This window comes from Enterococcus sp. DIV0175 (genome assembly GCF_050529075.1).
Taxonomy (GTDB): domain Bacteria; phylum Bacillota; class Bacilli; order Lactobacillales; family Enterococcaceae; genus Enterococcus_B; species Enterococcus_B thailandicus.
Genome location: NZ_CP172880.1, coordinates 2,076,174 through 2,191,516 on the forward strand (window position 1 = coordinate 2,076,174; position 115,343 = coordinate 2,191,516).

General features: G+C 36.2%; 118 protein-coding genes, 1 tRNA gene, 3 rRNA genes, 1 other RNA gene and 1 riboswitch (1 of these 124 only partly in view). Of the genes, 21 read left to right on the top strand and 102 right to left on the bottom strand.

Translation table 11 applies throughout. The features are described 5' to 3' along the window. Positions 1-278: 278 nt before the first annotated feature. The 34 genes from IGJ76_RS09745 to IGJ76_RS09910 form a co-directional block, all read right to left on the bottom strand. Positions 279-1,295: a peptidoglycan recognition protein family protein gene (locus tag IGJ76_RS09745; protein ID WP_430596577.1), complete on the bottom strand. Its 1,017-nt coding sequence runs from the start codon at positions 1,293-1,295 to the stop codon at positions 279-281. A gap of 10 nt (positions 1,296-1,305) precedes the next feature. Next, positions 1,306-1,503: a phage holin gene (locus IGJ76_RS09750; protein WP_270346637.1), complete on the bottom strand. Its 198-nt coding sequence runs from the start codon at positions 1,501-1,503 to the stop codon at positions 1,306-1,308. A 12-nt stretch (positions 1,504-1,515) separates the two neighbouring features. Next, positions 1,516-1,758, bottom strand: a complete 243-nt coding sequence (locus IGJ76_RS09755) for a hemolysin XhlA family protein (protein ID WP_270375340.1) — start codon at positions 1,756-1,758, stop codon at positions 1,516-1,518. Positions 1,759-1,814: 56 nt separating this feature from the next. After that, positions 1,815-1,937, bottom strand: a complete 123-nt coding sequence (locus IGJ76_RS09760) for an XkdX family protein (RefSeq protein WP_071868296.1) — start codon at positions 1,935-1,937, stop codon at positions 1,815-1,817. A 1-nt stretch (position 1,938) separates the two neighbouring features. Continuing rightward, complete coding sequence (locus IGJ76_RS09765; RefSeq protein ID WP_422718701.1) at positions 1,939-2,379, bottom strand: hypothetical protein; 441 nt, start codon at positions 2,377-2,379, stop codon at positions 1,939-1,941. Between the two features lie 18 nt (positions 2,380-2,397). Continuing rightward, positions 2,398-4,482 (bottom strand): BppU family phage baseplate upper protein, encoded by a 2,085-nt coding sequence (locus IGJ76_RS09770; RefSeq protein ID WP_430596578.1) that lies wholly within the window; start codon positions 4,480-4,482, stop codon positions 2,398-2,400. Next, a complete protein-coding gene (locus tag IGJ76_RS09775) occupies positions 4,482-5,537 on the bottom strand; it encodes a hypothetical protein (RefSeq protein ID WP_430596579.1) in 1,056 nt (351 codons plus the stop codon). Before IGJ76_RS09775 ends, IGJ76_RS09770 begins: the two co-directional genes overlap by 1 nt. Before the next feature lies 1 nt (position 5,538). Then, positions 5,539-6,558 (bottom strand): phage tail protein, encoded by a 1,020-nt coding sequence (locus tag IGJ76_RS09780; protein ID WP_430596580.1) that lies wholly within the window; start codon positions 6,556-6,558, stop codon positions 5,539-5,541. A gap of 8 nt (positions 6,559-6,566) precedes the next feature. Then, positions 6,567-7,394, bottom strand: coding sequence for a phage tail domain-containing protein (locus IGJ76_RS09785; protein WP_430596581.1), 828 nt, complete (start codon positions 7,392-7,394; stop codon positions 6,567-6,569). Continuing rightward, positions 7,384-11,889 carry a tape measure protein gene (locus IGJ76_RS09790; protein WP_430596582.1) on the bottom strand — a complete coding sequence of 1,502 codons (4,506 nt, stop codon included), beginning with the start codon at positions 11,887-11,889 and terminating at the stop codon, positions 7,384-7,386. Before IGJ76_RS09790 ends, IGJ76_RS09785 begins: the two co-directional genes overlap by 11 nt. 12 nt (positions 11,890-11,901) lie before the next feature. Further along, positions 11,902-12,522, bottom strand: a complete 621-nt coding sequence (locus IGJ76_RS09795) for a Gp15 family bacteriophage protein (protein WP_047929148.1) — start codon at positions 12,520-12,522, stop codon at positions 11,902-11,904. A 4-nt stretch (positions 12,523-12,526) separates the two neighbouring features. Beyond that, a complete protein-coding gene (locus tag IGJ76_RS09800) occupies positions 12,527-12,961 on the bottom strand; it encodes a hypothetical protein (RefSeq protein ID WP_270608853.1) in 435 nt (144 codons plus the stop codon). A 59-nt stretch (positions 12,962-13,020) separates the two neighbouring features. After that, a complete protein-coding gene (locus IGJ76_RS09805; protein ID WP_430596846.1) occupies positions 13,021-13,278 on the bottom strand; it encodes an Ig-like domain-containing protein in 258 nt (85 codons plus the stop codon). Continuing rightward, complete coding sequence (locus IGJ76_RS09810; protein ID WP_430596583.1) at positions 13,278-13,784, bottom strand: phage tail tube protein; 507 nt, start codon at positions 13,782-13,784, stop codon at positions 13,278-13,280. Before IGJ76_RS09810 ends, IGJ76_RS09805 begins: the two co-directional genes overlap by 1 nt. Before the next feature lie 13 nt (positions 13,785-13,797). Next, positions 13,798-14,184 carry a phage tail terminator protein gene (locus tag IGJ76_RS09815; protein WP_430596584.1) on the bottom strand — a complete coding sequence of 129 codons (387 nt, stop codon included), beginning with the start codon at positions 14,182-14,184 and terminating at the stop codon, positions 13,798-13,800. Next, positions 14,184-14,534, bottom strand: a complete 351-nt coding sequence (locus tag IGJ76_RS09820) for a minor capsid protein (protein WP_195339407.1) — start codon at positions 14,532-14,534, stop codon at positions 14,184-14,186. Before IGJ76_RS09820 ends, IGJ76_RS09815 begins: the two co-directional genes overlap by 1 nt. Beyond that, complete coding sequence (locus IGJ76_RS09825) at positions 14,534-14,881, bottom strand: putative minor capsid protein (RefSeq protein ID WP_270346619.1); 348 nt, start codon at positions 14,879-14,881, stop codon at positions 14,534-14,536. The genes IGJ76_RS09820 and IGJ76_RS09825 overlap by 1 nt, the downstream gene beginning before the upstream one ends. After that, positions 14,878-15,279 (bottom strand): hypothetical protein, encoded by a 402-nt coding sequence (locus tag IGJ76_RS09830; protein ID WP_430596585.1) that lies wholly within the window; start codon positions 15,277-15,279, stop codon positions 14,878-14,880. The genes IGJ76_RS09825 and IGJ76_RS09830 overlap by 4 nt, the downstream gene beginning before the upstream one ends. Positions 15,280-15,307: 28 nt before the next feature. Continuing rightward, positions 15,308-15,658: a hypothetical protein gene (locus tag IGJ76_RS09835; protein WP_270608847.1), complete on the bottom strand. Its 351-nt coding sequence runs from the start codon at positions 15,656-15,658 to the stop codon at positions 15,308-15,310. 2 nt (positions 15,659-15,660) lie between these two features. Next, positions 15,661-16,647, bottom strand: coding sequence for a capsid protein (locus tag IGJ76_RS09840; protein WP_349703241.1), 987 nt, complete (start codon positions 16,645-16,647; stop codon positions 15,661-15,663). A 19-nt stretch (positions 16,648-16,666) separates the two neighbouring features. Further along, positions 16,667-17,248: a phage scaffolding protein gene (locus IGJ76_RS09845; RefSeq protein ID WP_270376109.1), complete on the bottom strand. Its 582-nt coding sequence runs from the start codon at positions 17,246-17,248 to the stop codon at positions 16,667-16,669. A gap of 89 nt (positions 17,249-17,337) precedes the next feature. Next, entirely contained in the window at positions 17,338-17,559 is a 222-nt protein-coding gene (locus tag IGJ76_RS09850) for a hypothetical protein (RefSeq protein ID WP_311798374.1), read from the bottom strand. Beyond that, entirely contained in the window at positions 17,560-17,787 is a 228-nt protein-coding gene (locus tag IGJ76_RS09855) for a hypothetical protein (RefSeq protein WP_311798375.1), read from the bottom strand. A 15-nt stretch (positions 17,788-17,802) separates the two neighbouring features. Further along, positions 17,803-18,942: a phage minor capsid protein gene (locus IGJ76_RS09860; protein WP_311798376.1), complete on the bottom strand. Its 1,140-nt coding sequence runs from the start codon at positions 18,940-18,942 to the stop codon at positions 17,803-17,805. 1 nt (position 18,943) lies between these two features. Then, positions 18,944-20,509, bottom strand: coding sequence for a phage portal protein (locus IGJ76_RS09865; protein WP_311823826.1), 1,566 nt, complete (start codon positions 20,507-20,509; stop codon positions 18,944-18,946). Next, positions 20,503-21,831 (bottom strand): PBSX family phage terminase large subunit, encoded by a 1,329-nt coding sequence (locus IGJ76_RS09870; protein ID WP_430596586.1) that lies wholly within the window; start codon positions 21,829-21,831, stop codon positions 20,503-20,505. Before IGJ76_RS09870 ends, IGJ76_RS09865 begins: the two co-directional genes overlap by 7 nt. Further along, positions 21,794-22,651, bottom strand: coding sequence for a phage terminase small subunit (terS, locus tag IGJ76_RS09875; protein WP_430596587.1), 858 nt, complete (start codon positions 22,649-22,651; stop codon positions 21,794-21,796). Before terS ends, IGJ76_RS09870 begins: the two co-directional genes overlap by 38 nt. Positions 22,652-22,748: 97 nt before the next feature. After that, a complete protein-coding gene (locus IGJ76_RS09880) occupies positions 22,749-23,111 on the bottom strand; it encodes a hypothetical protein (protein WP_430596588.1) in 363 nt (120 codons plus the stop codon). Between the two features lie 53 nt (positions 23,112-23,164). Beyond that, the gene (locus IGJ76_RS09885; protein ID WP_430596589.1) at positions 23,165-23,371 is read right to left on the bottom strand and encodes a hypothetical protein; all 207 of its coding nucleotides are present in this window, start codon (positions 23,369-23,371) and stop codon (positions 23,165-23,167) included. A gap of 139 nt (positions 23,372-23,510) precedes the next feature. Continuing rightward, complete coding sequence (locus IGJ76_RS09890; protein WP_430596590.1) at positions 23,511-24,710, bottom strand: site-specific DNA-methyltransferase; 1,200 nt, start codon at positions 24,708-24,710, stop codon at positions 23,511-23,513. 39 nt (positions 24,711-24,749) lie between these two features. Further along, complete coding sequence (locus IGJ76_RS09895; protein WP_181914412.1) at positions 24,750-24,929, bottom strand: hypothetical protein; 180 nt, start codon at positions 24,927-24,929, stop codon at positions 24,750-24,752. 102 nt (positions 24,930-25,031) lie between these two features. Further along, entirely contained in the window at positions 25,032-25,256 is a 225-nt protein-coding gene (locus tag IGJ76_RS09900) for a hypothetical protein (protein WP_430596591.1), read from the bottom strand. Next, positions 25,253-25,435, bottom strand: a complete 183-nt coding sequence (locus tag IGJ76_RS09905; protein WP_430596592.1) for a hypothetical protein — start codon at positions 25,433-25,435, stop codon at positions 25,253-25,255. Before IGJ76_RS09905 ends, IGJ76_RS09900 begins: the two co-directional genes overlap by 4 nt. Before the next feature lie 597 nt (positions 25,436-26,032). Continuing rightward, complete coding sequence (locus tag IGJ76_RS09910) at positions 26,033-26,446, bottom strand: ArpU family phage packaging/lysis transcriptional regulator (RefSeq protein ID WP_430596593.1); 414 nt, start codon at positions 26,444-26,446, stop codon at positions 26,033-26,035. Positions 26,447-26,820: 374 nt separating this feature from the next. On the opposite strand from IGJ76_RS09910, the gene IGJ76_RS09915 reads away from it, so the two are divergent. After that, positions 26,821-27,645: a DUF4393 domain-containing protein gene (locus tag IGJ76_RS09915; RefSeq protein WP_430596594.1), complete on the top strand. Its 825-nt coding sequence runs from the start codon at positions 26,821-26,823 to the stop codon at positions 27,643-27,645. Between the two features lie 209 nt (positions 27,646-27,854). Here the strand turns inward: IGJ76_RS09915 and IGJ76_RS09920 are convergent, their stop codons facing one another. From IGJ76_RS09920 to IGJ76_RS09980, 13 genes are all read right to left on the bottom strand, one after another. Next, complete coding sequence (locus IGJ76_RS09920) at positions 27,855-28,073, bottom strand: hypothetical protein (RefSeq protein ID WP_430596595.1); 219 nt, start codon at positions 28,071-28,073, stop codon at positions 27,855-27,857. After that, on the bottom strand, positions 28,070-28,714 hold the full coding sequence (locus IGJ76_RS09925) for a hypothetical protein (RefSeq protein ID WP_430596596.1): 645 nt from the start codon (positions 28,712-28,714) through the stop codon (positions 28,070-28,072). The genes IGJ76_RS09920 and IGJ76_RS09925 overlap by 4 nt, the downstream gene beginning before the upstream one ends. A gap of 10 nt (positions 28,715-28,724) precedes the next feature. Beyond that, on the bottom strand, positions 28,725-28,910 hold the full coding sequence (locus IGJ76_RS09930) for a hypothetical protein (RefSeq protein WP_270608815.1): 186 nt from the start codon (positions 28,908-28,910) through the stop codon (positions 28,725-28,727). Further along, the gene (locus IGJ76_RS09935) at positions 28,903-29,829 is read right to left on the bottom strand and encodes a DUF4373 domain-containing protein (RefSeq protein WP_311798406.1); all 927 of its coding nucleotides are present in this window, start codon (positions 29,827-29,829) and stop codon (positions 28,903-28,905) included. Before IGJ76_RS09935 ends, IGJ76_RS09930 begins: the two co-directional genes overlap by 8 nt. A 19-nt stretch (positions 29,830-29,848) precedes the next feature. Next, complete coding sequence (locus IGJ76_RS09940; protein ID WP_311798407.1) at positions 29,849-30,562, bottom strand: putative HNHc nuclease; 714 nt, start codon at positions 30,560-30,562, stop codon at positions 29,849-29,851. Continuing rightward, positions 30,559-31,467 carry a DUF1351 domain-containing protein gene (locus tag IGJ76_RS09945; protein WP_430596597.1) on the bottom strand — a complete coding sequence of 303 codons (909 nt, stop codon included), beginning with the start codon at positions 31,465-31,467 and terminating at the stop codon, positions 30,559-30,561. The genes IGJ76_RS09940 and IGJ76_RS09945 overlap by 4 nt, the downstream gene beginning before the upstream one ends. Next, positions 31,468-32,157, bottom strand: a complete 690-nt coding sequence (locus IGJ76_RS09950; protein ID WP_311798409.1) for an ERF family protein — start codon at positions 32,155-32,157, stop codon at positions 31,468-31,470. Between the two features lie 77 nt (positions 32,158-32,234). Further along, positions 32,235-32,480 (bottom strand): hypothetical protein, encoded by a 246-nt coding sequence (locus tag IGJ76_RS09955; protein WP_311798410.1) that lies wholly within the window; start codon positions 32,478-32,480, stop codon positions 32,235-32,237. Positions 32,481-32,518: 38 nt separating this feature from the next. Beyond that, positions 32,519-32,719, bottom strand: coding sequence for a hypothetical protein (locus IGJ76_RS09960; RefSeq protein ID WP_270346591.1), 201 nt, complete (start codon positions 32,717-32,719; stop codon positions 32,519-32,521). A gap of 14 nt (positions 32,720-32,733) precedes the next feature. Further along, the gene (locus IGJ76_RS09965; protein WP_270346589.1) at positions 32,734-32,973 is read right to left on the bottom strand and encodes a helix-turn-helix domain-containing protein; all 240 of its coding nucleotides are present in this window, start codon (positions 32,971-32,973) and stop codon (positions 32,734-32,736) included. Positions 32,974-32,981: 8 nt separating this feature from the next. Then, entirely contained in the window at positions 32,982-33,518 is a 537-nt protein-coding gene (locus tag IGJ76_RS09970; protein ID WP_270346587.1) for a helix-turn-helix domain-containing protein, read from the bottom strand. Positions 33,519-33,588: 70 nt separating this feature from the next. Next, positions 33,589-33,741: a hypothetical protein gene (locus IGJ76_RS09975; protein WP_311831636.1), complete on the bottom strand. Its 153-nt coding sequence runs from the start codon at positions 33,739-33,741 to the stop codon at positions 33,589-33,591. Then, positions 33,738-33,974, bottom strand: a complete 237-nt coding sequence (locus tag IGJ76_RS09980) for a helix-turn-helix transcriptional regulator (RefSeq protein WP_271015666.1) — start codon at positions 33,972-33,974, stop codon at positions 33,738-33,740. The genes IGJ76_RS09975 and IGJ76_RS09980 overlap by 4 nt, the downstream gene beginning before the upstream one ends. Before the next feature lie 154 nt (positions 33,975-34,128). Between IGJ76_RS09980 and IGJ76_RS09985 the strand changes: the two genes are divergently transcribed. From IGJ76_RS09985 to IGJ76_RS10005, 5 genes are all read left to right on the top strand, one after another. Beyond that, positions 34,129-34,494 carry a helix-turn-helix transcriptional regulator gene (locus IGJ76_RS09985; RefSeq protein WP_311823896.1) on the top strand — a complete coding sequence of 122 codons (366 nt, stop codon included), beginning with the start codon at positions 34,129-34,131 and terminating at the stop codon, positions 34,492-34,494. Between the two features lie 4 nt (positions 34,495-34,498). Then, positions 34,499-34,927, top strand: coding sequence for an ImmA/IrrE family metallo-endopeptidase (locus IGJ76_RS09990; protein ID WP_430596598.1), 429 nt, complete (start codon positions 34,499-34,501; stop codon positions 34,925-34,927). A gap of 27 nt (positions 34,928-34,954) precedes the next feature. After that, positions 34,955-35,452 carry an SHOCT domain-containing protein gene (locus tag IGJ76_RS09995; RefSeq protein WP_311823894.1) on the top strand — a complete coding sequence of 166 codons (498 nt, stop codon included), beginning with the start codon at positions 34,955-34,957 and terminating at the stop codon, positions 35,450-35,452. A 157-nt stretch (positions 35,453-35,609) separates the two neighbouring features. After that, a complete protein-coding gene (locus IGJ76_RS10000; protein WP_270608787.1) occupies positions 35,610-36,752 on the top strand; it encodes a tyrosine-type recombinase/integrase in 1,143 nt (380 codons plus the stop codon). Between the two features lie 464 nt (positions 36,753-37,216). Next, the gene (locus IGJ76_RS10005; protein ID WP_071869444.1) at positions 37,217-37,849 is read left to right on the top strand and encodes a cadmium resistance transporter; all 633 of its coding nucleotides are present in this window, start codon (positions 37,217-37,219) and stop codon (positions 37,847-37,849) included. Between the two features lie 67 nt (positions 37,850-37,916). Here IGJ76_RS10005 and IGJ76_RS10010 read toward each other — a convergent pair whose 3' ends face one another. The 7 genes from IGJ76_RS10010 to IGJ76_RS10040 all read right to left on the bottom strand — a co-directional run bounded on the left by IGJ76_RS10010 (position 37,917) and on the right by IGJ76_RS10040 (position 44,905). Next, entirely contained in the window at positions 37,917-38,279 is a 363-nt protein-coding gene (locus IGJ76_RS10010; RefSeq protein ID WP_270346550.1) for an iron-sulfur cluster biosynthesis family protein, read from the bottom strand. 134 nt (positions 38,280-38,413) lie between these two features. Continuing rightward, positions 38,414-38,487, bottom strand: a tRNA-Asn gene (locus IGJ76_RS10015). Between the two features lie 9 nt (positions 38,488-38,496). Next, positions 38,497-38,612 (bottom strand): 5S ribosomal RNA (gene rrf / locus IGJ76_RS10020). 92 nt (positions 38,613-38,704) lie between these two features. Continuing rightward, a 23S ribosomal RNA gene (locus IGJ76_RS10025) occupies positions 38,705-41,618 on the bottom strand. Positions 41,619-41,847: 229 nt separating this feature from the next. Next, positions 41,848-43,408 (bottom strand): 16S ribosomal RNA (locus tag IGJ76_RS10030). The 16S, 23S and 5S rRNA genes sit together here with 1 tRNA gene alongside, the layout of an rRNA operon. Before the next feature lie 674 nt (positions 43,409-44,082). Next, entirely contained in the window at positions 44,083-44,445 is a 363-nt protein-coding gene (locus IGJ76_RS10035; RefSeq protein WP_067482451.1) for a hypothetical protein, read from the bottom strand. A 91-nt stretch (positions 44,446-44,536) separates the two neighbouring features. Then, positions 44,537-44,905, bottom strand: coding sequence for a CvfD/Ygs/GSP13 family RNA-binding post-transcriptional regulator (locus IGJ76_RS10040; RefSeq protein ID WP_067482453.1), 369 nt, complete (start codon positions 44,903-44,905; stop codon positions 44,537-44,539). A gap of 91 nt (positions 44,906-44,996) precedes the next feature. Here IGJ76_RS10040 and IGJ76_RS10045 point away from each other — a divergent pair, with 91 nt between their 5' ends. Next, positions 44,997-46,166 (top strand): MalY/PatB family protein, encoded by a 1,170-nt coding sequence (locus tag IGJ76_RS10045; RefSeq protein WP_095803765.1) that lies wholly within the window; start codon positions 44,997-44,999, stop codon positions 46,164-46,166. A gap of 224 nt (positions 46,167-46,390) precedes the next feature. Here the strand turns inward: IGJ76_RS10045 and IGJ76_RS10050 are convergent, their stop codons facing one another. After that, positions 46,391-46,975, bottom strand: a complete 585-nt coding sequence (locus tag IGJ76_RS10050; RefSeq protein ID WP_067482457.1) for a peptidylprolyl isomerase — start codon at positions 46,973-46,975, stop codon at positions 46,391-46,393. A gap of 174 nt (positions 46,976-47,149) precedes the next feature. On the opposite strand from IGJ76_RS10050, the gene IGJ76_RS10055 reads away from it, so the two are divergent. Both IGJ76_RS10055 and IGJ76_RS10060 read left to right on the top strand, forming a co-directional pair. After that, positions 47,150-48,151 (top strand): NAD(P)/FAD-dependent oxidoreductase, encoded by a 1,002-nt coding sequence (locus IGJ76_RS10055; RefSeq protein ID WP_071868892.1) that lies wholly within the window; start codon positions 47,150-47,152, stop codon positions 48,149-48,151. Positions 48,152-48,254: 103 nt separating this feature from the next. Next, on the top strand, positions 48,255-48,764 hold the full coding sequence (locus tag IGJ76_RS10060) for a phosphatidylglycerophosphatase A family protein (RefSeq protein ID WP_067482460.1): 510 nt from the start codon (positions 48,255-48,257) through the stop codon (positions 48,762-48,764). 263 nt (positions 48,765-49,027) lie between these two features. Here IGJ76_RS10060 and IGJ76_RS10065 read toward each other — a convergent pair whose 3' ends face one another. The 6 genes from IGJ76_RS10065 to tadA form a co-directional block, all read right to left on the bottom strand. Further along, positions 49,028-49,672 (bottom strand): TIGR01906 family membrane protein, encoded by a 645-nt coding sequence (locus tag IGJ76_RS10065; protein WP_067482462.1) that lies wholly within the window; start codon positions 49,670-49,672, stop codon positions 49,028-49,030. Further along, entirely contained in the window at positions 49,673-50,437 is a 765-nt protein-coding gene (locus tag IGJ76_RS10070) for a TIGR01457 family HAD-type hydrolase (protein WP_270660285.1), read from the bottom strand. It abuts the gene before it with no gap. Between the two features lie 2 nt (positions 50,438-50,439). Then, positions 50,440-51,135 carry a YutD family protein gene (locus IGJ76_RS10075; RefSeq protein ID WP_067482466.1) on the bottom strand — a complete coding sequence of 232 codons (696 nt, stop codon included), beginning with the start codon at positions 51,133-51,135 and terminating at the stop codon, positions 50,440-50,442. 37 nt (positions 51,136-51,172) lie between these two features. Next, positions 51,173-52,558: a bifunctional UDP-sugar hydrolase/5'-nucleotidase gene (locus tag IGJ76_RS10080; protein WP_368027407.1), complete on the bottom strand. Its 1,386-nt coding sequence runs from the start codon at positions 52,556-52,558 to the stop codon at positions 51,173-51,175. A gap of 353 nt (positions 52,559-52,911) precedes the next feature. Continuing rightward, an RNA gene (gene ffs / locus IGJ76_RS10085) (signal recognition particle sRNA small type) lies at positions 52,912-52,996 on the bottom strand. Between the two features lie 40 nt (positions 52,997-53,036). Further along, the gene (gene tadA / locus IGJ76_RS10090) at positions 53,037-53,537 is read right to left on the bottom strand and encodes a tRNA adenosine(34) deaminase TadA (protein WP_373419147.1); all 501 of its coding nucleotides are present in this window, start codon (positions 53,535-53,537) and stop codon (positions 53,037-53,039) included. Between the two features lie 124 nt (positions 53,538-53,661). On the opposite strand from tadA, the gene IGJ76_RS10095 reads away from it, so the two are divergent. Then, complete coding sequence (locus IGJ76_RS10095) at positions 53,662-54,534, top strand: helix-turn-helix domain-containing protein (RefSeq protein ID WP_071868889.1); 873 nt, start codon at positions 53,662-53,664, stop codon at positions 54,532-54,534. Between the two features lie 74 nt (positions 54,535-54,608). Here the strand turns inward: IGJ76_RS10095 and IGJ76_RS10100 are convergent, their stop codons facing one another. Both IGJ76_RS10100 and IGJ76_RS10105 read right to left on the bottom strand, forming a co-directional pair. Next, the gene (locus IGJ76_RS10100) at positions 54,609-54,944 is read right to left on the bottom strand and encodes a hypothetical protein (RefSeq protein ID WP_067482472.1); all 336 of its coding nucleotides are present in this window, start codon (positions 54,942-54,944) and stop codon (positions 54,609-54,611) included. A gap of 85 nt (positions 54,945-55,029) precedes the next feature. Next, complete coding sequence (locus IGJ76_RS10105) at positions 55,030-55,575, bottom strand: TetR/AcrR family transcriptional regulator (protein ID WP_067482473.1); 546 nt, start codon at positions 55,573-55,575, stop codon at positions 55,030-55,032. A gap of 467 nt (positions 55,576-56,042) precedes the next feature. Between IGJ76_RS10105 and IGJ76_RS10110 the strand changes: the two genes are divergently transcribed. Beyond that, positions 56,043-57,587, top strand: a complete 1,545-nt coding sequence (locus IGJ76_RS10110) for a helix-turn-helix domain-containing protein (RefSeq protein ID WP_086270760.1) — start codon at positions 56,043-56,045, stop codon at positions 57,585-57,587. Between the two features lie 51 nt (positions 57,588-57,638). Here the strand turns inward: IGJ76_RS10110 and IGJ76_RS10115 are convergent, their stop codons facing one another. From IGJ76_RS10115 to IGJ76_RS10145, 7 genes are all read right to left on the bottom strand, one after another. Continuing rightward, positions 57,639-58,343 carry a zinc metallopeptidase gene (locus tag IGJ76_RS10115; protein WP_067482477.1) on the bottom strand — a complete coding sequence of 235 codons (705 nt, stop codon included), beginning with the start codon at positions 58,341-58,343 and terminating at the stop codon, positions 57,639-57,641. A gap of 75 nt (positions 58,344-58,418) precedes the next feature. Beyond that, entirely contained in the window at positions 58,419-58,754 is a 336-nt protein-coding gene (locus IGJ76_RS10120) for a zinc ribbon domain-containing protein YjdM (RefSeq protein ID WP_067482479.1), read from the bottom strand. Positions 58,755-58,919: 165 nt separating this feature from the next. Further along, positions 58,920-59,891: a DHH family phosphoesterase gene (locus tag IGJ76_RS10125; protein ID WP_075491295.1), complete on the bottom strand. Its 972-nt coding sequence runs from the start codon at positions 59,889-59,891 to the stop codon at positions 58,920-58,922. A 14-nt stretch (positions 59,892-59,905) separates the two neighbouring features. Continuing rightward, positions 59,906-61,237 carry a DRTGG domain-containing protein gene (locus tag IGJ76_RS10130; protein ID WP_067482483.1) on the bottom strand — a complete coding sequence of 444 codons (1,332 nt, stop codon included), beginning with the start codon at positions 61,235-61,237 and terminating at the stop codon, positions 59,906-59,908. A gap of 7 nt (positions 61,238-61,244) precedes the next feature. Beyond that, a complete protein-coding gene (locus tag IGJ76_RS10135; RefSeq protein WP_095803769.1) occupies positions 61,245-61,925 on the bottom strand; it encodes a metal-dependent hydrolase in 681 nt (226 codons plus the stop codon). Between the two features lie 596 nt (positions 61,926-62,521). Further along, positions 62,522-63,004, bottom strand: coding sequence for a YbaK/EbsC family protein (locus tag IGJ76_RS10140; RefSeq protein ID WP_368027406.1), 483 nt, complete (start codon positions 63,002-63,004; stop codon positions 62,522-62,524). 130 nt (positions 63,005-63,134) lie between these two features. After that, the gene (locus IGJ76_RS10145; protein WP_067482489.1) at positions 63,135-64,814 is read right to left on the bottom strand and encodes a ribonuclease J; all 1,680 of its coding nucleotides are present in this window, start codon (positions 64,812-64,814) and stop codon (positions 63,135-63,137) included. A gap of 665 nt (positions 64,815-65,479) precedes the next feature. On the opposite strand from IGJ76_RS10145, the gene IGJ76_RS10150 reads away from it, so the two are divergent. The 3 genes from IGJ76_RS10150 to IGJ76_RS10160 all read left to right on the top strand — a co-directional run bounded on the left by IGJ76_RS10150 (position 65,480) and on the right by IGJ76_RS10160 (position 69,043). Beyond that, the gene (locus IGJ76_RS10150) at positions 65,480-66,997 is read left to right on the top strand and encodes an ABC transporter permease (protein ID WP_067482491.1); all 1,518 of its coding nucleotides are present in this window, start codon (positions 65,480-65,482) and stop codon (positions 66,995-66,997) included. A gap of 13 nt (positions 66,998-67,010) precedes the next feature. Further along, positions 67,011-67,688: an ABC transporter ATP-binding protein gene (locus tag IGJ76_RS10155; RefSeq protein ID WP_067482493.1), complete on the top strand. Its 678-nt coding sequence runs from the start codon at positions 67,011-67,013 to the stop codon at positions 67,686-67,688. A 368-nt stretch (positions 67,689-68,056) separates the two neighbouring features. Beyond that, the gene (locus tag IGJ76_RS10160; RefSeq protein WP_071868882.1) at positions 68,057-69,043 is read left to right on the top strand and encodes a DUF1002 domain-containing protein; all 987 of its coding nucleotides are present in this window, start codon (positions 68,057-68,059) and stop codon (positions 69,041-69,043) included. 82 nt (positions 69,044-69,125) lie between these two features. On the opposite strand, the gene IGJ76_RS10165 is transcribed toward IGJ76_RS10160, so the two are convergent. From IGJ76_RS10165 to IGJ76_RS10190, 6 genes are all read right to left on the bottom strand, one after another. Then, a complete protein-coding gene (locus IGJ76_RS10165; RefSeq protein ID WP_067482497.1) occupies positions 69,126-69,344 on the bottom strand; it encodes a CsbD family protein in 219 nt (72 codons plus the stop codon). Between the two features lie 104 nt (positions 69,345-69,448). Continuing rightward, complete coding sequence (iadA, locus tag IGJ76_RS10170) at positions 69,449-70,633, bottom strand: beta-aspartyl-peptidase (RefSeq protein ID WP_270608273.1); 1,185 nt, start codon at positions 70,631-70,633, stop codon at positions 69,449-69,451. 77 nt (positions 70,634-70,710) lie between these two features. After that, a complete protein-coding gene (gene yfcC, locus IGJ76_RS10175; protein ID WP_071868881.1) occupies positions 70,711-72,450 on the bottom strand; it encodes a putative basic amino acid antiporter YfcC in 1,740 nt (579 codons plus the stop codon). A 479-nt stretch (positions 72,451-72,929) separates the two neighbouring features. Then, positions 72,930-73,142 (bottom strand): DUF2922 domain-containing protein, encoded by a 213-nt coding sequence (locus IGJ76_RS10180; protein ID WP_067482503.1) that lies wholly within the window; start codon positions 73,140-73,142, stop codon positions 72,930-72,932. 13 nt (positions 73,143-73,155) lie between these two features. After that, positions 73,156-73,368: a hypothetical protein gene (locus IGJ76_RS10185; RefSeq protein ID WP_067482505.1), complete on the bottom strand. Its 213-nt coding sequence runs from the start codon at positions 73,366-73,368 to the stop codon at positions 73,156-73,158. 113 nt (positions 73,369-73,481) lie between these two features. Next, positions 73,482-73,943 (bottom strand): hypothetical protein, encoded by a 462-nt coding sequence (locus IGJ76_RS10190; protein ID WP_157495842.1) that lies wholly within the window; start codon positions 73,941-73,943, stop codon positions 73,482-73,484. Positions 73,944-74,170: 227 nt separating this feature from the next. Here IGJ76_RS10190 and IGJ76_RS10195 point away from each other — a divergent pair, with 227 nt between their 5' ends. Then, on the top strand, positions 74,171-74,902 hold the full coding sequence (locus tag IGJ76_RS10195) for a hypothetical protein (RefSeq protein WP_285603217.1): 732 nt from the start codon (positions 74,171-74,173) through the stop codon (positions 74,900-74,902). A 118-nt stretch (positions 74,903-75,020) separates the two neighbouring features. Next, positions 75,021-75,191: a hypothetical protein gene (locus IGJ76_RS10200; RefSeq protein ID WP_157495844.1), complete on the top strand. Its 171-nt coding sequence runs from the start codon at positions 75,021-75,023 to the stop codon at positions 75,189-75,191. 156 nt (positions 75,192-75,347) lie between these two features. Here the strand turns inward: IGJ76_RS10200 and IGJ76_RS10205 are convergent, their stop codons facing one another. From IGJ76_RS10205 to IGJ76_RS10295, 19 genes are all read right to left on the bottom strand, one after another. Then, positions 75,348-76,307: an LCP family protein gene (locus IGJ76_RS10205; protein ID WP_285603218.1), complete on the bottom strand. Its 960-nt coding sequence runs from the start codon at positions 76,305-76,307 to the stop codon at positions 75,348-75,350. A gap of 455 nt (positions 76,308-76,762) precedes the next feature. Next, positions 76,763-77,380, bottom strand: a complete 618-nt coding sequence (locus IGJ76_RS10210; protein ID WP_430596599.1) for an SIS domain-containing protein — start codon at positions 77,378-77,380, stop codon at positions 76,763-76,765. Positions 77,381-78,017: 637 nt separating this feature from the next. Next, the gene (locus IGJ76_RS10215; protein ID WP_067482513.1) at positions 78,018-78,377 is read right to left on the bottom strand and encodes a hypothetical protein; all 360 of its coding nucleotides are present in this window, start codon (positions 78,375-78,377) and stop codon (positions 78,018-78,020) included. Between the two features lie 160 nt (positions 78,378-78,537). Then, complete coding sequence (locus IGJ76_RS10220) at positions 78,538-79,137, bottom strand: hypothetical protein (protein WP_067482515.1); 600 nt, start codon at positions 79,135-79,137, stop codon at positions 78,538-78,540. 444 nt (positions 79,138-79,581) lie between these two features. Then, the gene (gene galU / locus IGJ76_RS10225; RefSeq protein WP_067482517.1) at positions 79,582-80,457 is read right to left on the bottom strand and encodes a UTP--glucose-1-phosphate uridylyltransferase GalU; all 876 of its coding nucleotides are present in this window, start codon (positions 80,455-80,457) and stop codon (positions 79,582-79,584) included. A 160-nt stretch (positions 80,458-80,617) separates the two neighbouring features. Next, positions 80,618-81,628, bottom strand: coding sequence for an NAD(P)H-dependent glycerol-3-phosphate dehydrogenase (locus IGJ76_RS10230; protein ID WP_067482519.1), 1,011 nt, complete (start codon positions 81,626-81,628; stop codon positions 80,618-80,620). A gap of 63 nt (positions 81,629-81,691) precedes the next feature. Then, positions 81,692-82,306 carry a hypothetical protein gene (locus IGJ76_RS10235; RefSeq protein ID WP_067482521.1) on the bottom strand — a complete coding sequence of 205 codons (615 nt, stop codon included), beginning with the start codon at positions 82,304-82,306 and terminating at the stop codon, positions 81,692-81,694. 27 nt (positions 82,307-82,333) lie between these two features. Next, positions 82,334-82,984 carry a hypothetical protein gene (locus IGJ76_RS10240; protein ID WP_067482523.1) on the bottom strand — a complete coding sequence of 217 codons (651 nt, stop codon included), beginning with the start codon at positions 82,982-82,984 and terminating at the stop codon, positions 82,334-82,336. A gap of 12 nt (positions 82,985-82,996) precedes the next feature. Continuing rightward, positions 82,997-83,806, bottom strand: a complete 810-nt coding sequence (locus IGJ76_RS10245) for an ABC transporter permease (protein WP_067482525.1) — start codon at positions 83,804-83,806, stop codon at positions 82,997-82,999. Continuing rightward, on the bottom strand, positions 83,799-85,163 hold the full coding sequence (locus tag IGJ76_RS10250; RefSeq protein WP_368027404.1) for an ATP-binding cassette domain-containing protein: 1,365 nt from the start codon (positions 85,161-85,163) through the stop codon (positions 83,799-83,801). Before IGJ76_RS10250 ends, IGJ76_RS10245 begins: the two co-directional genes overlap by 8 nt. 77 nt (positions 85,164-85,240) lie before the next feature. After that, positions 85,241-87,115, bottom strand: a complete 1,875-nt coding sequence (locus IGJ76_RS10255) for a glycosyltransferase (RefSeq protein WP_430596600.1) — start codon at positions 87,113-87,115, stop codon at positions 85,241-85,243. A 7-nt stretch (positions 87,116-87,122) separates the two neighbouring features. Beyond that, positions 87,123-90,122 (bottom strand): CDP-glycerol glycerophosphotransferase family protein, encoded by a 3,000-nt coding sequence (locus tag IGJ76_RS10260; protein WP_368027403.1) that lies wholly within the window; start codon positions 90,120-90,122, stop codon positions 87,123-87,125. Continuing rightward, entirely contained in the window at positions 90,122-93,889 is a 3,768-nt protein-coding gene (locus tag IGJ76_RS10265) for a CDP-glycerol glycerophosphotransferase family protein (protein WP_368027402.1), read from the bottom strand. The genes IGJ76_RS10260 and IGJ76_RS10265 overlap by 1 nt, the downstream gene beginning before the upstream one ends. A gap of 43 nt (positions 93,890-93,932) precedes the next feature. After that, entirely contained in the window at positions 93,933-96,290 is a 2,358-nt protein-coding gene (locus IGJ76_RS10270; protein WP_067482533.1) for a CDP-glycerol glycerophosphotransferase family protein, read from the bottom strand. A 40-nt stretch (positions 96,291-96,330) separates the two neighbouring features. Further along, complete coding sequence (gene tagD, locus IGJ76_RS10275; RefSeq protein WP_067482535.1) at positions 96,331-96,726, bottom strand: glycerol-3-phosphate cytidylyltransferase; 396 nt, start codon at positions 96,724-96,726, stop codon at positions 96,331-96,333. Beyond that, positions 96,723-97,901, bottom strand: a complete 1,179-nt coding sequence (locus IGJ76_RS10280) for a CDP-glycerol glycerophosphotransferase family protein (protein WP_258173289.1) — start codon at positions 97,899-97,901, stop codon at positions 96,723-96,725. Before IGJ76_RS10280 ends, tagD begins: the two co-directional genes overlap by 4 nt. After that, positions 97,898-98,698 (bottom strand): WecB/TagA/CpsF family glycosyltransferase, encoded by an 801-nt coding sequence (locus tag IGJ76_RS10285; RefSeq protein WP_082294016.1) that lies wholly within the window; start codon positions 98,696-98,698, stop codon positions 97,898-97,900. The genes IGJ76_RS10280 and IGJ76_RS10285 overlap by 4 nt, the downstream gene beginning before the upstream one ends. Further along, the gene (locus IGJ76_RS10290; RefSeq protein ID WP_086270742.1) at positions 98,682-99,806 is read right to left on the bottom strand and encodes a CDP-glycerol glycerophosphotransferase family protein; all 1,125 of its coding nucleotides are present in this window, start codon (positions 99,804-99,806) and stop codon (positions 98,682-98,684) included. Before IGJ76_RS10290 ends, IGJ76_RS10285 begins: the two co-directional genes overlap by 17 nt. 456 nt (positions 99,807-100,262) lie before the next feature. After that, positions 100,263-101,999 (bottom strand): fibronectin type III domain-containing protein, encoded by a 1,737-nt coding sequence (locus IGJ76_RS10295; RefSeq protein WP_086270741.1) that lies wholly within the window; start codon positions 101,997-101,999, stop codon positions 100,263-100,265. A gap of 220 nt (positions 102,000-102,219) precedes the next feature. On the opposite strand from IGJ76_RS10295, the gene IGJ76_RS10300 reads away from it, so the two are divergent. Further along, positions 102,220-103,062, top strand: a complete 843-nt coding sequence (locus IGJ76_RS10300) for a helix-turn-helix domain-containing protein (RefSeq protein WP_095803781.1) — start codon at positions 102,220-102,222, stop codon at positions 103,060-103,062. A gap of 124 nt (positions 103,063-103,186) precedes the next feature. Next, positions 103,187-103,831: a lytic polysaccharide monooxygenase gene (locus IGJ76_RS10305; RefSeq protein ID WP_430596601.1), complete on the top strand. Its 645-nt coding sequence runs from the start codon at positions 103,187-103,189 to the stop codon at positions 103,829-103,831. A gap of 65 nt (positions 103,832-103,896) precedes the next feature. Here the strand turns inward: IGJ76_RS10305 and IGJ76_RS10310 are convergent, their stop codons facing one another. Both IGJ76_RS10310 and IGJ76_RS10315 read right to left on the bottom strand, forming a co-directional pair. Next, the gene (locus IGJ76_RS10310) at positions 103,897-105,054 is read right to left on the bottom strand and encodes a 3D domain-containing protein (RefSeq protein WP_368027098.1); all 1,158 of its coding nucleotides are present in this window, start codon (positions 105,052-105,054) and stop codon (positions 103,897-103,899) included. A 196-nt stretch (positions 105,055-105,250) separates the two neighbouring features. Then, on the bottom strand, positions 105,251-106,087 hold the full coding sequence (locus tag IGJ76_RS10315) for a putative ABC transporter permease (RefSeq protein ID WP_270344617.1): 837 nt from the start codon (positions 106,085-106,087) through the stop codon (positions 105,251-105,253). 174 nt (positions 106,088-106,261) lie between these two features. Between IGJ76_RS10315 and IGJ76_RS10320 the strand changes: the two genes are divergently transcribed. After that, entirely contained in the window at positions 106,262-107,977 is a 1,716-nt protein-coding gene (locus IGJ76_RS10320) for an ABC transporter ATP-binding protein (RefSeq protein ID WP_067482549.1), read from the top strand. 1 nt (position 107,978) lies between these two features. Further along, a complete protein-coding gene (locus tag IGJ76_RS10325; protein ID WP_071868872.1) occupies positions 107,979-109,742 on the top strand; it encodes an ABC transporter ATP-binding protein in 1,764 nt (587 codons plus the stop codon). A 48-nt stretch (positions 109,743-109,790) separates the two neighbouring features. On the opposite strand, the gene IGJ76_RS10330 is transcribed toward IGJ76_RS10325, so the two are convergent. Both IGJ76_RS10330 and IGJ76_RS10335 read right to left on the bottom strand, forming a co-directional pair. Continuing rightward, entirely contained in the window at positions 109,791-110,327 is a 537-nt protein-coding gene (locus IGJ76_RS10330) for a folate family ECF transporter S component (RefSeq protein ID WP_067482553.1), read from the bottom strand. 36 nt (positions 110,328-110,363) lie between these two features. Then, positions 110,364-110,467: riboswitch (THF riboswitch) on the bottom strand. Between the two features lie 157 nt (positions 110,468-110,624). After that, positions 110,625-111,056 carry a methylglyoxal synthase gene (locus tag IGJ76_RS10335; protein ID WP_067482555.1) on the bottom strand — a complete coding sequence of 144 codons (432 nt, stop codon included), beginning with the start codon at positions 111,054-111,056 and terminating at the stop codon, positions 110,625-110,627. Between the two features lie 204 nt (positions 111,057-111,260). On the opposite strand from IGJ76_RS10335, the gene IGJ76_RS10340 reads away from it, so the two are divergent. Continuing rightward, positions 111,261-112,370 (top strand): ABC transporter ATP-binding protein, encoded by a 1,110-nt coding sequence (locus tag IGJ76_RS10340; protein WP_067482557.1) that lies wholly within the window; start codon positions 111,261-111,263, stop codon positions 112,368-112,370. A 282-nt stretch (positions 112,371-112,652) separates the two neighbouring features. Here the strand turns inward: IGJ76_RS10340 and IGJ76_RS10345 are convergent, their stop codons facing one another. The 3 genes from IGJ76_RS10345 to IGJ76_RS10355 all read right to left on the bottom strand — a co-directional run. Beyond that, a complete protein-coding gene (locus IGJ76_RS10345; protein ID WP_067482559.1) occupies positions 112,653-113,165 on the bottom strand; it encodes a hypothetical protein in 513 nt (170 codons plus the stop codon). A 17-nt stretch (positions 113,166-113,182) separates the two neighbouring features. Next, positions 113,183-113,923 carry a helix-turn-helix domain-containing protein gene (locus IGJ76_RS10350; protein ID WP_067482561.1) on the bottom strand — a complete coding sequence of 247 codons (741 nt, stop codon included), beginning with the start codon at positions 113,921-113,923 and terminating at the stop codon, positions 113,183-113,185. Between the two features lie 815 nt (positions 113,924-114,738). Beyond that, a protein-coding gene (locus IGJ76_RS10355; protein WP_067482563.1) for a hypothetical protein crosses the window boundary here: on the bottom strand, positions 114,739-115,343 show its 3' portion. 4 nt of this gene lie beyond the right edge of the window; the window shows 605 of its 609 coding nt (coding positions 5-609); the start codon falls outside the window, past its right edge; its stop codon occupies positions 114,739-114,741.

Consider the following 115,343-nt stretch of genomic DNA (forward strand, 5'->3'; position numbering starts at 1 on the left):
CGCCAAATTCGTCATATTACCTCAATAATAAAAATTCAACAAAAAGGTACATTTATCTTTATTAAAAGTATCCGATAGTTATGATTGAAAGTCAATATATATGAGCTAATTTTATAAGCTATTTGGATAGTATGTTTGACAAGAAGAAAATTATAATAATTTGAGTGCAACAATAACAAGTATTCTTGTCCTATCAAAAAATATTTACAATTTTACTTACTAGTTAGCTTACTATTTTAGCTAACTTATGTACAGCCCGCTCAATGAGCGGGCTATTTTTATCGTTTAGGAATATTCAAATACCAACGCGAATCGTGGAAGTCTTGTGCTCCACCGCTCGTATTTCCTTTTGAATCATTGGTTGCACGCATCATGACATAGACTTTTTTATTCGGGAATCTACGCATATTGAATGAAATATGATAACCAACGTTTCCGCTTGTGCCGTATGCAGAGTTTACATCTGAACGTGAAACGCCATTCGCTTTTACACGAGCTAGTTCTTTTCCAGTATTATAGTCCATAATAAAAATATACTCGTATTTGTAATTAGCTACATGCCAGCCTGCTACATGCAAATTGGCATTTTCGATTTCACCGAATTGGTCGATGTGAGCGTAATTCACACCATCTGTTAGCGTGCTATTACCTGCACCCGCCCTTGTTGGGTCAATGACTGGTTCTGCAGGTGATGTTGTAGGATTGTCATTTTCTGAACTAAATCCATGAACGAGGTCATTTGCTAGCTTAGTTTTTGAGACACCCATCTCAGAAAGATAGCCGTAGGGGTCACTGTGATCTCCCCAAATATTTTGAGTTACCCACAAATGCGATTTAATTCCAGATTGATTGTAAGGCGTATCTAATGTTAGAGGAATTCCATATTTCTTAGCAGAATCTCTTGCTAGTTCAACATATGCCTTGTAGTTTTTTTCAAATGTATTTTTGTCGTGAGTATGTTGCAACTCGATTTGCACTGGACTATTTGCATTGGCATATGAACCAGCTCCATATTGGACATAACCAGGTTGCCCAACTTGGTAAACAATACCACCATCGCCCACGATATAAGCTGTGTAAGCATTGTACCATGAGCGTTTCATATATTGCGCTTCATTTCGACCTGTTGCAGTTTCGTTTGCCGTTTCATGAAGCAAAATATACCGATTGTTTGCTAGTTGTGAACTACCTTCGTTTGCTGACAAACTGAACTCATTATTAATTGAGTAAGCAAATGCGTTTACAGGTAATAAAAAAAGAGCTGTAACAGCTCCAAACAAAAATTTCTTTTTCATGTAGTACCTCCTATTTATTCGAATTGTATGCAGAAACACCAGTAACAACACCTAAGAAAGTAGCAATCGCATTAATGGTTAAAACTGCCATGTCGGCTCCTTGCCAGCCATATGCTTTCCCCAAAGTCGCGACTAAAACAGAGGCTGCAGGTAATACAGTCAGCACGCCCCACTTGATTACGTTGTAATATTTGTCTGGTAAAATCATAAAACTATCCTCCTATAATTTTGTTAAAAAATAGCCAATAATAGTGATACCGAGACCTATCATATAGCCCCACGACCACTTGTTATTAGCCTTCATTTCTCTAATATCATCAGCATTGTTCAAAGCAATAGAATAAGCTTTTTCAGCTTGATCTTTTGCAGTTTCTGCTTTTTCTCTTAAAGCTTCATAGTTGTCAAGTTTAGTTTCGATACGAACCAAACGCTCGACAACGTCTTGTACTGCTTCATCTTTCACCTACTCACCAACTCCCATAAGAAAAGACGTACTCAATTGAGCACGCCTCCTACATTTTATTTGCTAATAATTTGTTCCGCTTCTTCTTCCGTAATACAGGTTGGAACAAATTCTTGTACTTGTTCATCTGTAAAACAGCCCCAGTCATACATCATCTTGACATCATCAAAACTAAACATATTACTCGCCTCCTTCATTCAGATTTAATTGTTGCTTAATTAACTCAATGTCTTTGCTATTTTGTAATGAAGCAAGCATTGTTTTTGAATTGATTTGAGCTAGACTTTCTGATTTTGCTTTAAGTTCCGCATTCTCTTGTTTGATTGCAAGATCATTTAGCATAAGTTTTGCGTTTAGTTGACTTAAACTATCCGCTTTTTCTTTTAATTGTTCATTTTCTTCTTGTAGCACAGGATAAAGAGCAGTTAAGTTGTCTAGTTTCTCTTTATCCAATCCGTTGATAATTTCTTTCCATCGCCCTTCTGATGGAATAAAAAACTGATCTTCTAATTCGATTTCTTCAAGCGGTGGTATATCCGTAAACGGCACTTGAATTGGAAAATCATCTGCTACTTCATACTCTTTACCACCTGTTCGACCATATTGCCAAACCCTTATCATCTTATTTCCCCCTTATAACTAAATAATTTCCATAACGTGAAAATGAATAATTTGTCCTGAGATTAATTCTTTACCGCTTTCCATTGATAAACCAAGAGAAATTTGTGTTCCTGCTTTGATTTCCATATATCTTGAAAAAGCAACATTATGTCTGTACCAAAGAGTTCCCTCAGTGGCTGCGCCAACGCCATATCCTGTGCCAATGTACTGAGTTTGCTCCTCATTGTTCCAAATATCAATGTACGTCCATTTCCCAGCCGAACCTCCTAGCTCAAGTACTGCAACTCCATCGACAAACAACTTACAATCTCTTAAAACTTCCGCTTTCGTTTGATCAGAATTCCATTTCAAAGGATTACTTTTCATTTTTCTTCCATATTGCTTGCCAGCAGTTGTCGCTTCCTTTCCCACAGGCAATCGACCTTTGTCAGCTATTTTTTTAATTGAGACAGCTTGAACATACCACGCTTCAAAAGGTAGTTCGTTGTCAGCAAGAATAGATACCCCCTTGATCGTTGGTGCTTCTAAGAAATTTTTAACGCCTCCAACCGACTGAGGTTCTGTAGTATTAACTGTATTAGAATCATTCATTGCAGTTTTCCAAGGAAGTACTGAACCGTTTCTAACAATTCTATAAACCATCGTTTGAGCTGTCGTATTAGCAATTAATGTTTGCGTCGCATTATTTACATCTATACCTGCACCAATCAGCATAAAAACACCGACATTTTGCAATGTTGGAGGTAACTGACTATAGTCTTCCATCGTTTGACTATCTGCTGTCGATAAATAGTACCAACCAGTGTATAGACGCGCGAATTCTTCGTAACTTTTTGGCTTAGGGCTTAAACTACTCAAACGAACGACGGCGCCGTCATCACCTGTCAGTTTATGCATTTGTGCATCGTCTTGCGAAACAACTTTACGCCATTTAGTTGGTGTGTAGCCATCAGCCTTTTTCTGAATGACACGCCAATAAGTCACCGGTGGTTGTGATACTCCATCCGTAACATTACTGGTAATTCGTTGTAAAAAGTTGTTAATTGACGCATTTGGGATATTTTCTACAAATACTCCGTAAATGAATTCTGGCGGTAATTGAGTAAAATCAGACATTGCTTTACTTTCGTTTGTGGTTAAATAATAAATTCCTGTGTTCTCGCTTAATTCAAGATAACTAGTTGCTTGTTTTCCGGTAGTGGTTGCTTCAGCAATTCGATGTGCTGCACCTTGATAATAGCTACTCGATAGCATCGTGCTGTTTGTCTGCGCATATTCTGACCAAGGGTTCCACGTAACAGGAGAAACTGATTCTTGTTTACGATATAAGTGTCGAGTATTAACGACCGCATTTGCCGTATTTCGATACCATTCTTGAACCACTCCTCCACCTGTGTCACCAGGATAGATTGTTATCCAACCAGATCCAGCCATACCAGTTTGTCGGATATAGTGATCCGCAGGAATAAAGGTATTTGATTCTGCACTTGTAATATAGTAAAAGCCTGGTCGCGTCAAATCATCGATGGTGGTTGGACGAGGATTTAAGTCAGCTAAACGCATCGCTCTTCCATCATCAACAGTTAATTTATGTTTCTGAAATGATTTATAATCAAGTGCATCCATTTCTGCTTTAATCGCTTCTAAACGATCAATCACTTCTTCAAATCCTTCAAAATAGTAATCATCTACTTCTTGCGTTGTTACGTCGATTGGACTTCGCTTGATATCAAAAATAAAACGACCTGCCGTATCTAATGACTGATCGTTAGGAAATTCCATATAAATACTACCTTCGATTTTTCCAACATATCCGAGCAGATTATCTTTAATCACGATAGACACAATCCCGTTTACTCGATCTTCAATCGTAGCTAAATAGTCATGACTTCCATAACCGCCCTCAGCAGTATCTGAACGAAATTTTAATCGAATTGGAACGATTGTTCCCTCAGGCAAACTTTGAGCAACGCCGTCTTTCATCAGTTTAAAGCGAAGTTTTGCTGTACTTCTGTCGTGCGACCAAAAGACGACATTTGTCTGAATTGGATTGATTGCTTCAGCTTGAATTTTGATTAAAGACTCATTCAATTTATAAACCATCAGCTCAACACCGTTCCTTTCGCAATAATCAATCCTTGTGCGCTTGCTTTATGTTTTGTTGTTGCAGATAACGTTGACGTTGTCCCGTCGCGAACGGTTCCGTTATCAGCTTCAAACGCAATATTATTTGAAGCTCCAGTCACAGTACTTGAAGCTCTCGTTTCACCGAACAACCGAGAAATGTTGATTTGATTTTGATTTGCAAAATATGAATCATATATATGCATTTTTGACATACCGCCAACATAGCTTGCAGTATGGTCGCTCATGCTTTTAGTATTTTCAGCTACTCTAACTTTGTATAAAGCTAGATACCCTCCCTGCTCGCAACAAAAACTGTACTTACGTCCTTCGTAAATAGGTGCATTAGCTTGATCTACAAGTTCTAATCCTTGAGCTTGAAAATAACCAGAACAGTAGAAGAAAGATACAGATCTGACTTTCACAGGCATATCTGATTTTGTCACATCGAGCGTACTTGGACTTTGTATCGTTCGAATAATTATTTTTCCTGCGCTGATTCCTCGAACAAATACATCTTCTAAATATACCCCATCATCAATCCAAATCGTTGACGTTGATGTGTTGATCAGTGGTATTTGATTTATAGCAATTTGAATTGTTTTAAATGGTTTTTGTTCAGTTCCATCACCGGTTTTATCATTTCCGTTTTTTGCAGAAACATAAATATCCACGTTTGAGCCGCTTCCTGCGTACAAGCCTGCGATTACTTCGTTTAACTGACCAATTTGCTCTTTCTGACTCTCTAATTCTTTTTCAGTGTCAGCTATTTTTTGGTCTGCTAAGTCTTCATGGTAAGTCAGTCTTCCTTGTAATGTAGCAAATTTTTCACCTCTGCTGTTGACTCGTGCGTCCACCACTTCGTTAGGTGAATCTCCCCCAGCGTTTAACACTAAGTTGTCTATTCGACTATTAGTTGCTTCGTTTTGCGAGTCAACCTTCGTTTCTAAGCCATTCAAATAATCAACATTTTGATTAAAAATTTCTTTCCATTCGCTAGAAATTCTATTTTTGACTAATTTTAATAGTCCCAAGTCACATCAGTCCTTTCTTAGTTAAATTGGCCAGAATAGCAGTCATCGTTTTTTTCGTATTACTTAATACGATCTCGGGTGGTTTATTAGGTAACGCAGGATATTTTGTAATACCCACCACTTGAATTAATGTATTGATATTTAGAGGTTCGTAAATAAACGAAACCTTATCTCCTTTTTCCAAAGAGATTGCCCAGTTTAAACTTACTGAACCCGAAATATCTGGATAGTCATGAATTGATTGTTTTAAATATTCAAGCATGTTGCCTTGAATGGTATAACGTTCATCTTCAATAGGATCTTGAATTCGAATCCCAAATTGTTTTGAAACAGGACTTGTATAAGTGACTGGTGGGAAATAGTAAGTATCATCTTCTTTTTTCTTGCCTGAGCCACGAATCTGAGTCTTCAAAGCATACGTATCGATATCAAATGAAACATCATCTGTATTGTATTTATAACGAATTTGTTCTTCAGTAACTTGACCAAATTCTGATGACGGATAAAAAACAAGATGCTTGTTGTTAGGGATAACAACAGCACCATAATCTGCTAATATTTGATTGATTAGATTCAAATAATTATCATTCCCAAAATTCTCTTGCTCTTTCTTTAGAAACACATTGTTTGGATCGATAACTTCCCAACTAAATCCCCTGCTACCTGCCTTAAAAATATGAGTTAGTAACTCACTAATTGATTTTGTGCCTGAAATAACATTGTATTGTCTTCCATCTTGAATAGTGTAATAAATGTGTGTAGCTGTCACAGCTTTAAATAGTTGTTGACCAACCGCATACCTTCGCAGTTGCTTGATTGAGTACATTTCACCTTCAAACATGACATAATTTTCAAATTCAATTAGCTCAAATGTTGCCTTATTCCTCAAAGTTTTCGGCACTGTAAAAGAAACTTCCCAAGCTTCATTTTGTTGCCAATTAGAAACAAAAGAATCCTTATCAAAGTCGATAAGGATTTCTTCTTTTGTCTCTTCATAATTTCTGATTAAAATATCATTCATGGACTCACCTACTTATACAAGAAATTGAAATCCCAAGACGAACGTACACGAGTAATATTCTGAATTTCAATCTCATTTATCCCTTCAGCTAAGTTAATCAGCCCATGATTCGTATCAATTCCACAATTAACCCCATTTAGTTTGGGATAGACTCCTTCAATAATTAAAGTCTGACCTAAATCGGTAGATAAACTAGGATAATAGACGAATCTATCACCTGTCGTTCGATTGAAAACTGTCAAATTACCTTCGGATTCACCTTCAATTTTTATTTGTAAATAGCTTTCTCTCGGATTGACTTCAAAGCTACCACCATTAAAAATATCAAATCGACTCGTATCATGCCGATACTTGTAATCGTCAGCCAATAGACCTTGAGAAAATTGCCATTCATCGCCCAAATCAAAGTCGGATAATGTAGATGTTAAAGCCTCTGAACAACCTTTATATACATTAAATGAAATAGAAAAATTACCCATATAAAATGCTTTTTTAGTTGAGGTAATGCTATCAATGGTGACTAGAAATTTCTTTCCAGGTTCTTTCGAATAAATAAAATAATACTCGGTCTCACGAAAAAACAATTCTCTCAATTCCGTTTCAACGAGTATTAAATCATCTAATGTTTTAGCAAAAAAATCGAAGTCAAACGTGAGTGGAAAAGCATCAAAAGAGTGTGTTGACAATCTTTGTCCTCTTGATCCAGACGAGGAGGTAAATTCATTTTTGGGAACTGGCATTCCCACTTTAATATCGATAATTTTTATTTGATAGTTTTCTAAAAGATTATATAATCCATCACTAAATTGTAAATAGACGAGCGTTTTATTTTCCAAAACTTAGCCCACCTCCCATGTACATTTTTTTGGTTAATTCACTACCACCTCGTTCATCGAAGTTCTTGCTGACTTTTTCACCATCAAGAATACTTTCGACGCGCACTGGTCTTTCATTTAACGCTTGGACGATTGTTTCAATATCTTTTTTACTCATCGTTTTGTGCTCATTTCCGCCATTTGAATGTTGATTTGAATAAACTGCTTGATTCGCTTGTACAGCTGGTTTGTACCTTTCTCTTGCAACAATCGCTTTTTGAATCAGCATGTCTGCACTTGGTTTTGCAGGATTGATGTTTATTTCATATGGATAAGCAGGGTCTTCACCAAACATAGCTAACTCTGGCCCAAATACTTCTCCCCCATTTGAATAACCGTGTCCGTTACCAATTACCGAAAGCATAGATGATCCATATCGAGTTTTAGCATAGTTGATTGCAGCTAACATATTATCAAAGCCATTGAAAATATTTCCGTGACCAGGAAATTTAAATGCATTGAACGTTGCTGTAATAGTTTGTAAAAGTCCCTTGGCTAGATCACCACTTATGGAGTTAATATCGGTGTACCCACCTTGAACGGCTCGTTCATTACCACCCGACTCAGTTTCAATTTGCCTTAACCAAGCATTGATATACGAAGCATTAGTTGGCAGTCCGTTCATTCGCAAGGCTTCTTTTAATTGGCTAGTCCACCTTGCAACGCCAGAACCTGTAGGCGAACCTTTCCCGCCGCCTTCGCCTGCTTTATAAATATCACCTGAGCCAAGCTTACCTGTAATGTGTAAATGGTCATAGTGGTCATTGTCTGGCCAAGGTTCCCATTCACCTGTGGCTGGTTGTCCTGATTGGCCTGTTCTATCTCGAACTTTCCCTTGTGTAATAACATAGCCAACCTTATCAGCAAAGTGTTCAAATACCCAGTTTGCAGGGTCGAAATACTTGCTTGAACCATTCATTCCAGCAGGGTAAGCAATATCAATCGCTTGGTGTTTTCCATGGTAGTAAGGGTCTCCTGGTCGATAACCCGAAGTTATTCCACTCATACCAAATTTACTTACGGTCTGATTTGCAATATCGACTAAATATTTATAAACATTATCAGCCATTGCTCCATCAAAACTTCCACCAATAGAGCCAAAACTTGCTATTTTATCTTTGATCCAATCCATAACGCCATTCGTTACTTTCTTGACACCACCTGTTGCAATATCAAATACTGGATGAGTAGCATCAAAATTCACATGTTCCGAAATAGCTTTTTTAACAAACTCCACTGGATGTTGAACTGCATCTAAAATATCAGAACCAATGTCTTTTATTCCATTCCACGCAGACTTGAAGAAATCACCTAGATTGCTTACGTTCCCTTTTGAGTACATTGGAATACCAAAAGCTTCAGCAAACGATTTTGTTTGGCTATGATTCAATACTTGAGTACCAGCTTCCGCATGCATCAAAACATTTTTCCCTTTTGGAATTTCCATTCTTCCATCAGGATGTCGAACCAATTCCTCTCCTTCGCCATCGTTAACAAGCATCAACCCACCTTGGTGAATACCACCTGTAGCAAATTTTGCAACATCCTTAGGTTTCCATTCGTCAATTCGAACTGAATCTGGTGCATCAACTTTTTCTAAAACCCAGTTGATACCACCAATTACACCATTCACACCTTTTTTCAAAATATCTATCATGTATTGTGCTGCGGCTTTAACACCATCGCCGATTGCTTCTTTTCCATCTTTAAAAGCTTTGCCGATACGACCAGGGACTTTTTTAACATAGTCAACAATTTCATCGAATTTTTCTTTTGTTTTGTCCTTTAAATCATTCCAATATTTTGTCACACCAGAATAAATCTCTCCTACTTTTTTAACTACTTTTTTGTAGGCGTCCTCTATTGGTTCCACTGTGTAGCGCTTAATTGTATTCCATGCGCTTTTAGTTGTTGATTTGATACGGTCAAAAATTTCAGCTATTTTTTCTTTTAATTTGCTGATGGTTTTAGAGACATTTTCTTTAGCATCGTCAACCGGTTTTTCCATCGAGGATTTTATTTCTCTCCATTTGTGCTTTGTAATATTGACTAAATCAACAAAGAAATCGACTACTTTATCTACTAAGTTACTAATTGTTTTAACGACTTTTTTTCGAACTGAATTCACAGGCTCAATAACATATTCAGTAAATAATTCCATTGATTTTTTTACTGATTTTGATAAAGAATTAAATATTTTTTTTATTGTTGAAGAGATTTTATCGACAACCTTCCCAACTATTTTTCCTGCTTTTTCAAGTTTGTCTTCTACCCATTCAACAACTTCATCGAACCCTTTTTTTATTTTTCTGCCGACTAGTCGTATTGGACCATAGATAAGCCAAAAAATTACCTCTGCAGCTTTCCCAAGTTTCTTCCCCGCTTTTTCTAGGGCTTTTTCTATTTTGCCCATCCATTTTGAAAAAGTTTTAGCTATTTTATCAATCAAATCTGTAATTGCATAGTATGGTGGATCAAGAACTTTCTTTTTAAAAGCTTTCAATCCATCTTTGATAGTATCAAGTAAATCATCTACCCACTTTTTAAACTTCTTATTGTGTTTGTACAATAGAGCAACTGTACCTGCAATTGGATTTAGAATGAATGTTAATACTTCTTTCCAGTCTTCTTTGAAGAAATCGATAATGGAATTAAAAACCTTTTTGATACTTTTTTTGATGCTAGTAACTTTCTCTGTAACCGACTCTTTAAATTCAACAAATCCTTCTGATACATTTTTAAAAAATGATTTTATTTTCTTCAAAGATACCTCTACAAAGTTTTTTACTGCATCAACAATTCCATCTATGAACTCGCGAAATGGCTTGCTTGTTTTATATGCTTTATAAAACGCAAATCCAATTCCTGCAATTGCTGCAGGTATAAGAAAAATTGGACTAGCAAGTAACGCCGTTCCACCAAATATATCAAGCAGTTTCCCAAAAGCTGTAACCACACCAACAATTTTGTTGGCAATAAATAAGGTAGTTAATGCTTTTCCTAAAAGAGCTATTCCTTTTTCGTGTTTTGACAACGCACTTAAGACATCATCAAATCGTTGTAATGGGTCTTTCGTTTTGCCAGTTTCTTTTGAAAGTAAACTAAAATTGCCAGTGAGTTTTTCAATAATATCAAGAACCGTGTCCCACGCAGCACCAAAAAATATTTTAGAAATCTTTTTCAAATTATCAAAGATACTCGATAATTTATCCTGATTATCGTTTAAATAATCTATGCCTTTCAAAATAGAATCAAATAATTTAGTAGTATTGTCTGATATGAAGCTGATGATATCTGTAAGTTTATCTTTACCGATGCCATCAACAATCTCGTTCATTTTAGTAACGATATTCGCTTGGAGGTTACCCATTGCGCCCTCAAAAGTCTTAGTAGACTTTGCAGCTTCTTCAGCTACATCAGTCATACCTAAGTCAACAATCGCTTTACTAAATTCTTCAGCTGATATTTGACCTTCTTCCATCGCGTCACGAAAGTTCCCTGTGAAAGCACCGTTGTTTTTCATCGCTTCTTGCATTTTACCTGATGCACCGGGAATGGCATCAGCCATTTGATTCCAGTTTTCTGTAGTTAGTTTACCTGCACCAGCCGTTTGCGTAAGCATCATTGCTACTGATTTAAATGTTTCAGCATTACCACCTGCCACAGCGTTCAAATTTCCTGCTGCTTCTGTTAGCTCTTGATAATTTGCAATTCCATTCGCTCCTAACTGGGCAGTAGTATTCGAGATATCGGACAATTCATATACTGTGTCATCTGCATATTTTTTTACAAATTTAGCAGCTTCTTTTGTTTCTTTTTCTGTAAAGCCAGCAAATTGCATCGTAGATTTGAATTTATCCATTGCGTCAGATGATTGAGTAGTTTCACCGATCAAATCTGAAAAACTACCTGTTAAAATCTGCAACGCTTGTGAAGAAGCACCAGCAATCGCACCAATTGATAATTTATCTTTCAAGCTGATAAACTTAGATTCGGTTTTTTCAGCAGTATCACCGAGCTCTTTTGTTTCGTTTTTTGCTTGTGAAGCATCTGCGTTAAGTACTGTTTCTTTTTTGTTAGGTATCTTGCTTATACCCTCTTTTGTAGCTTTTATTTTCAGTGATGCCCCGTCATTGTCCGCCTTTAATTCAGTTATTTTGCTTTTCGGTATGCCTTTTAAAAAAGCCTTTGTTTCTTTGACGTCTTTTTCAGCATCCGAATTATCAGCCTTGATTGTGAACTTAACTGGTTTATCAAAAGTTTGATCGACATCTTTTTTTGTTGATTTGGCAATTGTTGTAACTTTTGCGGTCTCAGCTTTAAATGAATCGTCAATTTTTGAACCTGTGTTCATTCCCAATTTTGTTAATACATCATCCACGAAATTAACGTCTGTTTTAAATTTAGGTAAATTTGACAGCATCACGTCAATATTAATTGTTGCATCTGCGCTCAAACACTCACCTCCTTATGATTTGGCTTGTGCTGCTAACATAGAAAACATATCGCCCAACTGGTCATCAAGACTGTTAACTGTTTTTTCAGACTCAAGAGCATAATAATTTTTCAGTTCTAATAAGCTATTTAACTCTTCCCCTTCTAAACCAGCGATACTTCTTGACCGAATCGCTAATATCCGTTGAAATTGAGTATCTTCGCTTAAACCAGACATCAATGCTTTGAAAGTTAGATAATGCATTGAACCTTGCTCATTTAACAAATCGATTTTGTAATCTGCCATAAACGAAGAGTAAATAGCTCCAGCATCTTGTGAGTACGAGTAATTCATATTTGAATCCTGACCAGTCGTTTCTCCTTCACTTCCAACGCTTCCATACGGATTCGATTGAATATAGTCAACTATGTCGTTAATAGCTTGTTGCATTTCTTCAAAAGTGAATGTATCTTCTGCTTTTTTCGAATCGATATAAAACAATTTGAAGCCAAGAATTATTTTTTCTATAGATTCCAAATTTTTATCGTCTATTAGTTCATAGAATCGAATAACTGTGTCAAAAGACAAATCAATTTGATATTCATTACCTGAAATAATCACTGTTGTTTCTGGTTTTCTCGTTAGATCAAACATCTAATCACTTCTTACGATTATTTTTGTAATGTTTTTTTGCTGTTTTACTACGCTCAGAAACAACTTCTCCCAATTCTTTTTCAAGCAATCCGATGATTGTGAAAAGGGCTTTTGTGCTTTTGTTGTAAAAATTATAAACGCGATTACCTTCACCATTTCCAAGAATCACATCTAGCGTAGTTACGGCTTTATTTTTTAATTCATCCATTTCGGATTGAGTAAATTCTTTGAATTCTTTAGTTTCACTGTCATTTTCATCCATTTTTTCAAGTTTTGAAGTCATATTTTTTAATTGGTCTGGAATATCAAAAGTCGTTAAATCAGTTAAGACTTTGTCAATTTCATCTGAAATTTGAACTTCATATACTTTTCCTGCAATTCTCACAGATTTTGTTAGCGATAATTTGGCATCTAAGTCAATTACATTGTTAATAGCCATGTTTTCCTCCTGAAATATAAGAGCAGACAAGCCAATCGCTCATCTGCTCTAAAATAGTTTTATAGTGCGGTGACAGTTAGTGCACATTCTGCGTTTTTATTTCCATCTACCGTTTTTACTGTAATTTTTGTTGTACCAGCTTTAACAGCAACTACTTTACCTTTTGTATCAACTGTGGCAATGGTAGAATCAACAGCTGACCAAGCCACATTTTTATTTGTTGTGTTTGTAGGTAGAATAGTCGCTACTAGCGTCTCATTTGCCCCAACAGCGAGCGATAACGTTGTTTTGTTCAGCGTTACGCTTGTAGGGCTAATTACTCCCCCGCTTCTTCTAAGACCGGCTTTCCATTAAATGCAAGAGTGAAACTAAATGTTTGTTTAGCATTAGCAGCACCACCAAATGGCACGATAGACGTCATAGTGACAACTGCTTGAACTTTATTTCCTTTCGCGTCAGTCCAACGAGCGAGTGTGCGAAGTTCATCACCAATTGACAAGAAATGTTTTGCAACAAAATCTTGTGCTTTATCCCCGAAAACTCGATGACCAGAAATGGCAAACGTAATATTTTTACCTGTTACTTCCGATTCAGTAAATCCTTCTCCGTCGTAATACGGAGTAGCATCAGTTGTATCGGCTGCTGCAGGTGTGATATTGCTAATTCCTGCTGCAAGTAAAGCAAAATCTGCACTTTCGATTGCATCTAGTGATTTATTGCCAGCTACGTCAATTTCTACTTTATTTTTAAAGTTTAGTAAAAACTCTTTGCTTGGAGCTGGGTCAGCAAATGTTTGTAGGTCCATTGGTAAAATATTTTTCATTAGTAAATTCCTCCTAAAATTGATGAATCATGATTTTTACATCTAGTAAGTATGTTGATAACCCTTCGCTGTCCTGTTCACTTACGAAAGGAGTATCGCTTATTTCAATTCCAATAAATTCAAAACTATCATTTTCCGATTGAATCGAAGTCAGTTTTTCTAAATAATTTGATATTAGCCACAGAGCCCTATTCGCTTTTTCTTGGTCTTTCGTATTAAACCCAATTTCATAAAGCATTTCACGTTCTCTAGTTCCGTCAAAGTATTCTTCTGTTGTTCGGCTTCCTGGAAGTGTATAAACACACAAGGTATCTTCACCGTTTAAGAAACCAATTGAACATGGCATCGGCATTCCTTTAACAGAATCAATAGAATCGGCTAATCGTTCTAAGAGATCCACTATAGTTGCCCCCCTTTAATGAACGCCTTTCGCCAGTCATTGATATGTTTTGACTTAGCACGTAAATCCCAACGTCTACCTGTTCCAGGAGTTGTGTATCGTTTGATACGAACTAATCGACCTGTTTTAGTAACAATTAGCCCTCGAAACTGCGTTTTAGCATATGGAGCCGTGAAAATAATATGATTATCACGAGTATAAGAATCACGTCTTAAGTGACCTTCCTTTTTTGGCACGTATAGATTCATATCTGCGTGCGCTTGGTTAGTCATAAAGTAAGAAGCTTTTTCTAAATTAACGACCGAAAGCTTTCGTTCTACTCCATTTTTATCAATTTTTACATGAAGCATCACAGCACCTCCAACTCGTATGAGTAAACTTCATTACTAAATGGATTCCGATTATCTACGATAGTCACTAAAGAATAAGTTTTGCCCTCAAAAATAATCTCAGAACCCACATGCTCCTTTGAAATTTCAGGCATAGGACTTGAAACATTAGAAAATAAAAAAGCGATAGCATTTGCTACCACTTTCCTATTATTATTCGAACCACTATATACCGTTTGAGGTTGGAAGATCATATTTTCGATAGTAATGTCATCTTCAAAAATCGGTTTTTGCCATTTATCGCTTCCTTTTTTTAAACGAAGAATAATTGACTGATTACAGAATTCTTTTGGCATCTGTGGAATCATTTATAATCAACTCCTCTGTATAAAAGACCTGTCCGAAGCAATTCGTCATATGCCTCAGATGAAACCAAAGTCCTACCATAAGTGGCAGAATTAGAGTTTCCTGATTCAACACGCATCCGACCAATACTAACACTTGACGGTGAACTGCTCAATAACTCTTGTAGAGAAGTTTTACCACCAATTGAATAAAGGTATTCCGTTTGAATGGCCATTGCCGTTTTAAATTTCAGAACTCGATAGCTGTTTGTATCGAGTTCTAATTTATTTATTAGGTAATAGTCAGATGTTAAACGATCAATATGCTGTTCAGCGTATGGTTCAAGTTCATCGAACTTATTTTTATCTTGAATTTTATTGAAACGAAGTTTTTTGTATTCTTCGAATGTTAAATAGCTCATTTAAGCACCTCACAACAAAAAGGAGAGGTTACTCAACTTCTCCTTTTGTTTCAGCATTTTTTAGCAATTCAGTTAGTTTTTGAGTTGAAGTGTTATTCGCAAACTCTACACCCAATTCTGTTAACTTTTGTTTTAACTCGTCACGATTTGGTTCGTTACTGTTCTCTAGTTCTGCAATGCGTTGCTTCAATTTTTCGTTTTCAGCTAACAATGCATTGTACTGTTTAACAGTATATGTTTTTCCGCCAGTTGCTGATTCGACAACTTTATAAGCTGTTTGAGATTCGTCTAATTCGACAATGTCATAACCTTGAGCTTTATAAAAATCTTTGTCAGTGTCATCTACAGCAATCACTCGATTCCCTTTTTTTGCCTTCATTTTTATTCACCTCCACCGCTTGTTTGTGCAGGAGTTACAACAAACGAAATGCCATCTGTTTTGGTTTCAAACAAAATTACATCGTCATATGATTGTTCATAGTATAAATAGTTACCCGAAGTGGAAGCAGAAGGTTTATCTAAACCAGCGAATGAATATTTTTCTGGTGCGCACATGCATGGAATGTGAATTAGCATCATTTGGATAGTTTGAGCTGTTGGGTCTTCAACTGCACCTACAGTGAAATCATAAAGAGTTTTCATGTATGCTGATGGAACGGCTGGTTCAATCGTTACTTCATCTAAACGATTTACCGCACGATCAATCACACCGTTATTATTTTGAACAGATAAAGTACGTTGCAACCCTTGAGCGTTTTTCAAGATTTTTTTAACAGTCGGTGTAACGTATAATGAACGTCCTACAGCTGGAACTGCTGCTTCATCCATCGCTGTCATCATTTCATCAAATTGTGTCAAGATATTTTCAGTAGTCAATTCAAGTTCAGTAATTCCTTTTCCACCGTCTTTTGCTTTTTTCAAAGTATAAAGAGACGAGAACATTTGTTTATCTTTTTCAGGAATTTTCTCTGTATCATTGTATGTTTTAGTAATATTAGCAATTGAAGTAACAAAATTCGTTTCGTCAACATCTAATGGATCAACCAAAGTATCCCAGTAACGTTCATTTTTCAATTCGTAAGTTTCCCACTGGTTTTCATAATTTGCTCCTGCAGTTGTGATGGAACGACGTGTGCGGTCTTTACGTCCACCTTTGATTAGTAATTTAGGAACTTTAACGGTTTTCGCTCCTACCCATTTCAATAAACCATTCGATGGAGAATTCCATAGTTTTTGAGAATATAGAATCCCATTTTCTGAATAACGTTTTTGCAGTCCTTGTTGATATGCTTCTGCATAATTCAAAGTAGCATTATCAGCGAACATTTGTAGCTTCATTGGTAAAATCATTTTGTTTAATGTTTCCATGTGTATTTTCCCTCTTTCTTTATTTTGGAATATCGTTCGTCATTGCAGCAATCATTTGTGCAGTTGCGTCGTCTTGGCTAGGTGTAGCAGTACCAGAAGCGTTACCGTCAAAAGTCGCCTTTTTGTCAGCTGGTGGCGGAGTAGATGTGTCCTGCTCAAACAAATAAGCATCACTTTCTTTGAGTGCTGTTAGTTGTTCTTCAAGTCCTTTGATTCCTTCATCTGATAGCTCTAATTTTTCGTTATCTAACAAAGCTTTTGCAGCTTTAATATTTCGAGCGCCTGCTTGGGTTAAAGCCAATTCAACAGCAGAAGTTTTTTTGATTTCTGCAATTTTGGTTTCTGAATCAGATTTAGCCTGATTGTACTTTTCTTGAAGTTCAGACAGTTGAGTGGTAAGTTCTTCATTCCCTTTTGCCGACTTTTTCAAAGCATCAAGTTCAGATTGATTCGCATCTAACTGCTCTTTGTATTGATTTGCTTGTTGCTCTGCAGTTGCAACATTACTATTCAATTCATTAACAGTTGTCCCATGTAGAGCCATAACAGAACCAATCTGTTCATCAGTTAACCCTAATTCTTTCAGTTGTTCACGTTTCATTTTGTTTCCTCCTTCGAATATTTAACGTGGCAACGACCACGAGAGTATAAAAAATAAACCTTTTAACGCCGTGTTCAGGGCGATAAATTCTAGTTGTTCATATCATTTAATATTTGTTGCTTTCCAACTTCTAGCATTCCTACAAGTGGCAAACTACCTTCTTGGCTAAAATAAGTTTCAATCAAACCAGAAGGAAACTGCACTGTAATTGATATTTGTTCAAAGTCCTTTGCTTCAGCAATTACCCATTTCAGAAACTCTTCATTTGTTTGCCCACGCTCTTTTCTTCTTTTTGCTTCTTTAAATTCCACTTATTTAGCCTCCTCTTTAGAAATATTTACTACTAACCCATCAATTTCTAATTGCCTAGGCGCATATTCAAGCACTACAGTTGGATATTCACCAGCTACACCCTCGATTCTGATATTTTTAAGATGTCTAGCATCTATTGGCTCGCCATCAACTAAAATGTCATAGTTTCCAACGTGCATCTTATCTCCTCGAGCTGTACTTTTCTTTTTGATAATCAACTTTTTCATGACGTATCAGCCCTTTCAACTTAAATAAACTTGTTCTCTGCTATAATCACGAGTTAAAAAGTCATGTTCTTTGACCAGTTCTCTTATTTGACTTTGCTTATAGCGAATCATATCTTTGCACTTCTTTTGCACCACTTCATCATTCAATGCTTTTGCAGATGCTAAGCGTTTCTTCTGGTAACGAATATCACGCTCTAATTTCCGTTGTTTTTGTTTGATTTCAGCATTTTTTTGTACTTCTTTGGGATCATATTGAGGCTGGTTATTTGTATTTACTCCTGGTATTCCAGGGTAAAGAATATGAGAACAATTAGTACCTTGTGTTCCCCATGGCTCACCATATCCGTGATCGTAGATTGAAGGTATATGGTGAAATTCTCTTGGTGCCTTTGATTTTGGCACTGTAAGAACCCAGTCTCCTTGTATCCCTGCGCACGCTTTTCTTGCTGATGAATGACTACTCATTAAAGCAGTGACACAATCGAAATCTTTCATTCGCTTTAAACGTAAATCGTTAAATGTTCGATGTGTAGTGCTTTCAATTACAGTACGTGAATAAGCTTCCATCGACCACTCACGTCCAGCTTTGTCTTTAAAACCAGATTTAAGTCCTTCATCGACCATTTTATACACGTTATCTCTTACAGCCTGTTCATGCGTTTTTAGACCAGTTAGGGTTTCTAGGGTCGATTGCTTAATGATTGCTTGATAAGCTCTCATCGTTGAATTTTGACTATAATTTGAAGTGATTAACGTTTGATTCACATTATTGTTCAAATCTAGAAACGTTTGATTTAGAAATGAATCAAGAATTTCATTTATTTCTTTCGTGACAGGTACACTTTTTTTAAGCATACGTTCTAATTCTTTATCTATTTCATTCACAATTTGAATTCCATTATCAACAATCAATTTCTTAATTTGATTTTGCGATGACTTTGTATAAAGTGCTAGCAACTTAATGACTTTATCATTCAACACACCCATTAAATTAAGCTGTTCAATTTGCCAAAGCATCACATTTTTCTTATCAACTTTACTGATATCGCGTTTAAGCAATGTCTTAATGATTAAATTAAAGATTTTGTCCTCTAATAACGAGTAAACGTTCGTTATCGCATCAGCTTGTTTTTGCATTTTTTCTGGAGTAATCACTCTAATCACCTACATCAAACATGGCGTCTTGGTTACGCCTGTCATTAGTTCCTGCCTCTTGTGATGGCATTTCGTTGGTTAAATCACTTAACCACTCCTCTAATTCTTCCTCAGTCAGATTATAATTTCTAATTAAAAATTGTTTTTTCGGCATGACACCAGCAACCACCGCTTTCAAGTCATCTTCTTGCTGTTTATCTTGATTGACAAAAACGCCATCTTCAAAACTCACGTTAACAACATAACTTTCGTATTCTAATTCAATGAGTGGCATTTGCATACTAAAGAATTCTTTGTATCCTGCCAATTCAAAAATAGAGTGAATCAGTTCATTGATAGCTTTTTCCACCATCGTCAAATAGCTTGAACGAGTTTGATACGTCATTGAATTATTAGAAACAATTTCAGTGGCTGTTTTTAGTCCATCATCAGCATAGTTCATGGAACCAACTGACAATCCCACTTGAACCTCAAACTCTTTAATGAAATGGCTAATAGCATCTTTATATTGAACAGTACGAATAGCCGTTGTAATGTCTTGTACACCTACACGTTCAGCGCCGTACATACCAACGAAAACGTTCTGTCCACTATCGAACATCGGAGGATGTGCTTCATCTGTTTTTAAGAATTCTGCAGGAACTACTACTCGACGTTGTCCCATGTCAATTTCCCATGTGAATTGATCGTGAGTAGAATTGATTGTGTCTAATACTTCTCTAGCATTATCGACAATACCCAATCCAAGCGGGCTTTCTAGCGATTTGTTATTTGCTCCAGGCGTGCGGAAATAAACAAAAAGTGGGCGTTTGAGTCCTTCCAACGTTACCGTTTCTGCTAAATCAGGATAAATCGTTTCGAGTGGTACTTGTTTTCCCACTGAACTTTCTAATTCTGATTTATATAGTTCATTCGTGATAACGTAATTACCGTTCACCCACTCGTGAAATTCAAGCAATGTGTAATAATAGTTTATATTGCCCTCTGATTGAATTGAACGTGTTGCTATTGCACATTCACTAACTTCATTTGTGTTTGATCGCAGTGGATAAAACTGATCTGCACGAATCCATGAAATTTTAATTTCATCATTATCGACATATGGACGCATAGCAAAACCACCTGCCGCAATACCTTTTTCAAGGTTCAGTTCAAATAAGTTATAGAAGTTATTCGCGTATAGCGTTTTTTCTAAGAAGGCATTTGCTTCATCTAAATTGATAGTGTTTTCTGTCTTTGTGTCTGGTGTGTTAAGCGTTACTTTACATTTCTCATTAAAAATAATACTTGCTAATCTCCTTGAAGCTGTTTTAGCAACATTCAAAGAATTGAATTGGCGGTTCATACGTTCACCGTAAGAGTCAATATATTTGACTTGCGGAAAGTCAGCAGCATAATAACGAAAGTCTTCTGCTATTCGCTCATATTCCTTTGGATCAATTCCGATTTTAGGATGATCTGTAATCTTTCCAAGTTCTCTACCGTTAATTTGCATACCTGCACGTTTCACTCCTTTCCTAAAAAAGTTTTTAATTCGTTGCAACACTCCCATTTTCTCACCTACCATTTCAGACCCAAGTCACCGAGATTGTCTTTCACAAAATATTGGAACTGGTCACATGTGTGATCAGCTATTTTAATAACTTTAGGATCATCCGATTGTAATGTATCTTCGTCCCATCGATAATCTCGATGTTCTTTGATAAAGATTTGATTAGCCTTTGTGTCCAAATAAAAAAACCTACCTTGAGCCAGTAAGTTTTGAACGTAGTCAATCATATCCACTTTTTTTGCTTTAGCTACTGCATGAAAAGCTGTACCGTAATCTTTATAGTATTGATTTTTTAAAGCTCCTTCAGCCGAGTCAATTGTAATCTTATAAGCGAATTTATTATATTTTGTTTGGCACTTCTCAATAAATTCATGTAAGTCTTTTGCTAGTTCGTCTGGTGCTTTCTTATTCACTTTTCCTTCTGGCGAATAGTAATAAGTGTCTAATAGAATTACATTGCCTTTCCTCGTAATAGCGTAGCAACCGCATGTAGTAGCAGAAATCTGGTGACCACTATCAATAGAGAAACTTATTTGTGTAATATAGTCATCGTTTGGCAACTCATCAATCGGATGGAAGTGATCCATATTATAGATGAGCGTACCTAACCCAATTACTTCACCTAGATACAGCCACTTATAATAATCTTCGTCATTTTCACGATAAGTTTGAATGAGCTTTAATTGTTGCGGATCAGTAAAGCCAAGCTCATCATCTAAATAAGTTGAGTGGTCCACTAAATGGTCATCTAACCTCATACATTTCTCTACCCATTCGTTTACCCAATCATATGGATTTTTAGGCGGGTTCCATGAATAGTAGACTTGCACTTGATCCACCCAATGTGAACGTTGACGAATGAAAGTGGCGTTCGTTTGATCGAATACTTCTGCACTTTCAAAGTTAGCAGCTTCTTCATACCACAACGAGATAACATCACCGATTGCATTAGACTTAAGTTTTAAAGGGTCGTCAACGCCATAGAAGTAAAAAGCAGAACTCGTTTTTTTATGGATAATTCGCAGTGGAGATGTACGAAATCTATATTCTTTAGATATACCCAACATAGAAAGAGCCCATTTTATCTGCTCATAAACAGCATCACGCAAGTACTTGTGTTGACTCATCATACATACTACATTCACTTTATGCTTAGCTTGTGTGTGTTTCTTCATTTCAGTAGCCAATTTCAAGCTAATAACCGATGACTTAAAAGAGCCACGCCCGCCCTTCATCAAAACATAAGGACACTTTGCATGCCAAACTTTATAAAAATGTGGGTTAATCATCCCAGTTAGCTTAATTTGAGTTTGTTTCTTCTTGGCCATCATCGCCATTTGAATCAACCTCACTTTCGACTAATGGAATATCATCAACGATGACCGTTGATTCCGGTACATCATCGCCACCATTCAGCTCTCGAATTTCAGCATTGAGTTTTTCCATTTGCGCTGTCATCAAGTCTGCTCGTTTGCTTTGTACATTTAATTCAGTCATTTGTTTAATTGCTCGAGTTAACTGTGCGCTTATTCTAGTTAAACCAGCTTCGATGGCTAAAATATCATCTATCTTTCGATGAGTCTTTCTAGTAATTTGAACATCTTGCATCACTTCTCTTTTGACTTCAAGCATTTTCCCATTTACATCTACTGGCGTTTTAATCTTTCGCAATTGCTGTAGTCGTTCAATCTCTTCTTCATTTAGACCAGATTCAGCTTTTTTAATACGTTGCATCATTCTAAGTTGCCTTATCTTTAATAGACGAACTTCTTCAGATAAGATATAAAGCGGGTCGTCTTCAAAACTGTAGTAAATCATCCGCTCCTCATCTGATAAAACATCAGCAAATATCGTTTCATATTCACCTGTTTTGAGTGCGTTCTTGTTTCTCTTCGGAGGAGATGCACGACTATTACCCTTATTACCTTTTGCATTCTGATTACCAAATGGAGCGCCACCTTGATTAGTAACGTTACCTTTTGCATTGGTAACATTACCTTTCAATTCAGCACTCCATTTATCAACTGATTTCCATTTTCTAACCTGTGAATCTGAAACATTGAGTTCAGATGCAATTTCTTTTAATTTCTTTTCACCATTCGAGTCTAACCAAATTTTCTTGGCTTCGTCACGTCTTGGATCACGTTGTCTTGCCATTCAATACACACCACCTCACAATCTTTTTAGGTTGAGTTTTGTTTTCTAATTTTTACAAGATGCAAACATTTAGTAAGCTATTTTTTCAACTACTTTCTTATTCCCATTTAATATCTGAAAATCTCCATTGCTTACAAACATCGCAAGAATATGCAGTATTTCCTTTTTCTGATTTTTTTACTTTTCGAACTCTAGATAATCTTTTATCTCTATCCCAACAGACTGAACAAAACACATCTTTTCCTTTGGTATATACCCCATTCCTGTACTCCAGTTCAGCGTCTAAAATTTCATTACTCTCTAACTCATGAATTTTATTTCTTAAATTCCTATTTTCTTCTTGCAAGTCATAAACTGCACCTTGAATATCTAATAAAATAGATTTTAATTGAAGATCATTCGCTCCTGTAGCAATATTTTTAGCATCAGTCAGCATTTCTTTTAAATCCAAGTATCCCATTAACAAACACTTCCTTTATTTTTGTTGTTAAATTAAAGATACTCTAATATTTTTTACTTCTCAATATCTTTCAACATAAGGTCAGCTTCAATCAATATTTTTAAATCGGAAACTTTATCTAACTTGATTTCACCTGATTGTAGATTTTTAAGCCACTTTCCTAAGGCAACACGAATAATCTTTTTGTATTCGTCAATCGATTCTGCCTTCTCTACAGCCTTTTTAATCTCATAGTCTAAATCAAAGTTTTCATTTTCCATTGTGCAAGCACCTCTACATCTGATATGATGCTAAAAGACACAGAACTGTCTGAAACGCACGCGTGCTAGCTTCTGTGTCTTCGAGGGCTTTTGGTTCTCGTTGAGTAGTCGAGTGTTAGCGCACTCGGCTTCTTTTATTTCAGTTTAGTTTTATTGCTTGTTCACCTGTAAATTCTTCCCATCTACGAATAATGACATCTACATATCGAGGATCTAACTCCATTAAATACGCATGACGTTCGTTTTGTTCACATGCAATCATAGTTGTACCACTTCCACCAAACGCGTCTAAGACTTTATCGCCCTTTTTAGAACTATTCTTAATCTGATAATCAAATAGAGGTACTGGCTTCATTGTTGGATGATCTTTGTTGGCTAACGGCTTATCAAACTCTAAAATGGTTGTTTGTTTTCTATCTCCACGCCACTTGTGACTTCCGTCAGACTTCCATCCATATAAACATGGTTCATGCTGCCAATGATAGTCTTGTCTACCAAGCACAAAAGCATTTTTACACCATATGAGTTCTTGTTTAACTAAAAAACCTGAATCAACTAATGCTGTAACAAAATTCACGACCTCGGATGATGCATACCATACATAAAAAGATGCGCCTTTAGATAAATTGCTAGCCACTGCATCAAAAGCACTTTTTAGAAACTCATAGAATTCAATAGAAGTTTTGTTATCGTTTTGTATAGTTAATGCATCTTCTGTTTTTCCTTCATAGTTTACGTTATACGGCGGATCAGTGATTAGCATATCTGCCTTTTCTCCATCCATAAGTCTTTCTATTTGGATGGCATCTGTACTATCACCACACATCAATCGATGATGACCCAGCTGATAAATATCTCCCAGTTTTGCTTTAGGTTTTTCAGGAAGTTCAATCTCAAAATCATCATCAACAGATTCAGTTTCCATATCTAGCTTCATATCGTATTGATCAATAACATCTTGAATCTCATCTTCTGCAAAACCAGATAAATCTAATGAATCATCATCTAGATCTTTTAATAAAATAGCGAGTTTGTCTTCATCCCACTGACCAGAAATCTTATTCAAGGCAATGTTAAGAGATTTTTCTTTCTCTAATGGTAAATCAACAACAGACACTTCTATTTCATCAAACAATTCCAAATCTTTTGCCACAGCTACACGTTGATGCCCACCAACCAAATTTCCAGTTTGCTTATTGAAAATCGGCGGATCCACAAAACCAAATTCAAGAATTGACTTTTTTAGTTTTTGATACTCTTCCATTTCTGGAACAAGCTCAACTCGTGGATTGTAGTCTGCAGGTTTCAGGTCTTGCAGTTTCATTTTTATAATTTCCATATTTTCCTCCAAAATAAAAAGCCTCTTATAAGAGACTTTTTATAAAAATCCTTTTACGTAAATGCCAATGGAATCATTTAAGTTAATACCAAATTTCTTTTCAAAATTTGCATATGCCTTCATTTTTCTTTCATGAGTTTTCGCATTAATAATTCGATTATATGCTTTTCTCCATTCGTCATTGTTTTTAATTTTTTCGGCTAATTGTAATGCGTTCATTGTTATCATTCTCCCTTATTCTTTTGTTGTTAACATATTACCTCCTCAGGGAAGAACATGTGTTAAGGACCATGATTGATTCGTTAAGAAAACCCACAAAAATCACACATACCTGGATAAGTTAGCCTGTATATTCTGTTCGTTGAAATAGCCGTGCCCACAATAAACCAGTCGACAGCTATCTAGCTCGAAAGGAGTAGCTTCTCTTGTCATTTCGATGACTGAGTATTTCTTTTTGATTTGAACTGATTGCACATCACGAATTGGATCATCGTGATTTGGATGAGGATATTTGTTTGATAGTGATACATACCAGTAACTCCTCATCGCGTGGCCTTCTCTCTATCTGAAATCAAGTCATTGTAAAGAGCGTTAGCTCGTTCCTTTCCACAACGCAATCTACGTTGAATAGTTCCAATTGTAAATGCTTGACCTTGACCAACCTCTTCGAAGTCATTTTTTAATTGCTTCATTTCCTCAAAATCTTTAGTAGTATATTCTTTCATGAGTTCAATCCTCCTTTCAAACAAAATAAAAAGACCACTCAAAGAGCGATCTCATATGTACTAGCAATCTACACAAGCCCGACGTCGCGCTTCTCCTCCCTACCACAGCCTCGATTGCAATGGAAATGCACCTAATAAATTGTGACCATCATTTATGAAGGTTGCAAAATATAAAGTCGCTGACAAGGAATCGAACCTTGTAAGTTGTATCTAATACATAGATGAGTGTTAAACATTCCGCCACATAAATAAGATGGACATCTATCATTGATAGATGGTATAATGTTCTAGGACAATTTAGTAGGAGTTAATTATGTTAGTTCTACTATCAATCATGGTTAAAATATTGCAAGGTATTTATTATACTATGCTGATTTTATCTGTGATAAAAAAAAGGAAGATCAGTTAATTACTGATCTTCCTTTTTTTATACAAGTAAGCATCAATGCTTAATAAATGGAAGCTTTAACGATGAGGGAGACTTCCTCCCTTACATTTTATTTTGTCGAAGACCTATCACCAATCTCTCGACACTATCATAATATCACCGTAAAACGAACCAAAACCGCCACGTTTCCGCCAAAAAACCGCCAAAATTCACAGGTATACAATTAGTGATCCATGTTTGTATGCCTCAGCAAATTCAATCAATGCTTCTGATTTCATACGTTGAACACTTCTTTCTGAATAACCAATTTCACGACTAATTTTGTAATTCGAATAAGTATCAGTCACACAGTAGCTCCAGTACAGTATTTGACGACTATTTAAGCTTAATGACATAAGTCCAGTTAGTATTGCGTCGCGTTCATTCTCTATATCTACTAATTGAATAACTGCGTCCTCTGCTTTGTTACTATAACTTCCACTTTTCGGCATATCTGTAATTATTGGTGATTTAACATCTACCAAAGAGCGACCAGCCAGTCTTTCTAAACGTCTAAAGTTTTTAAGTACATCTCTCGCATTGCATCTTGTCTGTCTGAAATCTACCTCTCGTAGTAACTGCATCAAGTCAAATCGCTCCTTTTTTGTGCTATAATGTCATTGACTAGATAACATTAAGTGCTGAGCGAAAGCTTAGTGCTTTTTTCATTTACCTCTTTCATGATAAAATCATCGAATAGCGAATTGGAATGTTCGTTATACCATATACAAGCGGAGTTGCCTGACGGAAAACGGGCAACTCCATTCTTCAATATTCTGTTAGGTAGCGAGTGGTCAGCTACCTTTTTTTATTTGTCCGAATACTGATTCACCATATCGATTGCTTTTTCAGTCTCGCAACTCTGCGGTGTTTGTTGTTCATTTTGATTCCTCCTTTTCAGAAATTATTGAAATTGCTTAAACATAATATTTATTGTTTTGATATAATTTAATCGTTAGTGAGTAACCGACAAATTAAAGAGGTGTTCAAAATTACTGACAACGATTTTACAAAGATTCCTATACCACAAAGCACTGTAGAAAATTTAGTAAATCCTGCTACAAAATCTACTGGAAATGCTTTACAGACTGTAGTTGATGCTTTCTTCCATTTCTCATTAGATGGACTTAGAAGATACAACATAGTAAAAGAAAAGGACCTTTTGGATTTTCAAAAAAAAATCTACGAAAAAACTGAATCAATCCCTGAAGAAAATAGAGATGATTCAAAAGTTGGATTAGCTTTTAAATCTCTTGAAGACTCACGATATCAATTAGACGAAGAACTCATGAGAGAATTATTCTCTAATTTACTAGTTTCTACGCTTGACGATAGAAAAAATAATAAAGTTCTTCCTTCTTTTTCTCATATCTTATCTAACTTAACCAACGCTGATGCACTGTTTCTAAAAAAAATCAATGACAGTCATGGTGCTATGCCTTTAGTCCAAGCAACTTTACATGAAGTAAATGGTTATAGAAGTTTACCGATTCTTAAAAATACTGTTCTCTCCGTAGAGGGCTTTGACACTAACTCCCGCACTGTTTTAGATACCCTAGAGATGTTTGGCTTGTTAAAAATTGATCAAGAACTATCTTTAGGAAGCGACTACCATGAGGCAATGTATACTTCTTTCGAAAATACTGAGTTTATTTCCAATCTGAGAAATATGCCACCTCGAGAAGTTGGGGGAATAATGTTTCAAGAACCAATAATACAAAAAGGAAGAGTTGATCTTACAAATTTAGGGCGTGATTTTGTCAATATAGTATTTCAAAAATAGTAATTTTCTATCAATTATTTCGTCGTGTTTCTTTAGTTCATCAGCTAAACTTTTGCTGTATATTCTTAAGATTATCGCTTGAAAAATAAAATTAAGAAATAAAGATAAAAACAAATATTTTATCATTTGTCGGCCTCCTAATTTAAATATTTTTTTGAATTAAAATCGTTAATCCATAAATCAATTCTTGTTTATTCATCGTGTTCCTCCTAGTAATACCCGATTTTTTGAACTTTATTTTCTGGACACTTGCCAAAACTTTGAGTAGCCAACAAGTCAAAGTTCGGCTTCTTACGTTTTGGATCAATGCTCTTTTTATGAACGAGGTATCGAACGCCTCTTTTATCTTCAACGACTACTGTATTTTCTAGTTCGCTAACTATTTTGCCTTTGATTGTTTCACCGTAAATTGAAATATATTCCATCATTTATTTACCTTCTCATATCTGCGACCTTCGCTATCGCTAGTTTTGTCTTTTATTTTTTGTTTAACGGTTGACTTAGATAGTCCTACGAACATCGCTAACGCCGATTGGCTACTAAAGTCTTTTAAACTGCCATCAGGAAAAACAACTCGATAGATTCTTTCGTCAGTTTTTTTAGGCAACTTGTACTTGTTTATCCACTTGTAAGCAGTTGTTGTGCTAATTCCGTAACAAGTTTTCAAACCAGAAATCCCTTGTTCTTGATAAACCTTTTTAATAGTCTTTTCGTCTTCGTTAAAATGTGAAGAACGATGTTCTTCTAAACCATTTCTACGTCTAACTGCATTGATAATTACATCAGTGCAAGAAAGATATTCTTTTATTTGTTTTTTCGTCATGTTGTTTTTAATTGCTTCGACAACTTCATTTTCAAGTTCTGGATGATTGTTTAGATATTCCTCTGCTCGCTCTTCTGGGCTGAAAATAATTTTGTCGCTTGGTACAAAGCTACCGTCAATAATCGACATCAATTGGTTTCTTAATTTACGTTTTTCTGGCTTTCTGTCCCACTTTGGATCACTATCCATTAAAAGGAGCAACTTCATTCTTGCTTTTTTCTTTTCTTGTCTTGTGACTGTTGACAAAATAAACACCTCAATTTCTAAATGCTTTTTTCACCGTGTAAGCATCATCAATAATTTTTGTTAGCGTGTCTGACTGATAAATACGTTTGCCAGACTTTTTCTTTTCTTGTTCGTAAAGCCATTCAAGCTTAGCTATGGTTTCATCACTCAATGAGTACCGAGGTCTCTTTTTAGGTGGGACATCTATCTTATTCAACTGTCACACCTGCCCTCTTAGCTCTATATTCTGCAAATCTAGCTTCAATTTCTGCTTGTTTTTGCGGATCAAGCTTTTCGTCTTCTTGTGGCTTATCAACCCAATCAGGAAGCTCTTCACGCCTTACATTTTTTTGATAACCAGCGGGTTGCTTGTTCTTTCGCTTTTCCTCTGCACCGTCGATAGCTGACTTGCTAAATAATTTAAGGTTAAAACGATTTTTTAATATGCCGTCCAAATACTTCCATTGGCGAATGTTACTTTCAATAGCAGTATTTACACCATGAATCAGCCAAGCATCTGCTTGTTCAGTAGTTAGACCAGCTTCTTCAAGGTCTTTGAACCAAAAATCAATATTTTGACCCATTGTATTTCCGTAAGGACTACCGAAACCATTCTGTTCCAGATACGAATATATCCTGATTGAATACTGTTCTTTTTCAGTAGTATTTGATTTACTTTGATTTACTTTAGTTTTATTTACTTTACTTTGTGAGTTATTGTTAACATTAACTGTCTTATCTTGTGAGTTATTGTTAGCAATAATCACGTACTTAGTCGGTTTTGGTGATTTTCGTCTTTTTGTTGCTTCAAAATAGGTGGCTTGGATTGATTGACTAGTTAATACCTTAGCCGAGTTAAACAGGTCTTCATTAAAGAATCCCCACGTAACTAAGCGGTTTACAACTTGGTCAAGCAATTCCTTGCTGGCGCCTGGTATTCGTTTCAAAAGTTTTGCTTTTGTCAGCTCATCCCATACAGCGAAGTATCCTTTTTCATATACCGCACATAACAGTTTGATTACTGCAAGCTCACCTTTGATACCAAATTCGCCAGCAATTGCTTCTATTTTTTCATCTTCAAAGATGTGAACATCGAGAGGAAAATAATCAAGACCGTCTTTTGTAGGTCTTGCCACGTCATCATCTCCTAAAAAATCATGCTATTTCTAAGTTGAAATGACCTTCTATCACTTCGTTCTGCTTAAACTCGTCTAACGCCTTCTTAGAAGTCAATTTGAGTTTTAAAATGTCTTCTTCTTCCAACCGAACTGGTATAATTCGATTAGTTTTCACAAAATAGTTCACACCTTGCTGATGCTGTAGTTGATGATGTTCACGACATAGTGCCATCAACAACAATAAGCGGTGATCTGTTTTATTTCTGTTCTTACCTGAGCCCACTGATTGAAAGTGGGCAATATCTGCATGTTTTCCGCAAATACAACATTTTCGATGTTTCAAACATGAGTAAAACCAGTAGTTATCTTCCAGTAGATAGATATAGTCTCCAGGTAGCTCAACATTTGATTCTAAAACAAAATCAATTAAGAAATGAATCCATTCATTTGCCTCCTGTTTTGTTGCTAAGCTATGAGAAAATATTTCTCCTGTTTTGCCTTTGTAATAGTATTTCATCCATGTTTCGGTTTGCTGTGGGTCATCATCGCTATATCTTGCAATATCTCGTATCAATGCATGTGAAAGTGCATTTTGTTTTGAAGACATCTTGCGATTGTCATGTACTTTCACTTCTACATAAAGCTCTTGACCGTCTGACAATAAATTTAAAAAATCACGATTGAGTAATTTTGTTGATTGTATTCGTAACCAGTTATTTTTCACTTCAAGAACTTTTGCTAAAAATCTCATTCTTCCATTTCGACTGTGTAGCCGACATGTAAATCTTCAATTGTTTTTTTGATGATTGAAATTTGTTTTGCTGTTCCTTCAATTTTCAAAGTGAATGAATACAACTGTTCATCTAGTGACTTTTCGCTTATATTCTCATGCAATTCTTTTTGAACTTCGACTGCTGTTTTTGGTTCAACTGCCTGTTTAATTTCAACCTCAGCATTTTTCAACTCTTCTTGTTCTTGTTGAAGTATTTCTTTAGCTGTTGCATCAATTTTTTTGAATATTGCTGGCGCAGTTAGTCCTTCATCAACTAACGTCATCCACGCTCGAGGTTCTAATTTATTCGCTTTAGCATAGCTTTCGACTAATTTCTTATTTTGTTCGACTGCATCTTTTTTCTGTTTCAGTTCGATACAAGTTGCTAAAATTTCTTGTTCAACTTTTTTAGTAAGATTATTTTTTGTAGTAAAGTTTGTTGCGTTAAGCCATTTTGGATTTAATGAAATTTCTAATGGATCCAATCCGTAATTATTTGCTTGCTCTGTTAGTTCAGCCAAAACAATCTCTCTACGACTTTCTTTTTCCTTATTTTCAAAATCTTTGATTTGAGAATCAATTTTACTTGATACTTGTTTGATTTCTTGACTGTACTCTTTGATTTTTTCTTCAAAGTTTTTTAATGGTTCATTAAATTCTTTTTTTACTTCTTTGCGTTTATCATCAATCAACGTGAAAATATTGTTTAGCTCTGTACGGGCTTTTTTTGCATCTTTAATATCTGATTCTTTGAAAATTAAGTTGTCATATTTTTTGACTGTCGCATCAATCAATACAGATAATTGATCCTCGTTCACGATACTAATCGTGCTTGGTGTGTAAGCTACGTCAAACAGTAGCTCTGTTGATAATTCTGTTGTCATCTATAGGTCCTCCCAAGACAATTTATTTTTCATAGATTCTCGATGTTTTTGTTCTTCTTTCATCGCATGATGTTTAAGAAAACCAATAATTTTTGAGTAAGAGTTTTTTTCAATTTGTTTAAAATCAGTAAATCCATTACTTTTTAGAGTTGTCGCTATAACAGAATCTTCTGTAAGATTCGTTAAGCTAGCTATTTGATTAACGTATTCATCGAAAGTCTGTTTAAAATCAGACTGGAGATTATCTTCACTCTTAATGTTTTCATTCTCATCAGCTCCAATTGCTGCGTCGTCATCTCCATCAGCAACAATCCCAAAAGAGCTTGCTAACGAATATCTTTTTGCATAAGTAATGACACTTCCTAAGGCTTGAGGGTTGTTTGTGTTGCACGGAAACCCTAGTGGTCCATAAATAATATATTGACCACTTGAATGATAGACACATGTAGTTATATCAACACGATTATCACTTGTAGTTACATCTTGACCAAAGTCGATACCACTTTCAGCCTCTTGAGATGCAGTTCTTATTGCCTGCTCAATAGCTTTGAGAGTTGCGTACTCAAAGTTCATATTTTCACCTTTTTTTGTTGAATACTTGACTGAGGCATCGAATTTAGGCTGTTTCAATTTACCTTTCAACAAATAGAGACCTTTATAAATTTCATCTGTTTCTTCACTAGTCTTCATCTGTTTCTTCCTCCTCATCAAGATAAGGTTTGCCCCAGTTGGGATCAGTTAGATATTGGTCTAAAGCTTGTTCAAAATTATTCATGAAACATCATCTCCTTCGTTGCTCGACAAATAGCGCAATCACAATCGTTTGTTTTCATAGCTTCTTTGAATTCGTCATTCAACATCATTACTGCTATTGATTGTAGTGACATAGCGCCAGCAAGCATAAGTGCGCTATTTCCATGTTCTAAATCAACAAAGCTTAAAACAACCCCTGCACTATTTTTTTTACATTCGTTTTGTAATTCCGCAATTAAATTTTCAATTTTTTCGTTCATATGATAAAATCTCCTTAGATGTTTTATTTAGTTGCCGATTAGCGATGGCCGTCGCTGGTTGGCTTTTTTTGTTGACTTGTAAATCGTTTTTCTTCTTTGAACGCTTGAAATATCAAGTAAAGAACTAACAATTCCATAAACACAAATCCTGCAAATTTCGGATTGATGATTGCTAGAACTAATTCAACAAGCATTAGAAACAACGCACCTTTTACGTTCATACGAAAGTCTTTTTTCATAATCTCACCTCATTTCATTTGATTAGTTCAACTGGATCAATCTCCAAAGCAGTAGCTAGTTTGACGACTGTTTCCATTTTTGGTGTTTCTTCACCTTCCCAATCATTTTTTATTCTGCTGATGGTTCCCACTGAAACCCCACTCTTCTTAGAAAGTTCAGTTATTTTTATTCTCTTGTTCTGCCCCATTAACAAATACAAGTTTTTGGATAGCCTACGGGCTACTTGCTTCATTTGCTCTTCTGATTTAGTCATATTGAACATCATCCTTTCATGTATCCTTGTTGCACCCAGTATGAAAGCCTTTCTTCACTTAATTTCCTAATGTCAATTCCTAAAATTTCACACAAGGCACTTATCAAAGTGACATCAACCATAATTTCATCTAAAAACTCAAAAGCATATGAAATTATTTGTTGTCTATCATCGTTAGTTAAGTAATTGACTTGCTTTAGTAGAATCTTTTCAACGTCTTTTTTCTTTTGCATACGTTCATCAGATTCAATCATTTGCAATTTATCTAATGATGACGGATCTCTTCGATAAACGTTGCTATCGATTGATTTGAACAATCCAAAAAACTCATGAATAATTTGTAATGTAAAATCTGAATCTCTAAAGTAATCAGATAATACTTGTGCATTTTCCAACGTGACGGGTTTAGCTCCATTTTTTGAAGTCCAGTCACTCATCGACTGTTGAGAAACGTTTATATTTCTCGCTATTTCCTTTTTTGTTTCACCGTTCTTATTGATAACCTCTGTTAACGATTCATCAATAATTACTGATTGTTTTAGCATTTTTTACACCCTCATTTCTTACTCAACGTAATTTCAATACGAAAGATTTATCGCTATAATTTAATTAGAATCAAGCGAATTGAGCTTTGTCTAATTCACATTGAAGGTCTTTGTTGACTTCTTCAACTAAACGATCAAGTTGATCGTCATTCGCACATTTGATGATATGGATCATTCGAGGTCTTGCATCTAAAACGATGTTTATTTTTTCTTGGCGTGTCATTTGACCATCTCCTCATTATGTTTTAACTCATTTTTGTAGTTAAAAGCTGCAAAAAAAATTTTTTCTTTTGGTACTTTGAAAATGTCTTCTAAGTGTTGCATTTGCGCTGGTTTCGGAGTAGTTCTGCCAATTTCCCATGAACTAACAGTTTTTTGAGATACATTTAGAAGTAATGCTAATTTTTCTTGAGAAACTTTTTGCGAAGTACGAATATCGTTTAATAAATTATTCAATTTGCTCACCTCTCTTTTACTACCTTATGTAGTAATAATATACCACAAAAAGTAGTAAGTCAATATTTTTTACTACTTTTTTTAGTATTAACTATTATTCGTTGTTGCTACTACAGTTTGTAGTATATAATTCTATTTAAGAGGAGGGCTTTAAATGCTTAACCTGAAAATAAAAGAACTTAGAAATCAACATGGCTTAACTCAATCTGAGCTTGCAAAAAAAATGAATGTATCTCAACAAACTATTGGTAGCTGGGAAGTCGGTCGTGCAGAGCCCAATTCAGATGCACTAAATAAGTTAGCTGATTTATTCGGTGTAACTACTGACTATTTATTAGGAAGAAATCAAACACCTGATTGGGCAAATGAAGATGATTTAGTTGAGCTTGATAAACTTCTAGAATCAAATGTCAATATGGCATATGGCGGAGAAACGCTTACTCCTGAAGAAAAGCAACGTGTTAAAGATGTTATGACGGGCTTGTTCTGGGAATTTAGAAAAAGAGATAAAGAGAAGTGATTTCATGGAAATGGATATCATCAATTTAGTTGGAAATCTAAAAAAAGAATATGGTACTGCTGATCCATTTGGAATTTCAGAAAAAATGGGAATTGAAATTAAATATGTCCCTTTTTTAGAAAATCCTAAAGGTCAATTTCAAGATTTATTGGGCTATCCTGTGATTCTTTTGAATGAATCGCTAAAAGAATCACAGGAAAGATTTTATATTTGTGCTCACGAACTTGGACATGCCCTATTTCACAAAGAAATCTCTAGCTATTATGTCTCAACAAGAAATTCAAGAAGCAAGTCTGAAAGCGAAGCAAATTGTTTTGCTGCTAATCTTATAGCTGATTTATATAAAGAAGATACACAAATGTATCCGAGAAAAATTGAAGATTTAACTCGTCTATATGGTCTTCCTACTTCGGCTTATAGATTTTTAATTTAAATATATGTAATCACGGGGTGAAATTTGATGGATAATGAAATTATTGCGAGTGTAAAAGGGCTGAACGGGATAGTAAAAGTTTTTTCAGATAAAGTTGTAATATCTAGGAAAACTGCTATGGGATTTGTAACTCAAGGAATCAAAGGTGATAGAGAAATATTTTTCAGTGATATTAAATCTATTGAATTTAAGAAGGCTACTATGATGGCTAACGGCTACATTCAGTTTATTACAAATATCGAAACTGCTCGAAATCAAAAAGTTGGTTTGATTGGAACTACACGTCAAGCATCTGAAGATCCAAACTCTGTGATTATTAGAGCTTTTAGTAAAAAAACAGTACAAGACAGTATAAAGGTTTATGAAAAATCAACTGAACTATTAAAAGACTATAAAGGTTCAGTTTCTAGTAAAGTAAACTTTTCTGCTACTGACGAAATCAAAAAGTATAAAGAACTTCTTGATTTAGAAATAATCACTCAAGAAGAATTTGAAATGAAGAAAAAAAGTTTATTGGATTTATAGTTTAGCCTCCGGGCTTTTCTTTTTAAACAAAAAAAGAACATAGGTTCGTATTAAATGGTAGGAAATACGTTTTTTACTATTTAATTTATTTATTTAAACAACGTTAACTTCTATTTTCTTATTATTAAATATCTAATACGAAAGGTCTGATTTATAAATGGCTACTCCAAAAAAATTAACAAATGGCAAATGGCGACTAAGAACACGATATCAAGATCCCATCACTAATGAATGGAAAGAAAAATCTTTGACTGCGGAAACTAAAAAAGCTGTCAAAGAAAAGGAAATAGATTTCTTGGGTAAAATTGCTCGTGGCGAAGTAGTAAAAAAAATAAAGTTACTTGATTTCTACGATCAGTGGGTAGATACATTTAAAAAGGGAAAAGTGTCCGCAGGCAGAATGCAAAAAATTGCTTTAGTAAGGCAAAACTTACTTGATTTTTTCGGGGAAAATCAAACGCTCAGAGGTGTGGATAAATTAAAGTATCAGAAGTGGATAAACTGGTTAGGAACTCCCAATACTGTGAATAAAAGAGGCTTGTCTGTGGAAACTGTTAGCAATCGGCATAATATCGTAAAATCAATGTTCTTAGAAGCGTTAGATATGCAGTACATACATTCTAACCCTACTAAAAATATTAAAATAGTAGGTCAAAAACCTGAACGTAAATCCGAAAAAACAATAAGCTACGAAGACACAAAGAAATTTAGAGAAACATTACTAAAAAGAAATGATTCGCCAAGTAAGTTTTTTGTTCTTACTCAACTGTACACAGGATGCCGTTATCAGGAAGTTGCTGCGTTAAAGTGGGAAGATTTAATTCCAGAAGACGAAACTATTCAAATTAATAGAGCTTTTAAATACGATGCAGGAATCAAACGATTTGGATCTACAAAATCTGAAGCTGGGATAAGAAGTGTTGATGCTCCAAATTCATTATTTACCGAACTGAAAAGGTATAGAAAACAGCAAAATTTAGATATGATAAGCGGAAAGCTCAAAAATCCGCACAATATTATTTTTTGTAACTACAAAGACGGATGGCCTGTAAGTAATTCTGCTGTTAATAAGTACATCAAGGAAACTTGCGAATTAGCAAAAATAAATCGCATTTCTACTCACTCATTTAGACATGCTAGAATTGATGCTATGATACTTGCTGAAACTGACCCTATCTATATTCAATCGCAAATTGGGCACAAAGATATTTCTCAATCATATCAATATGCTTCAAGTACAAAAGAAAATCACGATAAAAATAAACAAAAGATACAATTATTTTTAAAAGATATTATGTAATGACTTCCACAAAAATTCCACGAAATAAAAAATTTAGCTATGAAAAATATTGTTCTTGTATAATTTAAACATACTATAAAAAGTGTGTTTTTGTTATGTGGTTATAGCTACTAAAGCTGTCAAGTGGCTTCCTTAAAGGCGTCAGAATGTGTTATAAAAACACCCATTCTGATGTCTTTTTTTGATTATTTATTTTCCAGCTCTCTTAACCAATGCTCATTGAATTAGGATTCAAGAACTGCTTAGACTTATTTAACTAAAATAAGGTGTACAACACTCGTGACTAAATTTTTAGCCTGGAACTGTTCTTTTTTTTAACTCTCCTCACTCAAAACTTCTTGCAACGATTAAACCATCGTCTGATTTTATAGTGACCACTCTCTCACTAACACACTAACTAAATAAAACGTTATAATTAAGTATAAGATTATTTTATTTATCCTTAAATGTGAGGAGGGATTTCAATGCTTACAACACTTACTACTAGTTTGATTTCTTTTATCAGCACCAACATTGATGACATTTTTATATTAACCATTTTATTTTCTCAAGTTGGAAAAAATTTATCAAAAAAAGATATTGTTCTTGGACAATATTTAGGAGTAGGGCTCTTAGTTCTATTTAGTATTTTGGCATCTCACAGTTTGAATCGAATTCAAACGGAGTATTTAGGTTTGCTAGGCATCATTCCAATTTTTCTAGGAATTAAGTCTTGGCTTGATTTTGTGAAAAATAAAAAAAGAACTGTTTCGATCGAGAAAGACTCCTCAGCTAACAAAGCAGATCTCACAGATGAAACTCTATTAACAAGTGGCTTACGACCACATTTTTTAAATGTTACTCTTTTAACTCTTGGCAATGGCTCAAATAATATTGGAATTTACGTCCCCCTATTTAGTAGGTATTCTGTCATTGATTTAATTATAACTGTTCTTATATTTATAATTATGATTGCTATCTGGTGTTATTTCAGTTTCAAATTAGCCAATCTTTCCTTTATACAGGAGGAACTTCATCGGCATCAAGTATTTATTATACCAGTCATCTTTATTGGCTTAGGAATCTATATTCTTATTGACAGTGGTTTGTTTAACTAAAAAAACGCTCTAATGTATCAAAAATTTATACATTAGAGCGTTTTTCTTATTTAATTGAAGAGTTGCATTAGACAATTTTGTTAGGGCGAAGATCCACTAATTGAACATGGCTGTCTAACATACCACTAGGACTCGATAATTGGAATACACCTAGTCGTGTATCAAGTGACAAAGTCATCGCTTCATCCATGTACATTTTGGAGTAGTCTTTCACATAAAGCTCGCCGACATCACTATCCAAAACTAATTGATATTCTTCTCTTTTTTGTGTTTTGTCTAAAATCAATAGACGAAAGCTAGTGTCTAATGAGCAGACACCCATTTTAGAATACACACCTACGCCATCATCTAGATCAAGAATTACAGTTGCTTCTTCATCTAAATATTTTTGTAATCGTTCTTGTGCTTCAGTAGAAATTTTTAAATACATTATTTAAAACCTCCTTTATTCTTCCAAAAAAATGCTAACACATATTAATAAATATAGCGAGACACTTGCCTCATCGACTGACACAACAAAAAAAGAAGGAAGAAATCGTTAAGATTTCTTCCTTCTTTTTAGTACTCCGGCAGTAGGACTCGAACCTACGACATCATGATTAACAGTCATGCGCTACTACCAACTGAGCTATGCCGGAATAATACCAGCGTGGCGACGTCCTACTCTCACAAGGGGCAACCCCTCACTACAATCGGCGCTAAGAAGCTTAACTTCTGTGTTCGGCATGGTTACAGGTGTATCCTTCTCGCTATCGCCACCACACTGTGGTGTTATCTTATTGAGTTTGCTTTTGCTCACTCAAAACTGGATTTGAAGTAATCTCAACTCTACCGAGTTTTTTTCTTTTACCATTCTTGGTTAAGTCCTCGATCGATTAGTATCAGTCCGCTCCATACATCACTGTACTTCCACTTCTGACCTATCTACCTGATCATCTCTCAGGGATCTTACTTTCTTAAAGAAATGGGAAATCTCATCTTGAGGTGGGCTTCACACTTAGATGCTTTCAGCGTTTATCCCTTCCCTACATAGCTACCCAGCAATGCCCTTGGCAGAACAACTGGTACACCAGCGGTAAGTCCATCCCGGTCCTCTCGTACTAAGGACAGCTCCTCTCAAATTTCCAACGCCCGCGACGGATAGGGACCGAACTGTCTCACGACGTTCTGAACCCAGCTCGCGTGCCGCTTTAATGGGCGAACAGCCCAACCCTTGGGACCGACTACAGCCCCAGGATGCGACGAGCCGACATCGAGGTGCCAAACCTCCCCGTCGATGTGGACTCTTGGGGGAGATAAGCCTGTTATCCCCAGGGTAGCTTTTATCCGTTGAGCGATGGCCCTTCCATGCGGAACCACCGGATCACTAAGCCCGACTTTCGTCCCTGCTCGACTTGTTGGTCTCGCAGTCAAGCTCCCTTCTGCCTTTACACTCTTCGAATGATTTCCAACCATTCTGAGGGAACCTTTGGGCGCCTCCGTTACCTTTTAGGAGGCGACCGCCCCAGTCAAACTGCCCATCTGACACTGTCTCCCACCACGATTAGTGGTGCGGGTTAGAGTGGCCATAACGCAGGGGTAGTATCCCACCAGCGCCTCCATCGAAACTAGCGTTCCGATTTCTACGGCTCCTACCTATCCTGTACATGCGGTACAGACACTCAATATCAAACTACAGTAAAGCTCCATGGGGTCTTTCCGTCCTGTCGCGGGTAACCTGCATCTTCACAGGTACTAAAATTTCACCGAGTCTCTCGTTGAGACAGTGCCCAAATCGTTACGCCTTTCGTGCGGGTCGGAACTTACCCGACAAGGAATTTCGCTACCTTAGGACCGTTATAGTTACGGCCGCCGTTTACTGGGGCTTCAATTCGTACCTTCGCTTACGCTAAGCACTCCTCTTAACCTTCCAGCACCGGGCAGGCGTCAGCCCCTATACTTCATCTTACGATTTTGCAGAGACCTGTGTTTTTGATAAACAGTCGCTTGGGCCTATTCACTGCGGCTGATCTGACGATCAGCACCCCTTCTCCCGAAGTTACGGGGTCATTTTGCCGAGTTCCTTAACGAGAGTTCTCTCGCTCACCTTAGGATTCTCTCCTCGACTACCTGTGTCGGTTTGCGGTACGGGCCGTTGTTTTCTCACTAGAAGCTTTTCTTGGCAGTGTGACATCAGGAACTTCGGTACTATTATTTCCCTCCCCATCACAGCTTGTCCTTAAAAGATTAAGCATTTGACTCAACCTAAGACTTACTGCTTGGACAGACATTTCCAATCGTCTGCATTCCTTAGCCTCCTGCGTCCCTCCATTGCTCAAACAAAAACAACGGGTACAGGAATATCAACCTGTTATCCATCGCCTACGCCTTTCGGCCTCGGCTTAGGTCCCGACTAACCCTGGGCGGACGAGCCTTCCCCAGGAAACCTTAGTCATTCGGTGGACAGGATTCTCACCTGTCTTTCGCTACTCATACCGGCATTCTCACTTCTAAGCGCTCCAGCAGTCCTCACGATCTACCTTCAACGCCCTTAGAACGCTCTCCTACCATAACACCATAGGTGTTATCCACAGCTTCGGTAATATGTTTAGCCCCGGTACATTTTCGGCGCAGGGTCACTCGACTAGTGAGCTATTACGCACTCTTTAAATGGTGGCTGCTTCTGAGCCAACATCCTAGTTGTCTGTGCAACCCCACATCCTTTTCCACTTAACATATATTTTGGGACCTTAGCTGGTGGTCTGGGCTGTTTCCCTTTCGACTATGGATCTTATCACTCACAGTCTGACTCCCGGATATGAATGAATGGCATTCGGAGTTTATCTGAATTCGGTAACCCGAGATGGGCCCCTAGTCCAAACAGTGCTCTACCTCCATCATTCTCAATTCCGAGGCTAGCCCTAAAGCTATTTCGGAGAGAACCAGCTATCTCCAAGTTCGTTTGGAATTTCTCCGCTACCCACACCTCATCCCCGCACTTTTCAACGTACGTGGGTTCGGTCCTCCAGTGCGTTTTACCGCACCTTCAACCTGGACATGGGTAGATCACATGGTTTCGGGTCTACGACTACATACTCAAACGCCCTATTCAGACTCGCTTTCGCTACGGCTCCGTCTCTTCGACTTAACCTCGCATGCAATCGTAACTCGCCGGTTCATTCTACAAAAGGCACGCCATCACCCATTAACGGGCTTTGACTTGTTGTAGGCACACGGTTTCAGGTTCTATTTCACTCCCCTTCCGGGGTGCTTTTCACCTTTCCCTCACGGTACTGGTTCACTATCGGTCACTAGGGAGTATTTAGCCTTGGGAGATGGTCCTCCCGGATTCCGACGGAATTCCTCGTGTTCCGCCGTACTCAGGATCCTCCTAGGTGTCTTCCAAATTTCATCTACGGGGTTTTTACCCTCTTTGACTGACTTTTCCAAGTCATTCGATTATCTGAAAAAACTACCATATCGGAGTCCTACAACCCCAACAAGCAAGCTTGTTGGTTTGGGCTTTTCCCGTTTCGCTCGCCGCTACTCAGGGAATCGAATTTTCTTTCTCTTCCTGCAGGTACTTAGATGTTTCAGTTCTCTGCGTCTACCTCAAATATGCTATGTATTCACATATTTGTAACATCCTATAAAAGATGCTGGGTTCCCCCATTCGGAAATCTCTGGATCATAGCTTACGTACAGCTCCCCAAAGCATATCGGTGTTAGTCCCGTCCTTCATCGGCTCCTAGTGCCAAGGCATCCACCGTGTGCCCTTATTCACTTAACCTTATCAACCTTACGGTTGGGTTTTGACATCATTTCTAGCGATAGAAACTAGTCAAGAAAAATAAGCAATTGAACTTATTAAAAAACTCATTCAACGCGGTGTTCTCGGTTTGTTTTGATCTTACTTCAAATATCCAGTTTTCAATGAACAAAGTGTTTTGAGAGTAAACCTCTCAAAACTGAACAAAGTAATGATGACAAACGTGTGTAGTCTCCGTAATATTCCTTAGAAAGGAGGTGATCCAGCCGCACCTTCCGATACGGCTACCTTGTTACGACTTCACCCCAATCATCTATCCCACCTTAGGCGGCTGGCTCCAAAAAGGTTACCTCACCGACTTCGGGTGTTACAAACTTTCGTGGTGTGACGGGCGGTGTGTACAAGGCCCGGGAACGTATTCACCGCGGCGTGCTGATCCGCGATTACTAGCGATTCCGGCTTCATGTAGGCGAGTTGCAGCCTACAATCCGAACTGAGAGAAGCTTTAAGAGATTAGCTTAGCCTCGCGACTTCGCGACTCGTTGTACTTCCCATTGTAGCACGTGTGTAGCCCAGGTCATAAGGGGCATGATGATTTGACGTCATCCCCACCTTCCTCCGGTTTGTCACCGGCAGTCTTGCTAGAGTGCCCAACTAAATGATGGCAACTAACAATAAGGGTTGCGCTCGTTGCGGGACTTAACCCAACATCTCACGACACGAGCTGACGACAACCATGCACCACCTGTCACTTTGCCCCCGAAGGGGAAGCTCTATCTCTAGAGTGGTCAAAGGATGTCAAGACCTGGTAAGGTTCTTCGCGTTGCTTCGAATTAAACCACATGCTCCACCGCTTGTGCGGGCCCCCGTCAATTCCTTTGAGTTTCAACCTTGCGGTCGTACTCCCCAGGCGGAGTGCTTAATGCGTTAGCTGCAGCACTGAAGGGCGGAAACCCTCCAACACTTAGCACTCATCGTTTACGGCGTGGACTACCAGGGTATCTAATCCTGTTTGCTCCCCACGCTTTCGAGCCTCAGCGTCAGTTACAGACCAGAGAGTCGCCTTCGCCACTGGTGTTCCTCCATATATCTACGCATTTCACCGCTACACATGGAATTCCACTCTCCTCTTCTGCACTCAAGTCTCCCAGTTTCCAATGACCCTCCCCAGTTGAGCCGGGGGCTTTCACATCAGACTTAAGAAACCGCCTGCGCTCGCTTTACGCCCAATAAATCCGGACAACGCTTGCCACCTACGTATTACCGCGGCTGCTGGCACGTAGTTAGCCGTGGCTTTCTGGTTAGATACCGTCAAGGGATGAACAGTTACTCTCATCCTTGTTCTTCTCTAACAACAGAGTTTTACGATCCGAAAACCTTCTTCACTCACGCGGCGTTGCTCGGTCAGACTTTCGTCCATTGCCGAAGATTCCCTACTGCTGCCTCCCGTAGGAGTTTGGGCCGTGTCTCAGTCCCAATGTGGCCGATCACCCTCTCAGGTCGGCTATGCATCGTGGCCTTGGTGAGCCGTTACCTCACCAACTAGCTAATGCACCGCGGGTCCATCCATCAGCGACACCCGAAAGCGCCTTTCAAATCAAAACCATGCGGTTTCGATTGTTATACGGTATTAGCACCTGTTTCCAAGTGTTATCCCCTTCTGATGGGCAGGTTACCCACGTGTTACTCACCCGTTCGCCACTCCTTTTCTTTCGGTGGAGCAAGCTCCGGTGAAAGAAAAAGCGTACGACTTGCATGTATTAGGCACGCCGCCAGCGTTCGTCCTGAGCCAGGATCAAACTCTCATAATAAAAGTTAGAACAATCTTTCGATTGTTAAGCTCAATTTGTTTGCTAGCATATTGCTTGCTGTTTAAAAATGTTTGTTGTCTTGAATTGAATCAAGACGCCCTACACATTTGGTTTGTCTTACTTTGTTCAGTTTTCAAAGGTCTACTTGAATTGCCGTAGCAACTTTTATATCATATCAGAGTGACGTTTGAATGTCAACTCTTTTTTAAAAAAGTTTTTTGATTTCGTTTGAGAAATCTTTCAGCAACTCATTTATCATATCGCATCGTTTGTTATTTGTCAAGAACTTTTTTGAATTTTTTCTTGATGAAATCAAGCTTCATAAGCAGCCCTTTTTAAACGACTTAGTTATCTTATCATGTGATAATTCACATGTCAACAACTATTTTTCATGTTATTTACGAAAGTTTCATGAATGTTACTTTCGCTTCAACGTTGTCTAATTTATCATTCTTTTTTTGATTGGTCAACTGAATTCTCGACCTTTTTCAAACAGTACTCAGACTGTTTTTCTTCCTAATTTTCGTGTTTTACGAACAAAGTCTCTGGTTAAGCTTTAAAATGGCTATAAAAGCATTATAAACCGGAACATTCTACTTGTTTTTTTGTTTAAAACGGCAAAAAAAAGAAGATTGAATTTTTTTCAATCTTCTTTTTATTTTTGTATTTTCTGATTAGAAAAGAGGAACACCCTCTACTTCGTAAGTCCCAAGAACAGCTCGCATCTGCCCTGATTCTTCCCAAAGATAGCCTTCTGCCAGCTCACCATCCTGATTCTTCTGCTCTGTTTCAAAAACAAACAACGGAACATTTTCATGTCCGATATGGGTGTTGGTCAACTCCATTAAGTTGATTTGACTCACATCAATATGAACGATTTCCTTTAAAAAATTAAGCATATTGGCTAGACCAGTCTTTCCTTCAGAAAGATCTGCTAACGCGAATTCTAGCGTATCATCAATTGAATGAACCAGAAATCTCTTTGATCCATCCTCCAAATGCAACATAATTGTACCAGCGACTCTTTTGTTTGCCAAAATCTCCACCTCGATCAACTTGTTCTTGTTCTATGGCTTACAAAAAAATTTTAGCATATTTTCAGAAAAAATACACTTTTTATTTCTTGTTTTATTTTTTCTCCAATTCAGTCAATGCTTCTTTGATCCAGATGGGTAGTTGTTCTTCGATTGTTTTAAAACCAATTTTTCTATTTTTGTTTGTAAAATACCTTTTTCTACGGTGTGCAACTACTGGACTGTTGCTCTCCAAAGTCCTTAAAGATAAACTGATTTTTTGAGAGTACTCATCAATATCAATAATTTGTACTCTGATTGGTTGTCCAATTGTTAGCAATGCATGAATATTTTTTGTATAACCTGATTGTACTTCTGAAACATGGATTAATCCCTGCGTTTCCTCGTCAAGAGAAACAAACGCACCATAAGGTTGTATTCCAGTTACTTTTCCTTCAATTATTTGTCCAATTTTATAAGTCATTTACTTCCCTCTCTTCGCATCTTTCATTATACTGTATATGATTTAAAAAAAGAAGTTTTGAAAATAAACAAGTGAAATCGGAGGCTTTGAAATGGTAGAATTCGATCAACAAATAACGAGAAAAAATACGCATAGCGTAAAATGGGATGGTATTACTGAAACATATCATGCATCTGATTTATTACCGCTTTGGGTAGCAGATATGGATTTTCTTTCTCCCAAAGGTGTCACTCAGGCTTTAAGCAGCTATGTTCAAAACGGTTTGTTTGGTTACTCAACGATTTCCAATGAATTATATAACTCTATTATTCAATGGGAAAAGGAACAGCATCAAGTCACCATAAAAAAAGAAGAGATTGTCTTTTCAAGTGGTGTTTTGTCCAGTCTAGCTGTAGGTATCCAAACATTTACTGAAATAGGCGATTCAATTATGATTCATGATCCTGTTTATCCACCTTTTTCTTCTATAGTAGAAAACAATCAGCGAAAGTTGGTTCGCAGTTCTTTAATAGAAAAAAACAATCATTTCGAGATGGACTTTGCAGATATGGAACAAAAGATACAACAACACAATATCAAAGCCCTCATTTTATGTAACCCTCATAATCCTGGCGGTCGTGTGTGGTCAAAAGCTGAATTAACTCAGTTAGCAGACCTGTGTTTAAACTATCAGGTTTTCATATTCAGTGATGAAATTCATCAGGACCTTATGCTGTTTGGCAATCAGTTCACATCAATGTTGACAATCAATCCGAAACTTCATGATCAAATGATCGCATTTACTTCTGCCACAAAAACATTTAATTTAGCTGCAATTAAACATTCGATGGTTTTTATCAAAAATAAAAAACTTAAAGCAGCTTTTACACAACGTCTCTTAACTAATCAGCAACAAGAAATCAATACATTTGGCTTAATTGGTACACAGGCAGCTTACGAAACTGGTGAAACTTGGCTTTCAGAGTTGCTTCCTTATTTAGAAGAAAATGTTTCACTTGTTTGTTCCTTTTTTCAAGAAGAAATGCCAGATGTTCGTGTTATGAAGCCTGAAGGGACTTACCTAATGTGGTTAGATTTTTCCGCTTACGAAACAAATGATCAAGAATTGCAAGACTGTTTCATTAAAAAAGGAAAAGTTGTCTTGAACCCAGGAATTTCTTTTGGCCCAGCTGGACATTGTCATATGCGTTTGAATGTTGCCTGCCCTAAAGCGACTTTATTAGAAGGATTACAACGAATCAAACACTCTTTTGAAAAGTAATTTTCTATTTAATTTTTTATAAAAAAGCAAAAAGGGACTGTGACAAAAAATTTGTCACAGTCCCTTTTATACGAATAAAAGATGTTCTCAAAGCAACTTCTGCGGCAGTAAGCTGAAACTTCGCCAAAATTTGAAGAACAATTTCTAAAAATTTTTACTTATTACTTGAAGTTCAACGCTTTGGACCACAATCTCTTTTACATTATCAGTACATTTTCTGATAGTTATTCTGCAATCTCAATTGTTTCGATTACTACATCATGGACTGGTCGGTCTTGTGGTCCACGTTGTACATTTGCAATTTCATCAACAACAGTCATTCCTTCAACAACATGACCAAAAACTGTGTGACGGAAATCTAGCCAAGGTGTACCTCCACCCTTATAAGCTTCGATAACTTCTGCGGGGAAACCGGCACCTTCAAGTTGTCCAAGCATATTAGCAGGAACATTTTCATTATTTACGATAAAGAATTGGCTTCCGTTAGTATTTGGACCAGCATTCGCCATTGATAATGCACCACGTAGGTTAAATAATTCACGGCTAAATTCATCTTCAAAGCTTTCACCGTAGATGCTTTCTCCTCCCATACCTGTTCCAGTTGGGTCGCCACCTTGGATCATGAAATCAGGAATGACACGGTGGAAAATGACACCATCGTAGTACCCTTTTTTAGCTAATTCAATAAAATTTTGAACAGTTTTAGGTGCTAATTCAGGAAATAATTGAACTGTGATGTCTCCGCGATTTGTTTTGATTGTTGCTTTTGGGCCTTTTTCATTTGCTAAATCTAATTGTGGAAATGCCATGTTTGGTTCCTCCTAATGTTTTCTTACTACCAAATAATAACATAATACCGAATGTCTATTCAAAAAACTAGATCAGATTACTAAAAAGAAAGTTTAAACTCCAAGTAAAATTAATTTATTTGAGAAGCATTCTCAGTTAAATTCTGCTATAGTGTGTCTGGAGGAGGAGTTTTTATGGACATTTATGATATTACCATTATCGGTGCTGGACCCGTGGGTATGTTTGCCGCATTTTATGCAGGAATGCGACAAGCAAAAACAAAGATCATTGACAGTTTACCCCAACTTGGTGGTCAGTTAGCAACCTTGTATCCAGAAAAATATATTTACGATATCCCAGGGTATCCTGCAATTAAAGCAAACGAATTGGTCGGCAATCTTGAAAAGCAATTGACGACTTTTAATCATACATTTCATTTAGAAGAAGAAGTTCTTTCCATTACACGCGAAGAAGATGTGATCGAAATCATTACAAACAAAGGTATCCATTATTCAAAAGCGGTGATTTTAGCACTCGGAAATGGCTCTTTTCAGCCAAGAAAATTAACTATCGAAGGTGCCGACGCCTTTGAGAACAACGGTTTAGATTATTATGTCAATGATTTAATGAAATACGCTGGCAAAAAAGTAGCAATTGCTGGTGGTGGCGATTCTGCGATTGATTGGGCATTGATGCTTGAGCCAATTGCTAGCGAAGTCTATCTAATCCATCGTCGAAGCGAATTTCGTGGCCATGAACACAGTGTTGCTCAATTAAAAAATTCATCTGTTCATTTATTGACACCTTATTTGATTGAAGATTTAGCTGGGGAATCAAACCAGTTAACCGACCTTCGTTTAAAAAAGGTAAAAAGCGATGAAACGATTGATTTAAGCATTGATTCTTTGATTATCAATTATGGGTTTACTTCTAATTTAGGTCAGATTGCTTCGTGGGGGCTGGAAAGTTCTCGCCAATCAATCATGGTAAACTCCGATATGTCGACCTCAATTCCTGGAATTTACGCCGCAGGCGATATTTGTTCCTATGATGGCAAAGTGAAATTGATTGCTACAGGATTTGGTGAAGCACCCACTGCGGTTAACAATGCACTACATTACATCAATCCCAAAGAACGGGCACAACCTGGACACAGTACCAGCTTGTATGATAAACGACTTCGTCCTGAAAGATGACTAGCATCCACTTGTAATAAACCTCAGATGCAAAGGTATCCTTCTTGCTTTTTTACTTGATTAAGCTAACATGAATATATAGACTATTTGAAGGAGGAATACCATGGTTATTAAAAAGGAAACATTAGAAGAAAAAGCACGTGCTCTTTTACTTGAACGCGGTGTAACAATTGAAGATATTGCAGAATTAGTTATGTTTTTACAAAAAGATTATATTACTGATTTAACTTTAGCGGATTGCGCAGAAAGCGTTGACTCGGTTCTAACAAAACGAGAAGTCCATAATGCAATCATCACGGGAATCCAGTTAGATATTTTAGCTGAACAAAAACAGTTAATGGAACCTTTACAACATATTATCGAAGACGATGAAGGCTTGTATGGAATTGATGAAATCCTCGCCTTATCTATTGTTAATGTTTACGGAACGATTGGGTTTACCAACTACGGCTACATTGACAAAGTGAAACCAGGGATTTTAAAACAATTGAACCGACATGATGGCGATCATGTCCATACTTTTTTAGATGATATCGTTGGTGCGATTGCCGCATCTGCAGCAAGTCGTTTAGCCCATGCTGAACCTGAAAAACGCAGTCGTTTGACACAATAAAATGAATCGGTAACAAGTTAGCAGTGCAAAATTAGCTGTCACCAACAGAATGGTACTGTGACAGAAATGATTAACTCCAAGAAATATGAGAAGCCGTTTTCGAAAATGACTTCTCATATTTTTGTGAAAATTTGATTGATTACTGAAGGAGGTGTGACAAGGCTTTTGTCACACCTCCTTTTTCTCCACTAAAAGTAAAAGAAACACCCTCAAAAAATAAGCCAGATTTGGTTTATCTTTGAGAGCGTTTCTTGTTGAAAAAGTTATCTTTTCTTTCTTAACTCATGCTTTCCAAGGAACAGGAAAATAGCGAAAAAGAGTTCAAGTAAAACAAAAAAGAGAACAAAACTATGCATAAAAAATTCTTCCGGTAACACATTGATAATTGGATCAGTTCGAGGATCGAATAACCAATCGTCATTGTTGAAAAATGTTTCGTGAAAAACAATGAAGAATCGATCAAAACCGATTAGCATAAAAAATCCAATAACCACTGGCGCAAGCATCCCAAACTGAAACGGACGTATTAATCGCCAGAAACGTTTATTTTTCCATAACGAATAAACAAATAAGCTACTTGGTATCAACGTGACTAATAACACAGCATAATCAATGAAAAAAAGAACACGAACTTCACGAAAATGGTGTGCGCCACTGGCCGAAACAGGAAAATCTGGCAAACTCAGTACAGATTGAAACGGATTATTCAAGTATTTCATCAATTCATCAAAATTCTGAAGCAACGTTTGCTGATCCAGAGACGTGTACCGCAAAATATGCAAATAATCAATATCAAATACATAGAGCGGTCGAAAATTGATAGTCAAGGCAATCGCTAGACTAATCAAGGTCAGAAATAAGCTAGTCAACCCCAAATACTCAAGCCATTGTCCCTTACGCTTACCCATTTAGAACTGCCACTCATCTAATGAATTTTTGACAAATGTAGCTGGGACTGGTAAATGAGGTACATCTTCTGCCTTGGTAAATCCAGATAGAACAAGCAACGTGTCAATTCCGTTTTGGATACCTGCTTGAATATCTGTTTCATAGTTATCACCAACCATGATTACTTCCTCTTTTTGAAGTCCTAAGATTTCTACTGCCTTATCCATGATGATTGCTTCTGGCTTACCAATATAGATTGGAGTTGTTTGAGTAGCTGTTTCAACGAAGGAAACCACTGAACCTGCACCTGGTAGCAACCCGCGTTCAGTAGGAATATTCTTGTCTGGGTTTGTTCCAATGAACGTTGCCCCTTTTTGAATTGCAAGCGTTGCTTTCACCACTTTTTCGTAGGTTAAATAATTATCTAATCCAACAACAACGTAATCTGGGTTTTCTTCTTCCCATTCAAATCCAGCTTCCAAAATCAGGTCAATTAATCCTGACTCCCCAATAACAAAAACTTTCTTACCTTTTCCATCTGTTTGCATAAAATCAATCGTCGCTAAACTTGCCGTATAAACTGTTTCTGCTGCGACATGAATATCGAATTCATCTGCCAAACGTTTTGCAACTGTAGCAGGGCTCTTCGTCGTATTATTAGTAACGAATAAAAAGGGTAACTCACGTTGTTGTAATTCTTCGACAAAACGTTTCCCTGCAGGAATCGCTTCTGTTCCACGATAAATCGTTCCGTCTAAATCAATCAAATATCCTTTATAACTCATGCTCACGACTCTTTTCTTTTTCTTATCGTAAAGTTTGCTTTTTCATTTGCTGGCTGCTCTACTGATTCTTTAGCAGCAGTCGCTTTTTTGGGCGTCTCCTTACGTTTTTTAATGACAGGTTTCTTATGACTAGAAGACACTGGACCTTTCTTTTCATCAATGTACGCTGTCTGATTGTAATTTTTTTTCTTTTTGCGACGTTGTGCTGGCTTTTCCTTTTTGTCTCCCCCGCCAATGCGCTCGATAACAAAATAAGCACAACCAAAATTGCAGTATTCATAAAGATAATCTTCTAATGAATCAATCCGCTGATCCGGATGGGCACGTCGATTGTCTGCACGGAAAAATCCTTTCAGGCGAAGCTGTTCATAGCCCCAGTCCCCAACGATATAATCATAACGAGACAACACATCACTGTACCGCTCGCCAAGTTTTTGTGCGTCAAACCCTTCACGGTGATTGGCTACTAGACGAAATTGTCGATCACCAACTAAAAAATTACTATCATCTAAAGGTGTCACAAGTTCCCCTTTGATTTTTTCTGCTTTAGGCTTTTCTTCAACGATTTCTTCTAAAGCAGTCGTTAGTTCATCTGTGACAAGATTTGTTGCTTCACTTTCAGCTGTTGCTACGGTTGTTTCTTTCGTTTCTTTGTTTGCAACTGGCTGTTGTTTCTTTTCTTTTGGTTTTGCAGACATACTTTCACCACCTATTCCTAGTCATTATACCTTGTTTTTATTTGATTGGGTAGTGAGCTTTCAAGTAATCACCCACAACACTACGAATAAACGCTGGGAACAGAAATTCATTTTCGCCGGCAATCTCAATCGTCGGAAAAAACGGTACAAACATGAAATGGTCAACCGTCGTAAACGAATATCTTTCTTTCTCATTGATTGGTTGATTTTGAAAGAGTACTTGATGATTTACTTCATCGTAGGTAATGCCATTGTAAACGATTTGTCCAAATATTTTCCCTCGAAACCCCATCCCATTCATAGGAAAGTTACGTAAGAAGTTGCGATTTTTTTCCATTTCCAAAATTAATCGAATCAAATCTGCTCCTTTAACGGTTACATTCAATAAGTGCATTGGATGTGGTAACGCAGTGTGAAGCTCATCTTGGTCGATAATTCCGGCGGGGATATCCGTCAAAAACAAGCCACTATTCAAAATTGCCGCCTTCGTCTTGCCACGTTCTTTGATTGCTTCTAATGCTAGTTGAATAAAGGGTTCTTCACCAAAAATATCCATTGTTAGTGGAAATGGTAGGTCAGCGACCTTTTTAGCTTTTAAAAGTGCGTGCCCTTCTGCCAAATAACTAGCGATTTCTTGCGCATCTTCTGCAAAGACTGTCAATGACTCAGTGGGAATTGCTTGTGCAGAATATTTCACAATTTTTTTATTCTCATCTAACGTCAATTGAACTTCTCCTACATACTGACCATAACGACCAGCTGCGGCTAATTGAACGCCGTTGATCACTTCGCCATTAGGAAAGAGATGATGTGTATGTGAACCTAAGATAACATCTATTGCTGGTAATTCTTTTGCAATTTGGATATCATCTTGAATCCCCAGATGGCTCATCAACACTAACACGTCGACTTTCGGACGTAATTCTTCGACCATTTCCGGCAAAATATCATACGGATTTCGGATATCCCAACCGTTTGGACTATACGTTAAAGGAAAAGGTGCCGTAAATGCCAGCAAACCGATTTTTGTCTGCTGCTTCGTTTCGATAATCTTGTATGGCTTCGCCCATACTGGTGGCTGCAATGTTTTTTTGTCAAATAAATTTGCTAATAAAACATCAAAATTAGCTTCATCATATAGATGATTCAAATCATGTTTTGAATTTCCAACACCTTCATTGTTTCCAATCGTTGCGGCATCGTAACCAATTTCATTCATCAGTAAGACATTGGCTTGACCATTCGTTGCTTCCGATAAGGGATGCCAACGGTCAACGAAATCTCCTAGGTCCACTGTAACAGTCGTTGTCTGTACTTTCTTTTCACTTTCACGTTTTCGTTGCTCTAAAAAGCGTCTGATTCTGGGCCAGTTTTCCAGATGTGAATGGAGATCATTTGTGTGTAATAACATTATTTTTTCCATCTTCTCGCCTCTCTTCTCGACCATCATACCACAGAGCTATTTTTTCCTTCCAATAATGATCCTGAGTATTATTTACTTCAAAAAAATAGAATAAAAAAATCATTTATGGTTTCTTTAAGCTAACCTAGTTATTATTAAGTCATTCCCAAAACATTCATTTTTTTCATTCTTTACCTCCAACCTTGCCAGCCTCATTTTTTCTATTGAGGCTGGTCTTTTTGACAAAAAAAGCGTGCCTTTGACTTCAAAAGAAGCTATTGGCACACATTCATTCCTAATATTTAGTTGGTTCACTTATTTTTTGGGCAAAAAAAAAACAGGTATAGCATTCCTGTTCATCAATCAGCTATTTTTTATATTCAGACACATGGCGGAGCCTACTTAGTGCTGCTTCCTTCCGGATCTGACACGCTTCATAAGCCCACCATTGTCCTAGCCTTTCGGCAAGAAATAGTATACCGCATTTTTTCCATTCTGACTAGCTTTTTTTCGATTTCTTTTTTTTCGTACGCAACTGACGGAAGAATGTTGACAAAATTCCTCCACATTCCTCTTCCAAAATACCCCCTTCAACGGTGGCTTGATGATTGAAGCGTTCATCCGTCAATAAATTCATCAACGTTCCAGCAGTTCCACCTTTTGGATCATAAGCACCAAAATAAACTTCTTTGACACGTGACAAAATCATTGCACCACTGCACATTGGACAAGGCTCTAGTGTTACAAATAACTGTGCTTCTTCTAAACGCCAGCTACCAACAGCTGCACAAGCTTCTTTAATTGCAAGCATCTCTGCATGGGTTGTGGCATCTTGCGTTGTTTCTCGTAGATTATGCCCCCTACCAATTACTTGATTATCTAAAATCACCACTGCACCAATGGGGACCTCAGCTAACTGTTCTGCTTTTTTAGCTTCTTCAAGAGCGAGGCGCATCCATTTTTCTTTTTCTTGTTGCGATAACTGTTCTTCGTTCAACAAATTCCCTCACTTTTTTCTCGATTATTTTTCTTCAGCATAACTTTACCATATAAAAAAAAACTTGTAACTAGCTTGTCCTTTTGATGAGGTTTTTTTATGGTAAAATAGCGGTGAGGTGAAGCACATGAATCAAGCACAATTACTAGAATTATATCCAAATGCTCAACTTAAAGAATTTCCTTCCGCATCACCATCGATTCTTTCTTTAGCTACTGGTGACGCCTTTCTTTGGTTTGAAAAAAAATCGTTAGCTCCATCTGAAATCAGTCTTTTGAAAGCGTTATTCCCAATGGCTACCAATCCAAAAAACCATCCTTGGTACCATTATTTATTCGAACAACAATCATTAACATTGGATCGTTCCTATCGAATCATCCAGTTACATGTATCAGCAAAGGATGACTTTTTGCAAAAGGAATGGCAAGAAACGTTACTAGCGATGTTTTATGAACCTGCAGATTTCTTTTTCTATAGCCAACAAGATGCACTACTGATTGAGCCTAAAGGGAAAAATTTTCTTCCAGTTTCTGAACTAAATGGTATTTTTCAATCATTAGATATTGACTTTGAAATTACAACAAATGTTTTTGTCGGCGCTTTTCATGCACCTTCACAAGATTTTGGAACATTGTTTGCTGAAGAACGAAAAATTTTTCTTACAGAAAAACGCTCCCCACAAAACAGTCAAGCTGTGTTTTCTCTACAAGATGTTGCCCTGCACTACTTTACAACAGAGGGGATCAAAGAGAATTTACTTATCCAAAATTATCAGCTCTTGCTTGAAGAAATGGATATGGAAGAAATCATCTTAGCGTTGTGGAATCATTTGGGCAATATCAGCTCCGCTGCCAAAACTCTTTTTCTTCATCGTAACACGTTGAAATATCGGATAGAAAAGTTTCAGGAAGCAACTGGCTTTAATTTAAAGCAAGCAAATGATCTTCTTTTTTGTTATCTTCTAATCATCCAAATGTCTCCTACCAAAAAAAATAATTAAAAAAAGTGAGCGTTGCGACTAGCCTGACTAGTCCAACACTCACTTTTTTTGCTGTGCTTTTTTAACACAAAAAATTACATAATTTTATCAACTAAAGTCATCAAACGCTCACGCAAATCATCCGTTGAATCTTTTAGCGTGTCACCATAAACAGAGATTTTCTTGCGGCCTTTTTTGATTTTTTCTAAAACACCCATCAAAGAGTCCAAATCACTATCCGATAAGTCATCGACTAATCCTAATAGCTTTTCATTTCCGTCAAACTTATCATTAACAAATTTTTTGACTTTGCAACGATTAGACATATGACGAATTTTTTCCACCACTTTACCTGACACAACTGCTGTAGTTGCTACACCAGCAGCAGCCATGATACCTAAACCGATTGTTACTTTTGTTGATGTTTTCATAAGTCTTCAGCTCCTTTTTATCTACTTCTATCATAGCATAGACAAAAAAATAAACGAACTATTTCACTCGACTCATGAAGCACCATTACTTAGCTGCAACTAAGCGAATATCAGTTAGGACTTCTGGTAAGTCCTCATCTAGTTCGGCCAACTTACTCCAGATTGCTGTCATTGTTTCATAAAACTCACGAGAATTTTCGTCAGAATTTAAACTCCCCAAAATATTCAGCCACAAAAGTTCAACTAGATAAACTTCACTAACTCTAGTATGTTCATTTAGATGAGTCTTAAAACTTAGCTTGAATAAAGCTGCTAAGTCTAGATCAGACTGGAAGACGATTCCACGAACGCTTTCGTTCACTGCAAAAAATTCTTTCAATAAGTGGACGATACTAAAAAAGTCCGTCATTTGATACGTGTCTAAATATTTTTCAAAGCTCTTTTTGATTTCATCAATAATTGTTTCTTTTAACACACCAATGGAATCAAAATGTGCATAAATCGGATATGTCGAACAGCCACAATAAGCTGCTAATTTTCTAGCAGTAATCGAATGCAACCCAAACTCTTCTGCATAGACCATACTTTTAAATAGTAAATATTCTTTACTAAAATTGGTTACTCTACCCATTTCTTTCACCCTCTTCATTTGATTTTATGATTCACAGTAATATTTTTCTCTAACGATTCTTTGCCAATATCCTGCGTAACTTTATGTAGGGGGAAAGCGTATAGAAAAAGTTATGATTTCTTATGATAAATATAACAGCAATCATCCGATAAAATAGTAGCTGATATCCTGCGTAATAGACCTGTGACTAGGAATGATTTGGTCGCACATAGCCAATGGATTATTCATCTCAAGCTTAGCTATACTGTTATATTTTGTACGTCTAAAAGAAATTTCATTACTTTTTTCTAACTTGACAAAACGCGCTTGGACATAAACAATAGAATAAACAACTAAATAATAACTTTAAAATAACAAGTTATATTATAAAGGTCTAATACCCTGTGAGAATAACATAGTATGAAAACACTTACCACTCACACTTTATGACCTATCCTGTACATATTTAGGAGGAAAGGAGTTTCGAAATGTTAGTTGATGCAAAAAAAAAGGAACTACTTGTTCTGTATGAGATTATCCAAAGCGATACTTGTTCCTTACAAGATCTTTCAAATAAACTCGTGATTCCCAAACGGACGGTGAAAGACTTGATACGAAAACTTAACCAAGCGATTAGTCAGTTACTTGAATTTCACTCTTTTATTTATTCGACTCATAAAGGAGAGATTCAGATCAATGAACACTATGAAAAAACAAAAATGCAGGTATTCTATTACTTGAAGTTAATCTTTTTACGCGAATCCCAGCGTTTTAATTACTTATTACTTTTGATGGACAGCCCTGACGCTTCAGTTGCCAAGGAAGAGTTGACCCAAAAATTATATATTTCTTCTTCTTACTTAGAAAAATTAACTACGCGAATCAATAAGGATTTAAAAAAATTCAATCTACAAATTATTTCTTCCAATAATTGTTATACCTTATCTGGAGATGAATTATTGATTCGAATCTATATATACATATTTCTATCGGATGCCTTTCAAGGACCTGAATGGCCATTTACAACAATTGATTTAGCAACAGTGAAGCAGGAAATTACTCTGTCAGATGCATTCCAGCTTCCCTTTCATTCCGAGACAGAGCAAAAAAATATTTATTTACTCTATGCGGTGTTTAAACTTCGAATCAAGCAGGCTTCTTTCTTAGAACCACTCGAAAATGATATTCAGCAATTACTGAAGCTACTCTTTCACACCTGTGATTTAACCGGTTCGTTTAAACAAAACATGCCTGTGGAGCTACCCGAAAAACATACGGAGAACGAAGTGTTTGTGCTCAATTTTATGATTCTTTGTTTCTTCCCAAGTTGGGTCCACGTCCAACAGAAATTGACCATTGGTAAGTGTTTTATGCAAACAGATCATGTTTTTTGTCAATTCACACAAAAACTAACTGTTCAATTAGCCAAGCATTTTCCAACCATTGATACAACTGAAAAAATTGCCTTCTATCACTACTTCATCACGCTTGCGTTCACTTTTGTTTCATTGTTAGGGGAATCAATCATTGAATTTCATACGCTCTATTTCCCCACTGTAACAGAAACGGTGTCGGCAGATGACTTGCAAGTGCAACTAATTCTCACAGAGATCAACGCTCTTTGCCCAGCCAAGTTGCGTTCAGTTCACGTCGCTCACTATTTGGGTTCACTGATCTATCAATTGATTCGTTCTGAAACAGATACACAACTGTTGATTCATTTAAAAATGACGAAGACCTTAACTGGCAATTATCATCTGAAAAATCGTTTGGAAAAGTTGTTCAATCACGAAACGATTCTTCTTACCTTTTCACCAGAAAAAGCGGACTTGATCGTTACTGATTGGTTTGAAGCAGCACAACAAGCCATCCCTTCTTTTTATTGGAATCTAACAAATGAAGAAGTCAGCTGGCAAAAACTTGTCTTACTTATCCAAACACTCTATGACAAAAAAACACAGATCAACACGACGCAAAACTTGTTACCTGCGCCAAACAACCACCAAAAAGAAGCACCGGCATTTATCAACTGACAAAAGCCGGTGCTTCTTTTTATTCTTACTTATTGCTTTGCTGTTTATCCTTTAGTCTCGACGGTTGTTTCCGCCAAACAACAAAATCAAGCGGAGTAATTGTAGGAAAGTTGCTAGTGCTGCTGCGACATAAGTTAATGCTGCAGCAAACAAGACGTGACGCGCCATTGGCACTTCATCTTCAGTCAACAAACCGCCCTCACTTAATATCTGTAACGCACGTCTTGACGCATTGAATTCAACTGGCAGTGTCACTAATTGGAATAACAACGCCAATGAAAAAGCAAAAATCCCGATATTAATCAACGTGTAATTCCAACTAAACAAAACGCCGACCATAATCAATGGCAACGAAATTGCAGAGCCAAAATTAGCTACTGGAACCAATGCTGCACGAATTTTTAACGGTGCATAACCAACAGCATCTTGGACTGCGTGTCCGCATTCATGGGCTGCCACACCAATTGCAGCAACTGAAGTCGATTGCGCTGTTGCTTGTGATAAGCTTAGCATTTTATTTCCAGAATTATAATTATCTGTTAGATTCCCAGCGATTGGTTGGACACCTACGTTTTGGATGTTTTGACTGCTCAAAATATATTGGGCAGCTTGTGTTCCTGTCACATTATTTTTGCTACGGATTTTATCATATTTCTTGAATGTGCTATTGACATATGCCGAAGCAATACCTGAAATGGCTAACCCGATGATGACCAAGATAAACGTTGGATCAAGTAGATTATAGATCCCGTACATTTAAGCTCACTCCTTTTCATTTTCTTTATTCTACCATGAGAAGAGAGAAAAAAATGTGAAGAGACTTTGAAGCTTTTAGTTTTTCTTAACGAACTCAGATTTCAACTTCATTGGACCAAAGCCATCAACTTTGCAATCAATATTGTGGTCGCCTTCAACTAAACGAATATTTTTGACTTTTGTTCCTTGCTTAATTGCACCAGAAGCACCTTTGACTTTTAAATCTTTGATGACTGTTACACTGTCACCTTCTGCCAAACGATTCCCATTTGCATCAAGCACAACAAGTTCTTCTTCCACGTTCTCGGTTTGTTCGGCGCTCCATTCATGACCGCATTCTGGACAAATAAATAATCCTCTGTCTTCATAAGTATACTCAGACCCACAAGTTGGGCAATTTGGTAATGTCATCTTCTTTCTCCTTTAAAATCTATTATTGAGCATCATTGTAACGAAAAAAAGTTACTTTGAAAAGAGTGCTTGTGAATTTTGTACAAAAAAGAGCAAAGAAAATGACTGATGTGCTGTAATTCTCCCAAAAGTCGCTTTTCTTTACTCACTTATTACCTTTTTCGATTATTTTTGTTGGTAATCCTGACACAAAGTTTGAATTTCTTGATAGATTTCTTCTACTTCACGTAAATCTTTTGCATTTGCACCACTTGCTAGTGGATGTCCGCCTCCGTGATGACGCTTTGCTAGCTCATTGATTACAGGACCTTTTGAACGCAAACGAACACGGTAATGTCCTTCTGGTTGTTGAACAAAGATTCCCCAAGCCAAGACTTCATCTATGACACCAGGCAAAGCAACGATTGCTGCGGTTTCAGAATCATCAATCCCGTAGTCAGCCAACAATTCCTTTGATAAAAGCACGCGACCAGCACCGTTATGGTCAACATCAAGATGTTGGTATAAATATCCTGAAAGTTTGGCAACTTTCATTGGCATTTGCTCTAATTCACGATTTAATTGACCAGCATCAAATGGATAGCTCATTAAGACAGCGGCAATTTCTAATGTTCGTGGAGTTGTTGCCGGATATAAAAATCTTCCCGTATCGCCAACAATCCCACCATAGAGTAAGCGGGCTGCAGTTGCGTTGATCGTTAGTTCATCTGGAAACATCAAAGCAAATGAAGCAATCATTTCGCTACAGCTGCTTGCCTTCGTGTCTACCCAAACGAGGTCACCATAAGGCTCATCGTTTGGATGGTGGTCAATTTTAATCAACTGATCGCCTAATGGATAACGGTCATCACTGATTCGTGGCGAATTCGCTGTGTCCGTTACAATGACTAATGCCCCTTGATAAAGTGCATCATCAATTGATTGCATTTCTGCTAAAAAACGAAGTCCTTCAACAGTTTCACCTACCTGATAAATTTCTTTTGTTGGAAAACTTTCTCGCAAAATCTCCGCCAACCCGACCTGTGAACCAATTGCATCTGGGTCGGGGCGTTGGTGGCGATGAATGATAATTCGTTTTGCTGCCTGAATTGCTGTTAAAATTTCTTGTTGGATCGTTAGTTCCGTTGTGTTTCTCATGTCTTCCCTGCTTTCTAAGAACGTTCCATTACTTGGCAAACAACAATTGCTTTTGCCACAATAATATTTTCAATGTACACTTCAATATCTAGTTTTGCTGAACGACGCCCGATTTCTAGCACACGTGGTTGAATATCTAATTCACTCTCTAACTGGATTAAGCGTAAGTAATGAAGGTTCATTTGTTCAATCAAAATATTACGTCGTTGGTTCAACAACATCGTTTTTTGGGCGACATCTGAAATAATCTCACTTAATACCCCAAATGAAATCGTCCCTACGCCGTTAACCATTTGTGGTGTTACTGTAAATTTGAATTTGGGATTGTCCAGACGACTTCCTTCACGATCGGTTTCAATCGTTTGGATATCCCCCGAAATTTGATCCGAAATCGTATCAGCAATTTGTGGTTGACGCTGAACCAGCTGCATAGCCTTCATCACATCTTGACGCGTAATGACACCTTCTAATGTCAAATCATCTGAGACTACGGGCATCACTTCAAGTCCATCCCAAATCATTTGATGGCTTACCGAAGCAACACTCATCGTTTTCTTGACACTAATTGGCTCTTTCGTCATTACTCGTTCAATGAGCTGATTTTCAGATTTCCCTAAAATGTCCTTGGCTGTCACGATTCCCATCAACCGTTGGTGGCGATTAACAACTGGAAAGCGTGAATGCTGGGTTTCTTCTGACAATCGTTGAAAATCAGCAACGGTTTCCGTTGGCAAAAGATGATATGTTTTTTCTGCTGGCATATAAATGTCGCTGACTAACATAATATCTTTTTTGATTAATTGGTCACTTAGCGCACGGTTAATCATGGTTGCAACAGTAAAGGTATCATAAGTTGTCCGCAAAATCGGCATTGCTAGCTCGTCTGCTAATTGAGAAATCTCTGGTGTTGTTTCAAATCCCCCAGTAATCAACACAGCTGCACCATCTTCTAGTGCTAACTTTTGGACATCCGTTCGATTTCCCACAATCATTAGCGAACCAGGAGTGATATAGCGTTCCATCGCATGCTTCGTCATTGCCCCAATCACAAACTTGTTGAGATCTTTATCTAACCCGGCTGCGCCTCCTAACACATCTCCTTCAATAATTCGGACAACTTCACCAAAGGTCAAACGTTCAATATGCTTCTTTAATTTTCGCTCGATCCGAATCGTTCCAACACGCTGGATGGTTGATACTAAGCCAATATTTTCAGCATCTTTGATTGCTCGATAAGCTGTACCTTCACTGACATTCAGTTCCTTCGCAATACTCCGCACAGAAATCCGATTGCCCACTGGTAAACTTTCGATATATTCTAAAATCAAATCATGTTTTGTCGCCATTTTTCCCCTACACTTCCAGCGTATCTGATACGCTCATTATTTTTCCGACATTTGCTGGTAATAAATCAAGAAACACTTGCGGATCTTGCTCGATTACCGGAAAAGTATTGTAATGGATTGGTACAACTTGTTTTGCACCAATTCGTTTGGCTGCGCGCGCTGCATCCTCTGGGCCCATCGTGTAAGTATCGCCGATCGGTAAGAAAGCAACATCAATAGCAAATTGTTCTGCCAGTAAAGCTAGGTCACTAAAATCAGCTGTATCACCAGCGTGGTAAATCGTTTTTCCTTCTGCTTGAAGAATGATTCCACTAGCTTCTCCCATATATTGAATGATTCCATTGACCTCATAACTTGAACTATGTTGCGCAGGAACCAGTTTTACTTCACCAAAAGGAAACGCATGCTTACCGCCAAGATTCATCCCAAATGCGTTTACACCTCTTGTTTGGGCATAGTCGGCAATTTCAACGATACTGATAATTGTCGCTTGGTTTTTTTGTGCAATTGGAATCATATCTCCAATATGGTCGCTATGACCGTGTGTTACTAAAATCCAATCTGTCTGCACTTCATCAACTGTTAAATCCGTTAATTTGTTTCCAGTAATAAACGGATCAATCAACAAACGTTGCTTGTTTTCCATCTCAATCGAAAGACAAGAATGACCATGATAAGTAATTTTCATTTCTTCACTCCTCACAGATTTTTGGTTTGTGTACCTAAAAAGAATAAAACGATTTCAACCTCATTGCTTCAATGAAACAAACCGCTTTCCTCACTTATTTTTTTTGAAATTTTAGTACAGTATGTTCTTTTTTATTGTAACAGATAATACAGAATTCACCAAGCAGACCTCTTCTTATTTTTTTAGAAAAAAACAGAGATTCTTGGCTAAAATTCCAAGAATCTCTGTCTCTTCTTCCAAAATAATGGGTAATTTGTTCTCGTAAACAATCTTAGCAAATCAGAAAAGGGTGTCACAAATGCTTTGTCATACCTTCTGTTCCTGAATAAATGGTGTTCCCAAAGCAACTTTTTCGATAATAAGTCCTCTTTTCATAAAAGTATGAGGAGTTATTTTTAGAAAAGATTCCTTATTACTTGAAGTTAGCCACTTTGCGCCACAACCTCTTTTCACGGTGTTCCCAAAACAACTCCTCCAGATAGTTTACATTCACTTCAAAATATGGAAAGCTATTTTGAGTGATTGCTCACTATCTTGTCGGAGTTAAGCGTTTTGCGCCACAACCTTTTTCCACACATCTTTTTGATCACTGGAGTTTACGAGCCTTTGATCAAATCTGCATAGGTCGGTTCGACAATTGCATCCAAATCTGTCCGCGCTAATAAAATTCCTCGACCTAATTCCCCACTAGAAATCAAAAGTTTGGACTGTTTTTTTAAAGAATGATCAAACACAAAAAGATCTTCTGGATGTTGAAGTTTAATACCAATCGGTGTATTTGCACCATGTACATACCCAGTGTGTGCAAAAACAAAATCCATATCAGGTAATCCTACCTTATGATTTTTTGTAATTTCTCGTGTTTTTTTATAATCAAGGCGTGCATCCAGTGGCACTAAAGCAATAATAATGCCGGTCTTGTCCCCTTTTAATACTAGATTTTTGCAAACGAGATCAGCCGACAAACCTTTCGCGGCTAATGCAGATAAAAGGTCTGTTTCCTCGACACTTGCTAAATCAATAACTTCAAACGGAATCGCCTTTTCTTCTAGATATTGTTCTACTCTGGTTTTAGTCATACATCATCAATTCCTTCCATGATTATTATTCTAACGGATTTATTCTCTGACATAAGAAAAAAGTAGAAGACCACCAAACTGGGGAAATCTTCTACCTTTTTGCTTGTTTAGAACGAAAAATCTCTAGCGCTTATTTTTTACCACGTCGTTGTGTTGCCTCCATAATAACTGGTAAAATCACTGGACGACGTTTTGTTTGTTCGAATAAGTAACGGCTCAACTGATCGCGGATGTCTTGTTTTAATTTGCTCCACTCAAAATCATCACTTTCCAAGTGTTTATTGACGATTTCTTCAATCATCACCGTACATTCTTTCATCAAATCACGACTGGCTTTAACATAAACAAACCCTCGCGAAGTAATCTGTGGTTTTGAAACGATTTTCTTTTCTCGACGACTGATTGTAACGACAGCCACAAAAATCCCATCTTCAGATAAAATTTTGCGATCGCGTAACACGATATTCCCAATGTCACCAACACCAAGTCCATCAATCATTACGTTTTCAGCACTAGTTGTACCAGCAACGCTCATTCGTTTATTTTTATATTCTAAAATGTCACCACGACCAGTGATGTAGATGTTTTTGTAAGGAATGCCAACAGCATGTGCCAAGTCCGCATGTGCTGCTAATTCACGATATTCCCCTTGAACAGGGATAAAGTAAGTTGGACGCATGAAGTTTAACATTAATTGCAAGTCATTCGGATTTGCATGACCAGAAACACGCATGTTTTCTGAAATCAGCTTCACTGTTCCGCCAGCGCGATAAATCATATCTTCCGTTTTTGCAACCATTGTTTCCATTGCTGTACTTGGTGTAGTCGTAATGTAAACTAAGTCGCCTTCTTCGATTTTCAGATTGCGATGTGTGCCATTCGCCATTTTTTGTAATGACTTGATTGGTTCACCCATTCGACCTGTTTCAAGAATGATTAATTCTTCTGGTTCATAGTTTTTCATTTCTTTTAAGGTTACCAATAAATCTTCACTTGGTAATTGAACTTTTTCCAAACGCATAGCTGTCCGGATGATTCGTTCAAAATCTTGACCAGTCAAAACAACTTTTCGATTTGCTTTGGCTGCAGCATTCAACACTTGTTGCACTCGTTGTAAGTTACTTGCCACGCAAGCAACGATGATTCGGCCTTCCCAGTACTTGATTGTATCGAAAACTTCATCTGCGATTTGCAATTCAGAAGCAACAGGTGCTGGGTTTTCAGCATTCGCTGATTCACTAAGAAGTGCTAGGACGCCTTCCTTACCAATCTCTGCCAAGCGTGCATAATCTGTTTGATACATTGGGATAGCCGTTTGGTCAAATTTAAAATCACCTGTATACACAATATTTCCTTCTGGCGTTTTCAAATTGATTCCGACAGAATCGGGAATCGAATGTGTTGTGCGGAAAAAACTAACGATTGTTTCACCAAAATCAATCTCAGTGTGTTCATCCACAACATGGAAATCTTTGAACCCCTTTGCCTCTTCATTGCGACTAACACTTATTTTCGCTAATTCGATCGTTAACTCTGTCCCAAAAACTGGAACAGCTAATTTAGATAAGAAATAAGGCAACGCGCCAATAGCATCAGCATGTCCGTGTGTCAAAAACACACCAGCCACTCGATCCACATTTTCTTCTAAATATGTGAAGTCAGGAATAACGACATCAATCCCCAAAAGTTCATTTTCTGGATATTTCAATCCACAGTCTAATACAAAAATATCTTCTCCAACTTCTGCGACATACATATTTTTCCCATTTTCGCGGACACCGCCTAATGGAATAATTTTAATGGTACTCACAAATTTCACCTCTTCTATGACATCACTTTCAGATGATGCCAATTCTCTACTTATATTAATTACTAATCTATTTAACTACTAATTTATTAACGAATTACTTTATTGCTGACTGATTCATTGCAGTAAATAATCAAAAATAAAACTATTTTTTTGATTGCTTATACAAAAGTCAACGAGACTCTAAAGGCAATCCTTACATAGAACTGTTGCTTTCCTATCTATTCTTTTGCCATTATTCATCTTGTTCGTTTTGGATAAGTGTTTCTCGCTTTACAATGAATCTTTCCTTAAGCAATAACTGATTGCATCCAAGCCAAATAATTTAGCTGTCGCTATCATTATACAACAAAATCAGCAAATCGCTAGCATCTACAATTTGTTTCCTACAGCCTTCTAAAAAAGTCCTAGACCTTTTTTCTTTTCATTCAACACAATCAAAGACAGGAAAGACTTGAATGGACCAGCACCTGCAATTTTCGCTCTTACTGATTTTTTGCCACTTGCTCGAAACATACTTGTTACATTTTAGCACATTTTGAGCTATAACTATAGCTTGTTTTTATTCCGATTGATTTCCTTTGATTTTCTTTCTTCGTCATTAAGGTTCATTTAAGTTAGACCTTTTACAATTTGGCAATGCAACACTATAGGAGGGATTGAAAACAATGAATTTTATCAAACGCGCACTAAAAAGTACCAAGGTGAAATGGGGGCGTTCGCTCCTCTTATTCGCCGTTTTTACAGCTATTCTAGTCTTTGTTCTCGCGGGTCTAACCATTCGCAGTGCAGCAGAACAAGCCGCTAGCGAAGCACAAAAAGAAGTCGGAGCAACCGTCACACTAAGTGCTAATCGCGAGGCAAGTTTCCAAAAACCAGCTGAAACAGCAACTAGCGAAACAGATTCAGATGGGACAGCCCAAGAAAGAATTGACCCGGGAAGCTTTTCATTAACACCTGTTTCATTAGAAGATGCGCAAAAAATTGCTGATTTAACAGATGTTAAGAGCTACTCTTTTGAAAGTTCCGCTTCTGCATTAGCAAGTGATGGGATCACAGCCATTTCAAGTTCTGATTCAACAGATAGTTCTGCAGAATCAACCGATGCAAATCAGCCAATGGGAGGCGACATGCCTGGTGGTGGTCAAATGACACAAGCCGACTTTCAAGTCACTGGTGTTTTAACTTCCGCACAAAACAGTACTTTTTCAAGTGGAACAGCCACGATTACTGATGGTGAAGGAATTGATGAAAGCGATAAAGATACGAATCAGGTTTTGATTGAACAAACATTAGCAACTGCCAATGATTTAGCTGTTGGTGATACATTTACGATTACTAGTTCTGAGGACGAAGAAACGACTTATGAACTGACCGTAAAAGGAATCTATGAATCTAGTGCAAGCAGTAATAGTATGGGCATGCAATTCAGTATGATGAATCCCTCAAATACTTTGTATACTTCTTACACATTAGCCAATGAATTAAATGGCACAGCCGAAGACAATACAATTGATTCTGCTGTCTATACGCTAGCCGACCCAGAAAACATGGATGATTTTTTAGCAAAAGCAAAAAAACTAATTGATACAGATACTTTCAGCTTGCAATCAAATGATGCGGCTTACCAATCAATGTTAGAACCTTTGAACAATGTCGCAAGTTTTTCCAAAAATGTGGTCTTATTAGTTGCTGTTGCCGGCATTATTATCTTGACTTTGATCATCATGATCACCATCCGTGAACGTCGTCATGAACTTGGTGTCTTACTTTCATTAGGCGAATCTCGAATCAAAATCATTTTACAATTATTCACTGAAGTAGCTTTATGTATGATTTTAGCCCTAGGTGTGGCAGCAGTTAGCGGAAACGTAGTTGCCAATGTGGTTGGGCAACAACTGCTAGAGCAACAAACAAACTCTGATCAAAACACACAAACCAATGATGCAAAATCTCAGCGACCAGACGGCGAAAATCCTGGTGGACGCGGTGGGCAAATGGGTGCACCTGGTAGCAACAGTAATCCATTCGCTGTTTCCGATGAAGTCAGCGAACTTTCTATCAATGTAACGCCAACGCAAATCGGTTTCCTTGCCTTAGTTGCTTTAGGAATCAGCTTACTTTCCGTTTGCTTAGCTTCGATCGGAATCTTGCGTTTGAATCCACGAAAAATTTTATTGAATTAAAGGAGGTACACACATGTTACGAACAGAAAACTTAGGATTTTGGTATCAAAATCCAGCAGATGCACTTTATCAAGCTGTGGCTTTAACTTTTGAAACAGGCAAAATGTATGCAATTTTAGGGGCGAGTGGTTCCGGAAAAACAACGTTTCTTTCATTGATTTCTGGTTTAGACAATCCTAAAGAAGGCACAGTGTATTATGAAGATCGGCCCTTAGCAAAAATTGGTCTGCGAAATTATCGTAAAAATGACGTTTCGATTATTTTCCAAGCGTACAACTTGCTTCCTTACCTTTCTGCAGTCGATAACGTTGTGGCAGCCATGGAAATTTCTCAAACAAAACAAAAAAATCGGCGCCAAATCGCACTTGAACACTTAGCACGAGTTGGCATTGATGAACAAATGGCTCAAAAAAAAGTAACATTACTCTCTGGTGGACAACAGCAGCGAGTAGCTATCGTTCGCGCAATCTGTTGTGATCATCAGTTGATTGTCGCTGATGAACCCACTGGAAATCTGGATGAAACAACGTCTCAAGAAATCGTTCAGTTGTTCCAAGAAATCGCACATGAACAAAATCGTTGCATCATCCTTGTTACTCATGAATTAGAAGTCGCCAAAAAATGTGATGAAGTTTATGAGTTAAAAAACAAAGAATTCACTCGTAAAATGCTCTCTTTTGATCACGAATAATGAAACCAAAAAAGCTGTGACAAACGTATTGTCGCAGCCTTTTTTTGAATAGACGATGTTCCCAAAACATGAAAAGCTATTTTTGAAAAACTTTCTTATTGCTTGAAGCTAATCGCTTTGCGCCACAACCTCTACCCACGGTGTTCCCAAAACAACTCCTTGATATAGCTTGCAAGCACTGCAAAATATGAAAATCTATTTTGAGTGCTTGCTATCTTGTCGGAGCTAAGCGTTTTGAGCCACAACCTTTTTTTAAATTTCCCTAAATCCGCCTCTAGTCCCAAGTTTTCTCAAGCACCTTGTAGTAAACTAAGTGAAATCATTGAATTACTTATTCAATTCATTTTTAACAACTTTTGGAGGTCAACATGAAAAAAACTAAACCAAAAACATGGACACTGCTTGCCACAACTTTAATCACAGGTCAGGTCCTTTTAAGTACACCGTTAGCTTTTGCTCAAGACACAACAACAAGTGAAACCGTTGCGACTACTTCAACAACAAATCAAGAAACGAGTCAATCTAGCAGCCAATCAGAAAAAATTCAAATCAATGCTGTTGCACTTGGCAACGCATTAACAAAAGAGCAACAAGACTATACCTTAAATAAATTAGGAATCAAAGGTGAAACACCAATTTACACAACCAACGGAACTGATCTAATGAACTATATTCCTGATGGTGGCTTTAATCAAGAATGGGCAGTCTACAGTTCAGTTCGTATGCAAACCTTGGCAGATGGAAAAGGAATCAACGTTGACATTGCCACACCCGAAAATATTACCAAAATTACCGCAGCACAATATCAAAATGCTGCTTTGACAGCTGGAATCACGGATGCTCAGCTAACGATTGCCTCTGCTGTTCCAATCGACGGTTCTGGTGCACTAGCCGGTGTCTACAAAATCGTCGAAGAGTCTGGCGGAATCATCAACAAAGACCGCGTAGAAGTTGCGCAAGATGAGATGAATGTTCTTTCTTCAATCACCGAAGAAAACAAGGACAAAGAAGGCTACTCTGATGAGGCCTTGAATGCAGCACAAGAACAAGCCAAAGCAGAATTAGCAACTAAAACCAAAGACGGCCAGCAACTAACCAAAGAGGAAATTCAGCAAACTGTCGAAACAGCTTTAAAGGATCACGGACTTGCAGACATTCTAACGACAGATCAAGTCAGTGAATTAACTTCACTCATGAGCGATATGAAAGACAAAAATATTTTTGAAGACTTCGTGAATGAACTAGACTTAACTGAAACTAAAAAACAAATTGAAGAGAAATCTAAAGGACTCTGGGCACAAATCAAAAACTTTTTCAGTGGCCTGTGGGACTCAATTACAAGCATGTTTGAATAATAAAAACAAAAGGATGGAACAAAACGAAATGACGTTTTGCTCCATCCTTTATTTTTTAGTCTAAGGTATCAAAAGTAATGACCTATTTATCTTTTTTTGAAAGCTTATCTTTGACATCTTCAAAGCCTTCTTTGATATCGTCACCAAGGTCACGAACTTTTTCTTTGATATCTGCACCTAAAGATTGTGCTTTACCTTCAACCTCTTTTGATTTATCACCAGTTGCTTTACCATAAGCTTCTTTACCTTCACCGACTACTTTGTCCTTCAAGTCTTCTGAACGTCCTTTTAAATCTGCCATGATGCTTCCTCCTTGATAAATAATGATTAATGTTTGTTCTATTTATAGAGTAACATCAACCAATTATTCAGACAAATAGAACACCTCAGTCCATTATTTTTTCATTAACGAAGTTGTTCAAATGTTCCCCACACCTTGACTTCTTTTTCTTGAACCATTACTTTTCCCTTGGCGATCACTGTATCAATTGCCAGTGTGTCTGCATCAAGTAAACATAAATCAGCATCATTTCCGACTTTGATTTGTCCTTTTTTAGCTAGCTTCAGCACACGTGCCGGATTAGAAGTGATTGCTCTTAGTGCGATTTCCAACGGAATATTCTCTTTCTCGACTGCTTCTTTGATTCCAACCAATAATGCGCGGGCACTTCCAATACCCATTCCTAAGAAATGATTATTTTCATCAAAGTAAGGTAAGCTTCCTTGACCATCCGAAGTCATCGTAAAGTTATCTAGAGAAACACCTTCTTCAATCACTCGCTTTAAAGCTTGACTAAACCGAATTTCACCATCGGTTTTTTCCCAAAAATCAGGATCTTCACTTGCGGTAAAATCAATCGTTCCCCCTTGCTTAGCAAACGCTAAACAAGCTTCAAATAAATCTGCTGTTCGATTCGCATGCGTTGGCCAAAATTGTGTAATTGGAATTTCAGTTTCTTCCACAACACGTGTCAACAATTCCAGTTTTCTTGAACCACCACCTAAGTGGACGTTGGTGATTCCTGCTTTGCCAGACAACATACCGCCAACGCGTGCATCTGCAACTGCTCGAGAAAATTCTTCAAATGTTGGTTGGGAAGAACGGTGATCAGAAACCGCAATTTCTCCAATTCCAATTACTTTATCAACTACTAGAAAATCTTTGATCAATGAATCTGTTATCGTTTTGACTGGCAAACGATACGAACCTTCATAAACATACGTCGTGATTCCCTCTGTTTCCAGTCCGCGTGCTTTACTAATCAACGCAGTCATATCACGTCCTTGACCATCAGTTCCCAAACATCCAACGACTGTCGTCACGCCAGCACTAGTTAACTGACTAAGAGTTACTTCCGGCGTCCGATTTTGAAAACCACCTTCACCGCCACCACCTAAAATATGAAAGTGACCATCAATAAAACCTGGAGTCAAGATTTTCCCTTGACCATCAATTTCTTCTAGCTCAACTTCTGCAAAATCACCAGTCAATTGTTCTTCCATGGCAATGATTTCATTTCCTGAAAGTAAAACATCCATTACGCCTAAATAATCTGGTGCATAAACTTGTGCCTGTCGAATAATTTTCATGATTTTCCTCCATTTCTTTTAAAAAAAGGATGAACGAAGCTCAGCTAGCTGACCTGTCCATCCCTTCATTTTATTTTTTATTGTAACCCAATTGCAATCGCAATCATAATAAAAATTGTTCCCAAAATAAATAAGAAGCCTTGCATTTTGATTTGGAACTTCGCCCATTTGGCCCACTCGATTCGAGCAACACCTAGCACACCAATCAAACTAGCCGAAACTGGCGTGAAGGCATCCATAAATCCAGAACCAAGCTGGTAAGCTAAGACAGCAACTTGTCTTGAAACACCAACCAAATCAGCAAGTGGTGCCATGATTGGCATTGTTAACGCTGCTTGACCAGAGTTTGATGTGACCACTAAATTGAACAAGCTTTGGAACAGGTACATTGCCCATGCACCAATCACAGCAGGTACACCAGTTAAGACTGTTCCAATACTGTGCAGTATCGTATTCAATGCGGAAGGAACCGAAGCATCTGAACCACCCAATACGAGTAAAATTCCTTTTGCCATACCAACAACAATCGCTGTTCCAGCTAAATCAGCTGCACCTGATTGGAAAGAAGAAGCAACATCATTAATCTTCATATCATTCAGATTAAAGATTACTGCAATGATCCCTGCAGCTAATCCCATGACAAAGAATTGTGAAGCAATTTCTGGGATATAATATCCTTTTTGTGTTACTCCCCAAATGATCCAAACTAAAACGATCAACATTTCAGCTAAGATCAATTTATGACCAAGTGTGAAAGCTTTTTTCTCGTCTGTTGTTTTTTCAAGATGATCACGGAAGTAAGCATCTGATTTATAGGTCACAGAACTAGCTGGATTTTTACGAATTCGTTCCGCATAAATCATTAAGTAAACAGCTGATAACCCCGTTACGATCACCCACATAATCAAACGGAAAGTTGCCCCAGACAATACTGGAATCCCAGCAATCCCTTGCGCAACTGCAACACTAAATGGACTCATCCAAGATGTTGCATTCCCAATCTGCGAAGCAACGTAGGTGACCGTCACTGCGACAATCGAGTCATACCCCAGCGCAATGACGAACGGTACCATGACCATTGAAAACGGAATAACTTCTTCTGCCATTCCAAACGTCGCGCCCCCAAAAGAAAAAGCAAAGAATAATAGCGGTAAGGCTAAACGTTCAAGTCCTTTTGTTTTACTGATAATGGCATAAATTCCTGCATCGATTGCACCCGTTCGCATGATAATCCCAAAAGCACCACCAACAACCAAGATCAGTGCCGCAATTCCGACTGCAGAACCATATTTATCACCGGAAACTAACCCTTCAAACACAAAATTCAGGAAGCCAAATCCACCAAAATCGTCCGTTCCCCAAACTCTTGCTGTTTTGTGTAGTTTTTTCGACGTGTCATAAATATTATCTCCGTACTCGTCATAAAGTACTTCATCTGTTAAAGCAATCTCATCTAATTTTTCTTGTGTTAACTGTTTTTCGCCAGCAGCAAGTACATCTTCTAATCCGGCTTCTGGAACATCCAATTTCTCACGTTCCGCTGGATTATCTTGTAATTTTTCTAATTGATCGAAGACATACCCTTTATCAAGTGCATAAGCATAACGGAAAGAGTCTTGACGAAGTACTGTTCGTGTACTTGTTTCTCCGTTTGCGTCTTGGTATTCGATCTCCTGTGTGCTAAATCGACCAGCTGGTACCAAAAACGTTAAGATCCAAGCAAAGATTACTACACCAAAAATAATGACATACGTATGTGGTGTCGTTAACTTGGTGAGGTCTCGCTTGTTTTTTTCCGAAGAAGGATTTTTCTTCAAGTAGTTTCTTCCTTTCTGTTCACAATGATATTGTGATGAATAAAAAATGGATAATCAAAAAGATTATACAGGAAAACTTCTTCACTCACATGAATAATTTATTAGAAAATAATAAGTGAATAATACAACACAAACCATTGACTTCATTGTATTAAGCAACCAATTCATTAGAATTTTTTCGTCACCAAGCAAATTTAAACCAAAATTCCCACGGATTTATCATACTGTTTCATTAAAAACAAACGAATAATCTTAACATTTCTTTTTAATAACCAGAAAAAATAACATGCATTATCTGTAAAACCTTGATCTGTAAACTTTTTTATTACAAAAGGTAAACTTCGTTGCATAATTGATAACAAATGTATTATAATCATGGTGTAAAGAGTTTTGGGGAAGACTCTTTCATCAACGTGTATAAAGAGAGAAGAAAGAATTGTTGCCAATTCTTTCTTCTCTCTTTTCCTTTTTATTTTTGGTTAAAACAAGACCGTTTCAGTTGTTTCAATATACTTCGCACCTAATGGATACGCATAAAGCGTCACACCTTCCTTGACTGAAAGATTCAATTCACTTAAGCGACGCATCATTTCCTGAACCTCCTCCGCTGTCAATGAATGGGACGCAATTACGGGGTTGATTCTTTGATTTTTCCCTTCACTATCTGAAAAGATCAACTGTAGTTTTTTCATTTTCTCTTCTCCCTTAACTCTTTCGATAACTCGTTGCTTCCGTTTTCAACACAGAAGCGAATTTTACTTCTTTTGGCGTCAATAATTGAAAAATATCTCCTAAAGCCAACACCTTTTCATCTTCTGGATTAGGAATGATCGACCCAATCGTTTGACGATATTCTTCCTCTGTTTCCAAATTTGTAAAATAAATTGTTAATTTGGTACTTTCTAATTTTTTCTCCATCAGTTTCTCCCTTCTTGATTCGTAAGTAGTTTGAACAACGTCTGCACCGGTTCATTCATCATTCGTTTACTCACACCACTAGTAACGCGTTCAGAATGAACAATGTCAAAATTTTAGTTGATTTTTTCATCCTGCCACCGTTTTTTTAGTTTTTTTCGCCAATTGGCTAATGTTTGTCTACTTGCTGGCGCAGGATAGTGACTACTTCGAGCTTTTTCTAAGCGATACTCCAAAAATCGTTTTTCTTTTACTGATAGTTTGTGCCAAAGAAAACACATTGCCAGTCTTTGATCTGCGAATTCATACGAAGAATCAGATGATCCAGTAGAAAGTCCACTTATTAACTGTTGCTCTTTTTCCTCATTCGCTGCTACTAAAATTTCTTGCTGGCGCCATAATTTTCGTTGATGTGCTTTTATTTTCCAGACAATTTTTTGAAATAAATAACCTATCGGATAAGCCGCTTCAAAACTTTTTTGCGTTGCAAATTCCCGTACCACTTCAAAGAAAGCAATCCGCGCTAATTGAACATACTCCTCGTATTCCTGATTGTTTTGATAAATCCCACATTTCATTACCACCTTGTGATACAGCTTTTCGTATTTCTGACATAGATCTTCTAACTCTTTTTGCTCCATCTTTTTCTACCTTTTCCATTTTTCCGGCCGGTACCCACAGCTTAAGAAAAAATGAATTCACTGTAAAAAATAAAAAGAGCTTTTACTCGTCACAAATTGTCCTATCCCCATATGCTAAACTGTAGCTACACGAGGAATTATGACATTATTCTTGGAGGTAGTTTATGATTATATCCTGCAAAAATCGTTATACCATCAATGATTTAACAACTATTTATTGTGAATCGGCATTTGTTTCTTCTATTGAAAGAAAAGAATCTTTTTCCAAATCAGAACAACTTTATTTTTTATACCAAATTCCTTTAGATATCGAAATTTATGCACTGCTTCCAGACACAACCACAAACCTCAAGCGTTGCTGGATAGTTTTTCAGCATGAATGCATGTTGGTGGCAAGCTCTGCACAAGAAATCATTACTTATCTACTAGACAGCCATCACCAGCTAAAATTAAGCTGGTATCTCAAAACGATGCGCACACTTCTTTCCGTTAACCACTACAAATTACCAGCAGCGATTCGTACTCAAAGTTTGCTACCATTAGAATCTGCAAAAAAAGTAACCACCATTTGGTTTAACCCATTACAAATTCAGCTGATTGAAGAACAAGCTTTTCAAACAACGATTCAGTTAACGAATCAGCTCCGTTTTCTTTCTCCAATCAAGAAGCGAAACTTAACAAAAAGAATTCGCCTCGCGTTTTCTTGTCATTTGATGATCTACACAGACTTCACGCCAATCAATAGTCCAACATTTTTCCCATTCTTTCCAAAATCAAACTGGGTAGTCCGTTCCTTCCAACAGGTTTTGACACATCAGCAACATTATCGTCGTGGCACTTTTTTTCGCCAATATCAACAAATCATTTTTCAGGAAGGACAACAAGATTTTGAATAGTAATCATGTTAAATCGTTTACCCATTTTGTTATAAATTTATTTAAGAAATTGTAAATAACTCGCAACTTCTAGGTCAGCATGCTATACTACTGCTGAGAACTTGAAGGAGTGAGAGTTATGTTAGTACTATTACTAATTGCTATTTTATTGATTATTGTGAGTTCTTATATTTTAAGTTCCGAAGCATTTGTTGATGCCAAAACGATCGTTCGGGACCCACGAAAAATCATGTCTTTTGCAAAAGCATTTTGCTTGGCTGCTTTCGCTTTATTTTTTGGACTCATCTAATCTAACAGCAAACAAAAATAAGGATTGGACAAAAGGAAAGAACCTTTCAGCCGACCCTTATTTTTTTATCTTCCCCAGCTTATCGCTAAAAAAACTCAGAGCAACCAGTGAAAAGGTTGCTCTGAGTTTTTCGTTAATAATTCTTTTTTATTTATTCTATTTCAATTGTTCTTTTAATTCTTTTTGGATTCGAGCCAATTCTTCACTGCTTGCTCGTTGATAAGAAATGCCATTTTCTCCAGTTGTGCCATCGCCAGTAAATGAATCTCCAGCTAACTGTTCTGAATGAATTGTTGAAAAGGCATCACGATAATTTGTCGCTAACACTTTAATCGTATCCCAAGAAACATCTGTCGTTGCATTATTGCCCAAAGCTTCCAGCAAGTTTGTATAGTTTGTCAATGTATCGACTGATTTCACTTTGTTGATGATCCCAGAAATCACCTGACGTTGACGATCTTGACGGCCGTAATCGCCTTTTGGATCATCGTAACGCATCCGTGCATATTTCACAGCATCTGCGCCATTCAAGTTTTGTTTACCAATTGGAAAATCAGTTCCATCATAACTAAACGTCAATTTATTATTTACATCAACGCCACCAACTGCATCAACCAAGTCTTGCATTCCTTTCATGTTGATTTCCGCATAATGATCAATTGGAATATCTAACATGTTCTCAACTGTCGCAATAGACATTGCCATCCCACCAAACGCATATGCATGGTTGATTTTATCACTTGTCCCATGCCCAACGATTTCCGTGTAGGTATCACGAGGAATACTTACTAAAGTCGTGGTCTTCTTCTGTGGATTGACCGTTGCAACCATAATTGAATCCGAACGGCCTTGATCCGTTCGACCAAAGTCTCCCGTATCCACACCTAATAGTAAAATTGAGAATGGATCACCTGCGTCATAATCAATTTTTTTATCTCGTTTTGATTCAGTAATTCGATCAACTGTTTCATAAGTCTTATCCGCTGTTGACTTCACATCAAAATAAATTTTCCCTGCGTACACGGCAATCCCCGCAATGATAATCAACAAAATACTTAAAATCCATAAAAAAACTTTTCGTCCCGTGCCCATTCGTTTTTTCTCAGCTCTTCTCATCTTTTTTCCCACTTATCCTTTAATTTTTTCTCAACAGTTATTAAGATAACAAGTTGATCTCGCTTCACTTTCTTAGATAACGATACCAAAATGATTCTAACTTTTCAATGAGATTTCAAACAATTAAAGGTTTGCTTTAAAGTCTATAAGAAGGACTTAACTTTTTGTGGATTATTCTTTTATTCAATCAGCCATTCATCCACATCAATCATTTGGTCGACTGTTATCCACACTTTTTTGTGAAACACCAAAATAAATAACTGGATATATAATAAAAACATTATTATTTAAGCTATTTAACCACTAAAAATAACTAACTATTCATTACTTGTCACGGATTTACACCTTAGAAAATCGTTTTCTTTTCGTAAAACTGTTTCTCTCGCTGTGGAACACAGAATTTTTGCCCATTTTCCACACTAATTACTGTGGAAAACTCTTTGACTGACAATCCCTTAATCTGAATATGTCTCTTTTTGAAGTAAAAACTGAGCAATGAAATAGAGCATCTGCTGAAGTAAAAGCATGCTAGAAACGGAGGCTGTTCCACAAATTGCTGGATCTAACTCAGGTAAAGTCAGCACTGTATCATGCAATTTTGCATGATTATCTAAAACCAAATCTGCAATCTCAAATAACCGTAAGCCACTGCTGTGCTGTGATTTTATACTTCTGGATAAATCAAAACCCGTCACGATGATTAATGGATATTCATGTTCCTTGATCCACTGTGCAAGTTCAATAATAGCTGGGTTACGCCCTTCATTTGACAACAATAAAAAAATGTCTTGCGGCTGGGCATCTACCTGTTCAATAATCGCTTGTCCGGTTCCCTCTAACCTCTCATAAATACCATTAGCTGGATTTTTGATCAACTTTCCAGGAATAAGCTCTGGAAGCTGTTCCCAAAATTCAAAAGCAACGCCACCCAACGTTCGACTAGCAAAAATCTGTAACCGTCCCCCTACAGCTACCCGTTGAGCAATCCAAGTTCCTGCTTGAATCATTAATTGTTCTTCTACTCGTAGTTTTTCTTCCAACTGCTGATAATAATCAAAATAACGTAAACTCATTAGTCTCCCCCACGAATCAAAATCAATAGAAACAGCTGCCCACTAAAAGGAAAACAACAAATTAGTGATTGTCGCCTTATTTTTACTTGTCGTTATTTTTCCCCAACAAAAAAAGGTATTGAGCGTCTAGCCCAATACCTTGACATAGCAAATAAACAAGCGTGCAACCTTCACAAAAATCTACATAGGGGTAGAAATTTCACCTTAGATTAGGTACAATAAAAAAGGTCGATGCACTGCATTGACTATGGCAAAATGATTGGTCAGCGCGTACTGACAAGTCATTCCCTGCTTCTTAGCGCCAACTAAGAAGTAGGGAGCCTTTTTTTTATTCAGCTGTTTCTATCTGTCACCATTGTAAGGAAACTATTTGCTGAGTGCAAGAGGTGAATCTTAAAAAAACAAGAGTACGTTATCTTTTCATAATTATAATCTTGTTATTATATACTGTTTTTACTAGCTTACCAGCCGTTACAAAGCCTTTATCATAACACTTTTTCAAATAACAAGCAGTCAAAATTTAATTAAATAAATTTCATTCACATACACTCACCTACAAAATGACTAAAAAAGAGGCTGGAGTCAACATAGTACACCCAAAAGTTAGATCAAACATCTAACTTTTGGAATAGACTACTCATCCAACCTCTTTTTCTTCTTTCACTGAGCGATACGGAGCCGCATGCTTTCCTTTTTTGATCAAATGCATTCGATGCCCCAGATAAGGGATACAAACTACTACATATAAACTAATCAAAACGGCTGCAAAGATCAGCGCCACTTCGATGTTAACTGCTATTTGCAACATTAAGCTACCAAGTGCAATCGTTGCTAAATACCATACGAAAATCAATCCTTTTTCTTTGCGTCTGACCATCTGAAACATGATATAAAAACTGACACAAAAGAAAGGTAATAAAATCAGCCAATTGCTTCCTTCCAGTAACCACTTCAGTCCATCTAATAATGATTGAGCGATTGCTATTAGTTTCTCCATGAACTTCACACCTTCTATTTAAATTCCGTTCGACAAAAACTCTTCACTAGTTTACTACTAATTCAAAAAAATTGTTAACGTTTCTTCTTTAATATCGTTCTATTTTTGTACATTTAAGCAAAAATTAAAGCTTCTTTTAAGCACAGATTCGTGCACTTCCTTAGACAAAACGATTCTTTTTTTCTAGTACTAGCTGTTTTTGAATTCGAGAAAAATCAGTAATACCGTCCAACACTTCATAAAAACCTAAAATCTCATTAATTTCTTGTACACTCAATCCATCCACAGCTTTATGTCCAGCTTCAACTAATGCCTTTTGTTCTCGCCAAAAATCGTTAACTGTTTGCACTGAATGTTCTGCGAGCTCATATACATGCCACTGATCTGCCAGCGTCTGGATCAACAACTGTTTCTTTTTCACAATGGCAGTACTCTTTAATTTGTCATACCCATAGTCCTCTTTCCACAGCAAATAACTTTGTTTCGTTGGAAATAAGATTTCTTGTACCTCTTTATTGGTAAAACCCAAAAAATGAAGTAATAAAAAATAGCGAGGATTGATTACTGTTTCTTTTTTGGGAACACGATTCGTTATTTTCTGATTCTCTACTAAAAGTGTGGCTAACTGTTTTATTTTTTTAGGTGCTACTTTTTGAGAATGATACCACTCAGGATTTTCATTCAAGAGTTCAAGTAACTGCATTCGGGCAACTTTTTTCAAAGCTTTGTCTTGTTTATTCATCACAATCGGCTTGTACAACGTCAGCCACCCACACTTCCCTCCACTAATCTTAAGTAAAAATGATGTCTGCTATCTATTTTATAGCAAACCAGTCAGCTGTCAAATAGAAAAAGGTTGTGGCGCAAAACGTTTAGCTCCGACAAGATAGCGAGCAAACACTCAAAATAGTTTTCCATATTTTGAAATGAATGCAAGCTATATGGAGGAGTTGTTTTGGGAACACCGTGGATAAGGTTGCGGCTCCAAGCGGTCAGCTCCAAAAAAATAATGCGCAACTACCAAAAATAGCCATTCATATTTTTGGACAGTTGAGAGTTATTGCGAGTAGTTGCTTAGGGAACACTTCGCAACAAAATCATCCCCCACTCTGCTATCACTCAAAGTTCTAAAACAAATCATCCAAACACATAAAAATAGAGACCAAACAACCTGGCCTCTACTTTAAATCAATTACTCAATCAATTACTTTAATTCTTTTCCTAATTCAATCAGATATTCTTTTAGCGTTTCACCAATTTCTGGGTGCTGCAATCCATATTCGATACTCGTTTTCATGTAGCCAAACTTATCTCCGACATCATAGCGTGTACCTTTAAATTCATGTGCAAATACACGTTGACTTTTGTTCAGTTCATCAATCGCATCCGTCAACTGAATCTCGTTACCCGCACCAGGTTTTTGTGTTTCCAAGATAGTAAAGATTTCTGGATTTAACAGATAACGTCCAATAATAGCCAAATTACTTGGTGCGTCTGCTGGATCTGGTTTCTCCACAAAATCTTTCACACTGTAAACATCATCTGAAACAATTTCACCAGGATTGATAATGCCATATTTCGATGTATCTTCATGCGGAACACTCATAACAGCGATTGTTGAAGATGTTGTTTGTTCGTAATCATTCATCAATTGTTTTGTCAAAGGTACATCATCCACCATTAAATCGTCCCCCAGCATCACAATAAAAGGTTCATCTCCTACAAAAGCTTTCGCCTGTAATACAGCATGACCTAAACCTTTTGGATGAGATTGACGGATGAAGTGTAAATTAACGTCTGTCGTTTCTTCGACTAATTTCAATAATTCATTTTTTTCTTTTTCACGTAAGTTTGTTTCCAATTCAACATTTGAATCAAAGTGGTCTTCAATTGGTCGCTTTGCTTTTCCGGTAACAATTAAAATATCTTCGATCCCTGAAGCCAAAGCCTCCTCAACAATAAACTGAATCGTTGGCTTATCAACGATTGGCAACATTTCCTTTGCCATCGCTTTTGTGGCAGGTAAAAAACGTGTGCCTAATCCTGCTGCTGGAATCACAGCTTTTCTAACTTTTGTCATGATTTGTTCGTTCCTTTCTCACAATCATCCATTTAAAATAAAGTTCTCATTCAAATATTATAGCAGAGGTAAAATAGGAAACCTACTTTCTTTCGGTTTTATACTCAGTAAAAAAGAGAGCAAGATGATGTTTCCCTTTTGCTCGCTCTCTTTTAATTATTTACATAAATTCATTTTCTGTTTTACCATCGCGCAACATGATGTCTTTTGCAGCTTGCCTGATATCTTTATCTTCATATAACACACTATAGATGGTTTCAGTGATTGGCATTTCCACGTTTAATTGCTTAGCTAGTTCAACAGCGGCTTTCGTTGTTGAAACACCTTCAACAACCATCCCCATATTTTCTAGAACTTCAGATAATTTATGTCCTTGTCCTAATAAGTTTCCAGCACGCCAGTTACGGGAATGAACACTTGTACAAGTAACAATCAAATCGCCCACACCGCTCAATCCAATAAATGTCAGTGGGTTAGCACCCATAGCTACACCCAGACGACTAATCTCAGCTAAGCCGCGAGTCATGATAGCCGCTTTTGCGTCATCCCCAAATCCTAGACCGTGGATGGCGCCAGCACCAATCGCAATAATGTTTTTTAATGCAGCACCTGTTTCTACACCAATTACGTCATTATTTGTATAGATTCGGAAATAATCATTCATAAATAAATCTTGAACAAATTCTGCTGCTTTTTGATCAATACTTGCAGCCGTAATCGTCGTGATATCATGAACAGCAACTTCTTCTGCATGACTTGGACCAGAAAGAACAACGATTGCTTGGCGTTTTTCTTCTGGAAGCTCTTCTGCAATAACTTCTGAAATACGTTTGTGTGTCCCTTGTTCCAGACCTTTACTTGCATGAATGATGATTGGTTTCGTATTCATTTTTTCTAACAATTCTTGTGCAACTGAACGAATCGCTTTTGTTGGGACAACGAATAACACAGCATCGGCGCCATCAACAGCTTCCGCTAATTCTTTATATCCGACAATTGATTCAGGAATTTGCAAGTCTGGTAAAAAATGTTTGTTGGTATGATAGTTATTGATTTCATCAATTTGTTCAGGAACGTTTCCCCAAATTCGAACATCATGACCATTTTCTGCTAAGGTCTGCGCTAAGGCAGTCCCCCAAGAACCTGGACCTAAAACTGCGATTTTTTTCATTAAATTTCTTCCTTTCAATTGTGAATCTAAAAATTATTTAATCGTAAATATTAACATTTTACCTTATTGTTGCTCGTAGTTAACATAATAGTAAGAATCATTATCTGGTGCATTTTCACGAATCAATTGTTTACCTTTTAGATAGAATTTATAACTCTTAATTTCTGGATTAATATGAACTGTTTTTGAAATATAATACTTGTCTTCACTAGCTGTTAAATCTGGAATAGTTTTATTGTCTAGCTGTTCAAAAGATTCTTGATTTTCTTTTTTCAACTTAGATTTATAATAACTATCAGAAACGATAAAACTTTCTTGTTTCAAACCTAGATAGTTATCTTTCTGTTTGATTGTGGACAAGGTACTCCCTGTAACTAATTTGTTATTCTCATAGACACCAATAAAAATATGGGATTTATCAATCGGCGAAAAGCTTAATTTTTTTTCTGTATCTTCCCATTTCACATGATCAAATGATGTTAATTCTTCGCCACGATATTTACCTTTAGAAAGATAAAATTTCCCATTTACAGCTGAGAAATCAGAAACTGGAGATATTTTGGAGTAAATATTTTGGTAATACCATAAACTACCGCCGCCGACTAACAACATCAATAATAACACAATGCCAACAATGAGCCAGCCTTTAGATTTTTTTTCTTTGGTTCTTTTAGCCATAACTAAGCTCCCTTTTATAGTATTTTTCTATTTAGACATAAATTGTAAGACTTTTTCTTTTGCTTTAGCTAGATTGTCTGGAGGTAAATCATACTTGATTAGTTTTTGACTATTCCTTTTTAGTAAATCTTTTATTTCTACCGTCATCCCAGTAAAAGTCAAATTAGTATCGACAGCGGACTTTAACTGATTAAACTTTTTAACTAGTATAACTGGATTTTTTATTTTCTGAACTTTTTGTTTATATAAGCGTACAATATGTTCTTGCCTTACAAAAATAGAACTGCCTTCAGAAACATTTGGATCATACGTAAGAAAGACATCCAGCTCTTTAAATGTTACTTTTTGCTTGCCACATTTAAAGCGAACATTCTCTTGAACAAATTCAGAGGGATTTGATATAGTAACAAGTTCATTTTGAGCTAATTCTTCCATAACTATTTTTAAAAGTTCTTCCTTAGTTATCACCACATAAGTCTTAACTGGTAAATCAAACTCTGTAGAAAACCAGACTATAAAATCTGATCTATTGAGCAAGGAGAACTGCTCACCTAAATGTATCTTGGTTTCTGTTATCGTTTCTGGAAGTACATGAACGAGTAAATTTTTATCATGTTCAGATGAATAATAATAAAAAGTACTGTTTAGCTTATTATCAATGACAAACAAGGTCTCCATTTAGTCTTCCCCCTAAATATAATCAACAAATTTTGCTCGGAATTTTAAATGAATGTGTGAACCAATCAACAGTAATAAAAGAGTTGTACTCCAAAAAATCAGACCATACGTTCCTTTATTCCAAAACCATTCTCTAGATAAAAATGAGTCTCTAAATCCGTCAATTAAATAATATAACGGATTAATTTCTAAAATCTTTACTAGTCCTTCAGGTAGATTTCTTGTTTGAAAATTCCAAATTGCTCCAGATATATAAAATAACAGTCTGAAAATTGATTGAAGCATTACATGATAGTCGCGCACTAGCGTTGTAATCGTTGCATTAAAGATGCCGAATGCATAAAGAAAAACAAGCATAGAAAAAAAGTAATAAATATATTGTAACCAATACAGCGTTGGATAGACTCCATTTAATAACAATGCAGTGATAACAATCATCATATACCAAAAATAATTCGTCAGCTGTCCCGCTATAGAAATCGATGGTAAAACACTAACAGGAAACTTCATTTTAGAAACTAAACCAACTTGTTTATAGATACTATTTGACGCTTGCATAATTGATGGTGATATAAAAAACCAAGCAGAAATTCCTATAATCATCCAGATAATATATGGGACTCCATTAATCGTTCTTCCACCATGAACACCTAGTCCAAAAACCATATAATAGATTCCTACTTGAATTAATGGATTCAATATTTGCCATAGTAATCCTAAGTAATTATTTTGATATGTCGCTTTTTCTTCATACTTCGACATTCTAAAAATAATTCCTAGGTTTGATAGTTGCTCTTTAATAATAATCGCTACTTCATTCATTACTCACACCTCCAGTTGAGCTATCTTGTTGGATTTGTGAAGCAGGGATAGTGATTTCTACTCCTGCATTGATGACTTCATTATCCAGATTGTTAACTCTCATTAATTCTTCTAACGAAACGTTGTATTGTTGTGCAATCCCTAGGAGGGTTTCTCCAGGAACAATCGTGTGCGTAACCATCTCTATCGATTCACTTGAAGTACTAGCATCTGATTCTTCACTTTTAGTTGTAGAGTTAGATGTTTTACTACTTTCTTTTGAAGATTTGTTGGAGATGTTTCCCTTAGATTTTCTTTCATTATTTAACCAGTGTGTTCTTGCAAATTCCACTGGATTATTAAAGAAATAGGTTAACGAACGGCCACTAAAACTAATAGTTGATAAAGTAATCATTATAAAGAATAAGCAAATAATCAAAATCTTAGTTGATAGTTTCATTTGCGTGCCAATTTGATTTCTTTCCATTTGTTTCTGTAACTGTTTTAATTCTACCCTTGTCATCAGATGATCACTTTGTAATTTTTCCATTGTACTTTGATACATACTTTCTAACGAAAAATCTTTTTGTGCTTCTTTTTGTGACTTTTGATAATTGTTTTGTTTTTCTTTAGGTAAATCTTTAAACCACTTGGTAAACTTTTTATATTCATTAATTACTTCTTTAGTAGGCCCAAATCCAGCTACTTCACCGTAATGTAACCATAAAGTTTTATCACACATTTTTTTTACCTGACCTAATGAATGACTAACAAAAAAGATAGTTTTTCCTTCTTTTTTAAATACATTAATCTTATCAATACATTTTTGTGCAAATGTATCATCCCCAACGGACAATGCTTCATCGATAATCAAGATATCTGGATTTTGATGGATTGCCACAGAAAATCCTAATCTTGATTTCATCCCACTAGAATAATTTTTGACTGGCTGATCAATAAATTCTCCTAGATCAGCAAAATTGATGATATCGTCAATTTTGTCATCAATTTCTTTATTACTCATTCCTGACATTGAACATTTTAATTTAATATTTTCTCTGCCCGTTAACGCAGCTTTTAAACCTGCACCAATTGCAACAATCGAGGTCTCTCCATTAATTTCTAGCTCGCCAGAAGTTGGTGGAATAATTCCACCTAGAATTTTTGAAAGGGTAGATTTTCCAGAACCATTAATTCCAATTATTCCAATAGTTTCTCCAGACATTACTTCAAATGAAACACCTCGAAGTGCCCAAAATTTTGGAATACCTGTAGCTGTAGATTTAAATAACGATTTTAGCTTATCAGATTTCTTTTTTAATAGTTCATATTCTTTAGTTAAATACTTAGCTCTTACCTTTACTGTTTTTTCAATCATATTTATTGCCCATTCCAATCTTTTTTCAAAGATTATTTTTTTAATTAACTATTTTTTATATTTAACAAATCTTTATTTTACATTAGAAATGATTGAATCTTTTCTTTTATTATTGGTAAATCAAACATTTGATAGTGCTTCTTGTTTTGTATACCTAACAAAAAAGGATCTAACGGGGATTTCAAAATAATAGGTAGCATTTCTAATGGCAGCGTAATTTCAAATAGATATTTCCCATCCACATGCACTCCTTTATAAAGCAAAGGTTCCATTTTTTCTGGAGTAATTACATGAATATAGCAAGCTGGATTATTTTTTGTGTTTGTTAATTTGATTTGTATCTCAAGATTTAATTTAAATTCAGTATCACTTTTTATGATAGAGTGAACTGATTGACTTAGTGACTGCACTACCACTGGAAGTTCATCTTGATAATCATCTAGATAGTCAAATAAACATAATAGTTTTTCACGAATCTTATCCTTAGAATATTGTTCAACGACTTTACCAGTATTTTTAGATAATTTATTTAAAGAGTCTGTTTTTTTTACTAATTCAACGATTGTTCTACTTAATGCAGAAATATCGCCATTAGGAACAATACGCCCATTTAGACCATCTTCGATTAAATCTTTTGGTCCATAATTATAATCAAAAGCAACAACTGGAGTATTCACACTAAGACTTTCTAAAATTGAAATACCAAAACCTTCCGCCTTTGAAGTCATTAGACTGAAACCACTACGTTGAAACTCTCCAATTGCATCCTGCGTATAGCCATGAACATGTATGTTTTTTTCGACACCTAATTTTTTTATCAATAGTTCATAACTTTGTTTTTCATCCCCTTGCCCAAAAATATCTAGTTGTGCATCTGGAACTTCCTTTACTGCATTGGCAAATGCTTCAATAGCTAAATGAATTCTCTTTCCCTTATTAAATTTTGAAATAATTACACCACGATTCAAATTCTTAGATACTGTCGGTCTTGTTTTATTTACAAGAAATGGATGTCCAATAACAAATAAATTATCTCTTTCCCCAAATTGGCTTGTAATATGTTTTTTCATTTCATCAGTAAGAAGAATCACTGCACCAAATTTATCCAAATTTTCTAGTGTTCCTTTTGTATATGCTCTTAATGGACTACCATACGAGCCGTCCTTGCCGTAAATATTTACGTGAATAGTTGCTACTGACATTATTTTATTTGTAAAACTATTTTCTATGACACAAGAATCCAAACGATGATCTTCTACAAAAAAATATGGTCTATTGGACATTTCATTCAGTTGAAATATCCAATAGTCTTTCAATTGCTTTTCATTGTCAAATTGATTTACATTACCATTCTTTTGAAAATGTAAAATATATGTCATTTGTGCTTCTTCATTATACTTACTTGCCAAATATTTTCTTCCGTCACTAGCAAAAAAATCACTTTGAGCCAAGAATCCTTCGCTGTTGAAATAATTTGTCCTTAACAAGATACCATCACTTCTAAAAATCTCTCTCTTTATTCTTTTTTTATCTTCAAAATAGTCAATCATAGAAATTGATTGATTTGTATTCAACTTGATTCTTTGTAATAATTTATTGTTCTCCTTGTACTCAAATACTTGCTCATTTTTCGTACTCTGAACAAAATTCATTTTTCTTTCGTATTCATCAAAAGTTACCACACTGTCACTATAGAAAAGAGTTTTATCTTCCGAAAAAAATTCGTAAATATTCATGAAAAAAACATTATCTGGTAATTTTTTTATCTTGTGTATATCATTAAAAATATTTCTATATTGCGGGCGAAAATTAAATGTACAAATATGTGTAGCAAGAACATCTTTCTCCCATGTTTTACTTCTCAAAAACATAGACTGCACACGCCCGCCTGAATCCACACTAACAGAATCATTAAGAAAAAAGATTTCTCTTTGTTTTAGATTGGCACTCATTAATAAGTCACTTCCTTTTGATTATTTTTAACAAGGTCTTCTTAGTAATAGGTCTGATACCACCATTTTTTTTCGATTTAACGTTAGAATTTACGATTGCCTCATAAATCCGCTTCGAATTATCATGATCCATCAATGAGAAATACTCCTTACGCATATTTGCATAAATATCTTTTTCTACGAACCCATTTTTTATTGTTTCTTGAATAAGCGCGATTAACTTATCTGAAGTATATGCTACGTCACCAAATAAATCAGTCTTAGGATCCATGTAAAGTCCTTCATATTGTAAATATTTTTCTATGTCAAATTGGAAAAAGACACATGGTTTCTTTAAGTAATACATTTCCCAAATCACACTTGAATAATCTGAAATCATCATTGAACTCTTCATAATCAACTCGTCCATTGGGACTTCTAAAAATTCATATTTATCGATTATTTCTGGGTCAATTTCAAATAAATCAATATATTCTTTGAACTTTGGATGTAAGAAAAAAGCGATTCTTACATTGTTAGCTACAAGCAACTCTTTTAATTCTTTAGAAGCTAAAAATTGACTGTATTCTTTAAAATAATCCGTTTGAATAAATTTTTCTTTAGGTAGACCGTCCATCCACGTCCGCCAAGTTGGCATTACAAAAATTTGACGATAGGGAATTTCGGTTGTTCTGTCTCGCATAACATCCCAACGGGCCAATCCAGTCACAGCTACTTCCTCTTCTTCATACCCCCACTCATTGATTACTAAACGTTTTTCATATTCTGAAGGTACAATTACTAAGTCAAAAACATTTCTATTTTTATAAAAATCGGGAACTTTCTTCAAACCGTTCACACCATGTTGTAAATAAGCTAACGGTTTTTCTGTTAAAACACGCCCCATATAAGTTTCTTTTTGCTTTAAATTATAAACATTCCGCTTAGTATCAGAAGAAATTAGCAACGTCGAAGAAAATAGATACAAGAAATATTTAAACGACATAAAGTTCAGGGTACGATCTTTCTTATCAGCTAAGAATTTTGCTTCGGTTGCATATTTATCAATCACATAATAAAACTGATCATGTTTTTTGTTTTCGTAACAATAATTAAAAAAGTGATACCCACTATCATGAGCTGAGGAAGCTAGTTTTTCAAACCCTATCCAAATATCTTTTTTAGCAAAGTACGGCTTCATCAATCGAGCTAAATAATAAGCAGATTTTTCTTTAAAATTATTCCACTTGGTTTCATAACTTTCTCTTTTTCGATAAGTAAAAGAGATATCCTCACTAATTGTAATGTATGGGTACATTAAAAAATCATCTTGTGTATGATACTGATACTTAAGTGTGTTACTTCTAATATTTCGTTTAGCAGCTTTGCTCGCTTTATTTATGCGTACAAAGTAACGTTGTTCATTTATATTTGTCTCAACATACAAATCCCAATATAATGGCTCAAAATCATATATTGATAAATCAATTGTCGTTTTAATTAAAAGGTGATTTTTCTTTTGATCAATAGTAAAGTCAGTTATTTTTATCCGTTCTAGCGTATCTTTATTGCGCTTCACTAGTAAAACACTTTGAACAGATATCTCCTCTTTATTTTTTGTTTCTAGTTTGCAAGTTAACCTTACTTTTGGTTTTTTATAAACAAAATCAGCTACTTGCGTTTTTATTTCATAACGCTCTTTAGCTAAGTTAGATAAGTTGTTTTTTACAAGCGATAAAGTATTGCTGTTAGTCAAATATAATTCAAAATGTTGAGAATAAGCTGTCTTATGCTGACCATAAGTGACTACCCCAAAAAACCGATTCTTTTTATCTTTGGGTAATTTATCTTTATTGGCCAAACGCATCAATTGATATTGTCCTTCGCTAAAAACATATAGATAAAAATCAAAGCGAGCTTTTTTTAATTCAGCTGCTTCGTCCTCCATGAAACTGCGTAAACTACAGTAGTAATAATCATCCTTGTTGTTCAAAGGAAGAATATAATTCAACCCTTGCCCTCTTTTATTGATGATTAATTGCGCATTTTCAAGATGTCTTTCTAACTGAAAGCTCAGCTGATAGTCCGTTAGTTCCAAATTAGAAAACTTAATTTTAACATGTTTTTTTAATTCTTGATTTGTAAAAGAAGCTGGGGTTTTCGTTTTCTTTAATAAATAAAGTTCATTATTTTCTATAAGTAAATCTTCTCCAACATTATCTCCCGCTAAGAAGACTTTTTTGATTGAAGTAAATATTTGCTGATTTCCAAGATATAATTTTACTTTCCCACATAATTCAGGAAAAAAGTTTCGCTTAAAGGTAATTTGTCCATCCTTCACTTTACCAAATAACCAACGTTCCCCTATCAAGAGAGAAGCTTCCACCATTGAGTGAACAGCTGGTGCAGTCAGAACAACTGATTCATTTGTCACTTCTATATTAGTTACTTTCATCTCTAAATTGTGGTACTCCGTATGTTTCATTTTACTATTTGCTAAAAATTTAACACCATCAAATACAATTAATCGACCGCTGACGTGAGTAACATAATGTTGTGCAATAGACACCTCATAATTATGATCCACTAAAAAATCAATTGCACAGATATCTTCACCCAAGCAGAAGAATATTTGAGGGTTTCTATCAGTTTTATTTAGATTAATAGTCGCTAGTTCATTATCCTTCCTCCCAATTATAAGAGGCTCGGCCATTACTCCAGTGAAATTTGTACTTCGATACGGGACAGTCTGGATACAAAATCCCGCTACCGACTTCGAAACAATTCTATAACTATGGGCTTGTTCATCAGTTAAAAACAGTTGGCTTTTATCCTCTACAAGAAAAATTTCATTTCCCAAATTATCGATAATTTTAAATTCATCAGTTATAAAATGTTCAATATTTAGACTATACGTATCCGTATTTTCGTTTCTAAAAGGAAATCTTTCCCCAGAGACTGAAATTAGTTCACAAGGCTCTTTTCTTGTAATATAGAATCTACCCTCAAAAATCCGTACACTGTTCATTATTGATCCACTCTTTCTTTGACTATTGTTTCATAAATTCTTTGACTATTTTCACGGTCATGATAATTAAAATATTTTCCATATAATTCTTGATAAGGTTCCTCCAAAACAAAATCTTGAGAAATCGTTTGTTCAATTGTGTTAATCACCTGGTCAACTGTTATGGCACGTCTACCAAATAATTCCGTTTCCATGTCAATATAGCTTCCTTCATATTCATTATATTTTTCATAATCAAATTGGAAAAATATAACAGGTTTCTCCATATAGAACATATCCCAAGTAACAGATGAATAATCACTAATCATTAATGAAGATGCCATAATCATTTCGTTTACTTTAATATCACCAAAAGCGTATAGTTGTACTCGTTCACTTGGAGCACTAAATTCAGAAATGTAATTTTTGAATTTTGGATGTAAGAAAAAGATAATTTCTAAATTATTCTCTTTTAGAATTGTTTCTAACTTGCTTGAAGATAAAAATCCCATATAGTTATTATAATAATCCGTCTTGATAAATTCTTCTTTCGGCATATCTTCCATCCATGATCGCCAAGTTGGCATAACAAATATTTTTTTGCGTTCTTGCAGATTCGAATGATCTTCTAGTAAATCCCAACGTGAAAAACCGGTAACTGCAATTTCATCTTCATCGTATAACCAATTTTCATGTAAAATGTCTTTCTCAAAGTCGGATGTCGCAACTACCATATCAAAGTTGCCTCGTCCTTTGCTTTTCTTAAATACGTCTGAACGTTTTAATGCGGTAACTCCATGCTGTAAGAATACACTTTTCTTTTCTTGAATTGCTTTTGCAGCACGACCAGATCTCACTCGAATATTATGCACATGTCGTGGCGTTTCAGATGCAATCAATAACTTAGAAGCATATAACATAACAAAGTAGCGATAAGACATATGAGTAAGAATATTTTTATGTTCCTTTTTGGCATTTAAATAGTCTTTCGAATCCTTTGATAACACATAGTAATACTGTTTTTTGAGATTATTTTTCTGTACATAATCAAACATTGCATAGCCATTATCTTGCGCCGTTTGAGAAAATTTTTCAAATCCTAGCCAAATACGTTGCTTGTCCAAATGTTTTTTGAACAAACGATAAGTTAAATAGCCTGCTTTATCCTTAAAACTTGTCCATTTATTTTCATAATTCTCTTTTTCTCTAATCATAAATGCAATATCGTTGGAGAACGTAACATACGGATATATAATTTTAGATTTATCATCGTTCAACACACTATTATCCAAATAATCTGCTTCAACTTGATTCAATATTTCCTTTTGTGCCCCTTTTACTTTAATTGGATAAATCACTTCATTAAATTTCATTCCAACGAATAGATCCCAATACAACGGGAAAAATTTATCCCAATCCATTTCAAAAGAAAATTCAAATTCATTTTTTGTTTGATTGATCAATTTACAATTGATTTGCATGTTATATTCTTTACTTCGTAATTGCAAATAAGCATTTTCCACTTCAAAATGTTCTTGACTATCTATTACTATTTTGAATACATAGCCGTGTCCAGTTTTTTTCATACCTTTTAATTTTGTTTGCACTTGAAAGTATTCTCTTGCACCAGCAGTATAGGTAGAAAATACGCCACAAATAATGTTACTTTTTGTTGTATAAACTAAGAATGATTGCTCTTCAGTTAGTTGAGTTAAACTCAATCCTTCCTTACGCTTTTTACTCTTTTTCATGCGTAACTTGCATTCCTCATATTTTGAGTAAGGCGTTTCAAACGAAAGGCGAAAATCAAGACGTGGAAACTCTCCTACTGAGTTTTCAATAAGTGATGTTAAATCAAAACGGATAGCTGCATCGTTTTCTGTTCGAGCCTTACTTTCTAAAATAAATGTTTCCTTCGTTGCGCGTTTGATAACTTTTAACTGTATCGAAGATTCGATGCCATCTAGTTCAGGAATAGTTAAGTTTAGGAACTGATTCTCCATCGTTAATTTTGTTACATCTAAGTCTTTCGTAATCATTTTTTTCATGAATTTTAAATATGCAGGATATGCATCTTGCAATAAGCTGATTCCTTTATCCTTATTGACATACAAACCAACATTATATTTTTCAGGTTGGTCCTCATGAGCGGCCCACTCCATCAGTAATTTCCCAGGAAGTTTCTCAACTATACTATCTTTGATTTTTAATGGTGAACGCTTAATTGCTTCAGACGTGATTTCTTGAAGATAAAAATCACCATAAAGTTTTGTATCTTGTTCCAGTTCGCTCTTTATATCTGAAAGATCAGCAGAATAGCTACCATCTTCCATCAGGGACAAATGAATTAAAATCAAGTCATTTTTTCCACGGCGTTTCATTATTAAGTTTTGTTTCAAAGAGAATTTCTTTTCTGGTACTAAAAATAGTTTTTCCCCTTCAGACCAGATATTCTTGATTCCTACAGATTTCGTAACTTTGACTGGATAATTCTTAGCTATAAAAGTTTCATAATCATAAGTTATCAACGTGGTTTGCTTGTGATGTTGAATGAGTGAATAGCTTAATACATTCTGAGGTTGAACTTTTAAGTCTAAATAAATTTTTTGCTTTGTAACACCATTGATTCCTATAATTTTATATTCTTGATTTGGTGAAAGAGGTGTCTCCAATAGATCTAATGTGAATCGTTCCCCCGATTTTTGCCAAGGAATATAAAGTTCTTTGGTTTTTCCTTCCAAAGCAATTTCTTCTAGATTATTTATTCTGATTTCTAAGCTACTAAAATTATTTTTTAAAACTGGTTGTGCGTTTATGAGTGGTTCAATCCAAATAGAATTTCCTTTAATAAAAAATTTCACTTGGTTTCCAATGATTTCAGGATATTTTTTTAAAACATGTAATTCTTTTTTGGAAAACTTATAAGGGACAAATTCTTGATTTTCTTTTTTAAATAGTTGGATTTGTTGACTTGGTAACAAAGTAAGACATTCTTTTGTCAACTTAAAATAATCTGCTTGTTGCGTTTGAATATATACATTTTGTAAATTCTGGATATCCTGTACAGAGGTTACAACTGCTTTATTTCGGATAAGCATTGTTTGTTGTACATTTTCTAGTAGGAAGAATGATTCTGATAAAGGATAAAATTGAGCATTTCCATTTTCTACTTCTGAAGTGACAATTTTCGTAGCAACGTATTGATCTAATACATATTCAACAAGATACAAAGAAGAACTACTGAAGCTTTGGATAACTGCTAGCTCCTGAATCACTTCGGTTAGATTAACAGAAAGTTTATTATCTTTTTGGTAGCCATTAATTCTCAAATAGTAACCAGCTTCATTTTTAACAAAGAAATCGACTTGTCGATAGTCTGCGATTTCTTCAATTGTCAAATGAGTATTTGTCAATTGAGCTATGATTTGTCCATCATTTTTTACGATTTGCTTTGGAGAAATCATGTAGTTAAATATCTTCGATTCAGAAATAAAGAAATATTTTTCTTCTAATAAATGGATAGGTAGCGAGCTATCTGATCTATCTGTTAACTCAGTAACCTTGATTGTTCCAAAAATAGTGACTATTTGTAAGGGACGATTAAAAATATTTAATCCCTGAATAGAAACGCGATACCCCATTCCTTCTTTACTTGCAAGCATTTGATGCGTTTTTCCAGATATACATTCTGTCAAGTAAAATTTTTCAATTATCTCTTCACCAGATAATTCAATATAAATTGATTGATTATCATAAATTAGCTTCTTAGCTACTAACGTTGTTTTCAATTTGTTCACCTCATAAGCAATATAGGAATGTTAAAAATTCCTTTTATCCGACGATATCGTTGACGCGTATTCTAACCATTTCAACTAGTCGATTTCTTTTAATTCTTTGTTTTATTCTATTTATTAAACTAGGTTTGTATCGTTTAATTTCTTCAAAAATCCTAGCTGAATTTTGATTATCTATATAGGGAAAGATTGTTTTTGCATGTGCGCTCACATCGCTTAAAAGATAACTTTTTTGTTTCATTTGTAAAATCAAAGATTTTGCATCAAAACAGCGAATTTCTTGTAACTCTTCATTAAGATCAAGATAACTTCCTTGCATTTGTTGGTATTTTTCTATGTCAAATTGGAAAAATATTGTTGGTATTCCTTGATACAAGGCCTCCCAATAAATGCTGGAATAATCCGTTATTAAGCATTCACTCTCAGAAAGAAGTTTGTTTAGCGGAACGTCCCCCATTGGAATAATACGTAGGTTTTTATGTGCAGAAACATCAAACAATTGAATATATTCTGCTAATTTAGGATGAATATAAAAAATAATGGTGTATTCTTCAATTTCTAAGAATTTTAGTAGTTCGCGATTTGATAGCAATTGAGAATATTGTTGAAAAAAATCTGATTTAATGAATTCTTCTTGGGTTAGATCCTCTAACCAAGTTCTCCAAGTTGGCATAATTAAAAATTGTTTTTTCTTTATCAAATTACCTTTATTTTTTTGTAACTCATCCCATCTAGCTAACCCTGTTACCACAATATTTTGAGGAGCATATTCTAAATATTTTTGAACTATTTTTTTCTCCCACTCTGCGGAAGTAATAAAAAGCTCTGCCTGATTATTCGAACGTGTTGCATTAAATGTATTATCAAGTTTCTTAAGACCTAAAACACCATGTTGAAGAAAGACATATCTTTTTTTATCTAGAATGGGTTTGATTGGTCCTGTTTGTACACGCCAAGCATATCCATGTCCCTTAGATTCCGAAGCAACAACTCTTTTAGCTATAAGTAGCAAAAATAAATGTTTCACGCTCATAAAATCAACTCGACGTCGATGATAGTGATTTAACTTGTTATACTCTGGTGACTCTTTTTTTATTACAAAATAGGCACGTTGACTAGTTTTTTCTTGTAAATAGTTGAAAAAATAATACGAATTATCTTGTGCTGTATTTGAGTATTTTTCATGAATCAGCCAAATATCGTTCCCTAAAAAAAAGAGTCCTATCGTATGAGCCAAGATATAAGCAATCCATTCATTTTGTTTGTATTTTTTCGTCTCATATTCGCTAAAAGGACGAAAATTAAGACTGATTGCATACTTCATTGTTTGATATGGATACACTATGTTATCATCTATTTTTGACTGATACCTTCCCGAAAAGTACTGTAATTTTAAATATAAAAAGAATGACTTATTGATTATTCTACAATCATAGGTTTCTTGCTCACCTTTGCATTCTAAATATAAATCCCAGTAATAATACTCCCAGTCATATGCAGCAAGATCAATTGAAAAGACAAGTTTTTTTCCAGTTTTCTTTATTGGTTGTGCTTGATAGGCAGCTGTTAAAGTTCCTCTGTGTTGGATTTTTAACAAATAGGCAAATCCCTCACGATATTCTATTGGAATCTTAACTTCTAAAATCAATGATTGCTTTTTCTTCAAAGCTAACAACTTAGCCTTCTTATGGTAACGGAGTTCATTCATTTTGACTGGTGGTTGTATTGTAAATGATAACGATGTTTTTTGAGAGGCATAGATCATTGCTTCACGAGTAGCATCTCTATATAAAAAATCAAGATATTTATTTTTTTGTGTATGAATTTTAGCTAGTAAAAATTCGTATTTTTTGCCTTCAGTTTCAAGATAAAAATGGTACCTACCAAGTTCATTTACTTGACCAATTAAGTCAAGATTATTTATAACTACGGTCGTTATTCCCGCCGTTTGACTTCTAGAATAAGGAAGCTTTTCATACAGTTTTCCAGCCTCTGAGCGGACATCTATCGTAAACTTATTTTGATTCAACTCGAAAAATGAAAATTTCAATTGCTGATTTTCAATCAAACAGTCAAATATGGGTAATCTATTTTCTTGTAGAATCTGTTGTTCAGTGAACCAATTATGCGTCCTTAATTCTACTATTGTCATGTTCCTATCAACTAATTTAACTACTGAGTTATCTTTAATCTCTACCGGTAATTCTCGATCGACTTCAATTTGAAAAATAAACTCATCTGCTAATAGCATTCTCGTTACGTTGACAATCTGGAAATTTTCTTGATTGATTTGTAATGAGTAATTTTCCGAGAAAACGTCAAGAAGCGAGGTGTCTTTCAAACTACCTCGCAAGTTGTTATTATTCAGTAAGATAAATGAGCATTCGTATTTCAAAAAAACACCTCTTTTCAACTTTACAACATTAATTAAATTACTACTTATTCAAGTCTTTCTTTATTTGTGTAGTTGAAATCTCAGGTGTTCTTGGTAAATAGAAAACTTCAGCTGTTGTTTCTGTTTCCAGAAAATCAAATTTACCTGCCCAGTCGTCTCCCATCACAAAAGTATCAATATGATATTCTTTGATGTCCGATGCTTTTTGACTCCAGCCGTTTTCTGGAATTACCAAGTCAACGTACCGTACCGCTTCTAGTAACTGTTTCCTTTTTTCATAAGAAAAATAGCATTTTTTTTGCTTTTGCTCCCAGTTAAATTCGTCTGTTGATAAAGCTACGACTAGATAATCTCCTTGTTCTTTAGCTCTCTTTAATAAATTGATATGACCATAATGTAATAAATCAAATGTTCCATAAGTAATTACTCGTTTCATTTTGTTCCTCCTAAAATTTTCGTTATTAATTTCTCAGTCGCATCAATATCATCAATACAAAAACGTTGATAAAATGCACGATAGTCTCTATTAGTTGTAAAAGATGTTGAATTAATTGCATGGATTTCAGAAATAAGGTCTGCACGTTTCTGAATGATTGGTCCTGGCAATTGATTCAACACCCCCTCATAAAATCCTCTAATTTCCTGTCCGTAAGACTCTAAATCATACATATAGAAAATCATTGGCTTTTTCGTTAAGGCAAAGTCAAACATGACAGAAGAATAGTCCGTAATCAACAGGTCTGCAATCAAATATAAATGACTGATATCTTCGTAACTAGAAACATCTATTACGCGATTCCCATATTGCTTAGGATCAAATTGTTCTGCCACTAAGTAATGTAGCCTAGTCAAAATAATCGTGTCTGATTCTTGTTCTAAAATTTCAGTGAAAGGAAATTGATTATCAAACTTGTAAGCACCTTTTTTTATAAATTGGTTATCTCGCCAAGTAGGTGCATAGAGGATAACTTTTTGATTTTCAGCAATAGTTAACTTTTTTCTGATTTGTTTGATCTTTTCACTATTATCAGGTAACAGAAGAATATCATTCCTTGGATAACCGATTTCTAGGATCTCCCCTTCATATGCAAATGCACTTCGAAAAATTTCCGTACTATATGCATTAGGTGAAATCAAATAATCCCAACGGGCCGCTTCGTTTTTAAAATTTTCCCGATACTTATTTGTATCCGTTCCTGGCATCGTTACATTTTTAATATCTAAGCCTAATCTTTTTAATGGTGTTCCATGCCATGTTTGAACATACATATTTTTACCTTTAACCATCCACCCAGGCATCCTAGTATTGAAAAACCAATATTTTGATCTTGGCATTGTTAGTAGCCACTTCAAGCCCATCCGTCTGACATAAGGAATATCATTTTCAATAAAAGGGGCTTCAAAGCCTTTCTTTACCGCCCAAATACAGGTGTATTCCGGATAATTTTCCCGAATATATTCATAAATAGCACGTGGGTTGTCACTATATTGTTTGCCATGAAAACTTTCAAAAAAAATTAGTTTTTCTTTCGGATGTTTATTAAGGAGAGAAAAAACTTTTTTCACCCATCGATGATAAATTATTTCAAGATTTCTTCGCACTATACTCACTCATGTCTCCACTCTTTTATCTCTTTTTTGATTTCTACATCTAGTTGTTGCACCTTGTTTTCCATTTTGGCATCCCTATGTCGCACAATCGAATATAAATACTTCGGAATCTGCACCAAACGATCATAACGCTTCATCGAAAGCGAACGATAGAGCCATTCAAGATTGTTGTCTAAATAAAATTTTGGTGCCCGCTTGACTGCTCCTGCAAGGACATCAAAAGTACCACCAACATCTAGAAAAACTTTGGCATTCAATTGATCTACGTTTCTTTCCAAAAAGATTTCTTGCTTAGGTGAACCCAAAGCGACAAAGAGAAAGGTACAGTTTGCTTGATTGATTTTTTTAATCACTTCTTCTGTATTTCTACTTGTGTAGCCATGAAGTGTACCTGCTACTTCAATATTCGGATATTTTTCTTGAATATTTCGTGCAGCTTGATTCACAACATCCTTTTTCGCTCCATATAAGAAAATCCGGTAGCCAAATTGATTCGCAAACTGCAAACTTCTTTCCATCACTTCAATACCAGTTATCCGTTCACGAATATTTCCTCGTAACATTTTAGAAGCCTTAACCACGCCAATTCCGTCAGCAATTCGATGTGTTGCCCGTTCTAAATAAGCCTTTACCTCTGGATACTGATAAGCTTGCAATGTAATTTGAGGATTAACACTTGTGATTAACATTTTTTTGTTTGCAGCTAGATATTTGGGGATGTCCTCCACAATTGTTTGATAGGTCAAATTATCAACAGGGACTCCACTTATGTATTCTGTCCTACTCTTCTTTTCCACCAATCTCACCCAGTTCCTTTTTCACTAACGCCATTATCTTTCCAACAGTTTTGCCATTTTCATATTGATTCCATAACAGTTTTGCTTGTTTTACCCCTTGTTCATTTGCTTCATATGAATAGGTCTGAATTGTTTGCCCCAACAATTCCTGATTCTTCACGACTGGTCCAGGTGCCCACTCAAGAAAATCATTTTGAATTCCTGGATTTTTTTTATATTTATCAAAATCAGGACAGAAAAAAATAATTTTTGACTGTTCCTGTATAGTAAGATACTCAAAAGTACTTGCCGAGTAGTCCGTAATCAATAGTTTGACATTTGGATAACTTTTCATAATGTTTTGGTTCCACCAATGTACATTTTTAGGTAATACCCAATTTTCTTGCTGGATTGTCGGATGCAGATGTACATAAAATTGTTCCTCAGGTAGTTTAGAAAATGTAGCTAATACTTGACTAAGAATTTGCTCCATATCTTTTTTTTCCGGACGATACGTTGGTGCATATAAAATAAATTTTTTTGTTTGTTCAACTGATCCTGCTACTTTTTGAGCTGTTTCTAATCTCAAAGAACCGAACTTTTGAATCACTTTTTGATTTAAACTGTAGCTTTTTTGAAAAACCTCTGCCATCTTATCCGAATTGACTACTACATAATTGAAGGAGTCATAAACTTTTTGAAATCTTTTTTTGTCTTGCCGACTACGTTGTTTCGTCTGTGGATCATCCCAGCCAAATTTTTTGATTGCACCATCAGCATGCCAGACTTGAATGACTACTTGATTTGGCGTCATCACGGCTAACTCAGGAAAGTAGTTATCAACAATAATTACTTTTGCTTGTTTTAATAACGTGAGATTTCTTCCTAAAAAAAGACTTTTGGGTGTAAATGGGCGAACATCGATCCCTTCACTCTTTAACTTTTCCGCATACTCGCGGCACTTGTCTACAAAAAAAACAGTCACCTTTCCTGGATAGTTCAAGTGAAGCTGCTTAATCAAGTCGCCTTCATTAAACGAAAAACTCATAATGTACACAATCGTCGAGGTCAATTTTCTCTTAGGCCAAAGCATTGCAGCGGTCATATATCCATTTTTCAATATATTCATCACTGAACTACTCCTTCCCAACCTAACAATTTTGTCACCTAATCAACATTTTCTATCCTAGTTTATACACAAAATGCACACAAACTAATCGACAAAAAATCAATTTTCGGTCTATAAAAAGGCAATATTTGATCTAATTATACAGAATAATATAAAGAATTTAAAGGCGATTCGTTATGTGTAATACTCGAGAAATACTTACGTAATAATAATTTAATATTATAGTCTTATTTGTAAAGTTCCGCTTTTTAATTACCGTTATTTATTAGTTGATAAAACCATCAATCTACAGCTATGTTGTATTTTTAATGACTAAATCAAAAACAATATCTTTCAACTTCGTAAAATGCAGCTTAATTGATATTATTTAAAAAAACAAACATCTAACCACGAATCAAAAGACCTCACGCCTTTTTTCTCAGTAGTTAGATGTTTGCTTAATTGACTGATTCAAATTTATTTATTTAACTTTTCCCATAAAGCTGGTGCTTGGTCTGGGCTCCAAACGGAAATCGAAGTATGTTCTTGTAAACATTTATATTGATGTCCTTGATGAGTCACAATATCCCCAATATGATAAGTCACGCCAACTTTCCATTCACCTACTTGACCACTGTCAGATGTTGTCGTTCCTGTCACTTGCTGACTAAAATCAGATAGACCAACTCGATTTACCGCTTTGATCTGATACATGTACGTTGTTTCTGGTGTTAGATTTTGATCCGTGAATTGATTATCAGTTGTCGTTGCCACTTTTTTATTTTCACGATAAATCTCATAGGTGGTTACTTCTTCTTCTGGTGCATTGTTGTCCCATGCTAAAGTTAAACTATTTGCTGTAGCTTTGCTAATTTCTACATTTGTTGGTGCAGATGGCTTGTTTAACTCGGATGCCTCTTTTGTAATCACATCTAGCTTAGTTGAGTGCGCAGATTGGTTATTTGACGTATCTACTGCTACGACTGTATAGCTATAGTTTGTTGCTGCTGATAAACCAGTGTGCACAAAATTTGTTGTTTTACTTGTGCCAACTAACTGATTGTTTTCATAAATAGTGTAATGATCTACTTTGACATTATCAGTAGACGCTTTCCAAGACAATGAAACACTGTTTGAGGTCGCAGATGCTGTTAAATTGGTTGGAACAGATGGTTTCTCTGTATCAGGTACCTGTTCTTCAAATAATCCTTGATACGCATGTGCAAATGATTCATTGTAACCAATTCCTGCTGAATTTTTTCCTTCGTCCCAGTTAACACTCCAAGTCATGATTCCTTTTAAAGGCGTCCCTTTTGCCGCTAGTTTTTCAAATACTTGATAGACAACATTCGGATCTTTGACATAACCATTTGCTGCTGCATCTTGGTTTGCTGGAAGTCCTAAAGCTAATTTATTGGCTGGGATATGAATGAAGCCATTATTTCCTTTATCAAATGCATCTGAGATTCCATATAGAAATTCAAACTTTTTGCTATCATTGTTTTGAGCAATCCACTCTGAGCCAACGCTAATACCATCTCCTGCTTGATTATAAAGCTGTGGAGCAATAAAGTCATAATCGTTTTCCAAGGCAGTAATGTAAGGGACATATTTCCCTGCTGTTCTTAAGTATGGGAATTCTGGAGCCATTGAAATAATAAAGTGTTTATTTTGTTGTTCATAATGGTTGCGCACAATTTTTAACGCTGCTGGGATTACTTTCGCATTATCACCTGCCGCTACAGCCGTTTGTTCCAAATCAATATCTAATCCATCAAAGCCATAAGTATCGACCAAGCGAATAATTTCATTTGCAAAAGCTTGTTCTTGTCCAGTTGAAAGTTCAATATGTGAATCTGCGCCACCTAATGATAAAAGAACCGCACGATCTTGTGCATTTAAGGTTGCCACTTGGTTTCGGAATGCTTGATCACTCATATTATACGGTTTGAAAGTTGGAATTCCCTCACCCTTCATAAACGCAACCGAAATGACATTGTAAAAAGGATTGATTTGTTCTAATTGGATATCAGCGGGGGCTCCGCCCACATAACCTGCCCCCATTTCTCCAGGCCAGTTATGATAATAACCAACTGAAATTTGCTTGTTCGCAATACTTGGCATTTCATCTGCGGTATCCGCAGCAACACCATTAGCACAGCCAAGTAATCCTCCCATGACACTAATTGAAAATAACAATAATTTTTTTTGCATTCTTTACCCTCCAACACTTATTTTATTTTAAAAGCCTTCTCAATTATAAACAGCCTCCTGTAAAAAAGATTTTTTTGTACGCTATTGCAACAAAATATCCTTAAAACAAAAGGGTGTTCACACTTTTTAATAAAAAGGCAGCACAAAAGAAGACTTTCTTCATTCGAATTGGAGTGTGTTATCTTAAACTAGAAATAAAATAACAAAAGGAGTGTTAAAGATGCCAGAACATGCTTTTTTGATCCGGAAGTTAAGGAAAGAACGTGGCTTTACTCAGGAGCAGTTGACCATGGGAATTTCCCAACGAGGAACACTCGCTGCTTTCGAATCTCGTGGAACAAAAATCAGTTTTGAGCTTTTGATTAATTATTTAGAAAAAATGAATGTGACCTTAGAGGAATACGAATTTTTACTAAACGAGGGTTCGCTGTCGCCAAAGCAAAAATTAACCAATTATTTTCTTACGACTCCTGGACTCACTTCTGCACAAGAAGACGAATTACTAAAAGAATATGAAAAAACCGGAAATATTTTTTACCGTTTACTTTACGCCCAACGAAAAATCATCCTTAATCATTTGGAAAACAAAGCAACCACTCCTGAGGTGAAAAAAGAAATACAACTGATTATGAACTATTTAGAACATATTGATACCTGGGGGCGTTTTGAGCTTTCAATCTTTTCAAGATGTCTTTTTATTTTTAAAACAGATTATATCGTACGTTCCTTCTATCATAGCGTCACTAAAATGGGGATTTATCAAGATACAACTGTCCAGCAAAACTTATTAGCCAATTTTATTTTAAATGGCGTCAGACTGTCTTTTACTCGTTCATCAGCTACTTTAAGAACTCTTTTTCTTACTGAACTAAAAAAACTAGCAGAATTACATACAAATAGCTTAAATATAGCTTATTATAAAATTTTTTCTGCCTTGGATCGTTTAGCTCGAGGCGATCAAAGCGCAATTGCCGAAATCGATCAAGGAATTCATTTTTTTGATTGGTTAGGTCTAACAGCAATGACGGACTTCATCATTCGATTGAAGACAACTTATAGTTGATTAAATAATTTTTGTTGCAATAACATACAAAATAATTTTTCAAAACTGTTCCATTTTATACTACTTGTTGTTGAAATAACTGAGTTTTATTTCAAACAGATTATTTATTTTGGAGGGTTTCAAGATGAAAAAGAGTACACTGCTAGGGTTAAGTTTCGTTTTAGTTGCAACTGGGTTGACTGCATTAACAACTGTTTCTGTTGATGCACATAGGTATGTCAAAGAACCAGCCAGTCGTGGTTATCAAGGCTTTTTAGACAAAAATCAGCTAGGTTGGAGTGCCGCGCATGATAAATATGGTGCTGTAATTGATGACCCACAATCACTGGAAGGAAAAAAAGGGTTCCCACAAGCTGGACCTGCTGATGGGCACATCGCTTCAGCTGATGGTGTATTGGGTGATTATACTTTAGACAAACAAACAGCTGATCGTTGGACCAAACATACAGTATTCACCGGTAAAAATAATTTTTCTTGGACATTTACTGCCGACCATGCAACAACAAAATGGCATTACTATATTACGAAAAATGGTTGGGATCAAAACAAACCATTAACTCGCGATGAATTACAATTAATTGATACAATCGATCACGATGGTGATGTTGCTTCAACAGATAAAACTCATGAAGTAACAATTCCTACAGATCATCTAGGCTACCACGTGGTTTTAGCCGTTTGGGATATTGATGACACACCAAATGCGTTTTACAATGTAATTGATGTAAACGTCAAACAAGGAAATCGCTTGACTAATTTAGCACAATAAAAAGAAAGGCTGAGGCAAAACGCGCATGCGCTTTGTCTCAGCCTCTTTTTTATTTATGAAAAGTTTTAACTCATGACGGTTACTTTTACTTGACGACGTCCCCAAGCAACGCATTTCTCAACCGTTGTAAAGTGAACATCAATAATATTTCCTTTGATTGCTCCACCTGTATCAGCGGCAATTGCTACACCATAGCCTTCAACATTTACGATTGAATTCAGTGGAATCACGCTTGGATCAACGGCAATTGCTTGTGGATTGTCATACAAATCTAACCCACTTGCAGTGATATGTCCTGAACCGGGTTCTGAATAAGAATATGCCGTAGATTCCATCATGCGAGTAGCACCTGACGTTGGTACTTCCTCTTTTGATGTGTCTTCTTTTGGCTTTTCGTTTGACTCTTCTTTGGCTGGCTCAGTTTCCTTCTCTGCGTTTTCTGCTGCCAATTTTTGGGCTTCTTCTTTTGCTTGTTGTGCTTCTTCTTTTGCTTCTTCTTTTGCTTTTTCAGCCTGTTTTTGTGCTTCTTCTTTTGCTTGTTTTTCAGCAGCCTCTTTTTTCGCGTTTTCTGTAGCAATTCGCGTTTTTTCAGCTTCTTTATTCTTAGCAATTTCGCTAAGCGTCACTTGATTATCTGTTAGTTTTTGTTTTAAAGAATCAACTTTTTCATTCAAAGAGTCCGCTTCGACTTCTAGGGAAACTTGATTATCCTTTAATGAAATTTGTGTATCCTCTAATTTTTGATTGAGATCAACTAACTTTTGTCTTTGATTATCTAAGCTAACAATTTTATCTTTTTCTGCTTGATGAAGAACACGAACAGCGTATGCTCGATTGATAAATTCGGCCACAGTTTCAGCGTCTAAAAGTGCTTGTAAATTTCGCTCGTTTGAACCATTGATTTGAACATCTTTTAGTCGTTGTGCAACGGCTTCTTTGCGTTTCTCAATCGTTGCTTCGGTCTCCTTGATTTCTTGTTTTGATTGATCAATCGTTTTTTTGTTTTGAACAATCTCTTGTTTTATTTTTTCAACTTCTTGATACTTTTCATTAACATCATTCAATGCCACTTGTACTTCGACACTGATTTCTTCACCCTGACGTTTTGCAACTTGTTCTTTTTCATTTAAAGAATCAAGAGATTCTGCTTGAGTCACTAAGGGTAGTGCTAAATTTGCTGACAATAAGACAGCAAGCATAACTAAGGCTTTTTTTGCCTTCACGAACTCCAACACCTTTCTCCTAAAATACCAACTCTTACATTATACAAATGATTATTACAATTCATATGTCAGAAATATTACAATTTATTACAAATATAATTCGTTCACATCCATTTTCGATTAACTGTTAGCTAAAATAAAAAAGCAATTGAACTTTTTTTCGTTCAATTGCTTTATTTTTGAGCAAATTTGCTAGTTATTTTTTTTTGCGCAATTCTTTTACTAATTGGCGAATTTCATTGACATCTTTTCCTTCTTTCAATGACAATTGTGGGAAATTCTTTAAGAAGCGTCGTTGCGTATAATTCAAACGTGGCAAATAATCATTGGTTTTCGTCGATTCTTTAAATGCTTGTAACCAATCACCAGCAGATTTTTTCTCTGGTTTTGAGACAATTCCCTTGCCAAAAACTGTGCCAGAAGTTTTTTGTCGTTCTTCCCATTCGTCTTTGGTTTTTTCAAAGACTTCTTGCAAGTTTGCTTTTTGTTCATTAATTGCTTTCTGTAAATCTGTGACTGCTTTTTGGAAACTTTGTAAATTCGCTAATGTGTAACCAAGATCCATCATAATTAGCCCAATCAAAAGAACTGGCAAGTAAAAACTAAAGTGTTCCGCCAAAAATCGTTCCAAAATCAAAATATGCGGATGGATTACTTTCACGATCAAGACACAGCCCACACCCCAGAAAAGTGAAACTGGTAAAGCAACTCTTCCATTGATATTCAATGGAACATCATGGTAATCCCACCAAGTGGCATGAAATAATTTTTCTAAGCCAAAGCTAGTCAGGTACTCCAAAATCGTGACCAGAGCAGTTGATAAAACATACAGTAAAACAAGGTTCGATTGGAATGGTTCAATAAAATACAATACCCCTAAAATCCCAAAACCATAGATTGGCGTAATTGGACCAACTAAGAATCCTCGATACACGAAATGTTTGGCTTTAATGGAACAGTAAACTGTTTCCCATAACCAACCGACAAATGAATAAATAAAAAATAGCAATACTACACGGATAAATTCGGTCATAAGTGCCTCCTTTTTCTTTTTATTGTATCAATAAGCTGGAAAAATGAAAAGAAACTCTAATGAAAGAGCTTGCTGGCTTTTCATTCCAAATTTCATAAGCTACAATGTGTAATGTACTTATCGTTTTTCTTTCTACTATAAATATAGAAAATTTTACTACTTAGGAGGAATCATATGATTCAATTATTGCGTTATGCAAAAGACTATCGTAAGCAAATCATTTTGGGACCCTTTTTCAAATTTCTTGAAGCAGTTTTTGAATTAATTCTCCCTTTATTGATGGCTTCGTTGATTGATAACGGACTTAGAAAAAATGATACAGGTGTAGTCATTCAAATGGGTATTTGGATGGTTGTCATGTCAATTATCGGACTGATTTGTGCTATTATTTGTCAATACTATTCCTCAGTTGCTTCGCAAGGTTTCGGTACGGAGTTACGTAACCAACTCATGAAAAAAATCAATACACTTTCCCACAGCGAGCTAAATCATTTTGGAACAGATACCTTGATTACCCGAATGACCAATGATATCAATCAATTGCAACTAGCTTTAGCGATGGTTATCCGGCTATTGATCCGCGCGCCATTTTTAAGCATTGGTTCTGTCGTGATGGCCTTTATCATTGATTGGCAAATTGGCTTGTTCTTTTTACTCTTTTTACCCATTTTTGCGGTAATCTTGTATTTCATTATTAAAAAAACAATTCCTCTTTACCAAAAAGTACAAGAAAAATTAGATCACTTAAACGAAATCGTTAGTCAGAATCTTAGTGGCGTTCGTGTCATTCGCGCCTTTGGTCGAACAAAGACAGAGGTTAAAACCTTTGACGAAAGTACCGATGATCTGGCAAAAAATTATTTGCTCGTTTCAAATATTTCTGCACTTTTGACCCCTGCCACAACATTAATCATGAATGTAGGCATTATTTGCCTGTTGACAGTTGGTGGAATCAAAGTCAATATTGGCGGACTACAGCAAGGACAAGTGTTAGCGTTAATCAATTATATGAACCAAATGTTGTTAGCTTTGATTGTTGTTTCTAATTTAGTCGTGATTTTTACCCGTGCTGAAGCTTCAGGAAAACGTGTCAAAGAAGTCTTGACCATGGAAAATTCAATCCAAGAAATGCCAGACGCAAGCACACCTGCGCTTGACAGTCAGATAATCCTTGAATTTAAGCACGTTGATTTCCGCTATACACCAGCTTCTGGTTTGTCTTTGGAAAACATCAATTTTCAAGTGAGAAAAAATGCGATTGTCGGCATCATTGGACCCACTGGTAGTGGTAAAACAACTCTGACTCAGCTCATTCCTCGTTTCTACGATGTAAGTAATGGTGAGGTTCTCGTTGACGAGCTAGATGTCCGACAATGGGAAATGGAAAAATTGCGAGCGCAAATTGCCATGGTTCCTCAAACAGCTGTGCTTTTCACTGGCTCCATCCGAGACAACTTGCATTGGGGCAAAACGAATGCCACAGATGAAGAATGTTGGGAAGCTTTAACAATTGCACAAGCTGACGATTTTGTTCGTCAACTTCCTGATGGTTTGGACACCAAAGTTATGGAAAACGGGAAAAACTTTTCTGGTGGTCAAAAACAACGTTTGACCATCGCACGTGCTTTGATTGCAAAACCAGCGTTACTAATTCTTGACGATTCATTAAGTGCACTTGACTATCAAACAGATTTGAATTTACGCAAAGCTTTGAAAACTTCCCTTGATTGTACCGTACTGATTATTTCTCAACGAGTTCGTTCAATCCAAGAAGCAGAAACTATTTTAGTCATGGATCAAGGACGGATTGTCGCTCAAGGAACAAATGCTGAACTGTTGCGTACATCAAAAGAATACCAAGAAATCGTGGCATCGCAGGAGGAGGAATAAAATGAAACAAAAAAAATTCTCAATGCAGTTATTCAAACGATTTATCCCCTACCTGATGGCTTATCCTAAAGAAATTACTTTAGCGATTTTCTTTGGTTTGCTGAACGGTATCGCGACCGTCGTCATGACGTTACAAATTGGCCAAAGTATTGATCTGATGATTGGTATCGGACGGGTTCAATTTCAAGAACTCTTTCATTTATTGTTACTCTTTGGTGGTGTAGTACTCGTCAATGTTCTTAGTCAGTGGTTGATTCAAGTCTTAAGTAACCGGCTTGCTTATCTCTCGGTAGCGGCGCTGAGAAAAGATGCTTTTGAACGATTGAACCGTTTGCCTCTTCGCTATTATGACCAAACAGCACACGGAAATATCGTCAGTCGTTTTACCAATGATATGGATAACATTTCTATCGCCATTGCAGCAGCCTTCAATCAATTATTTTCTGGCGTTGCGATCATCATTTTATCTTTTATCTTTATGATTCATTTGAGTCCGTTGCTAACAGTTGTCGTTTTATGTGCCACCCCGATTATCTTTTTAGTCAGTTTTCTGGTCGCACGTTCTTCCCAAAACGACTTTAATCAACAGCAAAAAATTATTGGTGACATTTCCGGATTTGTGACTGAACGTATTGGAAATCAAAAAATCGTAAAAGCTTTTCAACAAGAAACAGCTAGTCAACAGGCATTTGAAACATTGAATCAAGAACTTTACGTCAAGGGACAGCGTGCTCAATTTTCTTCTTCTTTGACAAATCCTTCTTCCCGTTTTGTCGATCATTTAGCTTATCTGTCAATTGGTTTAGTTGGCGGCTTGCTTGCTTTACGAAGCGGGTCAGCAATTACCGTTGGTGTTATTTCCAGTTTTACCATCTATTCGAGTCAATTTTCTAAGCCTTTTATCGAATTATCTGGAATCACTACGCAAATTCAAACGGCCTTTGCTGGATTGGATCGAGCGTTCGAGTTGATTGATCAGCCCGAAGAGACACCTGACGCCCCTAATGCGTTTGCTTTGGATCCCAACACAATCAAAGGAGAAGTCGTTTTTGAACACGTTTCGTTTTCATATGATCCAAATCAGCGTTTGATTGAAGACTTTAATTTCAAAGCAAAACCTGGGCAAACAATTGCAATCGTCGGAAAAACAGGTGCCGGGAAATCAACGCTGGTCAATCTTTTAATGCGATTTTATGATACCACTAGCGGAAGGATTCTGATTGATGGTCACAATCTCCGTGACATCAAACGAACGACTTTGCGCAAAAGCTTTGGTATGGTTTTACAAGACACTTGGCTATTTGACAGTTCCTTACGTGCGAACCTTCGCTATGGCAATCCGAGTGCTAGTGATGAGGAAATCAATGAAGCATTAAAAGCTGCCTATATGTATGAATTTGTCGAGCGACTACCAGAAAAACTTTCAACCAAAATCGGTGGTCAAGGACTAAAAATTTCCGATGGTCAGCGACAACTATTAACGATTGCACGAACGATGATTAGTAACCCGCCCATGCTGATTTTAGATGAAGCAACTAGTTCTGTTGATACGCTAACCGAAAAGAAAATCCAACAAGCCTTCTTGACAATGATGGAAGGGAAAACCAGCTTTGTAATTGCGCACCGACTTTCCACTATTAAAAATGCGGACCAAATTCTGGTCATGGATCATGGTGAAATCGTTGAAATGGGTACACATGATGAATTATTAAAAAAAGCTGGTTACTACAATCAGCTTTATCAAGCACAATTTACACATCAATAAAAAAACAGGCAATCTTCTGGGATGGGAAGATTGCCTGTTTTTTTATTTTTATTTCGTGCGAACTGTTAGACTTTGCAAAATCTTTTTATAAGGAATACTTCGTCCAACATAGTAAATTGCAATTGATTGAAGCGGGATCCAAATAACTGTTTTCAACAATCGTGGTGCCCAAACGACCCAACTAAACAGTGGGACATGATACATCAAAGCTAGCCAAAGTGGCGTCAAAATCAAATTGATAATCAACGTGACACTCAGTGTTGCTAAGATAGCATTTTTCCAAGTAATTTCTTTTCTATAGAAAAAGAAGCCGTAAATCGCACCTTCGATAAAAGCATTCAAGGTAAACCCAATAAAGAATGCTGATTTTGAAAATAATGCCATTCCGACAAGGTCAGCTAACACTGATCCAATACCAGACCAAAAAGGACCAAATAAAATCCCCATGATGACCTGTGGAATAAATGTTACACTGAGTTTGATAAAAGGTGTTTCGATAGATATTAGTCGTGATAAAGTAACCATTAAGGCAATCAACAGCCCCATGATCGCTATCATCCGTGCGTCTAATCGATTTTTTTTCATTTTAGCATCTCCTTTAAGAGCTGCTACACAATAATATGCAGCGAATGCGAAAATAAAACCGCGAATAAGTTCCCTTATCCTTCGTCCAGGTGGCAACATCCCATCCTCCCAGCACTTAACGCTTTATTTCCTACTCTGATTTTATTTTGGGAAACAATTCCCTCACAAAATATAACATAATTATCATTGACTAGCAAACAGGAAAACTGAATGTTACTATGATTTCCGTCTTTTATGTTCGCTATTCAACAACTTCCATTAGTATTTATTCATATTATTGGATAAAATACCGAAAATTCATTCATGTTCCGTTGAAATCGCTTCTTTTTCCATTTCATGAACGACCGTCCGAAAATCTAAATATCCTGCTGCTAATCCACGCAGTAAAACTTCAGCTGTGCCAATATTGGTGGCCAAAGGAATCTCGTATACATCTGATAAACGAATCAACGCTGTTACGTCTGGTTCGTGTGGCTGCGCTGCCAGTGGATCTCTCAAGAAAATGACTAAATCAATTTCGTCTTCCGAGATCATTGCCCCAATTTGTTGGTCGCCTCCCAACGGACCTGATTTAAAACGATGAACTGGCAAATTAGTTGCCTCTTGAATTCGTAAACCTGTCGTCCCAGTTGCATAAAGCTCGTGTTTCGCTAAAATCGTTTGATAAGCTGTCGCTAATTTAATCATCAATGGTTTCTTTCGATCATGTGCAATCAAAGCAATTTTCATCAGTCACACTTCCTTTCTTTTCTTTAGTGTAACAAACTTAGGAAACCGTTTAAATTTTTTGTTACCATTTTTTTGATTTTCTTTGCTTCTTCGTCACTCTGACCAAAAAACAGACAAATTCTTGTTCATTCTGCCGTTGTTATAGGTTAGCGCTTTCATTTATACTTTAGTCAAATAAAACTTATAGAAAGTGTGGAATTTACTATGGTAGAAATGGCGTTGACACATGTTTATAAAAAATACGATAATGCAGAAAATTATTCAGTTACTGATTTTAATCTAAATATTCAAGATCGTGAATTTATTGTTTTTGTTGGACCATCTGGATGTGGGAAATCAACTACTTTACGTATGATTGCTGGTTTAGAAGATATTACGGAAGGCGAATTAAAAATTGGCGAAAAAGTCATGAATGATGTAGCTCCAAAAGATCGTGATATCGCAATGGTTTTCCAAAACTACGCTCTTTATCCTCATATGACTGTTTTTGATAATATGGCATTTGGTTTGAAATTGAGAAAATATGACAAAGCTGAAATCAAAAATCGGGTTGAAAATGCGGCAGAAATTTTAGGTCTAACCGAATACCTATCTCGTAAACCAGCTGCATTATCTGGTGGACAACGTCAACGTGTTGCTTTAGGTCGTGCAATCGTTCGTGATGCCAAAGTCTTCTTGATGGATGAACCTTTATCAAACTTAGATGCTAAATTACGTGTAGCAATGCGTGCAGAAATTGCTAAATTACACCAACGTTTAGAAACAACAACAATCTACGTTACCCATGACCAAACAGAAGCGATGACAATGGCAGATCGAATCGTTATTATGAAAGACGGATTTATTCAACAAATTGGTTCACCAAAAGAAGTTTATGACACACCAGTGAATGTTTTCGTTGCTGGATTTATTGGTTCACCTGCAATGAACTTCTTCAATGTAACGCTAAATGACGGTGTGATTACTGATGGTCACGGATTAAGACTTCGCATTCCAGAAGGAAAAAATAAAATCTTAGTAGAAAAAGGCTACAACGGCAAAGAAGTCATCTTCGGTATTCGTCCTGAAGACATCCATAGCGAACAAATTGCTTTAGATGCTTCACCAGAAGCAGTCGTTCATTCTGAAGTTGTGGTTTCAGAATTACTAGGTGCAGAAACAATGCTTTACACAAAAACTGGCTCAACTGAATTTATTTCAAAAGTCGATGCACGTGATTTCCACAAACCAGGCGAGATGATTGACCTTGCTTTCAATATCAATAAAGGACATTTCTTCGATAAAGAAACAGAAGATGTGATTACTTTACCTTAATTTTAATTGATGCCCCCTTTTTAAGAGCTGTACCGCAACCAACGGTGCAGTTCTTTTTTTTGCAATACTAGGGCCTTGTTCGATTACAAAAAAAGATAAAAGAGCTTGGGACAAACGCGTTCAGCTCTAAAAAAGAAAAACAGTTTGGAAATAGCTCTGCCTATTTTTGAAATTATTCGGCTTGTTTTTCGAGAAATTTACTTTTTGAACATCATTTGTTCGTAAAAAAGTGTCTGGAACATTCATCAAAATGATGATGTTCCAGACACTCGTTTGCTTATTTTAAAACATCATATTCATTCCATAATTCATGGCACTGGAAGATAAGTTAGTTAATCCAAAATAATAAGTCGCTGTGGCTGACGTTGTATGACTAATTGAAGCCGGTGTCCCGTACACTTCCCAATATTGAATTTGCGCACCATTTTGAGTTATAACCATAGCCCTTGGACTCCAATCACTATTATGATTAGTAGTTAGGTAAGTATATGGGGTATTTCCTGCAATCGTAAAGCTGTAGCCAGTTGACTTACCACTTAAAAGCTGTACATCATGATAGATAAAAGGCGTTACACCTGGGATTTCTTTATCTAGTAAGACGAGCTTATTCTCATTAATCACATATCTACCTTCAGAAGTCGTACAAAGAATGTCAGTCAAGTCAGACTCACGCTCATCTATGTAAATTTTCCCCAGTTCTGGTGCCACATCGTTAGTAATTTCAGCAGCTTGTGCTGGCTGACCAAACAATAACATTCCAAACGTAACTAAGCCCAGACAAACAAATTTTTTCATTTCTAAACACTCCTTTTTTATTTTTCCCAAATCACCCGTTGCTCTTTTGCTGTACTTGGGGGATCTGCGGTATTATCGTCAATCAAGATAATCTTTTTAGGAATATCCATGTACTCGGTATCCCTCACATACTGTGCAGCGACAAAACTCAATTTTGGAAAATAGTTGGTCGGAAAAGGTTCACCTTTATACACTTTATTTTGTGAAAGATTAATATACGCAGTCCCTGTATTATTATCAAAATAAAAACCCCATCCCGGTTCTTTCCAGCCTTCACGTAATTTTACATTTGCAGTTATTTCAGGAACTTGGTATTTATTATCTTTACCGTAAGGGATTTCTTTGACCGTAACATCCATGATATCCGTCAAAGGAATAATATACTCGACCGGTTCTTTTTGTACTTTTTCTTTTTTTGTACTCTGATTCGCCGTATTCAGAAAAAATAAGCCAATCAACAGTGCGCAGATGAAGCAAACCAAAAAGCCAAATCCAAAATATTTTTGTTTCTGATTCAAAGAACCCATTGTTTTTATTGTCTGATTGTTGTCAATTGTCTCTTCTTCATCTTTAATTAAATAATCGACTGTTACTCCATATAATTTACTTAAAGTAATCAGGAAAGAAAGATCAGGATATGTTCTCGACACTTCCCAGCTTGAAACAGTGGAGCGTGCAACATTCAATATTTTGGCAATATCTTCTTGCGTATACTCATTCTTTAGACGTTCTTCTTTCAGTTTGTCTCCTAGACTCATTTTTGTTCCCTCCATTAAATAGTTGTCTCAATCAGACTAACGGAAGTTGTTAACCAAGTTAAGACAAAATTCATAGCTAGTAGGCTTGCTACAAAACATATCGTAGCCATTTGGTGCTTTTTTACATAGCAAACGAACTAAATGACTAATCAGGAAGATAATTGAGCATATAAATAACAATATTATATAGCCATTAAACAACAATATGTACGCCAACCACGCCAAATAAAAGTTATTTTTATTCCAACCACCTCTTTATTCAATCGTACGATTTTATTTATCAGGCACCTTCAGTTACACTATGCCACAAAAAGAGAGCGCTTTCAATAAGTTTTTTTATTATTTTTAATTTTGGGTACGCATCTTAGACTTTCTATTTTAAAATTTGTTTTTTTTAGAAAAAATATTTTTCGAAAATTCATTTTAAAAGAACAATCAAAAATATTTTTCCATTAAATCGCTCACTTTTTTTGGCAGCTCTTTTCTAGATGCCATAAGCTAATTGATTGCTAATGCAAAAAAGGAAGTGCTCTTGCATTCTTCAAGTTGTAAACAAAGCTTAGCTAATAGTGAACTTTCTTTTTTCTTACTAATTTTCTTATTCAATCCCAAATGACAGCATTTTACAATTGATGAATCAAAAGATTTTAGCGCAAATGATTTTACAACTATTTTTTCTCACTTACTAGCCAAACGTGTTAAACAAAAATAGGTAACCTAAAACAAAATCTGTTTTAGGTTACCTATTTTTTACTAATGTATTTGAAAAATTCAACAATAACTAAATCTAATCAATTTTTCTCATTCAATTATTTTTAGCCAAGCTTCTCCATCTTCCTCGCCTGTTCTTTCGCTGCAGTAAATACAGGAATATCAAAATATTTGCTTAACGTGCCCGCAACAAAGTAAGCAATATTGTAGTCAACCAAACTGTGAATCAATCCACCGATTCCCATCAAAATAAATACTGTGTAGAAATAACCTTCTGAATAATACGTATCAGGCATATTACCCATAAAGTAAAAAGCACTCACAACCAACATTTCGGCAATTGAATGGATAACCCCAATGACAAAATTAAAGCCTTGAAATTTCCAGTTTGCTAGCGTAAATTTTCCATCCTTCAAGACGATTCCAGGTTTCTTTTGCAAATACCAAGCACCAACTACTGCAAAAATAATGTGTGACAATGCTCTTAATGCAATAATGACTGGTGTCGATAAAAAGAACCCAAACGTTGTTCCTAAAGCGACAGCAACAGCTACCCCTGGTGAAAAAAACATTGCTAAGAATAATGGCACATGCGAAGCTAAGGTAAAAGATGCTGGTGGAATCATGATTTTTGGCATAACTAAAGGAATGATGATTCCCATCCCAATCAGCAGTGCAGAAATAGTTAAGTGACGAACAGAATTTTTTT

Excerpts from the sequence above, each read along its gene's own strand:
- IGJ76_RS10100 (WP_067482472.1), bottom strand. The coding sequence starts at position 54,944 with ATGAAAACATCAACAAAAGTAACAATCGGTTTAGGTATCATGGCTGCT.
- IGJ76_RS10010 (WP_270346550.1), bottom strand. The coding sequence starts at position 38,279 with ATGTATTTAAAAATTTCTACTGAAGCACAAGAACGATTACAAAAATAT.
- IGJ76_RS10070 (WP_270660285.1), bottom strand. The coding sequence starts at position 50,437 with ATGAGTTATAAAGGATATTTGATTGATTTAGACGGAACGATTTATCGT.
- IGJ76_RS10255 (WP_430596600.1), bottom strand. The coding sequence starts at position 87,115 with ATGAGTGCCAATCTAAAACAAAGAGAAATCTTTTTTCTTAATGATTCT.
- IGJ76_RS10315 (WP_270344617.1), bottom strand. The coding sequence starts at position 106,087 with ATGACCGAATTTATCCGTGTAGTATTGCTATTTTTTATTTATTCATTT.
- IGJ76_RS09955 (WP_311798410.1), bottom strand. The coding sequence starts at position 32,480 with ATGAACGAAAAAATTGAAAATTTAATTGCGGAATTACAAAACGAATGT.
- IGJ76_RS09920 (WP_430596595.1), bottom strand. The coding sequence starts at position 28,073 with ATGATGGAATATATTTCAATTTACGGTGAAACAATCAAAGGCAAAATA.
- IGJ76_RS09960 (WP_270346591.1), bottom strand. The coding sequence starts at position 32,719 with ATGAAAAAAGACTTTCGTATGAACGTAAAAGGTGCGTTGTTTCTAATG.
- IGJ76_RS09995 (WP_311823894.1), top strand. The coding sequence starts at position 34,955 with ATGGATAATGAAATTATTGCGAGTGTAAAAGGGCTGAACGGGATAGTA.
- IGJ76_RS10110 (WP_086270760.1), top strand. The coding sequence starts at position 56,043 with ATGTTAGTTGATGCAAAAAAAAAGGAACTACTTGTTCTGTATGAGATT.
- IGJ76_RS10305 (WP_430596601.1), top strand. The coding sequence starts at position 103,187 with ATGAAAAAGAGTACACTGCTAGGGTTAAGTTTCGTTTTAGTTGCAACT.
- IGJ76_RS10000 (WP_270608787.1), top strand. The coding sequence starts at position 35,610 with ATGGCTACTCCAAAAAAATTAACAAATGGCAAATGGCGACTAAGAACA.
- IGJ76_RS09945 (WP_430596597.1), bottom strand. The coding sequence starts at position 31,467 with ATGACAACAGAATTATCAACAGAGCTACTGTTTGACGTAGCTTACACA.
- IGJ76_RS09865 (WP_311823826.1), bottom strand. The coding sequence starts at position 20,509 with ATGGTAGGTGAGAAAATGGGAGTGTTGCAACGAATTAAAAACTTTTTT.
- IGJ76_RS10160 (WP_071868882.1), top strand. The coding sequence starts at position 68,057 with ATGAAAAAAACTAAACCAAAAACATGGACACTGCTTGCCACAACTTTA.
- IGJ76_RS10150 (WP_067482491.1), top strand. The coding sequence starts at position 65,480 with ATGAATTTTATCAAACGCGCACTAAAAAGTACCAAGGTGAAATGGGGG.
- IGJ76_RS09970 (WP_270346587.1), bottom strand. The coding sequence starts at position 33,518 with ATGCTAAAACAATCAGTAATTATTGATGAATCGTTAACAGAGGTTATC.
- IGJ76_RS10005 (WP_071869444.1), top strand. The coding sequence starts at position 37,217 with ATGCTTACAACACTTACTACTAGTTTGATTTCTTTTATCAGCACCAAC.
- IGJ76_RS09770 (WP_430596578.1), bottom strand. The coding sequence starts at position 4,482 with ATGGTTTATAAATTGAATGAGTCTTTAATCAAAATTCAAGCTGAAGCA.
- IGJ76_RS09965 (WP_270346589.1), bottom strand. The coding sequence starts at position 32,973 with ATGACTAAATCAGAAGAGCAAATGAAGCAAGTAGCCCGTAGGCTATCC.
- IGJ76_RS09900 (WP_430596591.1), bottom strand. The coding sequence starts at position 25,256 with ATGAGGAGTTACTGGTATGTATCACTATCAAACAAATATCCTCATCCA.
- IGJ76_RS10095 (WP_071868889.1), top strand. The coding sequence starts at position 53,662 with ATGAATCAAGCACAATTACTAGAATTATATCCAAATGCTCAACTTAAA.
- IGJ76_RS10330 (WP_067482553.1), bottom strand. The coding sequence starts at position 110,327 with ATGAAAAAAAATCGATTAGACGCACGGATGATAGCGATCATGGGGCTG.
- IGJ76_RS10055 (WP_071868892.1), top strand. The coding sequence starts at position 47,150 with ATGGACATTTATGATATTACCATTATCGGTGCTGGACCCGTGGGTATG.
- IGJ76_RS09825 (WP_270346619.1), bottom strand. The coding sequence starts at position 14,881 with ATGATTCCACAGATGCCAAAAGAATTCTGTAATCAGTCAATTATTCTT.
- IGJ76_RS10260 (WP_368027403.1), bottom strand. The coding sequence starts at position 90,122 with ATGAACAGTGTACGGATTTTTGAGGGTAGATTCTATATTACAAGAAAA.
- IGJ76_RS09765 (WP_422718701.1), bottom strand. The coding sequence starts at position 2,379 with ATGATAAGGGTTTGGCAATATGGTCGAACAGGTGGTAAAGAGTATGAA.
- IGJ76_RS10190 (WP_157495842.1), bottom strand. The coding sequence starts at position 73,943 with ATGAAATGTGGGATTTATCAAAACAATCAGGAATACGAGGAGTATGTT.
- IGJ76_RS10230 (WP_067482519.1), bottom strand. The coding sequence starts at position 81,628 with ATGAAAAAAATCGCAGTTTTAGGTCCAGGTTCTTGGGGGACTGCCTTA.
- galU (WP_067482517.1), bottom strand. The coding sequence starts at position 80,457 with ATGACAAAAGTTAGAAAAGCTGTGATTCCAGCAGCAGGATTAGGCACA.
- IGJ76_RS10245 (WP_067482525.1), bottom strand. The coding sequence starts at position 83,806 with ATGAATGAAGTAGCGATTATTATTAAAGAGCAACTATCAAACCTAGGA.
- IGJ76_RS10350 (WP_067482561.1), bottom strand. The coding sequence starts at position 113,923 with ATGAGTCTAGGAGACAAACTGAAAGAAGAACGTCTAAAGAATGAGTAT.
- IGJ76_RS09830 (WP_430596585.1), bottom strand. The coding sequence starts at position 15,279 with ATGAGCTATTTAACATTCGAAGAATACAAAAAACTTCGTTTCAATAAA.
- IGJ76_RS10185 (WP_067482505.1), bottom strand. The coding sequence starts at position 73,368 with ATGGAGAAAAAATTAGAAAGTACCAAATTAACAATTTATTTTACAAAT.
- IGJ76_RS10295 (WP_086270741.1), bottom strand. The coding sequence starts at position 101,999 with ATGCAAAAAAAATTATTGTTATTTTCAATTAGTGTCATGGGAGGATTA.
- IGJ76_RS09985 (WP_311823896.1), top strand. The coding sequence starts at position 34,129 with ATGCTTAACCTGAAAATAAAAGAACTTAGAAATCAACATGGCTTAACT.
- IGJ76_RS09750 (WP_270346637.1), bottom strand. The coding sequence starts at position 1,503 with ATGATTTTACCAGACAAATATTACAACGTAATCAAGTGGGGCGTGCTG.
- IGJ76_RS10335 (WP_067482555.1), bottom strand. The coding sequence starts at position 111,056 with ATGAAAATTGCTTTGATTGCACATGATCGAAAGAAACCATTGATGATT.
- IGJ76_RS10290 (WP_086270742.1), bottom strand. The coding sequence starts at position 99,806 with ATGAATATATTGAAAAATGGATATATGACCGCTGCAATGCTTTGGCCT.
- IGJ76_RS09885 (WP_430596589.1), bottom strand. The coding sequence starts at position 23,371 with ATGGAAAATGAAAACTTTGATTTAGACTATGAGATTAAAAAGGCTGTA.
- IGJ76_RS10180 (WP_067482503.1), bottom strand. The coding sequence starts at position 73,142 with ATGAAAAAACTACAGTTGATCTTTTCAGATAGTGAAGGGAAAAATCAA.
- tagD (WP_067482535.1), bottom strand. The coding sequence starts at position 96,726 with ATGAAACGAGTAATTACTTATGGAACATTTGATTTATTACATTATGGT.
- iadA (WP_270608273.1), bottom strand. The coding sequence starts at position 70,633 with ATGAAAATTATTCGACAGGCACAAGTTTATGCACCAGATTATTTAGGC.
- IGJ76_RS09855 (WP_311798375.1), bottom strand. The coding sequence starts at position 17,787 with ATGAAAAAGTTGATTATCAAAAAGAAAAGTACAGCTCGAGGAGATAAG.
- IGJ76_RS09990 (WP_430596598.1), top strand. The coding sequence starts at position 34,499 with ATGGAAATGGATATCATCAATTTAGTTGGAAATCTAAAAAAAGAATAT.
- IGJ76_RS10125 (WP_075491295.1), bottom strand. The coding sequence starts at position 59,891 with ATGAGAAACACAACGGAACTAACGATCCAACAAGAAATTTTAACAGCA.
- IGJ76_RS09845 (WP_270376109.1), bottom strand. The coding sequence starts at position 17,248 with ATGAAACGTGAACAACTGAAAGAATTAGGGTTAACTGATGAACAGATT.
- IGJ76_RS10155 (WP_067482493.1), top strand. The coding sequence starts at position 67,011 with ATGTTACGAACAGAAAACTTAGGATTTTGGTATCAAAATCCAGCAGAT.
- IGJ76_RS10240 (WP_067482523.1), bottom strand. The coding sequence starts at position 82,984 with ATGGAGACCTTGTTTGTCATTGATAATAAGCTAAACAGTACTTTTTAT.
- IGJ76_RS10050 (WP_067482457.1), bottom strand. The coding sequence starts at position 46,975 with ATGGCATTTCCACAATTAGATTTAGCAAATGAAAAAGGCCCAAAAGCA.
- IGJ76_RS10210 (WP_430596599.1), bottom strand. The coding sequence starts at position 77,380 with ATGAGTTTACGTTATTTTGATTATTATCAGCAGTTGGAAGAAAAACTA.
- IGJ76_RS10135 (WP_095803769.1), bottom strand. The coding sequence starts at position 61,925 with ATGAAAATTACTTATCATGGTCATTCTTGTCTTTCGATTGAGATGGAA.
- IGJ76_RS10045 (WP_095803765.1), top strand. The coding sequence starts at position 44,997 with ATGGTAGAATTCGATCAACAAATAACGAGAAAAAATACGCATAGCGTA.
- IGJ76_RS10320 (WP_067482549.1), top strand. The coding sequence starts at position 106,262 with ATGATTCAATTATTGCGTTATGCAAAAGACTATCGTAAGCAAATCATT.
- IGJ76_RS10200 (WP_157495844.1), top strand. The coding sequence starts at position 75,021 with ATGTTAGTACTATTACTAATTGCTATTTTATTGATTATTGTGAGTTCT.
- IGJ76_RS10040 (WP_067482453.1), bottom strand. The coding sequence starts at position 44,905 with ATGACTTATAAAATTGGACAAATAATTGAAGGAAAAGTAACTGGAATA.
- IGJ76_RS09950 (WP_311798409.1), bottom strand. The coding sequence starts at position 32,157 with ATGAAGACTAGTGAAGAAACAGATGAAATTTATAAAGGTCTCTATTTG.
- IGJ76_RS09975 (WP_311831636.1), bottom strand. The coding sequence starts at position 33,741 with ATGACACGCCAAGAAAAAATAAACATCGTTTTAGATGCAAGACCTCGA.
- IGJ76_RS10060 (WP_067482460.1), top strand. The coding sequence starts at position 48,255 with ATGGTTATTAAAAAGGAAACATTAGAAGAAAAAGCACGTGCTCTTTTA.
- IGJ76_RS10340 (WP_067482557.1), top strand. The coding sequence starts at position 111,261 with ATGGTAGAAATGGCGTTGACACATGTTTATAAAAAATACGATAATGCA.
- IGJ76_RS10195 (WP_285603217.1), top strand. The coding sequence starts at position 74,171 with ATGATTATATCCTGCAAAAATCGTTATACCATCAATGATTTAACAACT.
- IGJ76_RS09870 (WP_430596586.1), bottom strand. The coding sequence starts at position 21,831 with ATGGCGATGATGGCCAAGAAGAAACAAACTCAAATTAAGCTAACTGGG.
- IGJ76_RS09835 (WP_270608847.1), bottom strand. The coding sequence starts at position 15,658 with ATGAAGGCAAAAAAAGGGAATCGAGTGATTGCTGTAGATGACACTGAC.
- IGJ76_RS09880 (WP_430596588.1), bottom strand. The coding sequence starts at position 23,111 with ATGGGATACTTGGATTTAAAAGAAATGCTGACTGATGCTAAAAATATT.
- IGJ76_RS09745 (WP_430596577.1), bottom strand. The coding sequence starts at position 1,295 with ATGAAAAAGAAATTTTTGTTTGGAGCTGTTACAGCTCTTTTTTTATTA.
- IGJ76_RS09760 (WP_071868296.1), bottom strand. The coding sequence starts at position 1,937 with ATGTTTAGTTTTGATGATGTCAAGATGATGTATGACTGGGGCTGTTTT.
- IGJ76_RS09800 (WP_270608853.1), bottom strand. The coding sequence starts at position 12,961 with ATGGCTATTAACAATGTAATTGACTTAGATGCCAAATTATCGCTAACA.
- IGJ76_RS09895 (WP_181914412.1), bottom strand. The coding sequence starts at position 24,929 with ATGAACGCATTACAATTAGCCGAAAAAATTAAAAACAATGACGAATGG.
- IGJ76_RS10235 (WP_067482521.1), bottom strand. The coding sequence starts at position 82,306 with ATGGCTAAAAGAACCAAAGAAAAAAAATCTAAAGGCTGGCTCATTGTT.
- IGJ76_RS10250 (WP_368027404.1), bottom strand. The coding sequence starts at position 85,163 with ATGATTGAAAAAACAGTAAAGGTAAGAGCTAAGTATTTAACTAAAGAA.
- terS (WP_430596587.1), bottom strand. The coding sequence starts at position 22,651 with ATGGCAAGACAACGTGATCCAAGACGTGACGAAGCCAAGAAAATTTGG.
- IGJ76_RS10300 (WP_095803781.1), top strand. The coding sequence starts at position 102,220 with ATGCCAGAACATGCTTTTTTGATCCGGAAGTTAAGGAAAGAACGTGGC.
- IGJ76_RS10115 (WP_067482477.1), bottom strand. The coding sequence starts at position 58,343 with ATGTACGGGATCTATAATCTACTTGATCCAACGTTTATCTTGGTCATC.
- IGJ76_RS09840 (WP_349703241.1), bottom strand. The coding sequence starts at position 16,647 with ATGGAAACATTAAACAAAATGATTTTACCAATGAAGCTACAAATGTTC.
- IGJ76_RS09910 (WP_430596593.1), bottom strand. The coding sequence starts at position 26,446 with ATGCAGTTACTACGAGAGGTAGATTTCAGACAGACAAGATGCAATGCG.
- IGJ76_RS09890 (WP_430596590.1), bottom strand. The coding sequence starts at position 24,710 with ATGGAAATTATAAAAATGAAACTGCAAGACCTGAAACCTGCAGACTAC.
- IGJ76_RS09810 (WP_430596583.1), bottom strand. The coding sequence starts at position 13,784 with ATGAAAAATATTTTACCAATGGACCTACAAACATTTGCTGACCCAGCT.
- IGJ76_RS10215 (WP_067482513.1), bottom strand. The coding sequence starts at position 78,377 with ATGGAGAAACTAATAGCAATCGCTCAATCATTATTAGATGGACTGAAG.
- IGJ76_RS10140 (WP_368027406.1), bottom strand. The coding sequence starts at position 63,004 with ATGACTAAAACCAGAGTAGAACAATATCTAGAAGAAAAGGCGATTCCG.
- IGJ76_RS10065 (WP_067482462.1), bottom strand. The coding sequence starts at position 49,672 with ATGGGTAAGCGTAAGGGACAATGGCTTGAGTATTTGGGGTTGACTAGC.
- IGJ76_RS10205 (WP_285603218.1), bottom strand. The coding sequence starts at position 76,307 with ATGAGAAGAGCTGAGAAAAAACGAATGGGCACGGGACGAAAAGTTTTT.
- IGJ76_RS10130 (WP_067482483.1), bottom strand. The coding sequence starts at position 61,237 with ATGGCGACAAAACATGATTTGATTTTAGAATATATCGAAAGTTTACCA.
- IGJ76_RS09940 (WP_311798407.1), bottom strand. The coding sequence starts at position 30,562 with ATGAGATTTTTAGCAAAAGTTCTTGAAGTGAAAAATAACTGGTTACGA.
- IGJ76_RS09795 (WP_047929148.1), bottom strand. The coding sequence starts at position 12,522 with ATGTTTGATCTAACGAGAAAACCAGAAACAACAGTGATTATTTCAGGT.
- IGJ76_RS10105 (WP_067482473.1), bottom strand. The coding sequence starts at position 55,575 with ATGGGTAGAGTAACCAATTTTAGTAAAGAATATTTACTATTTAAAAGT.
- IGJ76_RS09905 (WP_430596592.1), bottom strand. The coding sequence starts at position 25,435 with ATGAAAGAATATACTACTAAAGATTTTGAGGAAATGAAGCAATTAAAA.
- IGJ76_RS10165 (WP_067482497.1), bottom strand. The coding sequence starts at position 69,344 with ATGGCAGATTTAAAAGGACGTTCAGAAGACTTGAAGGACAAAGTAGTC.
- IGJ76_RS10345 (WP_067482559.1), bottom strand. The coding sequence starts at position 113,165 with ATGAAAAAATTTGTTTGTCTGGGCTTAGTTACGTTTGGAATGTTATTG.
- IGJ76_RS09820 (WP_195339407.1), bottom strand. The coding sequence starts at position 14,534 with ATGCTTCATGTAAAAATTGATAAAAATGGAGTAGAACGAAAGCTTTCG.
- IGJ76_RS10075 (WP_067482466.1), bottom strand. The coding sequence starts at position 51,135 with ATGTCTGCAAAACCAAAAGAAAAGAAACAACAGCCAGTTGCAAACAAA.
- IGJ76_RS09780 (WP_430596580.1), bottom strand. The coding sequence starts at position 6,558 with ATGAATGATATTTTAATCAGAAATTATGAAGAGACAAAAGAAGAAATC.
- IGJ76_RS10325 (WP_071868872.1), top strand. The coding sequence starts at position 107,979 with ATGAAACAAAAAAAATTCTCAATGCAGTTATTCAAACGATTTATCCCC.
- IGJ76_RS10080 (WP_368027407.1), bottom strand. The coding sequence starts at position 52,558 with ATGGAAAAAATAATGTTATTACACACAAATGATCTCCATTCACATCTG.
- IGJ76_RS10120 (WP_067482479.1), bottom strand. The coding sequence starts at position 58,754 with ATGACATTACCAAATTGCCCAACTTGTGGGTCTGAGTATACTTATGAA.